Genomic DNA, 115343 nt, shown 5'->3' with positions numbered 1-115343 from the left:
TTTTAATAGCGCTAAGCATAATATTCTCTCAATTGAACAACTTTAAACTGTTGACTTCATTTTAAGAAAGCGCAAAATATAACTCCAATACATTAAAATCATGATTCGATAACTTAAGGTTATGTGATTTGAGAGGCACAATGAACTTGCACGCACTACGGGTGTTTTATACGGTAGCAAAGCTTGGTAGTTTTTCAGGCGCAGCCGAGGCGCTTTTTATAAGCCAACCGGCTGTATCTAAAGCGCTAAAAGAGCTTGAGCACCAATTAAATATTCAACTTATAGAGCGTGCATCTAAAGGCAAAAAACTTACCTTAAGCGAGGGCGGCCAAGCCTTGTATGATCATGCACGTAGCATTTTTGCCATTGAAAAAGCCGCCATTGAAGATATTAAATCACGCACAGGGCTTAAGCGTGGCACGCTCGTTATAGGCACTAGTACAACCATTGCCAGCTATTGGCTACCGCCCTATTTAGCTAAATTTTGCGCGCAGTACCCAGATATAAAAGTAGAAGTACAAGTTGCCAATACCGCGCAAATTGAGCTTGCCTTACTAGAATGCACTATCGATTTAGCACTGGTTGAGGGCACACCTACCGAGCCGCATATTATAAGTAAGCACTGGCAAAACGATTTAATGAGTGTTGTTATACCGAGTAACTTTAAGCCCGCTAAAAACTTAAAAGCATGGTTAAACAATCAATTTTGGCTACTACGAGAGCCAGGCTCTGGCACTTTAGAAATGTCGGTAAAGTTATTAGCCCAACATGGCGTAATAGCAGAGCGCAGTATGCAATTGGGCAGCAACGAGGCAATAGCAAGGGCAGTAGCACAAGGAATGGGCGTGGCTTTATTGCCAAGTGTAGTTACTGAGGATTTAGTCCAGTTAGGTAAATTAACGCGCCTGAGCCAAAAAAATAACGAGCAACTTTCTCGGCCACTTTATCAACTGCATTATAAAGACAGACCGTCTTCACACGCTGCGCAAGCGTTCGAAAAAAGCCTGTTTAGTGAATAATGTTTGATCTGAGCTGTAAGCCGAGTAAGAAAACGGTTGTGTAACATTAATCGCTTATTGTGGTGTTACCTTAATTTATTATATATAAGCCAACTAGTTGAACCCATTGAAAGTACTAATAAATGAAGAACCAATGTTTCACGATTAAATTCACTAAATAGACTGAGTAAAAAAACTGGAAGTATGCTTAAGATTAAAACTACCGGTAATTTAAATAAATTTAACTTTTGGAGTAATAAGCTAATAGGTAATCCGTAAATGAACATTAATGGATAAAAATAAAATAAACTTCCCACCCCTATTGATACACCAAAACCAACACCTGAAATTAATGAACTCACAGAAGTATAGTTTTCGATACCCGCATAAAAATAACAAAAACCAAGGACTGGTAATGCAATTAAAGGACTAAGAATCGCAGCAATCAAATTTTTACGTAGATCCTTAGACATATTAAGACATACCACAACGAGCTTGTAGATTAATTCGTTTTTTATTTGTTTTAATTTGTATTAGTTCAGACAAGATCTGACACATCAACTTGAAAAAGTGAGAGTTACCCGTTTTGATAAAAGGTGTCGAATCTTTAAATCAAAACATATAAGAGGTAACTCTCATGCTACATACTAACAACCCAATTATTAAACACAAAGCGGGTTTACTTAATCTTGCAGAAGAACTTGGCAACGTATCAAGAGCCTGCAAAGTGATGGGCGTATCCCGTGATACATTTTATCGATATCAAGAACTCGTCGAAGACGGTGGACTTGATGCGTTAATTGATAAAAGTCGTAGAGCGCCAAACTTAAAAAATAGAGTTGATGAAGCAACAGAACAAGCCGTTATTAAATACGCTGTCGATTATCCAGCTCATGGCCAACACAGAACGAGTAATGAACTCAGAAAACAAGGCGTATTCGTTTCTGGCAGCGGTGTTCGTTCAATATGGCTACGTCATGACCTAGAGAACTTCAAAAAGCGTCTCAAGGCACTAGAAAATAAAGTGGCTAACGAAGGTATCATTCTCACCGACGCTCAAGTAGCTGCGCTTGAAAAGAAAAAACATGATGACGAAGCGTGTGGTGAAATTGAAACGGCTCACCCAGGTTATCTAGGCTCTCAAGATACATTTTACGTGGGTAATCTCAAAGGCGTTGGGCGTATCTACCAACAAACCTTCGTTGATACATACAGCAAAGTAGCGTTCGCTAAGCTCTACACCACGAAAACGCCAATTACTGCGGCTGACATACTCAACGACAAAGTACTGCCGTACTTCGAACAGTACGAGTTTCCCATGCTACGTATTCTAACCGATAGAGGCACTGAATATTGTGGCAAAGTCGAACATCATGATTACCAGTTATATCTGGCTATTAATGATATCGATCATACAAAAACCAAAGCTATGTCACCGCAAACAAATGGTATCTGCGAACGCTTCCACAAAACGATACTCAATGAATTCTATCAAGTTACATTCCGTAAAAAGCTATATAGCTCATTAGAGGAATTGCAAAAGGATCTGGACGAATGGATGATTTATTACAATAATGACCGAACTCATCAAGGAAAAATATGCTGTGGCAGAACGCCATTAGAAACTTTATTAGATGGAAAATTGATCTGGGCTGAGAAAAATTTAGCTCAAATCTAGACTGACAGTCACCGATTAAAAAACGGGTAACTGTCAGATCAAGTCTGAGCTAGTACATTTAATTGATATACAAACCATAGCTGAATTCCTATTTTGGCTCAACCAAAGGGGTAGGGGTAAATTTTGGCCTAACACATTAAAGTACCAGGAGACTAGTTATATGAGTCCAGCAGCTACCTCATAAACCTATTAGTTAAATCGGTAAACCAAATACGAGCAAGCTGAACTTACAAACCCTGAGTTAAGTCTTGCGCTAACGTACTCGTTGGCTTTTCAATTACGCGTACTAACTCTTTGCCATTTTGTTTAACAATAAACGTAGGTGTGTATTGTAAGTCGTGAGCCTGTGCAATGCCTGCATCGTCTTGCTTGTTGTAACCTACGGCCACATAGTCAATGCTTGCAAGTTGTACTTTCGATGCATCAATTAACTTAATGAGTTTTGGCACTTCGCGCTCACTGTCGTGGCACCACGTTCCAAATAATACAATAAGCTCTTTGCCTTCTAGCTTTTGCATTAGGGCAATGTCTTGTGCTGTTGGTGTATACGCTTTGTATTGCTCGTTAAATTTATCGTAGTCGCTTAGCAGTGCTTGCGTACTTATCTCGCCCGAAAATGGCGCCGTAGCAGCGCAGCTTGCAAGCGGTATGCTTAAAGCGCACAGTAAAATTAATTGTTTAAACATAAGGTTACTCTTAATTAAGTATTAAATGAGGCATTTAACGACTATACCCAATATTGAGTGTGGAGTGAACAACTCAAAACCGTTACTTTTTATCCATAAAAAAGTTAACTTGCGATAAGTTAGTTAAATATTCTCGCCTTACGTTTTTATTCTCAGCTAGCTTGTCTAAATCACCAATTAGGGTAACTAGTTTATTATGAGAATGGCTGCTTGTTTTTTTAAACTCGTCTTGTTTTTCGTCACTCTCAACACGCTCTTTTTTATTCATGTTGTAGCTGTTTTCGTTTTCTTCAAGCCAAATATCGTCAATTAAGCGAATGTTGCTTTTACTAACGGTTTGTTCTTGCATCGCCATTTGCAGCTCGTATTGATTTGTTTGCGGATTAAACTCAAACATTTTTGTATCAACATCAACTTTGTGAGACTGATCGAGCCCCACAAGTTCTTTATTTTTAACGGCGGTGTTTACGTTATAACTCTCTTCTTTGTCGTAGTAGTCGGGGCGACTGTATTGATAATCAAAGTGGCTGCTTACATTTTTACTTTGCGTTACACCGCTAAGATCCCCTAATTGGCTTTGTTCAGTTACTTGGCTTAGCTCAATAGTACTTTTAGGCTGATAGTCGCCGTTATCCAGCGCATATGAAAAAGTGGCATCAAAATCAGCGAGCTTAGAAATACTCGCACCCAATGTATTTGGGGCTTTATTACCAAGCCCTTGGTAACGGGCATCGTTTGTAATCATGTTATCAACCAAATCGGCAACCATGGCGCGCCCGTCATTAAAGTGCTGTTCTGCAAGTGACTCCAAATTGCTATAACGCTCAGCAGCCGACGACATACTCGCAAAAGCGCCTTTAAACAATGCAAAACCTTGCTGCATTGCCTCGTCGCCTTTGCGCCCAAATGCCGACTCTTTATCATCTTCAGTACTGTTTACTCGGCTATCTTCTAGGCTTTGATCGAGCGACGCTAAATACTGCTGCATTTGCTGCGTGTCTTTAGCGCCAATGGTTGACATATCGAGTGCAAAATCAATGTCGTTTTGCCCACCTACGGCTTTAAACACAAGTGCTTGCTGGTTTGATGCCTCATCAATGGAATAACTTAAATCAAGCGTGTTATCTCCTGTATCAAGCGCATCATTTTGCGTTGTTGAAAACGACACATTAAAACCGGCTAACTGTTCACTATTAAAGTCCGCTAAAAAATCTAAGCTCATGTCTGTTTGATTTGGCACTATAAGAGGGTTAAATGAGTTTTCGCTCACTTTAAAAAATTCATCGGCCATTTCGCCAACACCCGCCATAACCTGCGTTAAAGCGCCATGTTCAGCCTCAGATAAATTACCATTAACTTCGTAACTTATGCCAAAGCCATCTATCGCTTCACCTGTTTTTTCGTCATAACCTTGCGATGAGTTAAAGGTAATGTTTATAACATCACCCTCTTTAGTTTTTACCGAGAGCTCAAACAGGTAGTTATCGTCATCCTCGTATTTTGTGCGATTAAGGCTTTCCATGTATGGATTAAGTGAACGCTCAACACGTTGCTGGCTTGAGGCTAAAAACGTTTTTTGCTCATGCCCAAGCTGACCTAAACTCGATAAAATATCGCTGGTATTAGCATAAGCACCCTGAATATTTTTAACCGACGTATTTAATCGCTCAATTAATTGGGTGCTATTTTCGTTTTTTAATAACCCCTCATGCTGAGAGCTTATTACGGTGCGCAGGGCGAGTTCTTCATCGGAGAGTTTATAGTTAAGCGTGCTCGGCGTGCTTGAAATTGTAAATAACGAGGTAAGTTGCTGCTGTAAAACATCCTCTACTTTTTGATTACTGGCTAGTGCTTCGTCAATAGTTTCGTTATTTAGCTGGCTTAATAATTCATCGGATATTTTGGGGGCGTTAGTTTGTAAATCATTAATAGCTTGAAGGTCGCTACCGGTTAGTAGCGAAGGACTCACAGAGGTTTGATTAGCGTTATTAACTGATTGGGCAAGTAAAGTGCTTAAATTAAACTGGCTGCCAAGTGCATTATTAACCATGATTATCCTTAATCGCTAAACCCTGTTAAGTAATTTATCGGTCACAGCATTAAAAGCTTTAGCTTAAGGAAACGTTTTTTACCTATTATTTATACAAACAACCCATTAATAAATTAAATAAGCATAAATCTAAATCGAATAAGCGTAGGTCGGATAAGCGCAGCGCCATGCGACAATTCACTATTCTATTCGCTTAACACTTCCATCTGTTTCTTTAATTCTTTTTACTAAAAAGTCGACCGCCGCTTTTACCTTTGGTACTAAATAGCGCTGCTTTTGATACAACAAATAAACCGCCATAGTCGCATTTTGGCTTATAGCTAATTCATGCTCAAACTTAAGCTCTTGCAACTGGCCAGACTCAAGGTATGAGTCGAGCGCCCATCGAGTTGACATTAAAATGCCCTCGCCATTACACGCTTTTTTAGCCAGCCACGATCCGTTATTTGAAATAGCGACCGCAGGCCCAGAAACGTCGTGCCATTGATCATCTACTTTACATAACCAAGGCGTTGGCCCCGCTGGCGTTTTAAAATAAAGGCCACGGTGCTGCTGTAATTTCATAGCACTTTTAGGCGTCCCGTATTTTTGCAAATAGCCAAGCGATGCAACAGGTATAAAGCTATTATCCATTAGTTTTATTGCTAGCACGCGCTCGTTAGGTGCATACCCTCCACGAATGGCTATATCAACGTCGTCACGCCCAAGGGTAGAAAGCTCATCACTTAGGCTTACATCTAGTATAATTTCGGGATACAAAACACTAAATTTATCAAGTAGTGGCATTAAAATTTTGTCGCCAAAGCCAACCATACAACTAATTGATAATCGCCCCATGGGTGTAGTTTGGTAACTGCGCACTGTTTCTTGGCTTTGCGCCAGTTGCCCCAAAATTTGCTGCATATCGTTGTAGTAAATATGACCAACTTCGGTAAGCTTAACAATACGGGTTGAGCGTTTTAAAAGCGTAGCGCCTAAGCTTTTTTCTAAATCGGCTACTCGACGCGACAACGACGAAGGTGGCACACCAAACGCTTTTGCAGCTTTAGTAAAACTGCCTGTTTCGACTACTTTTATAAAATACCGTATGGCTTTTAGTTGATCCATGCTACCTCTGGGTTAAATAAGCCTTATTATTGCTTTAAAAGCAAAAGTGATTCGCATTTTCCCCTATATATAAGCAAATTAAAACAAGTAATAATAATCTTAACTTATCTACACGCTTTAATTTATTTAACGCCAATAGTTAAAGCTTAAAACCAAAGGCTACATTATGATTACTTTGCACGGCTTCGCAGCTAGTAACTATTACAACTTGGTTAAGCATGTACTTTTACACAAAGAGCTGCCATTTAATGAGCACCTTATATACAACAACGACGAGCAGTTTTTAGCTATAAACCCTATGGGAAAAGTACCGGCTATTACCACCGCTGATGGGCTAAATATTGCAGAATCGAGCGTTATTTGCGACTACCTTGAAGAAACCTACCCAAGCAACATGCTATACCCTGAAGATTCAGCCGAGCGTGCTTTTGTTCGCCAAATTATGAAAATAAGTGAGCTTTACTTTGAATTGCCAAGCAGACGCTTAATTCCGTATGTATTTACAGGCTCCCCCGCACCTGAACACGTAAAAGACGACATTCGCAAGCTATTAACGCGCGGTGTAAACGCCCTTTGTGAATTAACGCATTTTTCGCCGTGGATAGCAGGCGAACAATTTAGCATGGCAGATATTTACGTTTACTACGTAAATACAGTGGTTAACGCATTCACGCCAAAAGAGCTTAATTGGGATGTACTGGCCGAAATCCCAGGTATGAAAGAATGGCAAGTAAAAATGAGTCAATCGACTATTGCACAGCAAATAGAGGCAGATCGCCAAGCAAATATGCCTGAGTTTATGCAAAAGGTAACAGCACAAATACAGGCAGCTCAAAGCAAATAATTACGCTATACGCTACCCATTCTCAATTTATAGGAACAGTATTATGACAGATAAAAATATCCAACTTACTTCAACTATCAGCGAAGACAATAAACTCACACTTGCCTTAAAAAACATCGAGATGCCAAAGCCAAATGCCGATGAAGTAGTTATTCGTATTGAAGCTGCACCATTAAACCCATCAGACTTAGGCGTTTTATTCAGCGCAGCTGATATGTCTACTGCAAAACAATCGGGTACTGATGAAAACCCAGTAATTACTGCTGATGTTCCAGCTCAATTTATGCCATCACTTAAAACACGTGTTGGTAAAGCAACACAAGTAGGTAATGAAGGCGCAGGCACCGTAGTAGCAGCAGGCTCATCACCAGCCGCACAAGCATTAATGGGAAAAACTGTTGCAGTAATTGGCGGCGGTACGTATCGTCAATTTATATGTGCCAACGTACAAAGTTGCCTAGAGCTAAAAGAAGGGACTACCGCCAAAGAAGGTGCATCATCTTTTGTTAACCCACTTACCGCACTAGCAATGGTAGAAACCATGCGCGCTGAAGGTCATAAAGCTATTATTCACGCGGCTGCAGCTTCTAACCTTGGCCAAATGCTAAACCGTATTTGTATTGCTGATGGCGTTGATTTAATTAATATTGTTCGTAAACCAGAACAAGAAAAATTACTGCGCGATATGGGTGCAAAATATATTGTTAACTCAAGCAGCGACACTTTTCTTGCTGACCTAACAACTGCAATAATCGAAACCGGTGCAACTATAGCGTTCGACCCAATCGGTGGCGGCCAACTAACAAGTGACATTCTTAACTGTATGGAAGTTGCAGCTGCGCGCGATATGAAAGAGCACACAATTTATGGCTCTGATACATTCAAACAAGTGTACATTTATGGCGCACTAGACCGCGGGCCTATTACACTTAATCGTAACTTTGGCTTTGCTTGGGCTGTAAACGGGTTCTTGTTATTTAATGCTTTAGGTAAATTAGGCACAGATACAGTAATGAAAATGCGCAAACGCGTTGCTGATGAAATCACCACTACATTTGCGAGCAACTACACGCACGAAGTGTCATTAGCTGAGGTATTACATTTACAGTCAATTGCCGCTTATTCTAAACAAGCAACAGGCGAAAAGTACTTAATTAAACCTCAAACTTAATTAAATAGGCTTAAGTAAGTATTAAAGACCGCAGCATTTAACGCAGTGGTTTTAAAATTAAAAAGCAGATACTAGTTAGATATCTGCTTTTTTATGTTTAGCACAAGGGCTTTTTATATTGCTTCTCCCCTGCACTGCTTTTATTAAAGGTATACATGCTAAAGAAAGTATTAGTGCAATGAAAAAGCCAATCATAGTGTTGCCAAACCAGATCCTAAAAACATTATTTAATAAAGCTAAAATAAGAGCAGATATAAGCCATGGATTTACGTTTTTCATTTTTAATTCCTTTTATGTTTTGAACAACTATTTTCATCAAACTTATTTAAATACTACAATTTTATTAACGACTATTTCCCTGTGACGTGTGACCTATTTGATTAACTCTACAGCTGTATGTTTGCTATTTTAATGGTCACCTAAGCGCAAGCTCAGAGCCAGGCTGGGGAATTACAGGCCGCTATAGCTTACTTAAGCTCAAGCAAGAAAAACAAGACGCAAAAACCTACGCCCTCGGCGTTAACTACATCGTAAACAAAAACTTAAAATTTATGGCCAACTACATTAAAGCCAATTACTTTGAGGCGGGCGGCACTATCACATCGGGTAATGCAATCTCATTAAGGCTGCAGTATTCATTTTAATGCGCTTTGCGTGTTTAGTCGGTTAGCCTAAAACTATAAAGCCCCTGTATTAAACGTTACGTTTAATACAGGGGCTTTATAGTTATCTAGTAAATAACATTTAAGTTAGTTTATAAATACTAATTACCAGCATCAGCAAATTGTATTGGGTAATCCATATCGCCGCTGCGGTTAATACTATTACACAGGTTTTTATTAAAATTGGCCAGTGATGGGTCGATGGTGTGCTCATTAACTACAATACCGTCACTTCGCCTTTTAACCTCAATAGATCCGATTGTTTTAATCGCTGATAAATTATCGCCTACGTTTTTAAATATAAAATACTCTATGTGTTCAGCAATAGATTCCGCGTTTTCGATATCTCCCTTAACGGCAGGCACTTGGTAGTTAACACTATTACACGTTAAATCATAAACCCTTACTAATTCTAGCTCGTCAGCTCCTTGCATATCAGCAATAACTTTAATAGTTGGCTGCGTTGTTGTTTCAAGCAAGTATTGTGTTTCACTCATTTCGCTTAAAGAAAAAGTATCAGCACTTTCAGCTATAGAACAGCCTGATAATAAAGTAAAAACTAAAAACACTGATTTATTGAAAAACATCTTTGAATACCTTATTTCTAACTAATTCAGCTAATATTTTATGACGACTGTCATAACTATTAGTATATTTGTTAACCTTTTTTGTAATCGAATCCGTAACATTCTTTGATGAGCCTTTATCAGCTAATTTATACAATTCATTAATTCGCCAAAATGCTAATGCAGATCTAACAGCGTACTTTGGTGTGGATAATAATTGAGGTGAAGATATGAAGTTTTTAGTTTCATTCCAATATGAATTATGTGATGCCTGTACTGAAGTATAGTTTGCTTTACCAGTCAGTTGTATTATGCCTCTCCCTCTAAAATTCCAGCCATCCCCAGATACTGCATCACCATTACCTATTCTATTTGCATAAGCATTGTTAGCTATTGCTCTTGTATCTGCTCGTTGATTATTTGCAGGATCATAGCCATGTTTATCAGCTTCTGCTGGATTATTTCGATAATAAGAAAAAGTAGCTTTTAATATTGCAGGCCTATAATTTAAATTTTCCTCTAAAGAAAACTTCGCTCCGACCTCCTTTCTAGCTTGTGCCAAAAAATGGCAAAGCCTTAATTCACTATTTATTTGCCCAATAAAAAGACTATCATTTAGTTCCCTTGCAACTTCATCTAATAATAAATCTGAGACGCTTTGGCTGCTCCAGATTTTTCTTAAATGGCCTTTACTTATTTTTTTTTTAACGTTTCTATTATTTAAAATTATTGAAGAACTCAATTCAAACTCCTTTTATGAGATAACATTTTTTTGTACAACCATCTATATATTAATATTACTTGTATGATCATTTAAATCATACTTCGAATTAAGCTGTATATCCATTACTTCAACTAAGATTTCAATGATTTAAAAAAACAATTAATACATATGTAAAAATGCGGAGCATTCTGTTTATAGTTATTAATTAGTACTCGTATGTATATTGCTTAGTTTTTAATTACCAAGCAATGAGATAAAAGCAATCTTATTTTTGCAATTATACCCTTCAACTCATCTACCCTTTTATACTTATTTTTACATCAGTCATAATTCTGTAACCTCAACAGGTGATAATTCAAACTCGAACTGTATTTTTTATAATCAAGAAGACTAAGTAAGATGAGCACACCACTAGTGCAACTAACATTTGCACTGCAATCATTTGATGATTCTATGTCTGCGGCGATGAGCCACGCTATGGAATATGAAAAGCTATCGCTAAAAGCCAATGCTGCGCATAACATTACGCTGCAGTGTGTGTTGCCTGATGGCGCAAATGAGAGTGATGTTATTTCACTAAGTGCAACGCAGCCCAGTGCGCGTGGGGCGCAGTATTTTACTGAAAAAACGCTGAGCAATGCGGATCTTGAATCTGGTACTGTAAACCTAACTTTAAGTAACATTACACAAAGCCAGTGTTTTGTAGTGCAAATGATGCTGCACGGAAAAAATACGACCTTAAAAGAAAGCCAGCAACTCGATGTGTACATTAAAGCATTTGAGCAAGGCTATATTCCTGAGCAAATAAAAACTGAACATGCTAAGCCTCAAGGCGTTCGTAGCTACTTTGCAAGTATGGGTTCTACGTTTTTATCGCTATTTTAATGCTGGCTACACTTAAATTACACGACACTACTTATAAGTTATTAGTCTGCAAAACTTACTTTACCCATAGTAACTCCCGCAATACCTTGTGCGGTGTTACTTAGGTGTTGCTGCTCTCCGGCTAGGCATTCGTTTGCTAAAATAGCAAATAACACAGCCTCTTTTGCATCAGGGTTTATACCTAAATCGTCAGTATTTTTAAAAGCCTTAATACGTGGGCAAAGCGTTGTAAGTTGCGCCATTAGTAGTGGGTTATGAATACCCCCACCACTTGCATACACCACACAATTTTGTGCGCGCTCCGCACACTCGTTTAATGCATTTGCTATAGCGGTTGCAGTAAAGGTATTTAAGGTGGCCATTACATCTTCATGGCTTAAGTGCTGTGTATTTGTAAGCTGCTGTGCGGCGTTTAAATACGCTAAGTTAAATACCTCAGGCCCTGTGGTTTTAGGCATTGGGAGTTTAAAAAATGCGTTATTACATAATGCATTTAATAATGGTGTATTTACCTTGCCTGCTTTTGCTATTTTTGCGCCATCGTCATAATGCATATCTTTAAAATGTTGCTGTACGTAGGCATCCATAATGGTATTACCGGGGCCAATGTCGGAGCTAAACACACCGTTTGCATCACCATTTTTGGGTAAAAACGTTAAGTTAGCTATGCCGCCCATATTTAGCAAAACCCGACTCTCAGCAGCGCTCGAAAAATACAAATAATCGCCATACACAGCAAGCGGTGCGCCCTCGCCTCCTGCGGCTATGTGTTTTTGCCTAAAATCACCAATGGTAGTAATACCCGTAGTAACGGCTATCTGGTCACTATCGCCAATTTGTAAGGTGCCATTAGTAAAGCTTTTGTGGTTATGCTGCGAATGCGGGCAGTGGTAGATGGTTTGCCCGTGACTTGCTATTACATCAATACTTGCCGGGTTTATTTGCCAAGTATGTAAGCACTGGTTAACCATATCGCCATGGAGTTTACCTACCCACGGATGCAGTAAAGTTACAAGTTCTAAATCGCACTCTCTTTTGGCAAATACCTGCTTTATTTTAGCTTTATAATCGTCGTTGTAGTCAACGGTGGTAAAATTTAAAACCTCAATGTGAGTATTTAAGCCCGCGCCCGTTACTTTACACAGTGCAACATCAAGCCCATCCAGCGAGGTACCGCTCATTAAACCAATAATTAAACGGCTTGGTTTTAGGGCGCTGTTATAAAGCGCTTTAATGTGAGGGTGCATAGTGGCATCTAAAATAGGTGTAATATTTTGCTTATATTAGAGGACTTTAAAACAAAGTAATAGCCGTAAAGCGTTTAATTTAGGTTCTGATTGTTTAACTCTTAAATGATTGTTAAGTTAGTGTGCATACTAAAAATTTATGAAAAAATATGATCACCCTCAGAGAATTTAAAGCCCAAGACGCGCCTTTTATTATTAACACCTTAAATGATGAACAAGTAACGCGTTATTTATCGTCAAAAATTCCGTTTCCGTATACGCAAGCCGATGCAAACTGGTGGATAAACCAAGGCTCAAAAAACGGCATTATTAAGGCCATTGTTGTAAATAGGCAATTTGCGGGCTGTATTGGTATAACTCCCGGCGAATTTGAATACAACCGCAGTGGCGAAATTGGTTATTGGCTTAATAAAGCCTATTGGGGGAAAGGCATTATTACTCGCGCTATTGAACTTATATGCAATGAGGCGTTTGCAAGCTCACACTTAAATAGAATTTTTGGTGCCGTGTTTGCTGGTAATACCGGCTCTATGAAAGCACTTACTAAGAGCGGCTTTGAGCAAGAGGCTGTGCTTAAACAGGCCATTTATAAAAACGGGGTATTTTACAACAATCATATATTTAGTAAGCTCAAAGCAGACTAATTACTCTAATTAAATTTGCGCAAAGGTTGAATTATCAACCACCCGCCCAAAACTCCTTTATTAAGGTACGCATTGTACATATTCATACTGCTTAGCCGCGCATTATTGTCTAGCTGAACATGATTTTTAAAGCGTAAACATTCGGTAAGTAGTTTATTTATATTAATAGGAGGTCTTTTATGTCTACGACTAGTCGCCAACTTACTCTTAAATCACGCCCTAATGGCGCCCCGAACGAAAAAAACTTTGAACTTAAAACGGTAGAACTTCCTGCATTAAAAGATGGCGAAGTTTTACTACGCACTATTTACCTATCGCTAGACCCGTACATGCGTGGTCGTATGAGCGATGCTAAGTCGTACGCAGATCCAGTTAATATTGGCGATGTAATGGTTGGCGCAACTGTGTGCCAAGTAGAAGAGTCTAAAAACGATAAGTTTAACGAAGGCGAATGGGTACTTGCCTACACAGGTTGGCAAGACTACGCCATTACCGACGGCGAAGGCTTAATGCAGTTAGGTAAAGAGCCTGCAAACCCTTCATACGCATTAGGTATTATGGGTATGCCTGGCTTTACTGCTTACATGGGTTTACTTGATATTGGCCAGCCTAAAGAAGGCGAAACCGTAGTTGTTGCAGCAGCAACAGGCCCAGTAGGTGCAACGGTTGGTCAAATAGCTAAAATTAAAGGCTGTAAAGTAGTGGGTGTTGCTGGTGGTAGCGAAAAATGTGCACACGCCGTTGAAAAACTAGGGTTTGATGCCTGTATTGACCACAAAGCTGATGACTTTGCAGACCAACTAGAAAAAGCGTGTGATAACGGCATAGATGTTTATTACGAAAATGTGGGCGGTAAAGTATTCGACGCCGTATTACCATTACTAAATACCGCAGCGCGCGTACCATTGTGTGGTTTAGTATCGCAATATAACGCAACTAGCTTACCAGAAGGCCCAGACCGTTTAGGTATGCTAATGGGTCAATTGCTTACTAAGCGTATTAAAATGCAAGGCTTTATCATTTTTGATGATTACGGCGACCGTTACGACGAGTTTGCACAAGACATGCAAAAATGGCTACAAGACGGAAAAATTCAATACCGGGAGCACATGGTAGAAGGCATCGAAAATACAGTAGACGCGTTCAACGATATGATATCCGGTAAAAACTTTGGTAAAACTGTGGTTAAAATTAATAACCCACTTTAATTTTATACGGCTTGTAAGGCAAAGCCCTTACAAGCCACAAAAGGACTGACATGATTAAACTACACCATTTAAATAAATCCCGCTCTAAACGTATAATTTGGCTTTTAGAAGAGCTAGATGTTGACTACGAAATTGTGGCTTATCAGCGTAATAAAGACACATTCCTAGCACCTGACGAACTAAAGCATATTCATCAACTTGGCAAGTCACCGGTAATTGAAGATGGCGGTTTAATTATTGCTGAATCAGGCGCTATTACCGACTACCTTATTTCTAAATACGGCAACGGTAAATTTGCTCCAAAAGTAGATACCGCTGAATATGTTGACTACCAGCAATGGCTGCACTTTGCAGAAAGCTCAGCAATTTTACCGCTTTTACTTAAAATGTTTGTACTAAAAGACGGCGCTAAAACGCAGTTTTTAGAAGGCTATGCCGACGCTGAAACAGCCAAAGTAATTAGCTACTTTAACGACCGCCTAGAAGGTAAACGTTATTTAGTGGGCGATACCCTAACGGGCGCTGACTTTATGATGTCGTTTATTGTTGAAATAGTTAAAAACTCAGGTCAATTAGCGCACTTTAAAAACCTCGTTAAATACGACGAGCAATTACAAAGTCATGAGAAGTTTCATACAGCTAATGAGCTAGAAGCAAAGTACGACTAAACCTTTATATAATATTTTATATAACACTAGGGGCATTTAGCCCCTTTTTTAATGCCTGTAAAATATGCCCCGCCAAAGTTACGCTTGTAAACTAAATTAACAACCACCCGCCTTATTGCTAATAAAACTTTAATTAATAAGGCATAATGCTGCTATTGTTTAAGTATTTTCACTAATAATACAAGCTGCTCTTGCGCGTATTGACTCACACCTGGGATCAACCATGACAATAAACATGCGTTTAGCGACCGGTTTTGGCGTAATTTTATCAATGATGATTATTTTAACCATTATTGGCATTTCGCGCGTTAGCCTCATTAATAATAATATTACCCACATGACCGACGTAAACTCGGTAAAACAACGTTACGCAATTAACTTTAGAGGCAGCGTACACGACAGAGCAATAGCCGTGCGCGACGTAGTGCTAATTACCGAGCAAAGCAGTTTAAGTACCGTGTTAAACAACATACAAGAGCTAGATGCTTTTTATCAAACATCTAGCCGTGCTATGGCTAAGCTAATGGGTAATATGAATAGTGAAGAGCGCGCTTTAATTAATAAAATAAACCAAATAGAGCAGCGCACTCAGCCTTTTATTCAAGGTGTTATAAACGCTAAAAACGCAGGAAACCTAAACGAAGCTAAACGTATTTTATTAACCGATGCGCGCCCTGCGTTTACCCAGTGGCTAAATGTTATAAACCAATTTATAAACCTGCAAGAGCAAGCAAATCAAACCACTACTATTGATACTCTCGATATTGCCAGTTCATTTGAAATTTGGATGATTTCGCTCACCGCGCTTGCAATTTTAATAGGTGCAAGCGTTGCGTATGTTATTAGCCAACTGATCAGAAAGTCAGTAGGTGGCGAACCACAAGAAGCCGCCGAAGTAATTGCCCTTATTGCCCAAGGAGACTTAAGAGGTGATGTATAGTCGTGTTGCCCAAATAGCATGATGGCTTCTGTAGGGGTTATGCAATCTAAATTAAAAACCATTGTAGATAGCATTATTAACTCATCTGAAGAGCTTTCTACGCACTCTGCAAGCGTAGCGTCTGGCTCGCAGCAAGCACTTAGTGCCGCTGACGCACAAGTAACCTATACAAACTCGGCAGTAAGCAGCTTAGAAGAAATGAGCCGCAGTATTAATGCTGTTGCAGGCTCTGTTAAACAAACAGAAGATAACTCAAAAATAACCGCACAATTATCGCAGCAAGGTAGTATTGCAGTGCAAAAAGTAGCGGCGGAAATTGAGCAAATTTCAGTAACCGTAAAAGCCACCGTTACCCAAGTAAACGTGCTGCAAGAGCATGTAAAACACATTGGCGATATTTTAAGTGTGATCCGCAGTATTTCTGATCAAACAAACTTGCTTGCACTAAATGCGGCAATAGAAGCTGCAAGAGCTGGCGAAACAGGCCGAGGGTTTGCTGTTGTTGCTGACGAGGTAAGGCAACTTGCCCAGCGTACTGGTGATGCAACAGGCGACATTGAAAAGATGATTTTGCAAGTACAAGAAAACACACAAGCGTCGGTAACAGCTATGGAAACCACAGTACCGCAAGTAGAAAATGGCCTAATGCTTACCCATGAGGCAAACGAGTTACTGCATCAAATACAGCAACAAGCTAACGACTCATTAAGTAACGTGCTTGAAATTGTTGAATCAACATCAAACCAAGTAGCCACCGTGGCGCAAATTAGTACCGGCGTAGAAGAAATTGCCAGTATGTCTAAGGAAACCAGCATGTCGCTTAACAGTAACGCACAAGAAGCTGTTGCATTAGCTGACCTTTCAAACACGCTTAAAAAGTATATTAGCTACTTTAAAGTTTAATTTTTATAGTAAGTAATAAACAAAGGGGCTTTTAAGCCCCTTTGTTGTTTATGTACTTTAATAATAGCGGACTATATACCCGCTAAATCGCGCTCGGTAATACACTCGTCTGAGGCCATTTCAAACTCGCGGCAAACTAATGGGCGGTTTTCGTAAATAGAGCACATAAGTGTATTGCGGTCGAGTGCTTGGCACCAACCGTCGTCAGCGCGTTTCATTACTTCGCTGCCCCATTTATCGTATTCAATGTAGTTAAAAGGCACGCCGGTGTCGGTTACTATGCGCACTTCTAATTGGCAACAACAGGCTTGGCAGTTAGCACACGTAACAGGCTCTGGGGTAGTAGAAATATTTTCAACGGGAATAACAATATGAGGCATAGTGGCTTACTTTTTTGAATAAGCCACTAGGATACAGTAACTAATTTAACGCGCTAGTAGTTTTGCTTTAATATCGCTGTAACGCATTTGCTCGCACAGTGCAAAACCACTCAATTGGCGCACTTTATTACGCGCAAATAATGGCACACTCATCCCCGCTAAAAAGCGGCATTGGGTTTCAATACCCACATTATGATTACCTTTGTCTGCCATATGCGCTAAAAACTCATCTACCTTTTGATAAATAAGCTGCTCCTCAATATAGGCAGGCTCTATAGAGTATTCAAGCTTAACCGCATGGCCCCTACACACACTACAATGCCCACATTGCTGTGGTGCATTTTGATCGTCAAAATAGCGCGCTAAGTTATAGCTTAAGCAACTTTGTAGCTCAAAAAAGCGTACCAGTGCAGCAATACGTTTAATTTCGGCTTGTTCTTTATCACTAAAGTAGTCGTGTAGTTGCTGGGCAAGTTCTGGGTTATTTATAACCTCGCTATGCACTTTGTATACTTGGGTAATACGTTTGGTTTCGAGCGTTATTAGGTTTTTTTCGGCTAGGTAATCAAGGGCTGCCACTACGCGTTTTCGATCAACCTGCGCAGCTTGCGTAAGGGAGTCAAAATTTAGCGTGCCCCATATTTTTTTAAAATCGGTATGGCTAAATATTTGCGTTAAAAAAGCTTGTCGCTGCTCGTCAAACTGGCTAAGTAGCTCGTTTTTATCAACCAAAAATTTATATTTAAAATCAGCGTAGTAGGCATATTGCGGTGTTATAGCGCCTTGCATTTCAAGCTGTACAAGTAAGGTTTTAAGTGCCAGTTGCCTAATATTACTTTCGCTTGAAAGACTGTATTCTTGCATTTCCCATTGCTGGTGGCTTTGGCGAATATCGTTAATTACGTATTCAATACCGCTAAGCTCTGGCGTGTCGCCATATACAAAGTTTTCTACCGTATTGAGCCCGTCTAAATTAGCAAGCGTGTAGCAGTTTGATGGATTACCATCGCGCCCTGCTCGGCCAATTTCTTGGCTGTAGTTTTCAATCGATTTGGGTAAATCGTAATGTATAACAAAGCGAATATCCGATTTATCAACGCCCATACCAAAGGCAATGGTTGCCACCACTACATTAATTTTACCCTCCATAAAATCATCTTGAATTTGCCAGCGTAGAGTATCTTCAAGCCCCGCATGATAAGCAACTGCATGCACACCTTGCGTACTTAGCACATTAGCAACTTGCTCGGCGCTTTGCTGGAGCGTTACATACACAATACCAGGGCCATTTTGCGCGCGCACAATGTTGGTAAGCTCGGTGTTTTTATCGGCGGTTTTAACGCTCAGCACGCTTAAATCTAAGTTTTCTCGATAAAAGCCCGTTTGCACAATACACTCAGGCGATATAGCAAATCGCTCTGCCATATCGCGTTTAACTTTTTTAGTCGCCGTTGCCGTAAGCAGCAATACTAAAGGAATATTAAGCTCTTCGCGGTAACGTGGCAGTTTAAGGTAGTCGGGTCTAAAGTTATGGCCCCATTCTGATATACAGTGCGCTTCGTCTACCACTAACATCGAAAGTGCCACTTGGCTTATAAACTCTCTAAAACGCTCGTTTTTAAAGCGCTCAACCGACACCATTAGTACTTTAATTTTACCATTTCGCACATCATTCATTACGGTGCTGCTTTGCATTTGATCTTGGCTCGAATCAAGGCTTGCCGCGTAAATACCTTTGCTATTTAAAAAGCTAATTTGATCTTTCATCAATGCTAGTAAAGGCGAAACCACTAACGTTAAATTTGGTAAATGCAACGCAGTTAATTGATAGCACAACGATTTACCCGAACCGGTCGGAAATATAGCCAACGACGATTGACCATTTAAAAGCTGCTCTATAGTTTGTTGTTGCCCTGTTCTAAATTGGCTAAAACCAAAGTGCTGCTCAAGTGATTGAATTAGTGGCGTGGTCATAAATGTCCTTTTGATGGCTAAACAATAGTCATGCTCGGTGTAAATGAAATATTTGCAACTCAGTATACAACAAATAACATTATTTATTGCTGACATCACCTTTATTTAAGCGCAAACTAGAGCACTATAAAATGAGTAGTAACTGCTTGTTGCCAAAATAATTTATTGATACCCAAGTCATCTTAAAAAACTAATAAAAATACAGATCACTTGGGTATATTATTTTTGAGGGCAACGTTATGAATATTACTACACCTAAAATCGTCGTTATTGGCGGTGGTGCTGGCGGATTAGAACTCGCAACGCAATTAGGTCATAAATTAGGAAAGAAAAAACAAGCTGAAATTCTACTAATAGACAAAAACCGTACCCACATATGGAAGCCGTTACTGCACGAAGTAGCGACAGGCTCTATTGACCCCGATTTAGATGGCGTTGTGTATTCAGCCCATGCTGCAAAACACCACTATAACTTTCAACTTGGTACTTTTTGCAATATAGATCAAAGCAATAAAACAGTTACCCTTGCACCACTTTTAGATGAGCTAGGCCACACAATTTTACCCGAGCGCACCGTGCGCTACGACCACCTAGTAATTGCCATTGGCAGCGTAAGTAACGACTTTAATACCCCAGGTATAAAAGATCACTGCTACTTTTTAGACTCAAACCAACAAGCAGAGCGCTTTCAGCATTCATTACTCGACAGCTTTACACGCCTTCACCAAGACGACAACCAACAGCAATCACTTAATATTGCCATTGTAGGCGGCGGTGCTACCGGTGTTGAACTCTCAGCTGAGCTTTATCATGTGTCTGAACTATTAAAGCTGTATGGCTTAACAAATATGTCGTCTAAGCGTTTGCATATTCATTTAATAGAAGCCGGACCACGTATTTTACCAGCATTACCAGAGCGTATTGCCGTAAGTGCCAAACGCGAGCTATTAAAGCTTGGCGTAAACGTGCGCGAGCAAACACAAGTAAAAGAAGGCACCGCACAAGGCTTTATCACCAAAGACGAAGAACACATTGATGCCGATATTATGGTGTGGGCAGCAGGCGTAAAAGCACCTGATTTTATTAAAGACTTAGGTATTTTTGAGCTGACGAGCAGCAACCAAATTCAAGTAAACGAGTTTTTACAAAGCACCGTAGACGAAAGCATTTTTGTATTAGGCGATTGCTGCGCATTTACCCAAGCCGACGGTAAGCAAGTACCACCTCGTGCACAATCGGCGCATCAAATGGCGCAGTGCGTCGAAAAAAATCTAATCGCAGCGCTAAAGCAGCAACCACTACGCGGCTTTAAATACAGCGACCATGGCTCACTTGTTAATTTATCAAGCTACAGCACTGTGGGTAACTTAATGGGCAACCTAACCAGCAATACCTTTTTTATTGAAGGTAAAATTGCCCGCTTTATGTATATATCTTTATACCGTATGCACCAACGCGCCATACACGGTAGCGCAAAAACCTTTGCATTATGGATAAGCGAAAAAGTGCTGCGTGTAGTGCGCCCTAAAATGAAGTTGCACTAAAAAATTAAGTACGCTCACAAAACCACAAAAAAGCTTTAAGAGTTAATAAGTATTATCTCTTAAAGCTTTTTTGCACTTTGCGTACCTAAAGTAGTACGATATGAGAATATTTTAATAACATCAAAGGATTGGCGGTTATGAAAAAGCTACTTCTCGGACTTATAATTATAGCGGCTTTGGCAGTATATCTATTTAAAACCCAGCCTAACACAGCCGCTGTAGAGCAGCCCAACGTGGCTACACCAAATGCCACTGAGCCTAACTTAGTTAATAAAAAGCAGCCCGTAGAAGGCACCCCGCTACGAATAGTCACAGATCTAAAAAAAGATATTCGCCTTTGCAGAGATCAATCACAGCAACAACATATAAAAATAAATAATTTAAACCAATCGCTTGTTTCATTTTTTGTGAGTGAGCTTAAAAAAGGTACGTCGGTCCCCACGCTTTTAAAGTATGCAACCCTATCAGGAATCTATAAGCGTCAATACATTGCCTTTTTAAGAGATGCCATAGTTACTGAGCAAAAACAGCAGCTTAATATTACTAGCTCGTTAAACGAATTAGCTAATTGGCAAGGCATTGAGGCAATTAAAGGCTTCACCAATGATAAAGTAAAAGAAATGATTCAACAGCTTGGAGATAATAAGCATAGCCCTCCAGGACTTACTCTGAGTGTACCCCTTGATGAAAATGTACAAAAAGAAACCCTTTATGCTTTATTAAACAACACAGATACATTTACCACTTACTCTAAAACGTTTATTAAACTTGAAGGCAGTGAGGTTATTTCCCCGGCTACATTGTTTGTGCTTAATGCAAATAAATTTACGCCAAAAGAGTTTGAGCAGGCAATTTCATCTAACCAATTTACAGTAAATGAAGTAGCTACTGCGATTAAAAACAACATTCCTAATGAGTATATTTTTGCGCTTATGAAGCAGGTACCGGCACTGGATGCTATGCCGCTGTACGAAGAAAATTCTGTTTTGTATAACATGGCTGATATTGCCGTAAGCCAGTTTAATTTACCGCTTGTAAAAGCACTGCAGCAACTAGGCGTAACACCAACCAATCAGCCAGGCTTATTTACGGGTTTAGACGTTGCAATAGTAAGCCTGCCTAAAAGTGGTAACTTAACGCTAGCCCCCTTAGATGCAAAGCATACTCAAATGTTAAACTACCTTACAGAGCAAGGCTATAAAGCTCATAGCCGCAATGCTAGTAACGCTCTAAATAGCAAAGGCGTTTCTTTTGTAAGTGATTTTATTTACCAGCAAGGCGCCTATATTAATGGCCAGGAAAACCCTGAGCAATATGCTTACTTTAACCCTATTGGTAAAATAGACAACGCCACATTGCCCCAAGTGAGTGAGCCCGATAATTCTGATGTTGCACGTTTTTTAGTAGATTTGAAGCAACAAAAGAAAGATCTAGATAATAAAAGACAAAACTGTGAACTATTACAGCAGCAGTTAAGCGCTACTGAACAATTACACTCTACTATGCGAGCATATAATACGGTGCTAGAGGTAAAAAAAGAGCACGGTAATAACTTCGAATATGTTTTACAAGAACAAGACCCCGTATTAGTTAATTACTGGTGGAGTATACTAAGTAATCAGCTTTCAAACGATAGAAGTCATAACGCGTTCAGCGAATATTTGTCTAAAAAAGATTACCAAAAAGCTTATGAGTACAGCCTTAGTACACCATTAACTCAAACAGAAACCGATACACTTTTTTCATTCCTACTATTAGAGCCTCATGACTTTATAGCGATCTGGCAAAGCCGAGTTGAACCTAAGCCACCGAGTGATTTAGCAAGATTAAGTCGTTTTCCTCTTAGTCAATGGCAAAAGCTTAAACAAGCTGGTTTTGATTTTTCGATTACCGATACGTATGGGCGCGACGTTTATGTACAAGCTGCATCGTCTTCTGTCGAGGTAGTACAATTTCTAATTGATAATAAAATACCCGCTGATTCAGAAAAATTAGGCGTAGATATACTCGACCTAGCGCTTGAGCAAAGCTACACCAAAGGGGAGTTAAGCCCAATGATTCCTTTAGCCCTGCAGCTTGTTGAAAAAATTGAACCGAATCACCTTTCTCGCGCAGCACGTTTAAAAACGTTTTATCCTGAGGTTTACGAGCAATTAATTAAGTTAAACCCCGCATTAAAACCCGCAGAGGGCACGCAGCTAAATCACTATACTTTTAATAACCTATAACCCGCACTTTTAATACGCCAACAAATTAGTTGGCGTATTTGTTACTAACCCAAATATTGTCTTTAATATTTAACATTGTCTGTGTAGAGTATTTAAAACAACTAAGGAAATTGGGTTATGACGGGTAAAACGCTAATTTTTAACTTTGACGGCACAGGAAACGAGCCCCGTGATGCAGAGCAATTTAGCTCAGAGCATTTTAAAGAAGACTCTAATATTACCAACATTCTAAAATTGCATTTACTGCTTGGCGGTAAATTAGAAGACTCCCCCATTACTCCTTTTGCTAACCAACTCAGTTTTTATTATCAAGGTATTGGCACTAAAGGCAGCCGACTTAAACGCATTTTAAACCAAACCCTTGCACCTCGTGGTGACGACGTAGCCAGTATTTTAAATCAAGCATTAAGCGACTTTAAAGCTCACTACCTAATAGGCGATACCATACTGCTAACGGGTTTTAGCCGAGGCGGGGCACTTGCTAGGCGTTTTGCCAAAATCCTAGAGCCTTTAATTGCTGATAATGTTTACGTATGTGTGTTTGATACCGTCGCCTCTATTGGCTTATCAAAAGTAAGTAAAGCTACACGCGGTGCAGAGCACGTTATTTTTGAAAACCACACCATTGCCAACAACATTACTCACGCGCTGCACTGCGTAGCCCTTGATGAAAAACGCCGCGCCTTTGAACCCACACTCATGAACCATCAAAGCAATATTACCGAGCTATGGTTTGCAGGTGCGCATTCAGACATTGGCGGCGGTTACTACCGCGATGGCCTAGCCGATATTTGCTTGCGCTACGCACTTGAGTGGTTAATAGAACAACCGCTTAATATATCGTTACTCACTAGCCACGATATAGATTACGAAACCCTGCTCCCCGATAGCAACTTAGTAGCACAAGATGACGTAACCGTAACGCCCGATCCGCTCGCATTAAGTCACCAACAAAATTACTTTTGGTTTAACCCATTTTTTAAATTAGTAGATAGGCAGTGCTATGTATTAATTGATGACGAAGCCAGCAACCTTGAGCCTTTAGTGCACTACAGCGTAGCCGAACGCATTAATAAGCTAACCAGTTACCGCCCAGAATCGCTAAAAAAACTGCATTACAAAATTAGCTATAACGACAACACCACACTTAGCTTTATTGGTTTAAGCCAACATATAGAACTGGCTAATCAAAACATGAATGTGCTGAGCATTAACCAAAGCCAAGATGTAATGGTATTTGCCTCAGAGCAATACAACGCAACCGGCCTTATGCTAGAGCAAGGCGCTACGTACCGCTTTACCCCATACCCAAATCAATACTGGTTTGACGATGGCATAAAGTGCACGCCATTAGGCTGGAACCGTGATAACGTACAACTTGGCGTAAAAGAAATCCCCATGGCTGTGCTTGAACCATTTAGACGATTTCCTCGTGCACAATGGTTTTCACTTATTGGTGCTATAAATAAAAACGACGACCACCTTTTTGAAATAGCCAACGGCGCCGACATTAAAATGGATAAATCTGGCGAGTTTTGCCCATTCGCAAACGACCTAAGCCGCTTTTATGGCGCTAATGCCGGAAAAATAAAAGTGAAAGTAACGCGGTTGGAATAAGAGGAAACCGAAGCTTTTAAATTGTAGGCTGGAATTTACATCGCGCTTTGGCTTTATAAAAACACCATGCGAGGTATAAAACCTCACCTACAACAACTCAAACACCACACTCAACAAACCCGTAGGTGCGATTTTACATCGCGCTTAGCTCTTTAGTAACGGATCATAACTCCCAATCAACGCTACAAAGCCCGCCTAAACTCCTGTAGGCGCAAAGCTTGCTCGCGCGAAAAGCGAAGCTTTTAAATTAAATAAAACAAATATCAGTTTTAATGTTCACTATAAAACTGATAGGTTATTATTACTGTTTTTATCAATGGTTACTTTTTCGTGGCAAATGAAGTTATACAAAAAATAATTGAGTATTTACATCAAAACACCGACATTGATGTAGTTTGGCTATATGGCTCCCATGCAAAAGGGACAGCCCAGCCCCATAGTGACATTGACTTAGCCATAGCATTTAAAAACTTTGATCTGGAATCGTTCGATAAGCGCCTTAGGCCAAAAGAGCTTGAGCTTGAAATAAGTAATGCACTTAATCTTAATGAACAACTTATTTCGATTGTTGATATAAATATTATTCCAAGTTATTTAGCTTTCAACGTTATTGAATATGGAAAAATAATTATAAGCAATAATAGTGTTAGAGCGATGAAAGAGCAGCAGCGTATATATAGCCAGTTCGAATTTGAAACCATAGCGAGTAAACATGACTGATACCGGAATTACACTTTATTTAAGTGAAGTAACACGCCATATTGACGAATATATGCAAGAACTCGACGAACTCAGTCAAATCGATTCACTTAATAGTAGAGACTACCGAGCTGCAGAGCGATTACTACAGTTAATGACCGAGGTGTGTATTGGTTTATCAAAGCATTGGCTAAAGCAGCACAAAAGTAGTACCAGTAGCAACGCCTATCAAACATTTAGCGAACTTACTAATTTGGGCTTTTTGAGCGAGGCAGAACTACTGTCATGGCGTAAAATTATAGGCTTACGAAATGCTCTTGTTCACAATTACTTAACTATTGACCAAAGTATCGTTAAAACAATCATTAAAAAGCAACACTACACAACTATGCACGCATTTAGTATTAAAGCGATTACAGAGCTAAACAAAGATTCATAGATAAAACCTCACCTACAATAATTAAACCACTGCACTGAACAAAACCGTAGGTGCGATTTTACATCGCGCTTTGCTCTTATAAAAACACCCGCGAGCTATAAAACCTCCCCTACAACAATTCAAATACCTATTCGCCTCACACAATGAGGCGAATAATATGTGTAATTGCCTCATTAGGCAATTTTGTAACGTGTACTACGCCCACCTGCGGCGGTTTTTGTTAAAAATCCAAGCGTTTGCAAGTCCGATAAATGGCGTGTTGCGGTTGCACGGCTAACCTTAGCTACCTTTTGATACTGACTCGCACTAATACCCTGTTCAAATTGGCCATCAAGTAACTTATTAAGCACTTTTACTTGCTGCTCACCTAGCTTTGTTTGATCTTTACTTGCCCAGTAATTGGTTTTAAAAATTGTTTGCTCAATATTATTAAGCGTATGGTGTATCGCATTATTAAGCATACATAAAAACCATTTAACCCATTGGGTAATACAAAGCTCTCCATGTTGAGTGGCTTCAAGCACCTCGTAGTAGCTTTTTCTGTCTTCTAAAATAGCCACCGACATAGCGTAAAACCGAATTGACTCAGCATGTTCTTGCGCTAATGCCAGGTCGGTTATAAGGCGTGTAATACGCCCATTACCATCCTCAAGTGGATGTATTGTTACAAACCATAAGTGTGCTATAGCTGCCCGAATAAAAGGGTCTATTTGAGGTTCGTTTTGCGTTTTGTTAAACCAATTAAAAAATAGCGAAAGCTCTTTATTTACTCGCTCTTTAGGAGGCGCCGTAAAATGTAATACCGGTTTATCTAAGCGCCCCGATACCACTTGCATTGGCTCGTCACCACGCAATTGCCCGCCCTCAATTTTAGTAAATAAGCTTTGCTCACCTGCAAACAATAAGCGATGCCAATTAAGCACTCGCTCTAAATTAAGCGGTGAGTCTGTGTTATTTATTGCATCAAGCATAATCTCTGCAAGATTATCGCTTTGCACTGTTGTTGGGTAAGGTTGCTCATTAATATTGAGCTTTTTAGCAAGAGAAGAGCGAACCGAAAATGCATTAAGCTTTTCACCCTCAATCGCACTGGAGTGAATAATATTTGCAAGTAAGGTATCAAGGGCTTGCTGCTTTTGTTGAGCACTTTGCACACCCATACGCCCTACTAATAAACCTTGATTATATGAAAGCTCCCTTAGTAAAGGAGCAAGCGCTGCAGCATCCCACGTAAAGTTTGGCCAGTTTTGCTGTTGCCATATCCACATAGTCTTTAGTCCTAAAAGTAATTAGCTTCAGTCTATGTTATTTATTTGCCTCATGCAATGAGGCGAATAGAAGAGTTAATTGCCTCATTACTTTTAAGCGTTAAACAGAACAATAATTCATTTTTCAATGGTAAAAACAATCCATTTATAAGCGAGGTATAAAACCTCACCTACATTAATGTAAACACCACTCTTAACAAAAGCGTAGGTGCGATTTCATATCGTGCTTTGGCTTTTAAATAAGGCCAAGCTCAACACCTGTAGGCGCGAAGCTTGCTCGCGCGAAAAGCGTAGCTTTTAAATTGTAAGCCGGAATTTATCTCGCGCTTTTAATTTTAATTTGTAAATATCGCGTTGATGCTGACAACCAAAATATGAATGACTTACTCAAAATACGTGTATTTATTTTCTAATATTTAAATAAATGCATCCATACTTGGTAGTTGTATTATTTGCTCACTCAGCTTATTTGCAGCTTTATTAATTATTTTTATGCACAAATCAATGTGTGCTAATTCAGCAGAAGATAAGTTATTTTTAACAGCAGAAACTTTAGCCGTATCAATTGCGGCTAATACAGAATCAACGGTTTTACTCATAAGTAGTTGCATCCGTGGTAGTGAAATAGCAAATTCATCAGCAAAATCAGCTAACATGTAAGCTGTAATCTCATTAGTAAAATTGCCCGCACTTTGCGAATTATGCTCACCCACTGACATAGCATAACACCTTGATATTTTGGGCTGTAAATAGCCCATATCACGGTCAATGCTTCCCTGCTCAATAATAGCCTCTATATTTACCAAGTCGTAAAACGGCGTAAGCTCTAAACCATTTTTACCAACAAAAAAACTAATGTTTTTGCCATGAGCATCGTAATTACGTACTAAAATATTAAATGTCATCCAACGAATAAGCTGAGCCTCATACGCTTGTACATTCGTTGTTTTAACACTAAAGAGTTTTGCAAAAGAAACGCCATCTCGAATATAAATACCATCCCCATCATCACCATGCTGACGCTCATATTTATAAGAAGGAGGTAAATTAGTGGCTTGGCAACCATCAATAATATGACGACGTAATACACGGTTTTGATCTTGTGTAACGCGCCTATCAAAGCGATCTATTACAAATACTCTTACATCTGCGTAAGTACGCAACTCAACATGGGGAACATTGAGCCCCGACTCTTTTGCCAAAAGCATGGTAAAAAGTTCATTTACTGCAATGAAGGGCGCGGTACCTGTTTCGAATTTAAAAATTTTATTAGAACATAGCTCCCCTTCACCAAATCCTAATTTACTATCGATTTCGAGTAGGTTTAGTTTGTCTTGAACGCCAGCAACAGAGAGCCGAGTTCGGCCATCCCAATGAGTAATTGGCTCTCCAACTTGTACAAAGCGTTTAAGTTTTTGGCTTAGCTCATCATTAGTTACTTCACGAAAAGATGTTTGCTTTAAAGTATTGTTACTTGCTCTAAACGACAAAGCGCCTGACGTTTCCTCGCCAATTACTTTAATCAAACCAAACGTATTATTTTTAGAGATAGTAGTACTACTTATAATTTCATCAAGACCTTTGCCCTCGGGTAATAAGTTTTGTAAATAATTACGCACATCACGTGAGTCAAAATCACCATTGAGCGGTAAGTGTGGTGAAATAGCAAAACCCTTATTAATCCACTCAGGCTCATAGGTAAATGCAATTTCATTTTCAGAGCCTATATCAAGAGTTATCGCACCTATCTTTTGCGTATGCCCAATAAATACATCTAAGCTATTTTTTTTAATACCACTGCTCATCGCTCACCTCATCCTTGTTATTGTGGTGCGACTCGTCATCACTGACAAGGCTAAACGACAGCCCCAAGTATTCCATCACTTTGAGTACATTAAAAAACTGCACATTCACATCACCTTTTTCTATTTTTATCAGCGTAGGCTTTGAAATATTAAGTGCTTGCGATACATCAACCAGCGTAAGCTTCATGCCAGTTCGCTTTGAAGTAATCGCTTTAGCGAGCCACACCGACGAAAACGGCTTTGATAGATCAGGCATTTCAGTGCGTTTAACAACTCTTCCAAGTGTTTTTTTTGCTGGTAATTCACTCATAAAAGGTCAACTATAGTTTACTTATACAATTTATTTTAGGGTAGCCCACCCAAAAGTCAAATATAACTTACTTTTAAGTTTGAACGTATATTTACTGCCTATAAGTAAACCTTACTTTACTTATAGGCAGTAAAATAAAACACTACCCCATAAGTAAAGCATAAGTTACTTATGGAAAGTTAATGACATTTTGAGCTTAATAGACAAGCTAAACACCCCTGTAGGCGCTCAGCTTGCTCGCGCGAAAAGCGAAGCTTTTAAAATAATTTACAAATATCGCATTGGCGATGGCAACCAAAGAAAGACAAGCGCCGGTCTCTCTTTGGAATCTCTCGGCGCCCCTCAATTTCACTTATCTTTAAACACTAAATTAATATGAACGTAAACGCGATGAAAGCACATCCATGTTCAAGCATCGCTTTCCTCGAATCCATGCGAGGTAATTACTCATTAATTATGTGTTTGCAGGTGAAGTTGAAGGGGGAGTTATCTTAGCAGCGTTCTTAAAATTTGCTGTAGGCGCTCAGCTTGCTCGCGCGAAAAGCGAAGCTTTTAAATTGAATTTACAAATATCGCGTTGGCGATGGCAACCAAAGAGAAGTAACCGCCGACTTCTCTTTGGAATCTCTCGGCGCCCCTCAATTTCACTTATCTTTAAACACTAAATTAATATGAACGTAAACGCGATGAAAGCACATCCATGTTCAAGCATCGCTTTCCTCGAATCCATGCGAGGTAATTACTCATTAATTATGTGTTTGCAGGTGAAGTTGAAGGGGGAGTTATCTTAGCAGCGTTCTTAAAATTGGCTGTAGGAGCAAAGCTTGCTCACGCGAAAAGCGTAGCTTTTAAAATAATTTACAAATATCGCGTTGGCGATGGCAACCAAATATTGATCTGATATACAGATAAGTTTTACTGCAAGTAATTCCCTGCTTAAATTGGAGCTTATAGGACCCCCATAAAAACCATTGTCGACTCCAGATAATTATGTTTTAAAGATTGTGTAGAAAATCTGAATAATGAATGAAAGGCTTTAGTATCTTGTAAGATAGTAACAAAATCACAGATATTAGTTGGATTTGTATTTTATAGTACTGAGCATGCTTTAATCGCAGCAGTTATAGCTAAAGCACTTTGTTTAGAATACCCTCCGCCACCAGTGACAACAGTTGGTATTTCAAGGCTTTTCAAGTGAGAAAGTATGAATTTCTCCCGTTCAGCAACATCTTTAACGGTAAGTTTAAAACCACCTAATTTATCAATAGCCAACACATCTGTTCCGGCAATAACAAATGCTAGGGCATAATCAGCTTTTACTAACTTGAGTGCTTGATTTAACTTATCTAAATATTCATGGCCTTCAACACCACTTTTCAATGGAACAGGAAAATTGACTCTGTTACGCGTAAAATCAGAGGTTGGATAAATATCTGCATTATATACATCTAATAAATGGATCTTTTCATTGTCTTTGAAAGAATAGGCATTACCGTTACCGTGATGCGCATCAACATCTATAATCAATACTTTATCAGTTTCACTTAATTGACCATTCTTACGTAATTGTTGATAGCTAATTCCAATATCATTATAAATACAAAAGCCTTCCATATTAGCGTTGCTAGCGTGGTGAAAGCCCCCTGATAAATTCCACATAATATCGCCAGAGCCCAATGCCTTTTCAGCCCCAAGTAAAGTTCCCGCAACAGCTAAGCGCATAGGTAACAAAATTTTATTATCGAGAAAATTAAAGCTAACAAAAGGAATTTTAGGAACTTCCAAAGCCCTAAATACAAGCGTTTTACTTAAAACCAACTTTCTCATTAATTCATTGAGGTATTCATTGATCACGACAGATGAAACAGGCCCCATTGGATGGATTATTTCAATATTTAAGCTATCAAGCTCTGTAATTACTTTTGCAAACTTCTCACCATCAAACGGGTGCAAGTATTTTAGTAATCCTAATTGATAATTAAAGCGGGGCTCATAAATAATTTTCATGTCTATGCATTTTCCGTTTCTGCAAGTTCCTTAGCGTAACGTAATACTTCATGGGGTGTCCATATGCCCCCCCCTAATGTTCTTGCTAATTTACCATATGCACCGGCATTAGGTTTAAAACTAGGCTCTTTATCACAGGCTACTTTTAAGCAATCCGCAACAACATTTGAACAATTGAATTTAGCTAGTTGGTATTGTGGTATGTTTTCCATCAAAGAAACAACGTAATCTTCTAGGGCACTAGTGTTAGCGTCTGAAATAGTAACAGTTATTGGACGGCGGTTACCCTCACTTTCAATATCAAACTCCAAAGCTTGCATAAAGTGCCCTGGACGGCGTCGCTTTATTTTTAAATCTTTCTTACCAGCATCATCAGCTGGCCAAAAGCTAATGTAAGTAGTACCAAATGAAATTGAAGCATGACCAACCATACTTCCGTGAGGTAACCAGACGTGTACTTTTAACATATCAAAATCCTTTTTAATTTCCTAATTTAGGTTCACTCTATATTCCTAAGATTCAAAAATCAATTCAAAACATAAGTTGATCCTTAGATTTTTTTATTATGATTGATAAATTTCGAGGCTTTGCAATAGGATTCCTTAATACCCTATATTAAGTTTAATTATGAACCTGATGATATTGATGACGTTGATTTCAGAATATCGCGTTGGCGATGGCAACCAAAGAAAGACAAGCGCCGGTCTCTCTTTGGAATCACACGGCGCCCCTCAATTTCACTTATCTTTAAACACTAAATTAATATGAACGTAAACGCGATGAACGCACATCCATGTGCAAGCATCGCTTTCCTCGAATCCATGCGAGGTAATTACTCATTAATTATGTGTTTGCAGGTGAAGTTGAAGGGGGTAATTTCTTAGCATCATCATTTGATTACTCTCTCGGCTAATACTTAACTCACACGTTTGTACTTAATTACTAGTAACTTAGTCGATTATTACTTGTAGCTGTACCGTATTTAAGTAAACTGACTACTCGCAAACAGGGAGTGGTTTTAATGCAGCAAATTGGTATTTACGAGCAGTTAATTACGCAAGTAATTGAGCAAAACTTAGATCGTGATCAATTTTATGTGGGCGAGCGCCAGCTTGAAACGGCCGAAGCGGCAACATGGCTTTCACGTTTTTTAGGTAAGCTTGTTGAGCATGCCATAAATGCCATTCCTAACTCAAACGAGCGCCTACAAGAACAAATTAGCCTAGCTAATAGCCTTGTACTTTGGCTTAAAGATCATATTCGTGATGACGAGCTAATTAACGAAAACCTTATCGACAGCCAAGGCCGAATTCTTACCGCACTGTTTAATACCCAAAACCCTATTGCGGCCAACCTTAAAGATTACTCAAGCGATATATTCCCACTCACAGGGCTTACACAAAGCGAGTTATTTAGCGGTGCTAATGCAGGTATATCGCTCGAAACCGAGCTAAAGCGCGAGATTAAATCGTCCGATACTATTTACTGGCTTGTCTCATTTATAAAGTGGACAGGCCTGCGCATTTTTAAAAATGAACTTGAAGCGTTTACTAAAAGCGGCAATAAGCTCAAAGTTATTACTACTTCTTACATGGGCGCAACGGATGCTAAAGCCGTTGAGTTTTTAGCAAACCTACCAAATACCGAAGTAAAGCTAAGTTATAACAATCAGCAAGAACGCCTACATGCTAAATCCTACTTATTTATGCGCAATACGGGTTTTCATACAGGGTATATTGGCTCGTCTAACTTATCGCACTCGGCGCTTACCAGCGGCCTTGAATGGAACTTAAAAATTACCGCACAAGAAATCCCGCATATAATAGCTAAAACCAAAAGCACCTTTGAAACCTACTGGGAATCAAAAGATTTCGAACTTTTTACAGGCGCTGTTGAGTGTAAAGAAAAGCTCATTAATTCACTTAACGAACAACGCGGTGTTGGGCAATCAAGCAGCCAGTTTTATTTTGATATAACACCAAAAACGCATCAGCTCGCTATTTTAGAAAAACTAAGTGCTGAGCGCAGCGTACATAATCGTTTTAAAAACTTAGTAGTTGCTGCAACCGGCACAGGTAAAACCATAATATCGGCGTTCGACTTTAAAACTGTTTACGATAAAAACCCAAACGCACACTTTTTGTTTGTAGCCCACCGCGAAGAAATACTAAAACAAGCGCAAAGCGCTTACCGTGGTGTGCTTAAAAATAACGACTTTGGTGAGCTGTGGGTAGGTAACTACAAACCACAACGCTACAATCAATTATTTGCATCAATCCAAACGCTGAACAGCCAAATTGAATCGCTCAATTTAACTCACGATTACTACGACTACATAGTGATAGACGAAGTACATCACGTAAGCGCGGCGAGTTATCGCGCTATATTAAACCACTTTACGCCCACAATATTACTTGGCTTAACCGCTACACCAGAGCGACAAGATGGCGCAAATATACTCGATGATTTTTGCGGAGTAATAGCCGCTGAAATTCGCTTACCAGAGGCAATAAATCAACGTCATTTATGCCCATTTCAATACTTTGGATTGGATGACGACACCGACCTAAGCCAAATAACATGGCGTGGTGGCCGTTACGATATAAGTGAGCTAAGTAACCTTTATACAGGGGAGAACAGCCGCGCTAACAAAATTATATCGAGCCTTGCTGATATCGTAACCAATGTTCACGCTATTAAAGCACTCGCGTTTTGCGTAAGCCAAAAACACGCTGAATTCATGGCCTCTAAATTTAACTTAGCAGGCATAAACGCCGATGTACTCACCAGCAAAAACACTAATGAGCGCGCGACCAAACAGCAAGCACTACGCCAAGGCGAAATACAAATACTTTGCGTGGTTGATATTTTTAACGAAGGCGTCGATATCCCAGAAGTCGATACACTATTATTTTTACGGCCAACTGAAAGCCTAACGCTGTTTTTGCAGCAACTCGGCCGTGGCTTGCGCTTACCTGATAATAGCCAAAAACAATGCTGCACCGTACTCGATTTTGTAGGCAACGCCCGTGCAGAATACGACTTTGCCAGTAAATTTCGCGCACTCATTGGTAAAAGTAACCAGCCTATAAAAACCGAGATTGAAAACAACTTCCCGCATTTACCGCTAGGTTGCCGTATAGAGCTACAAAAACGCACACAAAAAACGATACTAAAGAATATTAGAGATGCTATTAATACTAGAGATCGCTTAATAAAGCTTATAAATAGTTACTCTCAACATACGGATAAGGAATTAACTCTAGGGAATTTTCTGTACATTTATCCTCAAGTGACTCTAGAAGATATCTATAAACGTGGCGGATGGAACTCACTAAATAGCTCAGGTATACCCGTAGAGCAAGCCGATATTTACGCCGCGTATTATCGAGCAATAAACAATCAACTATTCGCTTGTGATTCCCTTAGCTACTTATGCTTTTTACGTAATTTATGTAACAACGACTTTAGTTTTACGCCCACAGCGCAAAATCAACAGTATGCGCTTATAGCGCATTACAACTTTTGGGATACCACAGGTATAAGTTTAGGATTTAAAACGCTTGAACAAAGCTTAAAAGTACTTAAACACAAAGAGCTACAGTACGAACTTACGCAAGTAATTACGCTATTAATAAACCGTATTCACCAACAAGAAAGTGATTTAGCGTGCCTACCTAACCACGCAATAAAATTACACAGTCGCTACACCCGCCAACAAATATTGGCCGCGTTTGGCATCCACACGCTTGAGCAAAAGTCACCTGCTCGCGAGGGAGTATTAGTTATCGAAGAACAGAAGATTATTCTGCTTTTTGTAACTCTAAATAAATGCGAGAAGACTTACTCACCCACGACACTTTATCACGACTACGCAATCAGCCCGACCCTGTTCCATTGGCAAAGCCAAAATAACTCACGACCAGGACACGGACGCGGTCTAAGCTATATTGAACACCAACAAACAGGCAAAACCATCTTGTTATTTGTGCGCGAACAAGGCAAAGACGAAAATGGCCGAACTATGGGTTTTGTAAACTACGGCGAGGTAAAATACCAAAGCCACAACGGCAGCCAGCCAATGAATATAACGTGGGAATTAACAATCCCCATGCCAAGTGAAATGTGGCATGAGGCAGGGAAATTAGCGGTTGGGTGAGAACTACAACCTATTCTTAAACAAAGTCTACTGATTCTTGTATAGATGACTTATTTGTTTGACGAAGTCGTTTTGACCGCCATAACTGGGATGCCTTACCTTGAAAACTTCATAATTATTGGAAAACTTCATAATTGACCTCTCCGCGTCATTGCCTACAGCTATCAGCCTTTTAGGTTTAAGTAGTTCAATAAGTAAGCTTAATACTTCCTCTCCAGCCTTACGTTCATGTGAGTTGTGGTTTCGATTTGTAAAAGGTTGGCCAGCTTTAAATGGATGTAATGGAAAGACATTCCATAGAAAGACCGGGGAATTTATATTTTCGAGCATATCCCAAACTACCGTAGCAGTTCTTTCTTTTATAGGTTGTCCCTTCGTTATTTTTTCAGCTTCTAGTGACCACCTGCCCAAATGGTTTGACAAATTTTGATCATCGGTAAGAGCAAGTCCAGTTCTCCGCCCGCCCCGATACCCTAAATCTCTTCCTACCCAAATAGCATCAATTTCAACATGGATTGCTTCTTTTAATATGCTCTCAAGTATCAATCTACGTTGTAGCGCAGAAGTATCATAATCGTGAACCTCACAAGTATCAAAATATGGATTAAAAGTGTTATCAAATTGAAGGCTTTTTAACGCACTTATAAAAGCTTTAATTTTCATTTGAGACTCCAATTGGTTGATAAGTTAATTTTCGTAATTCTCTATCCCCAATAATTATACCTCCATTATTCCTTTGAACTTGCCGAAAAACCTCATACCCCTGTAATATTGCATCTTCCCAAAGTTTGAGGGGGCAAGCTTCAACTTCATAACCACTTACGAATTTTTGAATCGTTTTCAAAACATCAAATGAAATACTCGTATGGTCTTCAAAATAATTCAAACCTTTTGAATAAGAATATAGCCATGCTGTAAGTCCTTCCTCTACGACTATTGCACGCCCACTATCCTGAGCTTCATCAAAAATAGGGTCACTTTTTCTCTTGTGCTTGATAAGAGCTCTAAAAGTCGGTGACCAATGCAGAACCGCTGCATACGCTAAGTGGAAAACATCATGAAAACGATATCCATCTGGGTTTAAAATATTATCGGTAAGAGGGGAGCCTAAAAAGACATTATTCCACCTTAAATAACTTTGACCGCTTTTCCTCTGCGTAATTTCAATTTTAAACTTTCTTGGTAATTGTTCTTCACTTGGAAAGTCTTTATCAAAATCGGGAAGTAAACTACGTTCAGGTGTTTTGAATCGCCCCATAGCTTTTCGCAGATTATTTCTAGCAATTCTTGCAAAAGATAGGTCAACTGAATGAATCGCCTCAATGTAAGCCCTTGCAAACTTTACCAACATTTTTAACTGCTGGTCATTGCTTTCAGGCTCTATTTTAAGCAAAACAGCGGTTGCAGCTCCCAATGCAATAAGATTATTATCGGAAGTATCAACATTTTTAAGCGAAATAATATGCGATATTGGTGCCTTATCACTATCACTTGCCGCTATTGTTTTAATATCATCTTCGCAACAAGCCTCTAAGAAGACTTTAGTTATACTTAAATCTAACCTTCTGCAAACAGCTGTGAAATACCATAATGCATCACCAAGTTCTTCTTCAACAGCGTCTTTATAACCTATGTAAGCTTTTTGTTCTCTTCTATACTTTTTGGTAGCTGACATAACACTACCTATTTCTCCAAAAAGACCTAATAATATTGGAGTTAAATCATTTTCTTTAAATCTATCTGTTTGTTCTATCTCTTCTTCATATTCAGCTAAAGGTAACGAACCACTCTTATCTTCCATGTATAAGCCTTATTTAATTCTTTGGTTATATCGCATTTAATTCTACAAAATGGGTCTTAGCTAATTTTTTTGAGGCCGCTTAATATTAGATAGGTACACTCATCTATAAATGGAGTTTTCATTAACTGTTTGTAACTACCAACACTGAGGCCAACATTTTTTGCTAATAAATTTATATCAACGTTCTTAAGAGTATTAATAATCTCATCGTAATCACAATTACAATTTTTACCCTTTGCAATTTCTTGTAGTTCAGAGTAGCCAGGGGTATTTTGGAGTTGCCATTCTTCGGTCAGAGTTTTTGGAACATCCTTATCTATAATTACCTTGCATACATCTCCGACAACTCCGTTGAAGCCTCCCAATAAAAAAATAGGCTTACCGCTATTAATGGATAAAATGATCTCTTCGAGTACGCCTGGCATTTTTCCTTTATAACCAGCTAATTTTCCACCGACACAAATTCTGACGGAACTATTTTCTACTATGATTTTGCGCATTTCTGTGAGTGAGCGTGACCAAATAAATGAATTGTTCGGAGTAATAGGCTTTAAAAATAATTTACTATCAATACCATGAGTCACATCCTCTGGAATATCATGTTCAACGGTACGCATTAACCTACTATATTTCGCCCTCCACGCCCTTACTTCATTTGTTTCAATCGAGAGGGGCCATGCAAGATGATTCTCTACTTTTGCTTCTAAAGCAGTTAATCGCTCAGTCAAGACAAGTGCTTCATCTAAAATGAATTCTGTAAGTCCATTAGGCCTTAAATCTCCGCCGTAAACTAAAGTTGCAGATCGAGCTAATAAATGTCTCGCTAGATCTTGCGCCAGCTGCAAAAGCTGATCCGGATTTAAATGCGAACTTTCAAAATTGTCCTCATAACAATCTGAAATTGAAAGCCCTACTTTTAAATGAGATAAAGAATTAATATCTGAGGGATTCCATAATGGGGTTATTGCCTCAACTTCAATCATTGCATGCCAATCAGCTTCTTCCATAAAAACGGGCGGATCTGGATAACATACCTTTTTGACTCCTTTTTTCTTTAGCTCAAACATTTTCCTTACTTCAGGAGGGCGAAAAATTAATTGTGTCTCATCAGAAAACCAGTTTTTTTTCTGATATTCTTCTAAGATTTTTTTTGAATACTGAAATCGGATAGTTTCTGTAAGTGCAGACGATAAAATCCTTAGTACTTCCAATTCACTCAAGTTACTTACTGTTGGAACGCTTATACAAGGGACATTAGATGATGCTGGAAAAATTCTATCCTCATACTCATTCAAACAATTAACAACGAGAATTGGTCTATCTTTTTGCTTGGCACTAAGTATTTCTCTTTGACACCAATATCTAGAAAAGTACGAATCCGTTTCAAATGCAATCAAAGTAGCGTCTGATATATGTTTTTCTATTTCATCCGAAAATGAAAAACCTGCAGCAATCTCTGTCACATCAAAAAAGCGCCCTATATTAGTTTGATCAATGAAGTCTTTTACTTTTTTTACATATGTCCTTCCTTCCCGCTCTGATTTAGAGTGGCTTAAAAAAATCTTAATTGAATCACTATTACCTGTCTTTTCATTTTTTCCACCACAAAGACCATGTCGATATATTTCATGTGATAAAGAAACTAGTGCAATTAAATACTTATTATCAAGTTGCCAATCATAAGCTCTAATGCAATTTAACCCATTTAATGGCCCTTGGTGGTTCAATCCATAAGTATCTAGCGCTACAGGAACTATTTTTATCGATTCATCGACTTGAAACGATTGAATATATTCTTTCCAAGCTTCATTACCTAATGTGTTTAAACTAGTAAAAACAAAAATCACATTGCGCTGAGCATTCGTAATAGGGATATTATTTGGGGCTTTATTCCCATTTGATGAGCTATAGAAAAATAGCGGTAAATTAATAGCTCTAGAAAATGGCTTATTTTTATCTCTTGAAAAATTATTTTTTACAATATCAATAATAGGTTCAGCTAACTCTTGATCAGAAGGACTCCAAACAAAATGAATTGAAAGAGGCGCTATATAGTGATTGAACATGAATAACTCCAATTAATAAAATCAGACAACTATTTTTCCAGTATCTTGTGAGACACGTTTATGTGAGATGTCAAATTGACAAGGATCTGAAACAACTATATTTAAAGACGTTCTATTATTATTATATATATCATTTATTATTTCTTTGGCCTTATTTGAGCTATCTAAAGAAATCTTTTTAAAGCCTGGCTTAGAAATGTAATCCACAGAATCTAAGTCGACCTCTCTAGCATCAGAGCCAAAATAGAAGAAAAATTCAGACAATAGTACATCTTCACAATGCCCAGTATCGCGTTCTAGATTGATTGTATTTGTTGAACCATCAGGATTGCTATGGTGGGAGTTTTCCTGTATCCAATTATGGTGGGGATCTTTATGGTAAATATTATCACCCACCATTTTTAATTGACTTCCATTTCTACATGGCCTTTTGAGAATATAACGAGGATCAGCCCAATATTCTTCAAAAGTCATTTTTTCTGTAACTTTCATTAAAACTATACACTTTCGATAAACACCCGTTCCCAAATTTCGTCCTGCCACACCCAAAATCCAGTCGTTAGGCTGAGCGCTTTTCCGAATTTGGGGTTTACAAGTGGCTAGGGAGCAATAACCAAAGAAAGGGTTAGGAGCAAAACCAAAGTCTCTGGCAATTACATATATATATAAATTTGAACCCCTAGAAATTAACATACTGAATTAAATCCTTTTTTATCAGACGCAAGACTGCCATCAATATTTTCAAACCGACTCTCCCCCTCTAAGGCATTTATAATTGCATCAGAACGCCAAGCAACTCGAGAAGACTCATATTTCTCTAGATTTGTAGGGATTTCAACCTGATCTTTTAAACCATTTTCATATACACCTATAATTGGTTTTCCCAATTGATGGGCTAGTTCAATTTCCCAATTAACCCATGGTCTTGCATGGGTTTCTTTACCTATTACAACGATAACTTTGCTTGCCCAACGCATTTTCATCCGTAGTAATCTTTTAATAGTTTCATTACTAATTTTCTTTTCGTTCAAACGCCTTTGATTCTCGGGTTTTGCTCTTATTGAGCTATTCCTTATGTTATATTTTTTTTCAGAAAGAATCCTAGTAATGCTGTCTACGCTAGAGTCATCTTTATGATGATGACTAATAAAAACATTTCTTAAGGTCGCCATTTCTATTCCTATAAAATCTAATCTTTAGTTAATAATATTTTTAACTCTGTTTCTTTGTTAACGTGATAAAAATTCGAATTAAAACTTTTAATGCCTAAACTCTCATATAGTCCCGCATAAGAACATTCAAAAGTAACAACTTATGCTGGTTGCATATTAAAAAATAGCATTAGCTTAAAGCGGCAATATTTATAATGGATTAAATAGTTGGTTCGCTTCCATGAGATTAGCTAAACATTCTAGTTATTATTTTTCTGTTACCTTGCACTAAAAATCAACTTAGCATGAACAAAAAAAAATGAATAAGTTTAATGTTTTAATGTTTTAATGTTTTAATGTTTTAAAAATGATCATTTAGTTCCAATTGCAGCCACATCAAATTTTGGGTATAAAAACCAATAAGAATAACAAATAAAGAACTAAATGAAGTTCAAGTATGTTTGTTCTAGCGTTAATGAAATACCCCCAAATGCAGATAATAAGTTCATTAGTCCAAAGTAAGCCTTTGCCTACACTCATAATCACCAATCTACCAACACACTTCAATTTCCCGTGATCACACTCGAAAGTTATAAATTGATGAGAATCAATTGCATGGATGCAAGTTAAGCCATGGCTTCGCCATAAACGGTGAATACACGGCCTTTACGTTCACATCAGTTTTTAACTTGAGGGCATAGTGTGATCCTCGTGATTTAAAATTGACCGTCACTGAAAAAAAACGGTCAAAAAGAAGACTATTACCTATTGACAGAGTTAAGGCTCATATAGTGTTAAATGCGATCCAATTGCTTCTTAGTAGCAACAATCAGTTCGTTTATTGCTGAACCTCTATTTCCATCAATGTAAAGGTAATCTTGTAATAGTGGAGGGATATCCTCATGTTTAACACCTAAATTAACAACAATAAGGGACTTATTTTTCTTCATACGGTTACTTATAAAGAAATTTGACTCTGCTTCCGTCCACCCTGAATGCTTAGATAGAAAGTTGTTAGACATAAAAATCACACCTAAATCACATTCATTTAAACCTTCGTTTATTCTAGAAGTAATACTATCTCCTGGAACAATCTCTTCCTTGTCATACCATGCTTTAATCTGTGATTTTTGTAGTTCGCTAAAATATTTATCGACTATTCCTTTATCGCTAGATGAATGTGACAAGAAAATTTTTTGTTTTTGCATTATAGGAGCTCCCCAAACCTCATACATTTGTTTCCTATCGGGAAACAAAAATAATTCATTAGCATCGCTGGAAAAGGAGATTTCAACCATTTCCGAGTCACAGAAAGTAGTGATCGAGTAACCTTTCCTAGAAAAAGCTGCTTCTGTGAGTTCATCCATCAGAACATTAAAAGTACGGCTTTTGTTAGGATGATGAATAGACAGCCAATGATCAAAGTCAGAATCATCTTTTTCGAAATTCAAGAAAAGAAATAACTCTAAATTGTAGGGGTTGTTATTAATTAAAACACCGCAGCCTACAAGAGTTTGACTATCAAACCTATCAAGTACTTCTTTAACAAAAATCTTTTCTTCTTGCCGATTCCCGTAGTCCAGTGAAAACAGATACATTTTGTGGTTCATTTTTGATAATAACCCTTATAATTACCGACGATAAACTTGGCTTATACTGAGCATTTAACAGCGTTTTACCGAGAATCCCCGTTAACACTCAATATGACAGTTGCCAGTATTATCAAAGTGCGATTTTAACAATTTAATTATTAGTAACTTATGCATAGCTACAAGGAATTACAAGATTTAGGCTACTCTATAAACGACAGTTGATTGTTTTTACGTCAAGACGACGAATGACTACATATCGCTCTTTGTCGACAAAGAAACATATCTAGTTCTAAAAAGAGTAAAATAACTTTACTGCTTAAAACTTATTTAATCCCTGAATCCAAATACCAAATCATCACTTTTAAATGCCGTAAATTTCGCAACATTTAAAGCTTCGCTTTTCGCGCGAGCAAGCTCAGCGCCTACAACCCAAAGCGCGAGGTAAACTCCCGCCTACATTTATAAACACCAATTTACCCACACACTCTCATTCCCCGTGATCACACCTGAAACTTAGTTAATGATGAGTAATTTACAGCATGGATGCTGTAAAAAGCGTAGCTTGGCCACGGATGGCCTATCTACGCTGGTTACGTTCACATCATTAACGTAAGTTGAAGATACAGTGTGATCCTCGGGTGCGCCGTAGGATTCCAAAGGGCGGTCGGCGGCAGCCGCCCTTTGGTTGCCATCGCCAACGCGATATAACCTCGAATAGAGGTTTTTAAATCCCTTAATCCCACGCAAAAAAACAATTTATGAGCGCGAGATAAACCCACGCCTACAACCCAAAGCGCGATGTAAAATCGCGACTACGCTACGGCTACACGTCATACCTTGGCTTTTCTTCCGCCACTAAATCAAGCCCTGTACTTGGTTGCTGATATTTAAAACTAGCCGCTTCTTCAAAATAACCTTTCTTTACCCATAACTTTGCACTGTTAGCCTGTGCAACCTGATACGCCCAATCACTAACCGAAAGCGACTTATCTGAATCACAATTAAAGTAATCACTAAGTTCAGTTGTTAAATGCTGGCTATTAATCACTAAATTTTGTTCTTGCCAGCGTTCGCGGTGAAGTTGCGCAGCTAAAAAGTCACTTTTACTGTTATTACAGGTGCTATGTGCTGCCACAAAGTTATGACCTAAATCATTTGCGTAGCGAGCAAACGGTATAAAGTGATCAACCTCGGTTTTACTGTTCAATGGTTTTTCGCAATAAAAACAATTACCGTGCTGAAGCTCTATCAACACAGGCTTTGCCTTACTCAGTGCATTGCGATCAAAGCCGAATAAAAAATCATGTAGTTGGCTTTGTGGGCCAATTAAGGCTTGGTTATGCTTAATACTTTGAATTTTTTGCAGCCATGCATTTTTTGCTAAATAAACAACTAGGTCGTAAAAACGCCTAAAGCAGCCTGCAATACCTTCATTTAAGGTGATGTATGATTGGCCTTTAATATGGGGATACAAGAAACACTCTTCTTTGCCATTTAATTTTTGTAATAGCCAAAGCGGGCCGTCTTTAATGGTTTGTAATGTTGAACTGCGTATATTTTTCCAACCGTGGCTCTTTTTTAATTGGCTAATTGAATTAATATTATTTAATTTTGCATCATGAAGCGTAGTTATAATTTTGGCTTGTTTATTAGAGTTGGTATTTTGTAAAAGTAGTTGCTCTCTATTATTACCAATTGCGCCAAATGGCGATGCTTGGTGCCAATATAAAGTAATAAATTTATCGACTAATTCATCAAATTTTATTTGTAACTGTGCTTGCGGATCGGCGTGATGTTTTTCGATACTAATATCAGCCAGTGCGTGTAAAAGTGCAAACTTATAAGTAGCACTAAAATCACCTTCAACTAATAAGCGCTGAATATAAGCAATAAAGTCGAGCTGTTGCTGCATTGCTCCAATCATAAAACGTGCACTACTTTAAAAAGTGCATTTAGCCACACTTCACTTTCACGCTCTGGGCGCTGATCAACACTTTGCCATTGTTTAATAGCTTTTAACTGCGTATGGCTAAGTAAATGCGTTAAAGCATTTTCGTTTAAATCGGTAAATTCACGACCATTATGCACACGCTCTGTATCGCCATATTTAAACGATACATACAAAACGCCATTCGGTTTAAGCGCACGTTGTAGGTTTAAAAACACCTGCGGTAACTCAGCTTTTGGAACGTGTAATAAACTAGCGCAGCACCAAATCCCGTCGTATTGATTTACACAATTTAGCTCTTGGAATGTTTTAACCGCTACAGGTTGTTGTAAGTAACTGCTTGCCAACTCTGCCAGATCTGGGCTTGCATCAAACGCACTTACAGTGAAACCCTGCGCTTTAAAAAATGCGGCATCGCGCGCACTGCCACAACCGGCATCTAAAATACTCCCGTGCTGTGCAACGTGCGGTAAAAACTCAGCATAAAGCGCCGACATATCAACGTTAAGTGTTGAGTCGCTAAAAGCTTTGGCATTTTGGTTGTAATAAGTAAGTGTGGTGTTTGACACGAGACTCACCGCTCCTTGGCTAATCGTTTAACAGCTAAGATACTGTTAATACTGCATTCATTATTTGTTTAATCTACAGGAACAAGCGCATTAAATATAGGCTTAATAAGTAGAAATTTTTAAATTAATACGCTGTTATTATTAAGTGCTTATGTTGAGCACTGAGCGCGATATAAATCACGCTAAACGTTTTTCGTTACTTTTTTCTCAACCAAAAAAGACTCGCAGGCACCGAAATCCACGCTTGTTTACCTAATGAATCAAGATAAACAGCGACTTCTTCTTTACTGCCTGGGCTGAAATATGGCGGCTGTTGTTCTTTTAGTTTTTCTTGGCCGGTGAGTATTTTGCTAAAGTGTTTATTTTGCTGCTGGAGCATTTTTTTATATTCGTTAGCGGGTTTTGAATCACCATGCTTTACAAAAGCACTTAGCGCACGGCTTGCTGTTGTGTGTAGTTCTTGAAAATCAAAGTCGGCCAATAGAGCATCTAACTTGTCCCATTGTTTATTAATGATTAGGCAGTTCATTAATAAAAAGCGGTTTGCTTGATTGTCGTTTGGGTTTAGCTTTAATAACGCTTCGAGTTCTGACTGCGCTTTTTGGGTATAACCATGCAGCGCATGTATTTTTGCTCGATGCGCGCGAAGCATCATATAAGGGCGGGTTTCGTGCAAGCCCCAAAAGTGCCCTGTGTTATCTTTAATAAATTGCTTTGTTATGAGCCCACTTTCCATTATGTCTAGCAACATTTGTATTGGCTCAAGTGCTTTTAGCTCGGTGTCGGCAAGTACCAGTTCAAGTAATTCATCAAGCTCATCCAATTCATCCGGTTCTTCGTCTAAAAAGCTGTTGTTAAATTCGACCTCATCTTCATCACTTAAAGTTAGGTCGTTACTAAATCGAAGTTCAAAAATAGCGTCGGCCATAAAATACACATAATTACGTTTATATTCTTGGGCGTTATATTGGGCAAATTCACCAAATTCTTTTGTTGCTGCTTTTTCATTAGAAAATGCTTTTAAAACGCTGCTTAGGTTATTAAGAGCCTGCTTTTGCCCTGCATCAAGCATACGTTTATTTATATTTTTAAGCGCCTGTAAAACCCCTTTACAGTAACTTGGTAGGGGCATGTTCGGCTTTAACGAATCCCGATAGTCTTGCTTGGATAGGCTGCATTTTGTTGGCATTTTTAATTCGTTTTGAATCACTTTATCCATGCTTTGGTTATACAACGCCATTAAGCTTTCGAGGTATTTTATCTCGCTCTCTTTTTGAAGGTTAATATCTCCAAATAAATCAGGTTGCCACTCGCTTGGGGGAAGCATTTGGGGTAATGCACCTAACCCCATTAAATAACCTTGTATAAAATAGTAGTTTGGTTGTTTAGTGCTTAATTCACTGAGTTTTATAACATTGTTGCGAATTTTAGTTGGCGACATAACGTGCCCTGCTATGTATAAATTTATTATTAGTGTACCCATAGATAAGGTTACCAACAACGCTAGTTTGGTTGTTTTATCCTAAAATTAATTTTCAACGAAATATTTACAAATTTAAACAAACCCGCGCCGCTAAAATACAAAAGCTGGTTTATACTGTTGTAATAATGAGCAAAATAATAACTATGAGGCGTAATGAATAAATTAATTACCATATTTTTATGTTTGCTGTTTACGGCTCCATTTAATGTATTTGCTTGTGAAAGAACCTTTAGCGTGGCATCGCACGATGCTTTTTGGCCGCCTTATGTAATGGGTATTAACGGTAAACTGCAAGGCTTGGAGGTTGATGCGCTCAACATTATATTTGCTGACTCCCCTATTTGTTTTGAAGTTAAGTTACTACCAAATTCTAAGCGGGCTTTTATTGAGCTTAAATACGGCCGTATTGATTTGGAGTGGGCTGCAAGTTATACAGATGAACGCGCTAAATATGTGCACTTTAGTGATAACTACCGAACTGAGGTTATGCGCTTATACGAAAACAAAAATAATCAGCATAGTGTTAAAAACCTCGAAGACATTTTTAAACAAGGCTTAATTGTTGGCGCTAACTTTGGAAGCTATTACGGTGAGGAGTTTGAGCAATATAAAACTAAATATAAAAAGCAGATTGAATACACCAGTGCAACCAGTAAACGCTTTGAAATGCTTAATAAACAACGTATTGATTTTGCTATTGAAGACGAGTTAGTGGGTGCTTATTTTGGCCAAAAGGGCTCAAATATAAAATTAGTAACCAACATTGAGTATGTAAATAAAGACGATATTTATTTAATGTTTAGCAAAAAAACGGTGTCGGTTACTGAGCTTGCAGTAATTAATGAGCATATAAACAAAAACAAAACAGCACTTAAAGCGCTGTTTAAATACTAGGAGTGTAATGAAAACTTTATTTTTAACATTTACTACACTGCTATTTACTCACTTTAATGCCCTTGCGTGTTCAAAAACATTGGTAATGGGCACTAACGAAACTAATTGGCCGCCTTACCTTGTTAAGCAAGGTGATACATTTTTAGGCACAGAAGTGGATGCTGTAAACGCTATTTTTAAAGATTCAAAATTTTGTATTAAATGGACTTATTTCCCGAGTTTTTCGCGTGTTCAAGCTGAGCTTAAAAATGGCCGAGTAGATATAACCTACGCGGCAAGTTACACAAAAAAACGTGCTCAATATGCGCACTTTAGTTTGCCCTACCGCGAAGAAATAATGCTGCTTTATAAACACAAAGATTCGGCTGATGTAAACAGCTTGGCTGATCTTTTTAGTCAAGATTTTACAGCAGGTATTAACCGAGGAAGCTTTTTTGGTGATGAGCTTGAACAACTCAAAACCAAATATTCAAAACAGGTCGTGCTTACTGCTCAAGCAAATAATAGATTTAGCATGTTAGATAAAAAGCGAATCGACTATGTTATTGAAGACTCTGCGGTTGCGCAGTACTTTGTAAAAAAACACTCCTCAATTTCGCAGGTAAAAACTATTACACCGATTAACGTTAACAATGTGCATTTTATGCTAAGCAAGAAGTCGCTAACACCTGATGACGTGGCGACTGTTAATCAGTTAATTACTAGAAATGAGGCGGCTATAAAGTCAATTTATCAACCTGTGCATTAAAACATAGGTAATAACTCAGCTATTTGGCGCCTCCTCTTTAATATTGCTTGGCATTAGTAATTATTTACATTGTGGCTGTGAGTACACTCAACGCCACATACGCTAAAAATAGTGACTTAAAACCGAGAATTGCCGTTATTTTTACTTGGTTATAAATTAGCTGCCTTTTATCTTTCATTCGTTGTGGCTGATCTGTATAATTCGCCAGCTAATTTACCCTATTGTCTGGTTCTTGTTTGTGGCGTTTTGCTGCAGCGTACTCCTGTCAGTACTAATCTAGGATTACCTTTTTTGATCTCCACCGCAAATATTACGATGCAGTTTGGCGCAGAGCCGTTGTTTGAAAACATTTCAGCTAAATTTGGTAACGGTAACCGTTACGGTTTAATTGGCGCTAACGGCTGCGGCAAGTCGACTTTCATGAAAATTTTAAGCGGTGCGCTTGTTCCAAGTGCGGGTAATGTGTCTATTACTCCAGGGTTAAAAGTAGGTAACCTAAGCCAAGACCAGTTTGCTTTTGAGCAATACAGCGTTGTAGACGCGGTAATTATGGGCGACGTGGAGCTTTGGAAAGTAAAGCAAGAACGCGAACGTATTTACTCGTTACCAGAAATGAGCGAAGAAGACGGTATGAAAGTTGCCGATCTTGAAAGTGTATTTGCTGAAATGGACGGTTACACGGCAGAAAGCCGCGCTGAAGAAATTTTGCTTGAAGCGGGTATCGATAAAGAATTTCATTACGGTTTAATGGCAAACGTTGCTCCAGGTTGGAAACTACGTGTGCTTTTAGCGCAGGCGTTATTTGCAAACCCTGACATTTTGCTACTTGATGAGCCTACCAATAACTTGGATATTCATACAATTACGTGGCTTGCTAACGAGCTTAACAAACGTAAATGTACGATGATTATTATTTCGCATGACCGTCACTTTTTAAACTCGGTATGTACACACATGGCCGATATTGATTACGGTGAGCTGCGTATTTACCCTGGTAACTATGAGAAATTTTTAGAAGCTGCGGGCTTACAACGCGAGCAACTTTTAGCTGAAAACGCTAAAAAGAGCGCTGAAATTGACGAGCTACAAGACTTTGTTAACCGTTTTGGTGCTAACGCTTCAAAAGCTAAGCAAGCAAGTTCGCGCGCTAAAAAAATGGATAAAATTAAGCTTGATGAAGTTAAATCTTCAAGCCGTATGAGCCCATCGCTTTCGTTTGACGAAGGTAAAAAAATGTATCGTCAGGCGCTTGAAGTTAATAAGCTTGGCCATGGTTTTGATGGCGAAACGTTATTTAGCGGCGGCGACTTTTTACTTGAAGCAGGCGCTAAGCTTGCCGTAATTGGCGAAAATGGTGTGGGTAAAACTACATTTTTACGCTGTTTAGTAGACGAGCTTAAAAGTAATGAAGGCGAAATTAAATGGTCTGAAAATGCGAGCTTTGGTTATTGCCCGCAAGACAGCACTAAAGATTTTGATAACGATTTAACGTTGTTTGATTGGATGTCGCAATGGCGTACAGCTAAGCACAACGATTTAATGGTTCGTGGCATGTTAGGCCGTTTGTTGTTTACAGCAGACGATTCAAACAAAAAAGCGCGTAACTGTTCTGGTGGTGAAAAAAACCGTTTGTTATTTGGTAAATTAATGATGCAAGACGTAAACGTGCTTGTTATGGACGAACCAACTAACCACATGGATATGGAAGCCATTGAAGCGCTTAACAACGCGCTTAAAGACTTTGAAGGTACGCTTATTTTTGTAAGCCATGACCGAGAGTTTGTTTCGTCATTAGCTACACGTATCATTGATATTAAAGATAAAAAAGTAATCGACTTCCAAGGTACGTTTGACGAATACCTAGCAAGTTGTGAAGAGAAAAAAGCGTAAACTTTTTCTTATTGCTTATAAAAACGGTGCTAAATTTAGCGCCGTTTTTTATGTGTGGAATTTGAGTTTAACTATAAAATTAATAAAGGCTTAAATAAATAATTCACTAAGAGGTTAAGAGACGCTACGCTTTTAGAGTCAGTGATAAAATACTCGTTTTCTGGCTTGGCTCTTCTCATTTACTCCTCTTTGGCTTCTCCTAGTGCAATAGTTTTTCAAGTAAATAGTTCACTAATGGTGATATAAGACGCAGCGCTTTTAAAGTAAGTGATAAAATACTCGTTTTCTGGCTTGGCTCTTCTCATTTACTCCTCTTTGGCTTCTCCTAGTGTAATAGTTTTTCAAGTAAATAGTTCACTAATGGTGATATAAGACGCAGCGCTTTTAAAGTAAGTGATAAAATAAAAAACACTGTTTTTTGACTTAATTTTTCTTAGTTACTGCAGCATCGCTTTCTCTTATGCAATTAATGACTCTTATCGCAGAGCTAATTATTCACATTATTTTATTGGTAATTACTACACACATCACTGCTTTAAATCTAGTCATATTCTCCTGTAAGTCTTTGTCACTTAATGCTAATGTTGATGGAGTGAATTATTTAAAACTTTAATAGCTAAACCAAGAGGTAACTATGTCTAATTGGGTTGAAGCAACAGTAAAAAATGTCACGTGGTGGAGCAAAACACTCTTTAGCTTAACCGTTAATGCAAACGTAGAGCCGTTTAAAGCTGGTCAATTTACAAAGCTTTCAATAATGGATGGCGACAAACGTATTGCTCGGGCTTATTCATATGTGAATGCCCCTGAAAACCCCGATCTCGAGTTTTATCTTATTAACGTAATTGACGGTTTGCTTTCTCCTCGTTTAGCTACCTTACAACCTGGCGACACAGTATTAATAGAACAACACGCAACCGGCTTTTTTGCCCTTGATGAAATACCACAAAGTGATCAGCTTTGGATGTTAGGGACTGGCACTGCCATAGGCCCTTTTTTATCAATTTTACAACAGCCCCATGTATGGAAAAAATACAAAACTATAAATTTAGTGCATGGCGTACGTTTTAATAACGACTTAAGCTATCAGGCACTTATTAACGAGCTATTAAGAGTGTACCCAGCACAACTCAACTATATTCCTGTTGTAAGTAGAGAGGAGCCATTACAAGGCTTAAATGGGCGAATTACTAACGCAATTGAGAGCAACCGCTTGTTTGAATATGTAAAGTTAAACCCAAAGCCCAGTAACGCGCAATTTATGATTTGCGGAAATCCACAAATGGTAAAAGACACAACCGCGCTACTTCTCGATAAAAACTTTACGCGTAACCGCCGTAAAAACCCCGGCAATATCACGGTAGAGCAGTACTGGTAGGCTTCAGTAGTGGTATTAACTACCCGATAACGTTAAAATTTGCTATGTTGCACCCTTATACTAATTTTATCAAAAATATGATCATTCTATCGCATTAAATAACTCACTAACTGCGTTAAAAGTTATTCATATAGAACAACTATATGTCACAATTTTTGCGTTGTTATTGTGCTATTTTTTAACGCTATAATAGATCGCCTATTTAATGTAATTGGTATTACACGTATTTAGTGTTCATTTTAGGAAAGTTATGAAACCGTTATCTATTATTTTAGCCTCTTTAATCACTACCGTTGCGCTAATTACTTATGCCGCAGAGCAAAGCGAGCCTGAGCAAAAAGAGCCACAGGTTGAAGCTCAAACAAGCGTTGAAAAGCCAAAAGTTGAAAATGAGCAATCAGTAACTCAAACCAACACTGACAACAAAGTAAATACGCTTGAATACAAAGCGCCAGAGCTTAAAAAGCCAATAATTGATGCAACTAAACCAGACGATTCAAAGGTATTAGGTAACGAGCAAATTAAACCTGCTGAAAAGCCTAAAAATAAAATAGAAAAAGCAGTCGCAGTAGCCGAAGCTGAAAAAGCAGTTACGCAAGCAAAAGAGGCTCTTACAGTTAAGCAGCAAACTAAAGCTAAACAATCGCGCGAATCACTTGCTGTGGTAGAGCAGCTAGTTAAAGCATATAACGCACGTAACATTGAAGAGTTTCTTCGTGTATATGCCGAAGATGTTGAGTTTTATATTTTCCCTAATGAGCTATTATTTAAAGGTAAAGAAAAACTAATAGAACGTTATGGGCTAATGTTTAAAAAGTTAAAGTGTATTCACTCATCACCAATTAAGCGCATAGTGCACGGTGATATAGTGATTGATCACGAACTTTCAGAAACTTGTTCAACTGACGAAAACGTAGTTGATAAACGCTCAGAACTTATCTCGAGTTATCAAATTAAAGATGGGAAAATAGTACGCGTACTGTTTTTTAGATAAAGGCTTTAAATGCAAATAAATGACGACAAAAAAATTCGCTTAATGTATCGCATTGAGCCAGGTTGCCTTGGACCTAAGGGTGCTGAGCATATTGAAGATTTTTGTCGTTTTGCAAACAAGCATATTAAATCCCCCTTTTATGGCCAATTTGTATTTTTACCACGTTACGATAAAACCATAGACGAGCGACAATACAGCGTTAACAGCCGCAATTTATCACTTGCTCAAGCTCGGGCTTACTTAAAGCACTTTGATATTAATATTGAAGAATTTGAAGAACAACTCGACGAGCTCCTCACAAAAGCGATTGATTTATACTTTAAGCGATAGCGTTTAATTGCTGTTGCTTAGGTATTGCCTCCCCTCAAACGTACATTTTTATTTATTTTAATTATTATTAAAAATATAAGTAATTTCTTTCACAAAGATAAGGTAATCAGTAATAACTGAGAGAAATCAGATCAGGCAATATGTATCACTACTCTAAAAGCGCAGCGCCTCTTAACCTCTTTGTGAATAATTAGCTCTTTAAAAGCTTTTATTTGCACAATGAGAAGTAAAAGAGGGGTAAATGAGAAAAGCCAAAACCAGTGTTTTTATGTTTTATCACTACTCTAAAAGCGCAGCGCCTCTTAACCTCTTTGTGAATAATTAGCCCTTTAAAAGCTTTTATTTGCACAATGAGAAGTAAAAGAGAAGTAAATGAGAAAAGCCAAAACCAGTATTTTTATGTTTTATCACTACTCTAAAAGCACATCGCCTCTTAACCTCTTTGTGAATAATTCGCCCTTTAAAAGCTTTTATTTGCACAATGAGAAGTAAAAGAGGGATAAATGAGAAAAGCCAAAACCAGTATTTTTATGTTTTATCACTACTCTAAAAGCGCAGCGCCTCTTAACCTCTTTGTGAATAATTCGCCCTTTAAAAGCTTTAATTGCACAATGAGAAGTAAAAGAGGGGTAAATGAGAAAAGCTAAAACCAGTGTTTTTATGTTTTATCACTACTCTAAAAGCGCAGCGCCTCTTAACCTCTTTGTGAATTAATTAACTAAATATTTTAAAAGCCTTAAAAACAAAAAAGCGGTGTTAATTTTAACACCGCTTAATGCGAAATATATTTAGCTTTAGTAAGCTTGGGTTACAACATAGGTTTTATAACATCAAACACAGCTTCTATATGGTCGTCTCTGTCGTTTAGTGCCGCTATGTAACGGTATTTTTCGCCGCCTGCGTTTTCGAATATTTCACGGTTTTCACCTTCTAACTCTTCAAGTGTTTCTAGGCAGTCGGCGCTAAAAGCAGGACTTATAATAGCTACATCGGTAATACCTTCATCAGGTAAGGCTGCAAGAGTTGCGTCGGTATAAGGCTTTAACCACTCTGCTTTACCAAATCGACTTTGAAAAGTACTAATTACTTTGTCTTTATCAAGGCCTAGTTTTTCGACAACTAAACGCGTGGTTTGTAAACATAGGCAATGGTACGGATCGCCGCGATCTAAAAACAATTTAGGCATACCGTGATATGAAAAAACAATTTTTTGTGGCATACCATTCGCTTCTAAATCCTCACTAATGCTATTAGCAAGTGACTCAATATAACGGGTGTTTTTATGATAGCCATTAATAAAATGCAGCTCTGGCACCCAGCGCCATTTACGCAGTACGCTCGATACAGCATCAAACGTAGAACCCGTAGTTGGGCTAGAATATTGCGGGTACATTGGTAAAATAATTATACGCGTTAAGCCTTTATCACGAAGCTCTTCAAGGCCTGCCTCTATTGAAGGGTTGCCATAACGCATTGCCATTACGACTTCAGTATTGGTATAACCTTGCTCTTTTAATAAGGTATTTAACTTTACACTTTGCTGGCGAGTAATGTGGGTCAGTGGTGAGCCGTTTTCGGTCCATATACTCTCGTATAATTTAGCCGAACGTTTAGGGCGTACGCGTAAAATAATGCCATGTAAAATTATCATCCATACTAAGCGTGGTATTTCTACAATGCGTGGATCTGATAAAAATTCGCGTAAATATGTACGAAGCGCAGCCGCTGTTGGTGCATCAGGGCTGCCTAGGTTAGTTAGCAGTATTCCCGTTTTTTGGTTAAAACGCCCATCATGGGGGTTGTCAGTAACCGCAGAAAATCGCGACACAGAGTGCTCCTTCAAGCAAATTCAATAATCTATTTTATGCACATTGTAACGAAAAAAACTGCGGTTTAGATCAATCATTTAGCAGTTTTCACCATTATTCTGAACGGAGTTGGTTTTTTCGATTCTAGCTGTTGGAGTTTTTCTATCGATTTACTGCCAAATACATGACCTTTGGGCAGCAACATTATGCCCGTATGGCTGTGTAGAGCATGGCCCAGTACCATTTGATCTTTGAGTTCATGGGCGTTACAAATTAGCACTGATCCTGCTGAACTTTTTTGTTCGTGTAGTTTTGCATGGCTTGCTTCAAGTGCACGTACAATTTTAGGATGATAAAACGATCCACTATAAAGTTTTACACTTTCGAGTGCGTCATCGTGGCGCTGCTTTTCATCACTTGCATTGCTCTGCTCAAACGCATCCCAATAGTCGCGCGCTAAACCTAGCACCATAGCGCCTATTGGTATGTCGTTTCCGGCAAGGCCTTTGGGCATTCCGTTTCCGTTAAAGCGCTCAAACTGATAATAAATAGCATCCGACAAGTCATGTAAATGTATTGCTGGCATTAACATTAATTGTGCAGTACTTGGGTGAGTATAAAAGGTTTTGCGTTGTTGCTCGTTTAAGCGGTTAACTGGTTTTTTATAAAGATCAGGATCCATAGCAAGCAAGCCTATTTGCGCCAAGTAACCAGCCATAGGGGCAAGATCAATGCTTTTTTGCGACAAGTTTAAGTAAAGTGCTATTTGTGTGCAGGTATTAGCAATATTTTGTGCTTTGTTGCCATCTAGGTAAGGGTTTGCGTTAACAAAATTATATAGCAGCTCTACGGTCGATTTATGCTCTTGTTTTTCGCGCTCGTTGGCGTCTTCAAGCTTTTTTAAAACCTGTTTGATTTGTAAGGTGCGTTTTTCTACCCGTTGTTCAAGCGAATTATTAAGCTCTAGCAACTCTTGGTTTTGCGCTTTAACTTGTGCTTCTAATTTTTGATTTTGTTTTTTTAGTGCAAATTTTTCTAGGCTATCTCTAATGCTACGAAGTAATAAATCGTTTTGCCAAGGCTTTTGAATATAACCATTTATTTGGCCCTGATTAACAGCCGCTAAGGTGGTTTGTATGTCGGCGTAACCGGTTAATAAAATGCGTTGGGTGTCGGGTGCCAGCGCACGCGCTTTTTCTAAAAACTCGGCACCGTTCATTACCGGCATACGCATATCGCTAATAATTAAACCAAACTCATGATTTTTAAAAAGTGTTAATGCGTTTTGCGGATTATCGCAAACAATAACCGTTAAGCCATTTACTTCAAGTAGTCGTGTTAACGTACGTAGTACTATTTCATCATCATCAATGCAAAGTACATCAACCTGATTTATTGGTGTGCTTGGTGTTACTTGAGTCATTGAGTCGCCTTTAAATTACTTCTGGTTAAATAATAGCTTAAAAAAATATTCTATGGTGTGTTTGTGACTACCTTTTATATTAAGTGGTATTTATATAATGGAGTTATTAGCAATAAGTGGATAATTACTTATGCATAAAATTAGGACTTGGCTGCACTAAAGTTGCAAATTTGCATACAGACGACTAAACGTTAAGTATAAAGTTATCTATATGGATGAAAGGAATGAATGGATCAGATGGTAATTTTGAACGTGCTTTTTTAAACGAACAAAAGCTGCGCTTGGCCGCAGAACAATTACTCAAAGATAAAAGCACCGTTTTAGTTGCCATAAATAATGAACTACAAAAAAAAGTAGCCGATTTAGAACACCAGCAAATGCTGTTTGTGCAAACCGAAAAAATGGCAACCTTAGGAACGCTTTGTGCAGGCGTAGCCCACGAAATAAATACCCCGCTTGCCTATGCAATGAGTAATATAGAAAGCTTACAAAATTCTACCCCTTTGCTTATCACGTTGCTAAAACTTAACGAGCAATACTTAAACAATGAAATTAAAGAGAGCCGTTTTAAACACGAAATAGACATACTCAATTTACAGTATCCGTATGCGTGGCTTTATAACAATTTGCAGGGACAAGTTAACGACAGCGTTGAAGGACTCAAACGAATAAAACAAATTGTGCATGACTTATTAAACTTTGCCCACCCATCCTCCTCGCAAGATAAGCAACTAACCGATGTAACAACGGGTGCTAATAATGCTTTAAGATTATTAAGTAACAAACTCAAACTATGCGAGATAAAAACGCGGTTTGAACCACTACCACTTATTTGGTGCAATTTATCGTCAATTAATCAAATTTTTGTAAATCTATTAATGAATGCTTGGCAAGCATGCGAGCTTGATTTAGAAAAAGGCTGCATTATTGAAGTCAATATTTTTGAAGTAGACACAAATATCTGTATTGAGGTAAAAGATAATGGCTGTGGAATGAGTGAAGACACAATAGCGCATATGTTTGACCCTTTTTACACAACAAAAGAAGTCGGAAAAGGCACCGGTATGGGTATGACACTTGTATACGCTATGGTGAGCGATCACGATGGAAAAATAGAAGTTAACAGTACATTAGGCACAGGTACGACCATTCGCTGCCTATTACCTTTAAAAGCGTAAACTAACGAACAAAACCACAATGTAAATAAAAAGTTAATAGATCTTTTTTTGAAGTTTAATGCCCTTACAGCATGTATTTTAATCGATTAAAGGTGGTTTTTTCTTATCTTGAAATTTATTTGCATACTTAGACCAAATATTTAGTTTTTTTCATTTCTTTTTGTTTGCATATGTTGCTAGGATGTTTGCAACAGGTTATGAGCACCATAACCACACACATATTATAAGAACACAAAAAAACAGGGTCGTCACTATGCCAACATACCGTTTAAACACACTTGCTGTAGCCGTTGCTTTCGCGTTTAGCGCACCAAGCATTGTTAACGCAGAAGAAGCACCAGTGCAAGCTGCTAAAAACATTGAGCAAATATCTGTATTAGGATCGCGTGTATCTAACCGTACTTCTACTGAGTCTTCTTCTCCTATTGATTTAATTGACGCAGATGATTTAACCAAAGGTGGCTTTACCGAGCTTGGCCAAAGCCTGCAAGCGACAGCGCCTTCATTTAACTTTTCGCGTACACAAGTATCTGACGGTTCTGATTTATTTAGACCCGCCACACTTCGTGGCTTACAGCCAGATCAAACTCTTGTATTAGTAAATGGTAAACGTCGTCATAACCAATCGATTTTTGGCCTTAACGGTACAGTAGGCGCAGGCGCTGCGGGTACCGATATGAATGCCATTCCGCTAACGGCCCTTAAAGGCGTTGAAGTATTACGCGATGGCGCAGCAGCGCAATATGGCTCTGATGCTATTGCAGGCGTAATTAACTTATCTCTTAATAACTCAACCGGTATTACAACGGGTTTTGTACAATACGGCGGCACAAGTGAAGGTGACGGCGACACTATTTCAGCAGGTTTAAACCGTGGTTTTGAATTAGGTAACGAAGGCGGCTTTATTAACCTATCGCTTGAGTACCGTGATGCCGACGGCACTAACCGTGCAGAGCGCGATACGGGTGGTTCGCTTAATGTTGAACCAGGTACACTAAGTGAAGATGTACGCTGGGGCCAAGGTAACTCAGAAAGTGAATTCACTTCGTTATTTTACAACATGGCTTTACCAATGGGCGACGGCGAGCTTTACTCGTTTGGTGGCTACTCAGAGCGCACGGCGCTGGGTAATGGTTTTTACCGTAACTTTAACGAAGCCTCTAAAAACGTAACTCAAGTATATAGTGATGGTTTTTTACCGCGCATATATAACGAAGCACAAGATATTTCAGTAGCGCTTGGTTTTAAAGGCGATATAAACACAGATTGGACTTACGATGTATCTGCTGTTTATGGTGAAAACCAATACGATTTTACATCACGCAATACATTAAATGCTTCTTACGCGGCTGAGTATTTATTTAATAACCCAGATGCAAGCGATGCCGACATTGCAGCAAACTCAGGGCCTACTGGCGGTTACTCAGGTGGTTTTAGATTCGATCAAACAACGGTTAACCTTGATGTAAACGGTATTGTAGATATTGGCCGTAGTGAACCTTTATATGTAACAGTAGGCGCCGAATACCGTAAAGAAAACTACGAAATAGTGCCTGGCGATGAAGCATCATACGCGTGTGGTTTAGCAAATATGGATACCTCGTACCCATCAGTAAACGATCCGGATCAATTTGCACAGTGTGGTTTTCAGGCTTATAACGGCCTACGCCCTGAAGCGGCTAACGACAGCGACCGTAACAGCTACGCAGTTTATGTAGACGTAGAAACTATGATCACCGACGCATGGAACGTAAGTGGTGCGCTACGTTATGAAGATTTCTCAGATGCTGGGGATGATTTAATTGGTAAATTAGCAACACGTTATGAATTTTCAGATGACTTTGCAGTACGTGGTGCACTGTCTACTGGTTTTAGAGCGCCATCACTTCAACAAAGTGGTTATACAGCTTTTACAACTAACTTAGGCTCAGACGGTACCTTAACGCAGTCGTTCACTGCAAACACAGGGACCGCTTTCCCAAGTGCGTTAGGCGTAGATAGCTTAGAGCTTGAAACATCAACAAACTACAGCGCAGGTTTTGTTTACGATGTAACAAGCGAGCTTTCGTTAACGGTTGATTTTTACCGTGTTGAAATTGAAGACCGTATTACACTTGGCAGCTTGCTTTCGGCTGACGATGTATCGTTTAGCTCAGAAGCGGTTGCAGCGCTACAAGCAACTGGTGCAGTGCAAGCTAACTACTTCTCAAACTCGGTTGATTCTACTACGCAAGGTGTTGATATTATTGCATCGTACCGCACTGAAGTTGAAGGCGGTAATTTAGGAGTAACCTTTGCAGGTAACCTAAACGATACTAAAATAGACAGCGTAAACGCAGAAGACGGTATTCCTGAAGCGGTTGCTTTTGACGATTTACAACGTAGCTTTTTTACCGACGGACAACCGAGCGAACGTGCAACGCTTACGTTTGACTACGAACGCGATGCCTACACATCAACCATTCGCTTTAACTACTTTGGTGAAACAGACGTAAAATACTTTGGTAACGACCATATTTCATTACCTGGTGAGCTTTCGCCTACGGGGACATTTAAACCAACAAGTACGGTTGAGTCTGCTGTGTTAGTTGATTTAAATGTTAGTTACCAAATTAATGACATGTTTGCGCTTTCGGTAGGTGCCGATAACGTATTTGACGAAACACCAGACGAGCTAGGCGACGACGAAGTACTTAATTTTATCACCAACGGCGCATTTAAATATCCAGTACGTGCATTGCCATACGGTTTTGACGGCAGAACGTATTACGCAAAAGTAAGCTTTAGTTTTTAATTATCTTATAAAAAAGTAAAGCAAACTAAAGTAATATTAAGCGCAGTTATTAACTGCGCTTTTTTATGCTTTTTTATTATTAAAAAAGTACCTGTTGGGCATTAAAAATACTTGCGCGGTTGAAAATTAAGCCTACAATCGCCATCTCTTAAATAGGCCAATATAAAAGCCTCTTTATTATTTAACTTAAAATAACCATTAGTTTATAGGAAATATATGACTAAAAAATCTAAAGCAAAAACCGCAAACACCAGCGCGGTAGACACAGGGCGAGGCGTTATAAACCACAATGCACTAGCGGCGATGGTCACCTCTAAATTATTTAAACCACAAGTGGTTAAAGCTAAAAAAGGCAAAGGCTCGTTTAAACGTAGCAACAAACATTCAGGACAAGAGTCCTATTTAATCGCGGCTTAATTAGCACCGATCAAATAGGGCTTTTGAATATAGTAAGCTTTATACCTCGCTTTTACTTTTAGTTCTTTATTATTTTAACTTCCAAGCTGTCCTCTAAAAGCGCAGCGCCTCTAAACCTCTTTGTGAATAACAGCCCTTAAAATATGAATGCACAAAGAGAAGAAAAAGAGGAGTAAATGAGCAGACAAAGTCCATTTTTTTAAGCTATATGATATTTCACCATCGAGGCGCTGTGCGTTACACAAAGAAAACACGAGTAATGTTAGTCACTGGTCCTTGTTTTCTCTTTCACTTTTCGGTGATGATTAAGTTACTTGTTACTAATGCAGCCGACTAAATGTAAAAGCGGTGCTTTTAAACGCCAGCAAGCTGCACGTCTACAGGTGCTTATACTCAAGTTAGAAGTGTCATTTTTAACCTTTAAAACTATTATTTTTAACTGTTTGTGATGGGTTTTCACCAAATAGTTGCGTGTAATCTTTAGCAAATTGTCCCGCGTGCCAAAATCCCCAATTGGCTGCTATTACTGAAATGGGCTTATCTTGGTTTGGTTTTTTTAGCTCTCGCCTTACATTATTTAAGCGTGTTAAACGTAAAAACCGCAAAGGGTTAATTCCTAAAATACTCTCAAAGCTATATTGAAGTGTGCGCCTACTTACAAAAGCAAGCTCGCACAGCTCAGTTATGGTTATTGGGTTTTGTGGATTTGTGGCCACGTAATCTTTTACTTTATCTACTACGGCTTTTCGATGTTTATAACTTGGCGCAATATTTTGTTGTGGATTGTCTGCTTGTAATAAGTGTAGTGCCAACATGTTTAGCATATCTTGTTGCGATTCGGTTTTAAGTCCAAAGCCCTTGCCTACAACCATGCTATTAATTATTTGCCTTGCCGTTTGCAAAGATGAGTTACTCACCGATAAGCGAGCTGATTGTGCAGATACGAGGTTTTTCAATGTTACGCCTTGTAGCTGCGCCATATATTCAATTGAGTTCCAATCGATTACCAAACCATAAATATTAAATTGCTCAGGGGTTATCAGCTCAAAGTCGTTATCACTTGTACGGCACATAAATTGATTACTTGCCACACTTAAACCATTAATTTTACTTTGCTGTGACTGACAAGGAATGCCAAGCCAAACCGAATTAGGGGCTATGTTACATTGCTGACGAAGCGCTCGCTCAGTGTATTCTTTAAACACATGAATATTGGCGTAATCCGTTTCTTCAATACAACCATAAAAGCTGCCGTCGCTCATTTGATCGTATTTTTGCTGCCATTGAGTAAGGCTATGCGCTTGCTCGTCTATATCGTGTGTTTGCACCTTGCTCTTTAGTGGTGCGTTAAAGCTACTTTGCTGCGCCATATCGGGGATGCTCTTTTTCGTTACACTTTCATTATGCTTAAGTTAACACCGCTTTGCGTGTGTAACCAATTGAATTGGATTAATAAATAATCTTTTGCCGAAATTCGATAGTTACTTGGTACAAAATAAGCTGTCTTGTAACTATTCAATATTGATTTATAGCTAAAGATGCGGCTAAACCTATACCAAGGTTGATCATATTAGTTATGTGGAGTAAATCATGGGGCAAGCGTACAGTTACACTTTAGGTACACATACTTATAAATTCAAGAACTTAGCCCAGTTAATGGCTAAAGCTACACCGCAGCGTTCGGGTGATCGCTTAGCGGGCGTAATTGCACAATCAGCACAAGAACGTGCTGTGGCACAAATGACATTGGCGGATATTCCTCTTAAAACATTTTTAAATGAGGTACTTATTCCCTACGAAGATGACGAAATTACACGCTTAATTATTGACGAGCACGATGCGAATGCCTTTATGGCTATTGCACATTTAACCGTAGGCGATTTTCGTAATTGGCTTTTAAGTGACTTTGCAACACCTGCTGTACTTGCAAGTATAAGACAAGGTATTACGCCGGAAATGGCTGCTGCAGTTAGCAAAATAATGCGCAATCAAGATCTCATATTAATTGCTAAAAAGTGCCATGTTACGAGTGCTTTTAGAAATACTATTGGCCTCCCCGGGCATTTATCTACACGTTTACAACCAAATCACCCAACTGACGATATTAATGGTATTGCTGCATGCATGCTTGATGGTTTGCTATACGGTAATGGCGATGCAGTAATAGGTATAAACCCTGCAACCGATAACGTTGCCCAAGCCATTAAGTTAATGACGTTAATGGATGATGTTATTCAAAAGTACGCCATGCCGACCCAAAGCTGCGTGCTCACCCATGTTACTAACACCATTGAATGTATAGAAGCTGGCGCACCAGTTGATTTAGTATTTCAGTCGATTGGTGGCACAGAGGCTACTAATTCAAGTTTTGGTTTTAATTTAAATACCTTGGCTGAAGCGCAAGATGCCGCTTTGAGTTTAAAGCGTGGCACTGTTGGCAATAATGTAATGTATTTTGAAACTGGGCAAGGCAGTTCGCTTTCAGCAAATGCGCATCATGAGCTTGATCAGCAAACGTGCGAAGCTCGCGCTTATGCCGTTGCTCGTAAGTTTAACCCGTTACTGGTTAATACCGTGGTGGGGTTTATTGGCCCTGAATATTTGTTTGATGGTAAAGAAATTACCCGAGCAGGACTTGAGGATCATTTTTGCGCTAAGTTACTAGGTATACCGATGGGATGCGATGTGTGTTACACCAATCATGCAGAGGCTGATCAAAACGATATGGATAACTTGCTTACGCTATTAGGTGTTGCTGGTTGCTCGTTTGTAATGGGAATACCTGGCTCTGACGATATTATGCTTAATTACCAAACTACGTCTTTTCATGATGCATTATATGTTCGCCGTGTACTTGGCTCTAGACCTGCCCCCGAGTTTGAAGCATGGCTAAGCAAAATGAAAATAATGCAAAGCACTACCGATATTACACTTTCAGATACCTTGCCTCCCGCTTTTGCTAAACCTCTGGGTGCAATTACTGGAGGTGGCTCATGAAATCACGTTTAAAACAGAGCACTCCTTTAGATGACTCAGTAAACGAGCATAAAAATAACGGTAATGTAGTGCATAACCCTTGGAGTGATTTACGCCGTTTTACCGACGCCCGTATTGGGCTTGGGCGTGCGGGTATAAGTTTACCCACCTCAGAAATGCTGGCTTTTCAGCTATCTCATGCACAAGCACGCGATGCGGTGAGTTTTCCGCTTGATATTAACGAAATAACTGAGCAAATAGGCAGTATTAGTGCTCTAAAAGAGGTTGACCCTCCCCTGCATTTACACAGCCAAGCCGTTGACAGGGTTACTTACCTTCAGCGACCCGATTTAGGCCGCAAGCTTGATGAAAATGGTAGGCAAATACTTCTCAGCTATATGAATAAACAAAAGCACACTACGCAGGCTAAATACGATTTAGCGATTGTAGTGGTTGATGGACTCTCCTCGTTAGCGGTACAAAAAAATGCATGCCCATTTATAACAGAGCTATTAGCGCACCTTACAACAGACAAGCAATTTAAAATTGCCCCCATTACTTTGGTTGAACAAGGTCGAGTAGCAATTGGCGACGATATAGGTGAGTTGCTAAATGCGCAGGTAGTTATGGTGTTAATAGGAGAGCGCCCAGGACTTAGTTCGCCAGATAGCCTTGGCTTGTATTTAACATGGGAGCCTAAAACAGGACTTAACGATGCATGTCGTAATTGCATATCGAATATTCGCCCAGCAGGCCTACCTTATACAGAAGCGGCTAGGCGTGCGCTGTACTTATTACGTGAAGCTAAAAAACTAAAACTAACTGGGGTTAATTTAAAAGACCGTACACAAGACGATGTAATTGAGCATCAGGTTTCAACCACTAACTTTTTAATTGCTGAGTAATTTTAATTAAAAACACATGAAATAAAACAATAAAAACTAAACATCAACGGAGAAGGGTTATGTCTACTAATAATACAGAGTACCTTGCTAAAAGACAGTTAAAACGAGGTACTGCGGGGTGGTTATTACTCGCAGGTTTGGGTGTGTCGTATGTAATATCGGGTGACTTTGCAGGTTGGAACTTTGGTATTGCCGAAGCGGGTTGGGGTGGCTTTGCCATTGCTGCAGTGTTAATGGCAGTTATGTATTTAGCGCTGGTATTGTCGCTTGCTGAAATGTCAGCTGCAATACCTGCAGCAGGCGGTGGTTATAGTTTTGCGCGCCAAGCTATGGGGCCTGCGGGAGGCTATTTAACCGGGCTTGCGGTATTAATTGAATACGCCTTAGCACCCGCTGCTATTGTTATTTTTATAGGCTCTGCAGTTGAAGCCCTCACTGGATTTAATGGACCATGGGTATATGCATTATTTTACTTACTATTTGTGGGAATTCATTTAGCAGGCGTAGGAGAAGCACTTAAAGTAATGATGGTAATAAGTGGTTTAGCAGTATTAGCTATTATTGCAACGGCTTTTGTTTTAATTACAAATTTTGATGCATCACGCTTATTTGACGTCCCCGTAACCGATGCAGTGGGAGCCAGTGAGTTTTTACCTTTAGGTTGGTACGGGGTTTGGGCTGCATTACCGTTTGCCATGTGGTTATTTTTAGCGGTGGAAGGTGTACCGCTTGCTGCAGAAGAGGCAAAAGATCCCGCTAAAGATGTGCCAAAAGGCATTATTGGTGCAATGATCTTTTTGTTATTTACTGCTTTTTTAGTTGTTGTTTTAGTGCCTGGCGCTGGCGGTGCTGCTGCAATGGGCGCAAGTGCTGTACCTTTGGTTGATGCATTAAATGCATCGGGTAGTGAGGGCTTAGCAACTGTAGTAAATATATTAGGGCTTGCGGGTTTAGTTGCTTCGTTTTTCTCTATTATTTATGGTTATAGTCGTTTAGTGTTTGCTTTATCTAGAGCCGGATATTTATCGCGTTCGTTGTCGATTACGACTAATCGCAAAGTGCCAGCACGTGCGTTGATTGTACCTGCCGTATTTGGTTTTTTAGTATCACTTAGTGGCGAGGGTGATTTAATACTTGCAATGGCTGTAGTAGGTGCAACTGTATCGTATGCATTGATGGCGCTGAGCCATATTTTACTACGCGTTAAACAACCTGATTTACCTCGCCCGTATAAAACCCCTGGTGGTGTAGTAACTTCAAGTATTGCTTTAGTGCTTTCGCTTATAGCATTAACCGGTGTGTATGCGTTCGACCCTCGTGCATTTTTATACACTATGATGCTGTTTATTGTGGGCGCCGTATATTACTTTGGCTACAGCTCAAAACACTTAGTTGCTAAAAGCGCTGATGAAGAGTTTGCAATGTTGGCAGATGCAGAATCTGATTTAGAAATGGCTAAGTAAATATTAATAGTTATTATAAGTGAGGCTAGCCCTCACTTATATTTTTATACAAGCAATACGGTGTAAAAATAGTGCCTGCATGTAAACATCAAGCCCCTTATCTACTTTATTAATACCATTTAAAGCTAAAACTTTATGCTGCCGCGTAGCGCTTTGTTTTGCCCATGTTTGGTTTTTTTGTCCATGCGCTTTCGCTGTGAATTACGGCTGGGCTTGGTGGCTCGACGCGCCTTATTAACTACCGTAGCACTAAGAATTAAATCCTTTAAACGCTTAAGGGCATCTTCTCGATTTAGCTCTTGAGTACGGTGGCTTTGCGCTTTAATGATTAAGACGCCGTCTTTGGTAATTCTTGTATCATTTAAGGCAAGTAAGCGTTCTTTGTAGAAGTCAGGTAATTTAGAGCGGTTAATGTCAAAACGTAAATGAATTGCACTTGCTACTTTATTAACATTTTGACCACCGGCACCTTGCGAACGAATAGCTGTGAGCTCTAGTTCCCATTCATCGATAGTGACAGTATTTGAAATTGTTAACATTGTGTTCAGCTCTATTTGTCAAAAATACATTATATCATCAGTACATTAGCTTGTGGTGAATCGACTAAATTCTTAGAACTTAAATAAATTCTCATAAATTGTACTATAAATCAGCCAATATTTTATTTTGTATTGGCAAGTGTTGCTTATTAGTTTCTAATTGGCACTACTTTAATACTAGGAAATGCTCAATGAAAAAAATACTTGTATCACTTAGCTTATTAGCGATGAGTTTCTCAAGCCTTGCAGAGGATATTAACGAAGGTCAACTTCAAAGCTATATGAAAGCACTGCCAGCTGTGACTAGCTGGGCAAGCAGCCAAGAGTCGTTAAAAGACTTAGATTTAGCAAGTATGCTAGGTGGTTCTGCAGATCAAAGTGTTGGCGAACAAAGCTCTTTAGCTAACAGTGCATTAAGCATGATTAAAGAACAAGACCTATACAAAAGCTTTGCGAGTGTTACAAACCGTTACGGTTTTACGCCAGAGCAGCTAGTAACTGTAGGTTCTGAAGTATCAATGGCTTATATCGAAAATCTTAAGTCGGGCCTTTCTGCTGATAATCAAGAAACTGCTAATAAAGTAATGGGCGGTTTTCAAAGTATGAAAAGTGCTAAAGATAAAGGCGCTAGCTCATTAATGAGTTCGTTTGGTAAATCATCAAGCGCAGCTGAGGAGTCTACAGAATCTTTAGTAAGCGAAAACAACCTTGAACTTGTGAGCGAATATATGCCACAACTACAAAAGCTTTTTGCACTTTTATAAGTTTTATTGCTTTAAAAAAAGCGGGCTTATCTAGACGTGAAATTAAAACGCATAAAAAACGGGGGGAGTATTCAATACTCCCCGTTTTTATTTAGCGTACAGATTATTTAAGATCGAACCTGTCTGCGTTCATTACTTTTACCCATGCATTTACAAAGTCATGTACAAAACGTTCTTTATTATCGTCTTGTGCATAAAATTCACTTAGGGCACGTAAAATAGAGTTTGAACCAAACACTAAATCTACGCGTGTGGCAGTCCATTTAATGGTGCCTGTTTTGCGTTCAACAATATTATATATACCTGGCTCTAGTGGCTTCCAGTTGTTAGCCATGTCGGTTAGGTTTACAAAAAAGTCGGTAGATAGCGTGCCTACATTATCAGTAAATACACCATGTTTAGTGCCTGCGTAGTTTGTGCCTAGTACACGCATGCCGCCCATAAGTGCAGTCATTTCTGGTGCTGTTAAGCCCATTAATTGGCTGCGCTCTAACAATAGCTCTTCTGAGGATACGCTAAAGTCATTTTTTAGGTAGTTTCTAAATCCATCATGAACAGGCTCAAGCGGATCGAACGATTCTGCATCAGTCATTTCGTCTGTTGCGTCTCCTCGTCCTGGTGCAAATGGTACTGTTACATTAACACCGGCTTGTTTTGCAGCTTGCTCTACAGCCGCTGTGCCACCTAATACGATTAAATCGGCCATGCTTACTGGTTTAGATAAACCCGCTTGTACTTTTTCAAGGGCACTAAGCACACTTGCTAAGCGCTCTGGCTCATTACCTTGCCAATCTTTTTGTGGTGCTAGACGAATACGTGCGCCATTTGCGCCACCGCGTTTATCAGAACCACGATACGTACGCGCACTATCCCACGCTGTATTTATTAAATCACTTGCGCTTACACCGCAATCAAGTAGCTGTGCTTTTAAGCTTGTGATTTCATCGTCTGATAATGTGTAATCAACTGCTGGAATAGGATCTTGCCAAATTAGGTCTTCGCTTGGTACATCTTTACCTAAGTAACATGCTTTAGGACCTAAATCGCGGTGAGTTAGCTTAAACCATGCGCGTGCAAATACATCAGAGAAGTATTCAAAGTCGTTATAAAAACGCTCAATAATTTTACGGTACGCAGGGTCCACTTTCATGGCCATATCGGCATCGGTCATCATTGGGTTTAAACGAATTGATGGATCTTCTACGTCTACTGGTTTGTCTTCTTCTTTAATATTTACAGGTTCCCACTGATGAGCGCCAGCTGGGCTTTTAGTAAGTTCCCATTCGTAATTTAAAAGTAAGTGGCAGTATCCGTTATCCCATGTTGTTGGGTGTGTGGTCCATGCGCCTTCAAGGCCAGAAGTTACAGTATGACGACCAAAGCCGCCTTCTTTAGTGCTGTTCCAACCTAAACCTTGCTCGTGTACATCAGCAGCTTCTGGCTCTGGGCCTAAATACTCTGCTTTACCATTACCATGAGTTTTACCCACTGTATGGCCGCCCACTGTTAATGCTGCTGTTTCTTCGTCATCCATTGCCATGCGAGCAAATGTTTCACGTACATGAGCCGCTGTTTTAAGAGGGTCTGGTATACCATTAACACCTTCAGGGTTAACGTAAATTAAGCCCATTTGTACTGCCGCTAATGGGTTTTCCATGGTGTCTGGTTTTTCTACATTGTCGTAGCGTTCATCACTAGGTGCTAACCATTCTTTTTCAGCCCCCCAGTAAATATCTTTTTCTGGATGCCAAATGTCTTCACGGCCGCCCGCAAAGCCATAAATTTTTAGCCCCATTGATTCGTATGCCATGTTACCTGCAAGAACAAATAAATCGGCCCATGAAAGTTTGTTACCGTATTTTTTCTTAAGTGGCCATAAAAGTCTGCGTGCTTTATCTAAGCTTGCGTTGTCTGGCCATGAATTTAAAGGCGAGAAACGTTGGTTACCGGTACTTGCGCCACCACGACCGTCAGATAAACGATACGTACCCGCTGAGTGCCATGCCATACGAATCATTAAACCACCGTAATGGCCCCAATCGGCAGGCCACCAATCTTGGCTGTCTGTCATAAAGGTTTTTAAGTCGGCTTTTACTTCGTCTAAATCTAGAGATTTAAATGCTTCTGCGTAGTTAAAATTAGTGCCGTATGGATTTGATTTAGTATCGTGTTGATGAAGAATGTCTAAGTTGAGTGTGTTTGGCCACCAATCGGTGTTTACTTTAGAAACAACTGAATTACTACCGTGCATAACAGGGCATTTACCCGCTGTTGGGTTGCTCATTGTGAAATCCTTATAATAGAAAGGTAAAATACTTAATCAATCAGTATTATTGCTTATGTGTTTATAACTTTTTAAAAAGTAACGGTTATTTTTATTTAATAGGCTTACTTTTACTCAGCTTACCTACCTAAGTGCTTACGTATCCTTAATATAGGCGTATAAATTATGCTACGCCAACCTCAACATACTATTTAAAACGATTGCTCCAATTTATATTTTTGATTGCCCTTACGTTAATGATGTATTTAACAATAAGCTTAAAGTGGCGTTTAAAATAATAGTGAAAAGTCAGATGGTGCTCATATAAAGTATTACGCAAAATAAAAATTCAAAATCGGTGAATTAACCTTAATCTTTTTACTAGACCTGTGATCGAATTGAAAAATTTCGGCGTAATAGTATGTGAAGGGTTTGAAAGTGGCTTTAGTTTACTAAAGCGCACATTGGAATACCCCCCTTCACCATGAAATTGTAGTTAGATAGTTATAATGATAAAGGTGCATTACTTAAGCCCAATGCACCTTTACTTTATAAACCGAATACTTTGAGTATTCTTATATTTTTAACTAGTTGAATTGAATTAAGTATTTGTTCATAAATATTCAGTTAGTATGAAGTTGTTCCCCTGTGAATCCCTACGACATATTGTTGTTTTAAGCAGTTTTTGCCAGCTCACCTTGAGCTGGTTTTTTTTTGCCTATTTTTACTCAAATTACCTGAGCATGGGTAATATGCTCAGGTTTAACCCTATTATTGCTAAGCTCACTAGGCTAAAAAATTCTCACAACTATTGCTCCTATCTAAATTAGGTCAATTTTAATCCACAAAGAACAACACGCCCTAGTGCCATTAAGCCCTGCATGTTAAAGTTATTACAGTAATTAATTTAATTAGGCGTACCAATGCGTTATTACCTATCTGTACTTTTTGTTTGTTTAACTTTGTTTTCGGGCATAGTGAACTCTGCTGAAAAGCAACCAGCTTCACCTACAGCACAACAAGAGCAACAAGCTCTTCAACAACTCAAAGAGCCTATGTATAAGCCGCTAATGGAACGTTACATATTAGATGAGCTAAAAGCAGTTAGGCAAGATCAGCAAAAGCTTCGTGAAGATGTAACTAAGCAGGTTACTCATGCGCAGCTTGATACTGCCGATCGCGCATTAACGTACACTACAGATACCATTAATAATGTGTTTTTTATAATTACCGCTACGGCGTCGATTTTAGTTTTAGTGGGTTGGAACTCGTTGCGTGATGTTAAAAATAAAGTAGAAGATATAGTAAATACGCGTGTGAGTGTAATTACAGACGAGTATGAAGACCGATTAAAAATTCTTGAAGAAAAACTACGCGTCCGCTCAGAAGAAATACTCAGCAACCAAGAACGCATATCGGTGACTAACGAAGTTCATTCGTTGTGGATGCGCGCAAACCTAGAAAGTGATTTTGCAAATAAAATTGAAATTTTTGACGAAATACTCAATCGCAAACCTGAAGATGTGGAAGCCATTGCTTATAAAGCCGATGCACTACTAGAAATTAATGAAACAGCACAAGCCATTGAGCTGTGTAATCAAGCAATTGATATAGACAGCGATTACGGTTATGCCTATTGGCAACGAGCATGTGCTTATGCACTAACACATAAGCATACCGATGCATTAGCCGATATTAAAATGGCACTTGAATACTCTCCAAACTTACGTAATGAATTATTACACGAGAGCGCATTTGCAAGCCTGCATGACAACGACAGCTTTAATACGATAGTGGCTGGTGAAGTTGTTTAAGCACTCAGAATTTGGCCTGTATGATTAGGCGCAACACCATAAAAAAGGGCCTTGGCCCTTTTTTTGTTTTTAAAAGTAAAGTTTGTTGTGTGATTAAGTAATTAGAAGCTACGCTTCTCGCGCGAGCAAGCTTAGCGCCTACGTGGAAAACTTACACTCAGCAGTTTAATTTACCTGTAGACGCGCTGCTTGCAGGCGTTTAAAAACGCAGTTTTTAGATGGTTGAATTAAATGCTACCAATTTTCTTAAGGCATAAAAAAAGCCGCATAAAATGCGGCTTTGGAGGTTAGTCTCACTTCACTTTGGGCGTGTCTCCAAAACTTAGTGAATACGTTACCAAGGAACTGTTATGTATTATTTAAGCTATTGACTCTAATGCAATTTTAACCATTTCGTTAAACGTGCTTTGACGCTCATCAGCAGGTGTTGCTTCACCGGTGATTACGTGGTCACTTACTGTAAATAATGCCATTGCATTTGCGCCGTATTCAGCTGCAACGCCATATAAACCGGCTGTTTCCATATCTACTGCTAGCATGCCTAACTTGTCTAAGTCTTTATAGAACGAGTCGTCTGCTTGGTAGAAAGTGTCGGTTGTAAATACGTTACCTACTTTTGCTTCTATTCCTAGCTCTTTAGCGGCGTTTACACCGTTTAAAAGTAGATCAAAGTTAGCAATAGCAGCAAAATCGTAGCCACGAACACGTGCTCGGTTTACGTTTGAATCTGTGCTTGCACCTTGTGCAAAAATTACGTCACGGATTTTGATATCTGTGCCAATACCGCCACACGTACCAATACGTATAATATTTTTAACGCCAAAGCTTACAATTAGCTCACGTGCATAAATAGACATTGATGGAATGCCCATGCCTGACCCCATGATGCTTACTGGCTTACCTTTGTAAGTACCAGTGAAACCGTACATGTTACGAACACCTGTAACTTGTACTGCATCATCTAAAAAGTTTTCAGCAATATATTGCGCACGTAGCGGATCGCCTGGCATTAATACTGTTTCGGCGAAATCACCAACGTTTGCACTGATATGCGGAGTACTCATTAATTGTTTTCCTTTTTATTTGGCGTTGTTAGCTCATTTAAAAAGCTGTCGCCGTAATCAAGCGCAGATAAGTTAAACCACTGTGCCAGTGTTTGACCGATATCTGCAAAGCTGTTGCGTTCACCTAGAGGTGTGTTACTCATACCTGGTTTATATGCAATAACCGGTACGTATTCGCGAGTGTGCTCAGAACCTGGAAAGGTTGGGTCACAACCGTGATCTGCAGTGATCATTAATATGTCATCTGCGTTTAACTGCTTTAGTATAGTTGGTAAATAGTCATCAAATTCTTTTAATGCTTTAGCATAACCTACTGGGTTACGGCGATGACCAAATTTTTCATCAAAATCAACTAGGTTAGTAAAGATTAAGCTATGTTCTGGTGCGCTTTTCATTACTTCGCTGGTTTTTTCTAGCAAGTTCATAAGCCCAGGTGCTTTATGCTTTTGGGTTATGCCCTGATGCGCGTAAATATCTGAAATTTTACCAATACTAATTACTTCGCCGCCGTCTTTTGCTAACACATCTAGCAATGTTGGTGCTGGCGGAAGCACTGAATAGTCGCGACGATTACCCGTTCGAGCAAAGTCTTGGCTATTTGAACCCAAAAATGGCCGCGCAATCACTCGTCCTATATTCATTTCATCAAGTAGCGCCCGTGCGATTTCGCAAACTTGATAAAGCTTCTCTAGGCCGAATGACTCTTCATGCGCGGCTATTTGAAACACGCTATCAGCTGAGGTGTAACAGATTGGTTTACCTGTTTTTACGTGCTCTTCACCTAGCTGTTCTAAAATGGTTGTTCCCGACGCATGGCAGTTGCCTAAAATGCCAGGAATACCAGTACGAGCTATAAACTCGTCTATAAATTCTTGTGGGAAACTTGGCTGTGTTTTTGGGAAATATCCCCAATCAAATAACACAGGTACTCCTGCCATTTCCCAATGACCTGATGGCGTGTCTTTTCCGCTAGATAATTCTTTAGCGTAACCCCATGCTCCTTGAGAAGCTTGGCGGTCTGAAATTAAACACGGTTCTCCACCGGCAGCTTCACATGCATCCACTAACCCAAGTTTTGATAGGTTAGGAAGCGATAATGCAGCGCCTGTTTCGTCGTAATATGCTTTTAGTAAGTGAGCGAATGTATTAGCCCCAAGATCGCCGAATTTATCTGCATCTGGTGCTGCACCGATTCCTAGGCTATCTGCCATTAAGATAATTGCTCTTGCCATTTTGACCTCACTTTGATTCTAGGTGGTTACTTTATCCGCTGATCGATTTTTCCGTACAGGACAAAAGTCCTGTTTCATAAAACCTAAACATTATAAATTTGCATTCTTAAGCGAAGCAAAAGAGATTAATCGTGTCTTTTTTGCTATTGTGATCTACCAACAATATATCCTTCTGTGTGGGTGAGAACTTTAGTGACACGAACTACTATTATAGCTATTGCAGGCGCGTCTGCGTCGGGCAAATCTCTTTTTAGCCAAACTATATACAATGAATTGGTTAATGAGCTTGAACCAGGCGCTATCGCCATTATTGAAGAAGATGCTTACTACAAGGATCAGTCGCATTTACCGATGGCGCATCGTACGCAAACGAATTACGACCATCCTGATGCATTTGAACATGCGTTAATGCTTGAGCATTTAACACAGCTTCGTAGTGGAAATTCAGTTGAAGTACCAACGTATGATTATGCACAGCATACACGTAGCGAGAAAACTCGCCGAGTGCCTGCTGCTAAAATACTCATTGTTGAAGGTATTTTATTATTGAGTGACAAAGCGCTTAATAAAGAATTTGATATTAAGGTGTTTATAGATACGCCTTTAGATATTTGCTTAATGCGTCGTATGCAACGTGATATGGAGCAACGAGGCAGAACATTACAATCTGTTGTTGAGCAGTATCAAGCAACTGTTAGACCGATGTTTTATCAATTTATTGAGCCTTCTAAGCATAACGCAGATTTAGTTGTGACTCGAGGCGGTATGAACCGCGTTGCGATTGATATAATAAAAAGTAAGATAAAATATTTACTACAAGAATAACAACGGGAAACATTTGTATGACAACATTTATGAGCTTAGTGGGCATGTGTGTGCTACTAAGCATTGCCTTTGCGGCATCAACTAATCGCAAGGCAATTAATTTAAGAACCGTTGGTATAGCATTTGCGATGCAAGTAGTTATTGGCGGTTTTGTCCTGTTTTTTGAAGCAGGAAAAAATGTGTTAACGAGCATGTCAGCAGCCGTATCGTCGGTTATTGGTTATGCAAACGACGGTATTGGGTTTTTGTTTGGCCCACTTGCCTCACAAGACACATTAGGTTTTATTTTTGCGATTCAAGTTTTGCCCGTTATCGTGTTTTTCTCAGCACTTGTTGCTGTGTTGTATCACCTTGGCATTATGGATTGGATAATTAGGATTTTAGGCGGCGGTTTACAAAAATTATTGAAAACCTCTCGCACAGAATCGCTTTCAGCAACGGCAAATATTTTTGTTGGCCAAACTGAAGCTCCGCTGATAGTTAAGCCATTTATAGCAACAATGACTAAATCGGAATTGTTTGCAGTGATGGTAGGTGGCTTAGCCACTGTGGCAGGCTCTGTAATGGCCGGTTACGTTATTATTGGCGTAGATCTTAAGTACTTAATAGCAGCGAGCTTTATGGCTGCTCCAGGTGGTTTTTTAATGGCCAAGATGATTGTGCCAGAAACTGAAACGCCTAAAGATAACTTAGCTGATTTAGATTTAGATGACGAAGATAAGCCTGTAAATGTAATTGATGCAGCTGCATCAGGTGCAGCAAACGGTATGCATTTAGCACTTAATGTAGGTGCAATGTTACTTGCTTTTGTAGCGCTAATTGCACTACTAAACGGTTTATTAGGTGGTATTGGCGGGTGGTTTGATTACCCAACATTAACGCTTCAAGAAATATTAGGTTATGTATTTGCTCCTGTTGCATGGTTACTAGGTGTGCCATGGGATGAAGCAATTATAGCCGGCAGCTTTATTGGTCAAAAGATAGTAGTGAACGAGTTTGTTGCTTACTTAGACTTTATAAATTATCGCGATACGTTAAGCGCGCACACACAAGCAATTGTTACTTTTGCTCTATGTGGCTTTGCTAACCTATCATCGATAGCCATTTTACTAGGTGGGTTAGGCGGTATGGCGCCTAGTCGGCGGAAGGATATCGCACGCTTAGGGCTCAGAGCAGTGTTAGCAGGATCTATGGCTAACCTTATGAGCGCAGCAATTGCTGGGTTTTTCCTCTCGCTAGCTTAGAAACTTATTGAGATGAACACCGGTGTTGCAAAACAAGAGGATAGCGCTTTAAGGGGTTAAAGCTCTATCTGACTTGAACGATACTTCACCAAGGGCCGCAAGGCCCTTTTATCGTTTTAGGCCTTCCACATTTATACACTCCCCAACCTTCAAGCTATTTAACCTTATTTATGGTTATATAACTCAAATAAACCAATATCTTAGTAACAAATTCACATAAATATTTTTTGTGTTTTTCGTATTTTCAGCCACACTTATATTACTTAAGCTAACCGACTAACGATCCGCTATTGTGAAATATATTCTTTATTCTCTTTTTTTAATTTGCTCTGTGTATGTTCAAGCAAAAAAACCCATCTTTGTTGTTACAGAGTTAGCACCGCCAAACCAGGTGTTGATTGATGGTGAGGTAGCAGGTGAAGGTAGCAGGTGAAGGTAGCAGGTGAAGGTACTCAATTTATTAGAGATATATTTACTGAGGCTGATCTAACACCTAACATTCAAATATACCCTTGGGCACGTGCTTATAAAATTGCAGATGAGCTTAAAAATACCTTTATATACAGCCTTGCACGCACTGTAGAGCGAGAAGACAAATTTTATTGGATAGGGCCTGTCGGACGTTTTGAACTAGGCTTTATTGGCCTATCAGAGCGAGATGATCTTATTATAAACACTACTGAACAAGCCAAAGTGTACAAAATTGCTATGCAGCGCAATGACTTTTCAACACAAACCCTCGCAAAACTGGGGTTTGAAGTTGTTTTAACCTCTGACATTCAAAAGTCATACTCTTTACTACTAGCTAGAAAAGTAGATTTAATTGTAGACGATCCTTTATATATGCAGCAGATGAGTGATTATCTAAAGCTCAAACCAGCACACTTAAAGTTTATTTATAAAATAGATGAGCTAACAATTGATGCTTATTTAGCTGCGAATAAAAAAACAGATATGCATTTAATAGAAGCACTGCAAGCTGCATTTTTAAAAATAAAGCAAAAGAAAGGGCTGCCTTACAGGCACTAACATTAGCGCTTATAACGTTTTTTATAAGCCGAAAAGTTATCCTTCTTTTTAAGCTTTTCAAACTCCCTATTAAAACGCTCTACAATGTAATTGGGTACTGATTTATTAAACGCGATGTAGTTACCTGCTATCTCAGGTAATGGTAATTCCTGCAGCCTAACGACATCGTCTTCACTATACCCAAAAGGCGAAAGTTGATAACCAATGGTGTATTCAGAGCCTAAAATCAAATCTATTTTACTATTTAAAAACAAGTGCATATATTGCTTTTCATCACCTATGGACAAAAGGTTTTTACCTGCTTCAAACCCTACTTTTTTAATTATGGATTCGTAAATATCCCCTCTTACGATAGCAAGTGAAAACTGCTTTGCTTCATTTAAGCTATTCATTTTTAACTGAGTATTTTTTTTAAGTTTATAAAAAAATGTTTCACTGGATGCCAAAGGCCCTACCCAATTAAAAATAGGCGTTCTTTGAGATGTCTTAGCGATAGAGATAATACCTGAATGCTTTTCTTTTTGGACTAGGCTGTAAGCACGTTTCCAAGGAAGTATTTTAAATTCACAGGTAATGTCTGACGCAATGCATACATCTTTTACAATATCGAGATTTATGCCAATAAGTTGACCCGCTTTGTTTTCGAAATTGTATGGCGAAAAGTGCTCAGTGTAGACCGTGAGCTTGAAATCTTCAGCCTGTGCGTAATGACTAATAAATATAAAAACAAGTATAAGGAAGGATTTAATGATAACGATACCTACTGATGAACTTACATTAATAATAGGTGCAGCTTAGGTTGTGTCAAATTTCAGACACAAAAAAAGCGCCTTAAGCGCTTTTTTTCATTTTACTTAAAAAGTAAAATTATACAGCTGTGATGTTATCAGCTTGTGGACCTTTTTGACCTTGTGAAAGAGTGAACTCTACACGTTGGCCTTCAGCTAAAGTTTTGAAACCTTCGCTTTTGATTGCTGAGAAATGTGCGAAAACGTCTGGGCCATTTTCTTGCTCGATGAAACCAAAACCTTTAGACTCGTTGAACCACTTAACTGTACCTGATACGATGTTAGACATTGTAATATCCTGATATAAATAAAAAATATGCTCATAAGAGCGGGTGTAGCAAAAAATGAGATGGTACTTTAAAAACTTCAGGACGGTACTACAAGTATTACTTATACAACATCGAAATGGAGATTTATAGCTTACATGCTTTCTTTCTAGCTGCAGCCCACTATATAGATTTTTTAAAATATGTCAAGTACCTATCTACAATCAGAATGATAAACAACCAAAACCGCTTTCATTGGTTATTAAAATTCAAATTCTAATGCGAGCCTAAAACTATGATTTTTTTCTGATTGGCTTATTTCAGTGATAAAACCCGCTTCCCATTTTAACTGCTTTTGTCTATCAAAACGCTGCAAACCTATAAACCCAGGCCCTATGCCAATAAAGTCTTCACCTACGTACACCTCAATAGATGGCTGAAAAGCAGAACGGTAGCGATAGCGATATTGCGCTCTAAACTCGCTTTCCCATTCATTTTGAATATCCTGCCCCCACTCGTAAACCAAAAAAGCATTCATAGTTAAGCTTGTTTTGCCAAACTCTTTTTCGATCACAAAACCCGAAGTTGCTTCATACACATCTTCATTATGTTTTTTTTCAAGCTCAAATAATGCCCCCCAATCAGCCCATAATTTACCTTGCTCAATTAATTGCCAGCGTAGTTCAAGCTCATAAGCTTCTAAACCAAAGTCGCCGTTGTCATCTCGCTCACCTACTAAATAGCCTTCTAGTGCCATTGTATCGTTAATAGCACCGCCACCACCCAAACGCTGCGCTAGTATGTTGCCACTATCTGTTTGGTGCGACACTAACCGCCATTCAAACTCTCGCTCAAAAGGTAAAACATAGGGGTGATATACCTTATCAACAACAATTCCATCGGCCTTTGCTGGGATTGAAAGTACCAACAAACAAAAAACGGTAAAGCTAAGCGCTAAATATAGGTTAAGTGCTTTCATACACGTTCCTTAGATATTGAAGCCGAAATAACATAACAAAGTGATAAAAATATCACGCTACTTGTACTATATATAAGTACACTCATTAGATCCGGGGTAGCCTCGTAACCAACAAGGGCGCGCAGTACGCGCCCGAGCTCAGAGTTTTCGCTTAATACATCGCGTAAATCCCACACGGTTGCGGTGTTGGTAATTAAGTCTATTTGGCTTGCCAAATCCAGTGCAACTAATAACTTAGCCGCGCTGTTAAAAGCAAGCAAAGTAAAAAGCGGATACATACCAAAGCGGTGCTTAATTGCATTCATTAAAAAGTACAGCAATACGCTAAAACTTAAACAAATTCCAACACCTAATAAAGTGCCAATAAATAAGCTTTGCCCTGCATCATTACTTTGCCAAAAACTGGTGAGGTAAATAATATAGTGGCTTAAATACAATGTTATTGTGCTTATAACAGCAATATAAAAAGCCGCTGATTTTTGTTTTATTGCAAATACTAATACGGCTATAAATATAGTAATACATAGCCCTATTTGTGAGTACTCTAACCCTTGGTGTTCAAACCACTGGCTCACCCATGATGCACTTTGCATGTACAAAAACGACATGAGCGCGCCAATTAATAAAGCAGACCCTATTTTTAAAGCGCTTTGTTTTTTAACTACTTGTAGTAGCACTAATAAAATAGCCACAGGTAGTAATTGATTAAGGCTCATGACTAAACTAGTTATTAGCATGCTGCGCCTCCTCATCACCAACTATTACAACGCCCCTTGCTGTATTGGGCGAAAACTCACCAAAAAATTCGTAATACCCTTTACTAAGCGGTCCTATATAAATAATGCTTTTACGGTTTGGGTAGAGTACTTTTTCTCTGTTTAGATCAAAGCTATCAAACTCTTCTGGTGTGCTATCTTGGTTTTCTATCAATAGTTTTACTTTTTTATTCGCGGGAATGGTAATTTGCGAGGGATAAAACAAATGATCTTTTAAAATAATAAGGTACTCTTTACTCGCCGCGTTAAACGACAAAAATAGCAAACAACAAAGGCACTGATTGAATAAACGTTTAGTCACTTTTTACTCCTGTAAAAGTAACCTTAACGGTTAGTCCGCCTAAAGGGCTATTCGCTAAATGAATAGTTGCACCATAAATAGCAATTATGTGTTGAACAATCGCCATACCTAAACCGGCACCTTGCTCGCCTGATGGATGCTGATCGCCACCTACTCGATAAAAACGATTGAATATTCGCTCTTTTTGCTCTTCAGTCATACCCGCACCAGAATCATCAATTTGCCAGCTATAGCTGTTATTATTTGATGCTAATTTAATTATTATTTGACCAGTATTGGGGGTGTATTTTATGGCATTGCTAAGTAAATTAGCGATGAGTGTGGTTAATGTAAACTCATCACCATTAATTACAAAATCATCACCTTCAAGACTAATAGTTTGGTTTTTTTCATCTATTTTGTCGTATTGCTCCGATACGACTTGTTGAGTAATCGTTAGCAATGATTGTTCGCTAAACTGCCTCTGCCATTGTTCAGGCTGAGTGCGCCCTAAAATTAGCATTTGTTCAACAATATTACTTAAGCGATTAATGCCCTGCGACATAGCTTGTAATTCTTGATGGTCTTGCAGATTACTTTGTTTATTAGCCAAATTATGTACGTTAATTTTTAAACTACTAAGCGGGGTACGTAATTCGTGAGCTGCATCTGACGCAAAAAATCGCTCCCGTAAGTAGGCAGTTTCTACGCGTTTAAATAAGTCGTTTAAACGATTAATAACCGGCTTAATTTCTTCGTCAGTTACTTGCCAGTTAATTGGCGTAAAGTCGTTCGCTTGGCGAGACGCCAACTGCTTAGATAATCGGGTAAGAGGGGCTAATGCGTATTTAACAAAAAAGCTAATAAAAATAGCAAGCAGAGGGACTGCCCATAGCATTGGTAACATTGCAGATAAAATAACGGCTTCAGCTAATTCAAAACGCTTTGCCATAGGTTCAGCAACGATGACTTTACGGGTGTTTTTACTCATCACAAATACCCGCATACGCTGCCCTGCTACATTGGCCGTTTGAAAGCCCTCGCTAAAACTAATTTGGTTATTCGTTAAACTCGATGAGCCACTAAGTAAATTATTATTTTGCCAAATTTGATACAACAACTGAGCGCTATTATTACTTACTTGTACTGCATCTGTGCTCAGTGCCAATGGTTGCTCAATTAAAACGCCAGCCACTATTTTAAGCTCATCATCAAGCAAAATTTCGCCGTGGTGCATGCTTTTTTGATAGCCTTTTACTAATGCTAAAAAGCAAGTTAGCACCATCATTGAAAGTAAAATTAAGGTCAGACGTTTACGAATAGACATTTTCAACCTCGAAAAACAAATACACTCTAACGCTTACCAACCACGTAGCCAATGCCACGTAAGGTTTTAATAAAATCACTAGGGAATTTTTTACGAAGATGATGAATATGCACCTCTATGGCATTAGAGCCAACTTCTTCACCCCATTGGTAAAGTTTGTTTTCGAGTTGTTGTTTTGATTGTACCCTTCCCTGATTTTCCATCAGCGCTTTTAAAAGCATATATTCTTTTCGCGGTAGTGTAAGTGACTGCCCACTTAGTTTAACTGTATGAGCAGAAGTATCCATTACTACATCACCACAGCGCAATAAGCATGATTGCGTTTGGTTAATGCGCCGGCTTGCTACACGTAAACGGGCAAATAGCTCAGCGGGGTCAAACGGCTTTGCAAGGTAATCGTCAGCGCCCATGTCAAGCCCTTGGACTTTGTCGTCAATACTGCCGCGAGCAGTTAAAATAACCACCGGTATTACTTTTTTTTGCGCTTTAATATGCTTTAAAACTTGCGAGCCATCGCCATCAGGCAATCCTAAATCGAGAATAACAAGCTCAATTTCACCACTAGAAAGGCACTCTAAGGCGTGTTTTACTGTGCCACTATGCTCTACGCTGTAGCTCTCTTGGCGCAAAGAGCGAATAAGTCCTTGCGCCACTAAATGATCGTCCTCAACGAGTAATAAATGCATTATCTGTTTATCTTTTTAATTTTTTATCTACTTTTGCCAATAGCTGACTTATTGCTTGTTGACGATATTTATCTGCTTTTGCCCGAGTATCACGAATCCCAGCAGCTTGTGCTACAAGTAGTCGTGCTTTAGCTTGTTTATAATCGCCTTCGTCATACAAGTATTCACCGTATAAGTAATTAGTATCAATGCCTTCGAGATTAAAAGCGAGCGCTTGTTTAAATAATTTTTCAGCTTTGTCGTCATCACCAAAACCAATTGGCCAACCAGGTACTTTGCTATAAAGCGTTGCAAGGCTTGCGTAAGCTGAGCCATTTAATGCAGTGCCATCAATCGAGAGTGCATTTTCGAGTGACGCTTTTGCTTCTTTTGCTAAACCAAGTGCGCCCAAGCCCCCTTTTGCGCCAGCAAAGCTGGCTAACACAATGCCATTCCAAATATGTGTTTGCGCCGAGCTTGGATAGTTTTTAACAAATAATGCGCTTTGCTCACTTAGTTTCGTAAACGCGTCTATTTGCGCATCGTCTTCAAGTTCGTAATTAGCAATTGCCCACTTTTGTTGAATATCGGTTAAGTCTTGCGCTTCATCTGCGTGTACTGCAGTTGCAAATACAGAGGTTAGTATTAAATAAAATGCGAGTGTAAATTTATACATAATTTTGCCTTTGTGTGTTTGTTAACTTAAAAAACGTTTAATTTTAGGAAGTTGCTTTGCAATAGCGTTATCAACAACGTTTGGGAATACGCCATTTATGCGTGCAAATAATTTTTCAGGAAAACCAATAAAGCGCCTTGTTTGGTTTGAACTTATAAGAGCTAATAACTCTTGAGCAACTAATTCTGGCGAGTCCATTTTATTACCGAGTTCTTTATTCAGCGCACGGGTTTTGCTGTTATTAATGGTGGTGTCAGTGGCTCTTGGTGCTAGGTAAGCGACTTTAACACCCGAACCGTTTAGTTCGCGCGAAAGCGCTTCTGTAAAACCACGTAAACCAAATTTACTGGCGCAATAAAGCGTTTGAAACGGGTAGCCAATACTGCCAAACGATGATCCCACGTTAACAATAGTACCTTTGGTATACGCTAACTGCCCTAAAAATAGCTGGCATAATTTAATAGGCACCGACAAATTAGTAACGAGTATATTATCTATTTGCTCATTACTTGTGTGCTCAAGGCTTTGCATTGTATTTATACCTGCATTATTAATAAGTAATTTAACGCCGCCGAGTTGCTTAGCTTTTATTGCTAGGTTAATACGTGCTGTATCGTCGGTTAAATCGCCCGTAAATATTTCACTGTCTGGGCATGCACGGCTCAGTTTTTCAAGGGCTTGGGTATTTCGCCCTACAAGCAGTAACTTCCACCCTTTTGCATATAGGGCTTTAGCAATCGCTTGCCCTATTCCGCCTGTTGCACCAGTGAGCACACACAAAGAACTACTCATGCCAATTTGCCTTGTGCACGTGCTTTAAAAAATGGTTCGTCATCGAGTCCACGAAATATCTCGCCGTATAAACGATAAAAGCACTTTGCACCATGAAGTATGGCTTGCTGATCCGCCTCGTCTGTTATTTGGTTCATTAGGTTTTCAAAAAACTTTACATGCTCTATATCAAGCGCGCCGTGAGAGGTTAAATAACTAAATGCTTTTTTAGGTAAGCCCACAGCATTTGCAATGTTTGAAGCCGCGCCATCAGCAAGCGCTATAGAAGTGCCTTCAAGCACATGCACCATGCCAAAAAAGCTCAACGGATTTTTACGTGCAATGGAGTCGTACGCATACGACACCATCATTTCGGTAGCAAATTGCGGCTGACTACACCGTACTGTTTCTTTGTCAAAACCACAGGCTGCAATGTCATTAAGTACCCACTCTTGATGACCAATCTCTTCTTCAATATATTCTGCGACTGCTTCGCGCAGCCATTCTTGATCGTCGGTTAATCGTGCACCAACCGACATCATTAATGGCACAGTGTGCTTAACATGGTGATACGCTTGCGCTAAAAACGAGGCGTATTCTTCAAGTGATGCTTCGCCTTTAAAAACACGCTGGATAATCGGCGCTGCAAGCAGGTAGTTTTGTTCTTGTTTAGTTTGCTCTTTAAGGGTGTTAAAAAAATCACTCATTAATTACTTCTCCAAGTCGGTAAAATTGCTCAAACACAGCATGGTACTGCTTACTTATGGCACCTCGTTTTGGGCGATTATTTGTTGTTAATAATCCTTGTTGCACACTTAATGGAGCAGCTAAACGATGCCACTTTTGAATTCGAGCATAGTCGGGTAGTTGTTTATTAATTGCGTTAACGTATTGCGCTAACGCTGGGTTACTTAGCTTTGAATCGGCGTAAATAATGGCGGTTAAAAAAGGTCGACCTTCACCAAACACAACCGCTTGTAAAATACCGCTTTGGCTGAGTAATAGTGATTCAGGCCACTCGGCACTGATGTTGCGCCCCATGCTGGTAATAATTAGATTTTTTAATCGGCCTTTTATCAATAAAGTATTTTGACGCTGCTCGACTAGATCGCCGGTTGCATACCACTGGTTTTTGTTGTGAGGTTGATGGTTTAAGTAACCTAAAAACAAATCGCCTTTTATAAAAAGCTGACCATTTTCAATTTTGGTTTGAATATGAGGTAACACAGAGCCGGCACTGTGGATGTTATCGTTTGTGGGTGTATTTAAACTAACTACAGATGCCGCCTCAGACAGCCCATAGCCTTGGTATACCGGTAAATTTAAGCTACGCGCTTTGGTTAATAGCATTTCGCTGACAAGCGCACCACCTACTGCAATAAACTGTAACGAACTAGGCGGTTGCCACCCATCTTCTGCAAAAGTAACTAAGCATGCTAATAGTTCAGGCACTAAAATAAGCGTATTTGGCTTAACTTTATCAATAGCAGCTATAAGCTGTGCGGGCTGTTTTAATGTAGTTCCAACAAAGCCTAATTCATTTAACGGCATTAAATGCACTGTACCGCCACTTTTTAAAGGGGCATACACACCGGCTATATTTTCAAGCAATACAGCAAGCGGCAATAAACATAAATGCACAGGCTTTTTAATATTAATTTTATCGCACAGAGATTGAGCTACCTGCATTTGGCTCTTTGCAGATAAACACACGCCTTTTGGTTGCCCAGTCGATCCTGATGTAAACGTTACTTTTTGAGTTTCTGGAAAATAACTGCCGGGGTTAGCTACAACGATTTCGTAAATATATAATGTGTAAAACTCAAATAAAGTAATCGATGCAGTCGGCTCCCCAAGTAAAGGGTTTGCCGTGTCGCTCATAAATAAATGTGCGCCACATTGAGCTAGTACATATTGAGTTTGTTGTTCACTAAAAAAGTGAGCAATTGGCACAGCCACTTTATTAGAAACTGCAGCAGCGGCATCAATAACAAGCCAAGCTGGCGTATTATCGAGCTTATAAGCGACACATTTGCCGTTAAAGCTTTGTAGTATTTTTACTACTTTTTGTATTTGCTGGTTAAACTCACCACCGTTAATTTCAAGTGTTTGATCTTTATTATGGGCAATAATTAATGGCGATATTGCATGGGTATTATAGTAATTCATACGTTCACCAACGCATTTACCAAAGAACTGATATTTGAGTGGTTTTGCTGCATCAAACTATAAAGCATTGGGGTATTTAATACTTGTTGGTGAGCTTGCTCTAAACTCACAACGCATACGGTAGGCTGATTAGCGTAGTAACTTCCCCAACTTAGCGGATGCTCCACAACAAAACTGTTTGCCACAGCAATTTCAGTGCAGTTAACGCCTAATAAGCGCAGCAGTGCACGTACTTTTTTAGTGGCGCAAAATACTAAATGTTTTGCTCCTACACTTTGCAGGGCTTCATTAACAACAATAAAATGCCCAAGCGTTGCTTTGCGATGTGTAGAGCATAGATTGCCAAGCTCAAATACTTTATTACGCTGAGTGTTCTCAGGTAAAAAATGCTCAATGGGCTGTGCTAAGTATTGCTCTATAAATAGAGGAGCTGTTGCTTGCCTTAAACCCAATGTGCATTGCCCTTCGTTTGTCGTGTATTGGCAAAGTAATGGCATAAAAGAGGTAAGCGTGGCGTTGTAAGCGACTAAAAACCCTTCTTTAACTGTGTTTTCTAACGCACTTCTATGCTCATCATTAACGCGAGCACTAACAAAGCGTGAGTTATTTTGAATATAAACGGGTGAAGAAGGTAGGTGTGCTAATTGCATAAACATCGCTCATATAAAGTGTATGTTTGTAACTTAGCGAGCGAAACTTAAAGAAAACTTAAGAAACCTTAATTTAAATAAAAAAGCGCCTTAATTATTAAATTAAGGCGCTTCAGGATGAAAACTGTTTAAAAGCTTAATAAGCTAAGCTATTAAAAATTATAAGCTATCGACATTTTAAATTGCGTAGGCGCCCCCGGATAAACCCACAAAGCGTTGTAACTACTTTGAGCGTAGTCTTCATTAAAAATGTTATTAATGCTCACATTCAGCTCTGTTTTATCTGTTAAATTTAATTGACCAAACAGGCCGACCAATTGGTAACTTGGTAGTCTAAAGCTCAAATCTGCGGCATCACCTAGGCGGCTGCTGGTATATTGGTAACTTGCACCAAATTCAAGCTCTTTACCCATTAATGCTGTTTGATGGCTAAGTGTAAGGTTTAGATTGTTTTTTGGTACATTTACCAGTGGGCTGCCTTTTTCTATTGGCACGCCCCAATCGGCATTAATAATGTCGTTTGCTGTGGTGGCATCTATATAGGCGTACGATAAGTTAAATGCTGTTGCATCGGTAATATAGGTATTTAAATCAAGCTCAAACCCTTTGCTATCAGCTTTACCAATGGGAGCCGAAAAACCAACGTTTACAGGGTCTGCTACTAACATATTACTTTTAGAAGCATCAAAAAATGCCACAGTACCGTTTACACCTAAGTATTCAAACTTAGCACCAACTTCAAACGAGTCGCTGTACTCAAAGCCAAACGGGTCGCCGTTTGCATCAGTACCGCTCAGTGGTAAAAAGCCTTCAGAGTAACTGCTGTAAAAGGTTATAGTATTATTTAGTTCGTACACTACGCCAACGCGTGGGCTTATTTGGCTTTCAGAGCTGGTCGAAAACACACCGCTGTTTGTTTCTAAAATATCTTGGTCTACGTTGTCAAACCTTAGGCCCACTAATAGCTTAAATCTGTCGGTAATATCCATTTGGTCTTGAACATACATACCGTACGCCTTTTGCTCTTCGTCGTTTTCGTAAAGCAAGCTTACTGCTGGGCGTTCAACATCGTAGTTTGGCTCAAAAATATCAACAGTATAAGTGCCGTTACCGCCTCGATAGCGAGAAAGCGCCGTGCGTAAATCGTACTTGTATGCATCAGCACCTATTAACATATGGTGCGTAATACCGGCTGTGTCTACACTGCCGCTTAGCTCAAACTTTACACTTAAATCTTCTACTTCGTAGTCGCGATAGCGCTGCTGGCGGGTAAGTGTGCGGCCATCGTCAAATAACGATTGGCGTGACGGTGCAAGTTCTGCATCTGACGAAAAACCCGTTAAGCTAGAGTCTCGATAATTTGCACCTACAACGAGTGACCATTCGTCGTTAATATCGTGGTTAAGCGTAATTTGGTGGCCTCGAGAGTAAACCTGCGTGTCTCCATCGTTTGGGTTACCTAAATAGCGCGAGCTTGGTAGGGTGTCAAAATCGTTATCGAGTACGACAACACCACGGTCGAATAGCTGAGCTAAATCTACGTATTCAAACTCATAAGTTACACTGGTCGATGCGTTTATTTGATGATATATAGACGGCGTAATCACCTTTTTATTGGTGTATACCTCATCGCGGTAGCTGTCACTATCTTGCCATGCGCCATTTATTCTAAACGCGGTGGTATCGTTAATGCCTTGAGTGTAATCGCCTTCAACGCGATTAAAACTGTCGCTGCCTAAGCTTAGTTTAATCTCGCCTTGTGAATCAAACTGTGGCTTTTTAGTTACAATATTTACAGTCCCGCCTGGCTCTGATCGCCCATAAAGTGCTGAGCCTGGGCCTTTTAGTACTTCAATGTAATCAATGTTAGATACATCACGCGGGCCGCTAAAACCACGCCCACCGCTAAAGCCATTAACTAAATAGCCCGATGGCATGTTTTCGTTACCCGAAAGGCCACGAATAGAAAAGCTATCCCACAATGCACCGCTATTGTTTTTACGTGAAATACTGGCTGAAAAATCAAGCGCATCTTGTAGTTGAGTAATTCCTTTTTTATTAAGCTCAGCACTATTAATACTAATTATAGATTGTGGCATTTGCTTTTGAGGAATATCACCGCGATAAGCTTGTTTATAAGTAACCGATATTTTTTCGATTTCTTCTTTTTGATCTTGCGCAATACTGGGCGCACTAATTCCTAGGCAGGCTAAATAAATTAAAGAGTACTTCATGTGATTGATTAACTAAGCAAGTGTTATAGTATAACAAAATTGTAGCATGTGTTACTTTATAACAAAACTTCTTTTTAAAAAATCACTGAGCGATTAATTAATGCACTAGCGACTGCCGTGTCATCACGTTAGTATAGTGTTCTACTTAAGTTACATAACGATAATTACATGAGCATAAAAACAAACGCGTTAATTTACTTTTTAGCTTTTTGCAGCGGTTTTTGCATTATGGGGATTGAACTTTTAGGAGGGAGAATTCTCGCCCCTTTTTTTGGTAGTAGCGTACATATTTGGGGCAGTATAATTACAGTATTTATGCTTAGTTTATCTTTTGGGTATTTACTTGGCGGTAAACTCAGCACTAAAAATGCATCACTTACCAAATATGGTTTAATATTTTTTATAGCCAGCATTATGGTGGTGCCTATTACATTATTTTCGCAGCCAATAATGGAATTTATATTTACCCATATTGAAGATAGCCGCTACGGCTCGCTCTTAGCGTCAACCGCACTATTTTTTATACCTACCGTTATTTTAGGCATGATCTCGCCCTACTCTGTGCGCTTACTGGTAACCGATAGCGATAAAAGCGGCCAAGTCGCTGGGCGTTTATACTTTGTAAGTACGCTTGGCAGTGCACTGGGTACTATTATTACTTCTTTTTACTTTGTACTCGCGTTTGACGTAAATACAATTATTAGCGCCTTTGCTCTAACGCTTGGGTCACTGGGTTTAATCGCGATTGTAATTAATACCTTGGCTAGTAATAAGGAGCTTGCTCATGCTTAAATATTTACTACTGCCGTTAATTGCATTTTCGGGTTTTGCGTGTAGTAAAGTTATCCACGAAGAGCGCTCGCTTTATCGCAATATTATTGTTGAAGAAACGAGCGACTTACGTTGCCTTAAATTTAATACTAAAAGTAGCCAAACAAGCCAAAGCTGTATGTATAAGAACAATCCCGACAAACTTGTTTTTAATTACACAAAATTGACTTTTGCGAGCCTTTTAGTAGCCGATAACCCTAAAAATGTACTTATTATAGGGCTAGGTGGCGGTACGCTTTCTAACGTTATTCATGAGCTATACCCCACTGCAAAAATTCATAATGTTGAAATAGATCCCGCAGTAACTAAAGTTGCACGCGATTACTTTAACTTTATAGAAAACGATTTAGTGACATCAAGCGTGCAAGATGGCCGTATTTTTATAAAACGTGCCGCTATTAAAAAGCAAAAGTATGATTGGATTATTTTGGATGCATTTAACGGCGACTATATTCCGGAGCATTTGCTTACTAAAGAGTTTTTTGAAGAAGTACAAAGCGTATTAGCCGAAGGCGGTGTTATAGCTGCAAATACGTTTTCAAGTAGTAAACTTTATGAACATGAGTCGGCAACTTACCACGCTGTATTTGGCGACTTTATAAATGTAAGTCGCGAAAATCGTAGTAACCGTATTATTTTAGCGGGACTTAAATCAATGCCGAGCAAAGCGCAAATTAACACGCGTTTAAATGCTCTCGCCCCTAAATTAGTAAAATACGGTATAGACATAAAAGCGATTAGCCAATTTATGCAATTTACTAAAAACGATCAAGATTGGCCCGCAGATACAAAAGTACTTACCGATCAATACTCCCCAGCTAATTTACTTAACTTTTAAACTCCTGCTAAACCTCACCATTTTTACAAGTGAGGTTTAGCAAATATTTTACCATTTCCCTCTCTTTCATATATTTACTTAGCAAGCTAAGTAATGATAAAATAGTTAGCTTGCTAACTATGTTGGGATGGCTATGCCTACACACAAACCTTTTCACGAAACGCTCGATTTAACTGTTATCGGTAATATGGGCCGAGTTCATCGCTTATGCCGCGAAGCGGTAACCATTGCGGTTGAGCCTTTAGGGCTTACTCAATCGCGCTGGACTGCACTAATGCATATTAGTATGCGTGGTGAGGGACTAACACAACTTGAACTTGCTAATAGCTTAGGGATAGAAATGCCCTCACTGACTCGTACACTTAAGCAATTAGAGGAGCAATCGTTAATTGTTCGCCGTGTAGACAAACATGATAAGCGCAGTAAAAGACTCTATTTTACTGAGCAAAGTGATGCCATTTTACATTCATTGCAAGAGACTATTTCCGATATAAAAAATCAGTTATACAGCGGTTTATCTGTTGAGCAACTAGATGCGATTGCATTTGGTTTGATCAAAATGGAGCAAAACGCCCTTAAATGTATTCAAGTTAATAAGTAAGGCTAAAAATGACACCGGATCAAAAGTTTGCACGCTATGTAAGGTTTTCTCTCATAGGGTTTATCTTAGTATTTATTTACTATTTAGTGGCCGATATGGTTTTGCCTGTGACACCACAAGCACGTGTTTATCACCCTGTTGTGCAAATATCACCGCAAATTAGTGGCCGAGTCACTAGTGTGCAAGTTAGTAATAACCAATCAGTTAAAGCAGGCGATATATTATTTAGTATCGATGAAGGCCCATATAATTTAGCTAAAGAACAAGCTCAACTCGCCCTTGATGATGCCAAATTACAAAATAAACGCCTTGATACCAATGTTAAAGCGCTTGAGGCACAAATAAGTGCTGCAAACGCTAAACAGCATGAGCAAAAACTATTAAAAAGCAGAGGCGAAAAGCTCTATAAGCAAAAGTCTATATCGGAGCAAGAACTTGAAAGCATTCGTGCTAATTTTGAAGCGAGTAAAGCAAATGTTGCTGCCCTTGAAGCGCAGTTAGCTGAAGCGGTTTTAGCTAGAGGTGACTCAGGGGACAAAAACTTAGCCATGCGCCACGCTGCTAACCAGTTAGCACAGGCTGAGCTAAATTTATCCTACACAAAAGTGCGCGCATTAAGTGACGGCGTAGTTACTAACTTACAATTATTAAACGGCGCATACGCAGTTGCAGGCAGCCCGTTATTAGCTATTGTTGCTAAAAAGGCAGATTTAGTTGCCGACTTTAGAGAAAAGTCACTCACAAATATGAAGCAAGGCACCCAAGCGCGCGTAGTATTTGATAGCCGTCCAGGTGAAGTTTACGACGCAATACTTGAAACATTTGAAGCAGGCGTTAGCAGTGGTCAACTTAGTGCTAATGGTTTACTAAGTACAACAGAAACCAGTAATCGTTGGGTGCGTGATGCACAGCGTCAACGCATTCACTTAAAGCTGATAAATCATCAAGACTTAATAGCAAACATGCCTAGTGGCTCACGTGCAACAGTACAATTATTACCAGAATCAACAATTGGGCAATGGTTTGGCTCTGCACAAATCAGGTTTATTAGCTGGTTACACTACATTTATTAATGGAGGCTTTATGACTCAAATTGTTAGCCAAGGCCCACAATTAGACTCCAATGGCCTTCGCCAAGCACTGCGCATTGCAGGTGGGTGTACCCTTGGCTTTACTATTAGTAAATTAATGAACTGGCCCAATGGTATATTTTTTACCGTTTATCCTATGTTGATATTGGGCATGGTACCTACGTTAAGTCGTGGGCTTATAAATCAATTTATAGCATCTGCTGCATTTAGCGCACTTATAGTGCTGATAATGCAGGGATTGTTTTCTCACTTACCAGTCGTTATGACATTGTTAGTGTTTGGTGTTTTCTGCTTTTTATTTCATAAAATGAGTAGCGGTAGTGCCTTTTTATTTGGCGCTTTAGGCGTGATCAGTCTTTCTATTCAGCTACATTTTTCCAGCTATGTTGATCAAGGAAGCAGTATTTATCCGTTAATCTTAACTAATGGTTTGGCTATATTCTTAACCGTTATTATTGGAGCATTAATGCATGGCCTATTTCCTGATGTAACCGCAAGGCCTGGGCGAGTAATGCCAGCTAAAGCAAAAGAAAGTATTCGCCATGAGGTATTGTTATGCTCAACCGTGGCTACGCTCTCTTTTGTTGTTTTTCAGGTTCTTGATTTACAAGACTCAATATCTGCGCAGGCAGCTTCTGTGCTTATTTTATTTTCGTTGTGCTGGAAAGCCGCAGGTATGGCCGGTTGGCAGCGAGCAATTGGAACGCTTATAGGCTGTAATGCAGCGTTACTATCGCAACTATTTTTGTATAGTCACTCTGATTTTTTACTTTTTCCGATGGCTATTTTATGGATACTTTCGTTTGTTTTTGCGCGCTTTCATATTTTAGGCGGAGGCATACCTGGCATTGGTTTTGGTGTATTGACTACATTTGGTATTTTGTTTGGAAATTCACTCGGGCCAGGCCAAGATCTTGTTTATAGTGCAATGTACCGGTTTAGTTCGGTATCTGTGGCTATAATCTTAAGCTTATGTGTTGTGTATGTTATGCACCATATACTTAATCGGTTTAGCGTAACTCGCCATCATACTTATGATTAGGTAAACCCTGTTTGTAAAACTAAAGGCTGCAATTGCAGCCTTTTTAATAAGCGTGGTTAAACTATTTTAATCATCTATATGAGCAATAATTTCGCTTTACATATTCACAGTTTTTAGTCTTTCCTGGTGGTAATAAGCGTTAGCACACCCGCTATAATCCCCCAAAAAGCAGACCCTACTGAGAGCAATGTTAAGTTAGATGCAGTTACTAAAAAGGTGACTATTGCGGCCTCAGTATATTCAGTACGACTAAGGGCTTGCTGCAAACTATTAGCAATGGTGCCAAATAGCGCAATGCCCGCCAAAGCTAAAATAAGTGCCTGCGGTAAACTTGCTACCAAGCCAACTAATGTAGCTGCGCACAACGCCATTAAAATATAAAATACGCCAGCCGCTATACTCGCCCAATAACGTTTATCATGATTTTTATCCGCTTCATCACTCATACAAATAGCTGCGGTAATAGCGGCTAAATTAATAGAGTAGGCTCCAAAAGGGGCGCTAAGCATATTTACAAAGCCAGTAACATTAAGAGATGCAGATATAGGCGCTTTATATTTATGTGCTTTTAAAACCGCAATACCCGGTAAATTTTGCGAAGTCATGGTAACTATATAAAGTGGTAAACCTATACTAATACATGCTTGCAAGTGGAAAGCGGGTTCAATATAAGCAAATTCGCTCATTTTCCAGTGCAGTGCGCTGGTATCAATATGGCCCATTTGCCAAGCGAGTAATACACCTATAATAAGCACGCTTAACATAGCAAAGCGGGCAAAAAAGCGTTTACCAATAAAGTACATAACGACCATTAAGCCAATTACTAAAGGCATGTCGTTCATAAAATTAAACACATCGATACCAAAGGTAACAAGCACGCCGGCCAACATGGCGCATGCAAGCTCACTTGGAATACGGTTCATTATTTTTTCAAACCAGCCCGTCACCCCCGACAAAAACACGAGCAATGCACTGAGCATAAACGCGCCAATAGCCTCATTTAAGTTATACCCTTGGGCACTTGAAATAAGTAATGCAGCTCCTGTGGTAGACCACGCAATTAAAACAGGTACTTTGTAATAGTACGATAAACCAATTGACGTTGTGCCCATCACTAAACCGAGCATTAAAATCCAACTAGCTACTAAATCGGACGTACCACCAAGGGTTATCACTACCTGATAAATTAATGCAATAGAACTCGAAAAACCAATAATTACAGCCACAAGTCCTGCTGTAATTCGGTTAAGCAACTGATCAGACACCTTCATAAATTCCTCGTAATGCATTTATGCAGCACACAACATACGTGCCCAATAATTACATTGCAATTAGCGATTGGTTTACAAAAGGTGAAATAAATTCACTTTTTATTTTTCATTGTAATTAACGTCAAAAAGTCACTTTTAACCATTGTATTTAACCAAACAAACAAGTACCTGTAACTGAGCCAAAGCCCGCGTAAACACTACTAAAAACCAATACTAAAAAGAGCAAAAAACACACCAAAAATAAATATCCTTATATTTTATAAGGAATTATAAAATTAAGAAATAATTCTTTTCGGTTACATTTATTATCTTGATCTAATCCATTTAATAATATAAAACGTAACAAATAGTTAACCAAAAACACTAAAAGAGAAACAAATGAAGAGATCTGTCGTCTTACTAATTGCTATACCATTATCGGCATTTGCAGTTTATGGGCTATTTTTTAATGCAGATGAAACGGGCGAACCTATCGCGCCTGTTGCTATTGATTTTGTTCCTATTGATTTACAAAAAACGCGCAATACGCATCCCCCTGCACCTATTGATATGAGTAAAGATCCCATTACCGTTAAACCCATTGTTGCCCCTGACAACAGCTTACCGTTTGAGGAATTTGATGCCGTAAATCGCCTATCAGACAAAGCAAAGCAAGTGCTTATAAACGCAAAAGTTTTACCTACCGACTTACATAACGAGGCCTATATTGAGTTTGATTTAAATTCTTTACAGGCGTTAGAGACTGGCGAAAATTTTGATTTAGCTATTCCGCAAACAGCCGAAACATTCACCGCAGAAGTGACTAATGTGGTTGAGTCTGAAAATGGCGATAAGAGCATATTTGGTAAAATAGTGGGTGTTGACGGTCGCATGCATAATACCGTTTTAACGGTAGGTAAAGATGCAGTATATGGCCAATTTACTGCACCTTCTGGCAACTATGTATTCGAAAGTAAAGGTAAGTACGGATGGATTGCAGCAAAACGCGATTTATATAAAAGCCACATAGAGCATGAAGTAACCGCACCAAAACCCAAATCAGATAAAAGCATCGATATATTTGCACCAAAAATTGATGGCTAACCAAAAAGTATAAAAAGTAATTAAAGCCGCACTATAAGGCAGCTTTAGTGTGTCTGCTTTTTATAATCTCAACCAAGTTAAAAACAGTTCCAACCACAACAAGAGTAAGGAAATACAATAATGAAAAAAGTAATCACAACGACCGCACTGGCTGCGGCATTATGTGCAGCAAGTGTTGCACAAGCAGAAACAATCGATATCGGTATTTTATATACCGACCAATCAGCTGCTGCAACTAGCAATATTGACACTAAAATAAATCAACTAATTGCTTTTAGTAATCAGGTATATAGCCAAAATGGCGTTGATATAACACTACGCTTAGCTGGTAAACAAAACTTAGGTGACTACGCAGTAACGCCGTCTGAGGATTGGTTAGATTCGGTTACAAATAGCAGCTACGTAGATGGTTTACGCAGCGATTGGAAAGCAGACATGATTGCCGTATTAGGTACTGGCCAAAGTGCTGGCAATGGGCTTATTTCATGTGGTTTAGCATGGGTTGGCCAAGGCACTAATGGCAATCTATACAGCTCAATGAGCAGCCGTATGTACTCAATCACTGCAATTGATTGTGGTGCAACTACATTTGTACACGAACTTGGTCATAACCAAGGTTTAGCGCATTCACGCAAACAAGGTGACACATCTGGCGGTGTATATGTTGATGGCATGGGTCATGGCGTACAAAATGAGTTTGCAAGTATTATGGCTTACCCGCACGTTTACGGTAGCGCTACTCAGTACGATTACTTCTCTAACCCTAACTGGAGCGTAAACGGTATTGCATTTGGTATTACAAACCAAGCGTATGCAATTCGCACGGTTACTGCTACAAAAACAAGTATTGCTAACTTTAAATAAGTAGCGCATTAAAAAGTGGGCTAAATAGCCCACTTTAAAGTTTTTACATGTTCTTCCCTGCAGAGCGCTTACGCGCTCTTATAGATTAAGCTAATGCACAACCACTTTTTGCTTAATTGCTGGCATTAATGTTTTACCATTGCCATCTACTTTATTTAACAATTTAAGCCCCATCACTTTTGCAAGTACTGGGTAAATATCAAGGTTACTCACTTCTTTAAGGCTTACACCTTGTTTAAATGCAGGGCCTACAGCAATAAATGATGCAGCCATATCCTCGGTATATGCATAACCGTGAGTCCCTAAATAGGTTGGTTTTTTACCATTGGTAAATACCGCTGGCGCTGTAGTTTGCACCACAATATCGCCTACACGGGTGCCTTTATTGTAATGATACGCTGCTAACTGCTCGTCAGTTAATACTGTATAACGACCGTTTGCTGCTTTTTGTAAACGAGCTTTATAGCCGGCTATATCTGCATTTATTGCATCGGGTTGAGTGTATATGAGTAAACGTGGACCGGTGTTTTTAACTAAAAAGTTTTCATCTTGAGGCAGTGTGGTTACATCAATACTTTTATCTGGATCTATACTCGCCATACCATGATCCGAGACAATAACTAAGTTTACCTCTTGCTCTAATTTACTTAAGCGGGTTTGTAATTGTCCCATTAATTCATCAAGTTGTTTAACTGCATCTCGCGTTTGTGGTGCGTCTGGTCCAAACTCATGGCCCATGCTATCAACTAGCGAAAAGTAACTCGCAATAAAACGTGGGCGCTGTGCTTTTGGTAAACTTAACCACTGAATAATTTGATCAACACGGCTTTGGTAATCGCTGTATTTAGAATAGTGATAAAAGTAATCTGGTGTCATGCCGTTAAATAACGCATCTGACTCAGGCCAAAAATAAGTAGCCGATTTAAGTCCCTGCATTTTTGCTAAATTCCAAAGCGGAATCCCCTTCACCCAAGTGCTATCGCCCAATGCTTTGCCCATGCTGTAACAGTCGTTTTTACGCGCTTTATCACAAAAGCTATTATCAACAATGCCATGGTTTACCGGCAGTAAGCCCGTAATAATAGAAATATGGTTAGGAAACGTTTTAGTTGGATAAACAGGTATTAGTTTTTGTGCGCGAACACCGCGCTCGGCCATTGCTTTTAAATTTGGCGCACCGTGTTTTTCAATATAATCCCAACGCAGGCCATCAATTGATACAAGCACCACAGTTTGCTCTTTTGCAGCAAATGCGCTGTTCATTCCTAACATTAGGCAAATTGATAACGCCTTTAAAATCCACTGTTTCATTATAAACACCTATAAATGCACAACAATTACTCAAAAAATTATTTTAAAGCAAGTTGTTACTTTATGATACAAACTGATAGATTAAACCCTGTATATTAAAGACAAATGACTATGTGCTAAAAACTATGCCAGTCATCAATTGTAAAAAGGATAAGTATAAAGATGACCATAGATTTTAGTAAAAAAATAACGCCAGCACGAATGTATCGCACAACCTCTAACTTACAAATGGCGCTAGAAAGCGACCGTGGCCGGATTATTAACAGTGCCGCTATTCGCAGGCTTCAGCAAAAAACCCAAGTGTTTCCGCTTGAACGCAACGCAGCTGTTCGTTCGCGCTTAACTCACTCGCTTGAGGTACAACAGGTTGGTCGTTTTATAGTGCAACGTATTTTTGCAAATTTAAGCTACCAACAACAAAAAGATTACGGCTTAACCGACTTAGAACGCCCCCTGGAAAGCTTAGTAGAAATGGCCTGCCTAATGCACGATATAGGCAACCCACCGTTTGGACATTTTGGTGAAGCGGCAATAAACCACTGGTTTAATAACAACCTAGCAAGCGTAACACCCGAGCGCTGCAAAGAGCCCAATACAGGTATAGGTGTTGTTTTTAAACACCTTGCGCTTGATATTTGTAACTTTGAAGGCAACGCTCAATGCATACGTATAATTCATTCGTTGCAAACGCTTAATTTAACTTACAGCCAAAGTGCTGGTATTTTAAAATACACTCGCCCTGCTGGGCTTGATGTAAAAGACATACCCCAAAATAAAAACTACTTAATGAAAAAAGTGGGTTACTACTACAGCGAAAAAAACTTTGTTGAAGCGCTACAAAAAGAGCTCACTATTGAGCCTTACTGCCGCCATCCTGCAAGTTACATAATGGAAGCCGCCGACGACATTTCGTATTGCCTAGCCGATATAGAGGATGCTGTTGAAAAAGGGATCATAAGTACCGAATTCTTATGTACACAGCTTAAAAGTCATTATAAAAAAGCACTCATAAACCTAACAATAGACGACACAGAGCACCAAACTTTTGTAGATAAAGCAGTTGACTACGCACATGAGCGCGCCAAAGCACAACCGTATAACTTTAACAGCGAATTTTTTATATACCTGCGCGTAGCACTTTTACATCCGCTAGTTGGACATGCTGCAAAACGCTTTATTGAGAACATAGAACCTATTTATCATGGCGATTTTAACCAAGCACTTTTAGAAGATAGAAGTCATCTACACGCTGTAACCAAAATGCTAAAGCAAGTTGCACTTGAGCATGTTTTTTCAAATAAAGAAGTCGAAAAATTAGAGCTGCAAGGTTATAGAATAATTAATGGCTTACTCGATTGCTACAAACCGCTACTTCAATTGAACAGCGATGACTTTAGGCGCGCTCTAAATGGCGATTCACGTTTATTAATTGAGTCGCGACTTGTTAAAAAGCTCTCTAAAAAGCACTTAAATAGTTACCAACACGCAATAGATGCAATGCAAGAAGAGCCCGATCACTTTGCAGCGTATGAATTTTATTATCGCTGTAGATTAATTCAAGATTATATAAGCGGTATGACAGACCAATTTGCTTACGATGAATATCGCAGCCTTATGGTTATTGATTAGTCGTATTACTCTGGATAATTTTCAATTTTGCGCTTAAAATCAAACTATTAATATTTAAGCGCGCATAACTTTATGATATCAATACTAATTAGATTTACCCTTTGCTTTGCCCTATTTTATAGTGCGCAAAGTGCTGCATACAACGAAGCTATGTGCATTTTAATTAAACAAGAAATGCAGCAAAATAGTAATAATAAAGCGAGTCAAAAATATCGTAAAGCTGCGCGTGATTACAAAAATAACTGTAATAAGCCAAAAGAAATTCAAGCACAACCTAAGCCCCAAATAATAGAGCCAAAGCCTGCTATTATTACTCAGCCACAACCTAAAATTGTTGAACCTGCCCCTGTAATTAAACCTACTGAAGAAGCTGTTAAAGAAAGCATCAACGAGCAAACACTTAATTTAACTAATGCTCAAAAACAACAAATAAACGATCAGCTAAATACCAATAGTAACGAAATAGTAATCGATGCAGAGCCAACAAAAGCAGCACCCGAGCAAGTAGTTACAGAGCAAAAAAACGAAGCTGTGATAGAGCAAGTAAAACCGGCAACGCCAGAGCAAAGCGTTCAACCTAAGCCTGAAAAGCCTGTACCTGTAAAACCAGCACCTGTGTTAACTAAACCAGCCCCAGTAATTGCGCCGCAACCTGTAGCGCAGAGCCCAAGCTCGTTACTTTTACCCACTTTAATACTTGTTATAGTGGTACTTATTGGCGCTATGGTCGTCGTGCGCCTGCGCCGTGCAAAACAAAGTAAAATAATGGCAGAACCGACTATAGCGGCTCCACCTGAAGTTAAATCAGAAAAAATTGTTACGCCAGCTAAACCTGAAACTACAAAAGAGCCAGAGATTGAGCCTGTCGTCATCAACGAAGTAACTCAAAATAATAAACCAGTTAAGAGCAGCGTAGAGGCAAATGAAGAGCCTTTAGAGCCTACGAACACTACACAAAATGCTGATATTGAACATACACCACCGCAAATTTCAGATGAACAAAACAACGTAGCTAAACAAGTGCAAACAAGCGAAATTGAGCCTACACCGCTTAACTCAATTGATACTTTAGAGCAGACAAGTACCGCTACGTTTAACGAAGTAAAGCAAAAACCTGAGCCTAATACAGCCGAGTTTGAAGCAGCAGCAAAAACAACCTTAGAGCGTATTAAAAATGCCAGCAGCTTTAATGAGCCAGAAGTACGCGACTTTGATCCAGATGCAAAGCCTGTAAAAAAACAACGTAAGCATCATACTGCTCATATAACGGAGCCTGCGCCAATAGAAGCCGAACACAACACTGTAGAGCCGGTTATTAGTACTCCTGAGCCAGTAACAGCGAGTGAGCCGGTTGTAGATTTACACGCACCAGAGCAAATTGCTGACGCTCAATCGACTACATATACAACAGAGCAAGACTTTAAAGAACCAGAGGTACGTACATTTAACCCAGATGCACCATTACCTGGTGAAAAGCCGATGCCTAAAAAACAAAGCGCAACACCTGAGCAAGCACAAACAACACCGCCAGTTGATGAGCCACAAAGTGAGCCTAAAAAAGCAGACAGTAAAAATCCATTTGCTAACTTATCGTTAGACTCAAGCTGGGATCCTGACTCGACTGAAAAACCCAAAATAGAAGAGAAAAAACGCGCGCCTAAATCGCAAGCATTAATAGATGCAGAAGAACGCGCTAAAAACATGCAAACCAAATAGTAAGTTTTAAAGTAGCGCCTCATATTTGAGGCGCAGTTTTAGTAACTAAATAATTAACTGCTTTTTTACCGTATTACTTACACTCTTATCCCATCCTAAAATGCGCTTTAGTAATTAGAAGCTTCGCTCCTTGCGCGAGCAAGTTCAGCGCCTGGCGCAATATTTAAGCTTGAGAGTGTTTTATAAGCTTACAACTTGTTGGCGCGATGAGTGCAGAGCATACATTTAACTGGTGGTATTTTTAGACTTGAGTTTAAGGCTACGTTATCCGCAGCCATAAATTAAAGTAACTTGGTCAACATGCCCTAATTAAAAGTCCTAGTTAACAGCCCTAGCGGTACGTTTATTTTTAAGCTTTAACCCGCCAATTAATAGCAGTGGCCCTATAAACATAGCAAGGCCATACACGCCACTGGTAACTGCGTATTCTGGTTTATTTAAAAAGCTAATAGCGATTAAAATAGCTAACGATGCATTTTGAATTCCAACCTCAATTGAAAGCGTCAGCGAATCAGTTAAATTTAATTTTGAACACTTAGCAATTAACCAACCAACAACCATTGAACCAATATTAAGCACTATGCACGCCCAAAATACATCGTTAAATGAGCTAACTAATAAATCGCGCTCTTTTATTACTAGTGCGGCAATCATCATAAGCATAAAAAACAACGAGAAGCGTCTAAAAAACGGCTCTGCTTTAATGGCAAAATCACTTTTAAAGTGACGTAACCAAATGCCTATAGCAACTGGCACTAAGGTAATAAAAAATAGCCCTAATGAAGTAGTTAAAATAGAAAAAGTAGCATCGTCTGCTGGGGCAAACTGACTCATAGCAAAGCCAATAATAAACGGTGTGGTTATTATACTAATTGCAGTAGAGGCAGCTGTTAAACTTACCGAAAGTGCTAAATTAGCTTTAACAAGCTGACTTACTACATTTGACATAGTACCGCCGGGGCAAGCAGCTAATATCATTAATCCAATAGCGATAGGCGTTGGTAGGTTAAGTAAATAACACAGCCCTAATGCTAATAAAGGCATTGCTACAAATTGGCCTATTAAACCCATGACAATGCCAAGCGGGTTTTTAAATAGACGAGTAAAATCGGTTGTTGTGAGTCCAAGACCCATACCAAACATTATAAGTGCAAGAGCGAGCGGAAGTATTACTTCAGTTAATATAGATGCATTCAAATTAGACAGCCTCGTTTGTTATTGTTTTTAATTGGAGTGTTAATTTTTAAGTTAACTGTATACCAATTCGCTTAATTAAGTGATCTATTTTGAGGATGGAAAAACGTGTTGATAGCTAGGCAAAAAATTCGCTATTTAGTTGTTCTCGGCAATTGCTCCTGCATTGCTCTACCTTCTGCATCCATGCAGTCGTAAATGAGAATTTTTTAACACAGGTAGCGACACGTTTAGCCCCGCAAAATGATTAAGTATTATTGCGGATTGGTATAATGCCCCTTTACAATAAATCCTAATGCTAGAAGTATTACTTATTTAAAATAGCAGCAACGTGCTTATCTAGTTCCGGAAGTACATCTTGTTCAAACCATGGGTTCTTTTTAAGCCATATATTATTACGCGGACTCGGATGTGGAAGCACTAAATAATTTGGCCAATACTCACGCCACGATTTTACTAACTCCGTAAGTGGCATTTTTTTAGTCTCTGGTAAATGATACGCCTGCGCGTATTTACCAAGCACTATTGTCAGCTCAATATTTGGTAGTGCAGCCAATAATTGCTCGCGCCATGCAGGGGCACATTCTTTTCTCGGTGGTAAATCACCCGACTTACCCCTACCCGGGTAGCAAAAGCCCATAGGTAAAATGGCTATATTATTAGCGTCGTAAAATTCATCACGTGTTAGCCCAAGCCATTCTCGCAGGCGGTTTCCGCTTGCATCGTTAAACGGCACACCTGTTTCGTGAACTTTGATTCCAGGTGCTTGCCCTGCAATTAAAATACGTGCGTTTTGGTTAAATTGTATAACAGGGCGAGCCCCTAAAGGTAAATGAGGTTCACAGATCACGCATTTACTAACTTGCTCTATTAATTGGTGACTATTCATGTTTATTTGGCCTTAAATGCTTAATATTTATCCTAAATGGCCATTTAGGATAAATGAGTTGGTAAAAAATCGGTTTATTTTAATTAAAACGAGCGTTAGTTAGTAAAATCGTGATCTTTAAGCTCATTCGCGCTACAAGCCTTGTAAAACCTAGTGTTGCTCTGCCCATACAGCAAATTCATTGCCGCTCGGCTCTGCAAAATGAAACCGGCAACCACCCGGAAATTCAAAAATAGGTTTTAATATTGTGCCACCATGGAGTTGTACTTTTTTATACGTGGCGTGAATGTCGTTACTATAAAAAACCAATAGCGCAGCACCATTTTGAGTTAGCGATTTAAGCGGCGCATTAAAAAAGCCACCATCGAGCCCTTGGCCACTAAACGCCGTGTATTCTGGGCCGTAGTCAGTAAACTGCCAATTAAATACACGACTAAAAAAGGCCTTAGTTGCAGGTAAGTCGCATGCAGGGAACTCAACGTAATTTAGTTTTTCGTGATCGCTCATCGTTACTCACTCTTTATTTTTACTCAGTTTATTAACCTTAAGCTTTACATAGAGCCTGTGCAATATCATTAAATAATATCAGATCAGTATTTTACTAAGTAACTAAGTACGCATAACTTACTTAAAAATAAAATATCGCAAATGAGAATAACTATCTTTTGTATTTGTAACATATATAATAGCGCCTTTATTTTATTCTCAGCTCTAAATAAAGGGATTAATTAACTATGCAGGCACCTTTGCACAGTGCGCCATTCGATAAGGTTAACGTGATTGCGCTTGTAGTAAAAAGCGTAAGCAGTTATCGAGTTTTGGTATTTTTACGTTTTTTTATTGCCATAATTGGTGGCTATGCTTTTACCTCTGCAAGTACTGCGTTATTAAGCTTTGTGTTACCAATAGCTAAACAAGACGCTGTGCTTTTTAGTGTTTCAATTAGCATTTTAATTTATGCCGTCGTATTTATTTATGCCTTTAGCATTAAGTCATTAAAAACAGTGTGGATCAGTATTTTACTAAGTACAGGTACGTTCGCCGGGTTGCTTGCATTGCTAAAGGATTGGGTATGAAAGACAGCTTTTTCAGATCGATGACTTGGTTGCACACTTGGGTAGGGTTACTCGTTTGCTGGTTATTATATTTAATATTTTTTGCAGGGACTCTTAGCTTTTTTAGAGACGAAATAACGTTATGGAATCAACCTGCCATTCATAATGTGCAAGCCCAAACACAGCGTATAGAAGCGCAAAAACAACAAATAATTACCGGATTTGATTACTTAGCTAACCATGGAGCTAACTCATCAAGCTGGCGTATTACATTACCTGAGCCACGCATTCCTTATTTAATTTATGGTTATGCAAAACAAAAAGAGCCAGGTCAGCGCCGCAGTAAGTTTGAAAACACACAGCTAAACCCTAATACCATGCAAGAGCTTGAGCCCTTTGTAGATACTAAAGGCGGTAACTTTTTTTATCGGCTGCACTATGATTTACATTACATGGATGCAATAACCGCACGCTGGATTGTGTGTTTTGCTAGCTTTTTTATGCTGATTGCCATTATATCGGGGGTGGTTATTCATAAGCGTATTTTTAAAGATATGTTTAGCTTTAGGCGTAACAAAGGTAGCCGTACATGGTTAGATGCCCATAACTTAAGCTCTGTGCTTGCCCTTCCTTTTCATTTAATGATTACTTATACGGGTATAATTACACTTATATTTATGTTGTTTCCCTACCCTGCGCAAATCTCTTATGATAGCGGCATGCGTGGCTTTTTTAACGATGTAACCCCTCGCAACACCATGACCGATAAAGCCCAAGGCGAATCATCAATGGTGCCGATTCAACGCATTTTAGATCAGGTTTATACTAAGTGGCCTCATGCCGATATTACTCGCGTACAAGTTAACCAACCAAATATGGCAGCTTCAACAATTACCGTATTGGTAAGCGCAGGTAAAACACTGCGTGACCAAGCACCACGCTTAATATTTAGTGGTGCTACAGGGCAAATGGTTGCTAAAACTGATGACGAGCTAACTAGCAGCAAAGCGCTTTATGAATCACTTAATTCAATGCATACAGGGCGTTTAGCTACGTGGTTACTGCGTTGGTTATACGTATTAGGCGGTATTGCAGGCTGTGTAATGATTGGCTCTGGCTGTATTATGTGGGCTAAGCGAATTCGCGAGCGAACTAAAAATAACGTTAAACCTTCGTTTGGTTTAAAACTAGTTGAAGGGTTAAACCTAGCCACTATTATGGGACTTCCACTGGCAACGTGTGCATTTTTTATTGCTAACAGACTACTTAGCCCAACTACCGCAGAGCGCGCAGATAAAGAAATACTCGCGTTCTTTTTAACATGGCTAGCGGTTGCTCTTTTAGCACTTATAAAGCGCGATGCACTGCAATGGCGAGTTATGGCAGCTATAAATGCTGTTGCTTGTTTAAGCGTACCGGTTATTAATGCACTTACAACTAACGGTAATATAGTTAGCTATTTGATGCACAAACAGTGGGCTTTATTTACTTTTGATGCACTATTTTTGTTTTTTAGTATATTGTTTTTTATACAAACCGAAAAATTACGTACTGCTAAAAACAACTCAAAAATAATCAGCCCTGGTCAATCTAATAACCTTAAAAGGCAAAAACCATGATTGATTTACTTGGGTTTAGCCTATGCCTGCTCAGTTTTAACTGTTTTGCGCTGACTAAGTATAATCATTTTAAAGATGTATTTAAAAAACGCCCTACAGAACCCCAACGTAAAAAGCTGCTATTAGCTGCTTGGATCAGTATTTTACTAAGCTTGATGCTTTGTATAGTTACTCAAGGTGGATATGGAGCATTACTATTTTGTGGATTTATGAGCCTAAGTGTCTTAATTATAATGATTTTTTATAATTTTTTAGTAGACTACGTAAAGTGGTTTAGTGTTTTAAATAGCGTGTTAGTTGTACTAAGTGGGTTGTTTTTAGCATTAAACTAGCCTTAGTTAGTAAAAACATGATCCGTTACTTTCCCATATATTAGGCAAAAAAAATGGCAAGCTATATAGCTTGCCAACAATAGGGGATATTCAGTGTTTCCAATACTTGCTGTCTCACGGCAAGTACACACAATATAACCATAATATATTTAAGTTACTTTACAGTTAGGTGACTCTTTTATTACTACTTTAAAAACGTATATAACTAACTGTAAACCCCCTTTACATAGTCTCTTGGTTTACCCAAATTATTTCACCGGTAGCAAAGCCCAACTCTTTAGCTTTAGTTAAAAAGCGTTCTTTAAGCTCTTTGCTAACCGTTGGTGTACGCGACAAAAACCACAAGTAATCTTTGTTGTAACTGGTTATAAATGCATATTGATAATCGGGTTGGTCAAGTTCAAAAATCACATAAGCGCCATAAAATGGACCAAAAAACGAGACTTTAAAATGCCCTGTGTCGGTGCCCTCAACAAACTTGGCTAAGCCTTCGGCGTCATCCCATTTTTTATCATCCGTTAAATACCCTTTGTTAAGGACCTTTACTGTGCCGTCGTCGTTAATTGAATAAGTCGCGGTAACTTGCTCCATCCCTTCTTCGAATGAGTGATTAAGACGCGCTATTTCAAACCATTTGCCTTTATATTTTTGTATATCAAAGTTTTTAACGGGTGTTATTCCCTCAGGAGGGCTGGTGCAGGCACTAAGAAAAAATAACCCTGTAATAAGTAAACCGTATTTTATAGCCTTCATGTAAGCTCCTTTTTAAATTACATAAATAGTACGTATTATCTAAATATAGATGGATATAAAGTTTGCTAGCCGATTAAAAAAATTTGCTATAGGATCATATTAATTCTAAAGCAATAAAAATGACCATAGCATGAAAATTTGGGTAGATGCAGACGCGTGTCCTGTTGTTATAAAAGAAATACTTTTTAGAGCTGCAGAGCGTATGAAAATCGAGACTATTTTAGTGGCTAATCACGCAATGCGTATTCCGCCCTCAAAATACATAAGTCGCGTACAAGTATCGTCGGGGTTTGATGTAGCCGACGACGAAATAGTAAAACGTGTTGAAAAAGGCGATTTAGTTATTACAGGCGATATTCCGCTAGCAAGTGAAGTAATTGATAACGGCGGGCAAGCACTCAACCCACGTGGCGAGCTTTATACCACCGAGAATATCCGCTCAATACTTAACGTGCGCGACTTTATGGATACCATGCGCTCAAGTGGCGTAGAAATGAGTGGTGGGCCGCCGCCACTTAGCCAAACCGATCGCCAAAACTTTGCAAATAACCTTGACCGTATTTTAGCGCAAAACAAGGCTAACTAACTTGAATACACAATTAGTTGGCTTAGGTGATACGCAATTTAGCGTGGCGGTATACGTAGCAAAAGCGCCGCCAATGCCGTTTTTTGAAACACTTGAATGCCTAGAACCGGTTATAAATGAGCAAATAAATACCATAAACCAGCACTGTGGTAATGGTTGGCGCAAAGTGTTTAACGTGTATGCAAAAGTGCTATTTTCCCTGCCAAGTGAGCATTACTCATTTGCCAAACAAGCCCCCACTTGGCAACAATATCGCGATGAGTATTTACTGCAAAAAAACAGTAAAACCGCCCTGCTATTTAGCGCGCCCAACACTACTAGTACTTGTGCAAATAAAGCTTCTAGCAATCAAAACCAGCTACATATAATTGCTGGGCGTACGCACGCTAAAAACTTATTACAACAAGGTAAGTTGCATGCACAATTTGATTGGCTTGACGACGAGTTTGCAATAGACACAACTAACAACATTATTGTGTGCCCGTATTTTGATTATAGACAGTTAAGTAATATAAAAATTGCGAGATTAAGCGAGCTAGTCGCGCAGCTAAAAAAATAACACATTGTAAGGAACGACCATGGCCGGAATTTTAGAGTTAAACGAATTATTAAAATCAATGCAACCAGCGCTTAAGCAGGGCGAGTATATTTTTTGCTGTTTAGCAGGCTCTCTAGCCGATTATGTTCATTTAGAGCCACTTGCTACTTATGTTGAAGAAGAAGGGCTAACCCTTATTTTAAAAGCTGAAACCGCCGATAAAGCAGGTATTACTTACGAGGGTAAATATAATTTAATTACTCTTAATGTACATTCAAGCTTAGAGGCCGTTGGGCTAACAGCTGCGGTATCTGCAAAGCTAACTGAGCATGGCATTAGCGCTAACGTGGTAGCTGCGTTTTATCATGACCATATTTTTGTACAAACAGACAAAGCACAAGCCGCAATGAAAGCACTTGGAGAGATTGGTTAGGATTTGCTGGCACAGTAATGATTTGAGTGATGTGGATATTATAGCGTCGGTGGCGCTTCGCTTAACCGACCTATAAAAACTAATACTGCTATAGAGCAATATCAGTTTTTTTGTGCACATTTGAGCTGTTTTCGCAGTATTGCTTATCAACAGGTTCAAGTTTTACTTTATCGCCTGCAGTTACGGCTACACATTGCGTATTTTTATCGAGTTTTTGCTTTTGAATTACAGTAAATTCACCTTCGTTGGCAGCGTATAAATTATATTGATAGGCGTCATTACCGCCTTCAAATAATGCCGTAAATAACCCTCCTATTAAGCCGCCAATTATGGCTCCGCCTACCATTTCTTCAGTGTTACCATCTAAGCTGTCTACAAAGCCAAACCCAGCGCCTGCTGCTATGCCTGTGCCTACTTCTGATGAAAGTGTTACGTATTGCATAGATTCTACCGATGCATAGTAACGCTTAACTATTTTGTTTTGGTTGTTACGGTCAACCCCTTGTGACGCGCAACCTGAGAGTAGCAATACCGCTATAAGATACTTTTTCATGCTGATTTCCCTTTTAATCATTTAATAGGGAAATAATAAGCATCAGAGCATAAAAAATATGTGAGAGCTTTGTTTGTATCTGTCAGAAGTTGTAAGCGTGTGTAGTGAAATTAAACACATATTTTTTCACTCAACAACCAGCTTTGATACCACCCATTTATGCAGTGGATTTTTACTGTAACGCGGATGCCATGCTGCTATTACATCAAACGGGGCTGGTAACTGTTGTAAATCAATTTTTACTAGCTCTGAGCTTACTGCGCGTGAGGGTAAAAATGCAATGGAGTCTGTAGTTTCTAGATACATCGGTACAATAGAAAAACACGGTGCCGACACAACAACATTGCGTGTTAAATCAAAGCTTTTAAACCAATCGTCAATAGAGCCTTTAAAATTTGGACGCGAAGGCGAGGTAATAATGCTTGGGTAGCTGGCTATTTGCGCAAGCGTTGGTTGTGTCCCTGCTATTGATGAATTAGGTGAAGTAACGCAAATGTGTTGTTCTTCAAACAGTTTAATAATGGGGTAAGTACTTGGAATATAGTCGGGGAAAGCTATCGCTAAATCGACTTTACCGCTTTCCATTAAATCGTGCAGACTATCGAGTTCAAAGTCTCTTATTATTAGCTTTAAATTAGGCGCTTGTTCTCTTAGCTCTTTTACAAGTGCAGGCAAAACAACTTGTTGTGCGTAGTCGGTAGCGGCTATTACAAACGCACCACTAACCGTTTTTGGGTCAAATATTTTAGGGGCTAATAGTGCCTGAAAGTCGTTTAGTAGCTTGTCTATGTCTACCGACAATTCCTCTGCATAAGGCGTTGGTACAAAACCGGTAGTTTTTCTTAAAAACAACTGGTCGTTAAACACATCACGCAACTTTTTAAGTTGCTCACTCACTGCTTGCTGGGTTAAGCCCAATTTACTCGCCGCTTTTGATGCGTTTTTTTCGCGAATCAGCGCTTGGAAAATACGTAGCTGTTTTATATCTAGCCTGTCTAACTTACTCATGCAAATGCCCTTGTTGTTTAAGCATGATGAACGTACCACATTACCAATTATTTTGGTATCACTTACATAAAAGGGTTGTTTTTCATTGTTGAACCACTCCCTTACTATGCTCCTACACACTAAAGTGAACAAATGATTGGAGCAAACAATGAAAACAGTAATTTTAATAGGCGCACTAGGAAAAATGGGTCAAGCGGCATTAACTGGCTTAACTAAGCACAAAGTAATTACGGCGGGTCGCTCGGGCGATGTAGATCATATTGTTGATATTACTAGTGAACAGTCAATTACTGAGCTGTATGAAAAAGTAGGTCATTTTGATGCGGTAGTTAATACCGTAGGTTTATGTGAATACGAAACGTTTGCAGATATGAGCGAAGCCCAGTGGATGAGCACTATTATGAGCAAAATGATGGGGCAAATTAACCTTGTACGCATTGGTCAAAAGTACATTGCCGATGGCGGCTCATTTACGCTAATTAGCGGTATTTTAAACGTTAAGCCGATTCCTTTTGCAATTGCTGATGCAACAACCAGCGGCGCAATAGATACGTTTGCAAAATGCGTATCACTAGAAATGCCACGAGGCACACGTATTAATGTGGTAAACCCTACCGTACTTGAAGAAGCATGGGGCGTTTATGGCGAAATGATGCCAGGTTTTCAGCCAGTACCAGGCAAACTTGTAGGTAAAGCGTTTGAGCGTTCGGTTGATGGTTTTATTAATGGCGAAGTTATTTTTGTAGACGCTTAATTGGCTTAGTCTTTCAAACAGATAGGTGAGCTTTGCTTGCAGATTAATAAGCGCTTTGCATTAAAAGAAAGTGACAAAGCGCTTTAAAAACATATTCAAAACGGTGGTAAAATGAAAAAATTAATTCCAATATTTGCTATATTATTGGCTGCAGGTTGTGCCAATGTAACGCCAAGCTCGCAATATGTTAGCGAGCCAGGCGCAAATTCTAATAAAGAATGTAAAACAATACCGCGCCATAAGCACACGGTTCAGTGGTGTAAGCCACATTCTTCTAGATAAATTAAACTACATACCCACTAAAACCTAAGGCTTTAAAATACAGCTTCGGAATGCCAAATTTGCACTCATTTAGCAATTCGCTAAAGCGCATTCTATCAAGCGGGTAAAACTCATTTTCTAAGTCGTGCCCTGTTTGTGTTTTACCGGTTTCGGTTAAACCCAATTGCGCGCACGTTGTAAGCTGGGCTTCGCGCTCAAATGAAGTTTCGGGGCGCATTAAATCTGCAATATAAAGGTTGGCGTCTTTTTTAAGGCTTCCTTTAATCGCTTTTAATAACTCTTTTTTATCGCCGTTATCTTGTAAAAAATGCATTACTAGTAAACATAAAACGGCATCGGCTTTAACCGATAATTTATCAACTGGGCCATTATGTACATCTACGCGACTTATTATGCCTTGTTCATCAAATTGCTGCTGTGCGATAGCAAGCATATCGGCTGATGTATCTTGCGCAGTAAATTGCCATGTAGGGTTTAGTGCAGCCAGTGCAAGTACTTCTTTGCCTGTGCCTGCCCCTACTACCAAAATATGTGCATTATCGCTTAGCGTTGCTTGTAATTGCGCATTAGTGAGCTGATGTAATAATTCATAACCAGGAACTAAACGGGTTATGCGGCTATCGTATTGTGTTGCTTGCTCGCCTGTAAACGTTGGCATTGTATCTCCTTGTTTTCAGTAATGTTACTTATAAAACTTCAACTGTGGAATATCCACCTGGCTTTTTGGCTACATGCACTTGAGTGGCTACACGCTCGCTCATTTGTGTTACGTGCGATATAACGCCTACTTTTCTGCCTTGTGCTTGCAAAGAATCCAAAGCGTCCATTGCAATGCTTAGGGTTTCGCTGTCTAACGTACCAAACCCTTCGTCAATAAACAAAGAATTGATTTGTACTTTGTTAGACGAAAGCGATGCTAAACCAAGTGCAAGCGCTAGCGATACTAAAAATGACTCACCGCCTGAGAGTGTATTAACAGAGCGTTGCTCGTCGGCCATGTCGCGGTCGATAATTGCAATGTCGAGCGTTTGGGCTATGGCGGTTAATTCGTAGCGTTTGTTGAGTGTTTTTAAATGACTGTTGGCATAGTGCAGTAATATTTTTAACGTTTGTGTTTGTGCTAAGTTACGCATGGTTTTACCCGTTGCATCGCCCAATACTTTATTAAGCAAGTGCCACTGCTCTACCTGTGTTTTAAGCGTAGTTAACTCAGCTTGTTTGCCTTCAAGCGCCTTTGCGTTTTGGTTGTGTTGCTCAATAGCGGTATTAGTTGCTAGTAATGAATTTTGCAGCTGCGTTTGTTGCTCATTTAAGCTGCTTAATTGCGTACTTAAAGCCTCTGCACTTTGTGTTGGCTTATCGCTACTGTTGTGTTTTTCAAGCGTAAGTTGCTGCTGTTTTAATGCGGCATTTGCATCTGTTAACGCTTGAGTTAACTGCTCGTGTTGATTTAAATGCGCCTTAATAGTCTCGCTACTTAGCGTTAGTAAAATTTTGACCTGTTCGTGCGTTACATCGCTGTATTGCGCTTTAAAGTCAGCAAACCACTGGTTATAACGTGCCTCAAGTGTTGCTAGTTCTTGGCTGTTTTCAAGTAAGCGTTGCTCTACATTTTTAAGTGTTATAGCGTGCTCATCTCGTTGTTTTATCGCGTCGTCATAGGCTTTTTGACTCGCTTGAACCTGCGATTGTTTTTGCTCTTGCTCACTTGTGAGTTTTGCTTGGTAGTCGTCTGCGCTTATTTGCTCGTTATTAAATAAAGCTAAGCGCTCACTTTGCGTAGCGTTTAATAGCTCTTTAGCTTTTACAAACTCTTCATTAAGTACTTTTAGCGATTGCTCGCTTTTACTAACAAGCGGGCTAAGCTGCTTTATTTGCTCACTAGCTGTGTCTTGGCGCTTTTGGCTTTGCTCAAGTTGCGTTTGAGTTTGCTGATACTGCGTAACTTGCTCGTGCAGCTCGCTAAGTTCAAGCGTATTGGCTTGTAGTTGCTGCCAAAAATCACTGTTTTCAAATTGATTATTGAGCGTTGTACCGAGCTCGTTAATTTGCGCACTTAGCTCGCTTTGCTTACTCGTTAACTGGTTTTGCTGGTGTGTAAGCTCAAGGTGTTTATTACTCAGTTGCTGCTGTACTTGCTGCTCTGCTTTAAGTGCTGCTTGTAGCTCGTTTACTTTGGTTTGCAGTGTTCGTTGGCGTTTTTGTTGCTCAAAGTATTGCGCTTTTTGCTGCGTTAATTGCTTATAAGTTACTTCAAGCTGATCAGGCGTTAAGTCGTTAAGCTCACTACGTGCGCCTTGCATGGTATTTTTAATGTCGAGCTGTTTGGCTTTTGCTATTTGTATTATTTGCTCAAGTTGTCCGTGTTCAGCAGTTAATACAGCATGTTGAGTTTGATGCTTATGCAGCTCGCTTTGTGCATGGTCAAATTGCTTTTTAGCGGCATTAAAAGCATTTTCAAAATCAGTAATTAAGTTATTTAATTGCTGATTTTGATTTACCGCATACGGGTGCTCAGTTGCGCCGCACACTAAACAAGGCTCATTAGGGCGAAGCTCAGTGCGTAAATGCTCTACGTTTTCGCTGGCTCTTAAGCGCGCTTGGTTAAGTGCGTACTCGCTGCCTTTAAGTGCTTGCTCGCTGGTTATTAAATGCTGATTAAGTAAAGTATGGGCTTGCTGGCTTTCATTTAGCTGCAGATTGAGCACTTGCTGGCGTTGAGTGCTTTGTTTTAGCTCTGCGTTAAATTGCTTATAGCGCTCTCGCTGCTCTTTTAAGTAATCAATACTTTTTAGCTGCGCGTCGCAGTGCTCTGCATTAAATTCATTAAGCTGAGTATTTAAAACCTGCAAAGCTGACTGCTCGCTCGTAAGTAACGCCTCGCACTGCTGCACTTTGTTATTTTGTGTATTTAAACGCTCGCTCTGACCTGCAAGCTCGGTATTAAGAGTTCGGCTTTGTGCAAGGTTTGCAGTTAATTGCTGTTGTGCATTTAAGTAGGTATTAAAGCTTTGCTGATAGTAGCTCCAGTCTTTTGCTAAAACGTGCAGCTGTGCATGCTCACTAAGCCATTGCTGGCTTTTAGTTGAGTCGGTATTAGCGAGTTCTAGCTCGTTATTGCTTTGTTTAAGCTGCTGATTGAGCTCATCAAGTTGAGTTTGCTCTTTGATTATTTGCGACTCTGCGCCTTTTACAGCTTGAGTTTGCAAAGCAATGCTGCTGTCGAGCTCTCTCGCTTTTGCTATAACGGGCGCTGCATTTTGTTTTTTCTCATTGGCGTTATTAAGTAGCTCAGTATGCTTAGCAAGCGCGGTGTTACGCTCGTTAATTACCGCTAAATGATCAACACTTTTAAGTGATGTTATTTGCTGATCTAACGCCGTATTTTGATCGGTTAATTGAGTAAAACGGCTGCGGTTATCTTTTATTTCAAGCGCCTGCTTGGCTTGTTTTGCTTGCTCGCTTTGATCAACGATACTTTCAAGCGCTGAGCTTGCTTGTTGCTGGGTTTGCTGTGCCTGCAGTAAGCTTTGCTCAAGCACTGTAGCTTGCTGATACCAGTTAAGTGCTTTTTCGGTTTTGGTCAGCTCTTTTTTAGTGTGTTCGGTTTGCGCTTTTAAATCGGTTAACTTGGTTTGTTGTAACTCAAGTTCATCGCTCGTTAACAAAGTATAGCTTTCAAGACCAGCTTTGAGCGCTTCAAGCTTTGCCACTTGCTCTTTATGGCGCTCAAAAATACGCACACCAATACGGCTAAATTTATCGGTGCCTGTTAAGCACTCTAAAAGTTGCGCTCGCTCATCGCCAGTGGCTTTTAAAAATGCAGCAAACTCATGTTGCGCTAAAAGTACGGCACGGGAGAACTGTTCAAAGTTAAGCCCTATTTTGCTCTCCACTTCTTTTATTGTGTGGCTTTTGTCAGCTATAAGGGTTTCGTCTGGCAGGGTTACTAATGTGTGCTCTGCTACTTTAAGTTTGCCAGTTACTTTTTTATGGGTCCGTGCAATTGTATAACGCGCACGGTAAAGCTGTTTATCTTGCCCTAAAAAGTCAACCTCGGCGTGGCCTTCCCATGTACCTCTGCGTAGTAGATTTCGCGCATCATTAAGCTTAATGCTGTCGCCATTAAACTCAATTAAGTTACCTTTATCGCCGCGTAGCCTCGCTGTTTTTGTATAAAGGGCTAAACAAATCGCATCTAAAAAGGTACTTTTACCAGCGCCGGTATCGCCTGTTATTGCAAATAAGCCTGCATCTTTTAATGGGGCTTGAGTAAAATCTATTTCAGCATCAACTATTGAGGCTAAATTATGAATACGAACTGCGGTTATTTTCATAGTTGTTCTTGCTCCGTAAGTTCGTTTATCACATCACTTAAAAGTGCTTTTAGCTCATCGGGTACACTTTGCCCTGCCATATCTTTATCGTTTGCGAACGCTTGTTCTAATAAGTTAAGCGGGTTGAGCATTTCAACTTCGCTTAAATCTTCAAATACGGTGTTGTCATCATTTTGCGCTGATTGCTCACGTACACGTTCAATACCACAAAATTTAATATGTTTGCCTTCCAGTGCTTGTTCTATTTGTTCCCTGAAGGTGGTGTCGGTATCGCTTGATTTAAGCTTTACACGTAAATAAGGCGCTATTGTATTTTGTGCGATGTCGAGCGCTTTAATTTGCTCGCATAGTTCGTTTAATGGCACACACTCCCCTTTTGGTAAAATAACCACATCGGCAGAGCGCGGAATGTAAAGGGGGTTTACAGTTGTACTAATATGTTGTTTTTCATCAATAATAAACTCAACAACATTTACTTGGTGCGTGTAGTTACGTTCTGAAAACGACATAGGTATAGGTGTGCCGCTGTATCGAATAAAATCACTTTTAGCGACTTGTTGCGCTTTGTGTAAGTGCCCAAGAGCGACGTAGTTGGCTTGTTTACCAAATACATTAGCAGAAATAGACTCTTCACCACCTATTACTAAGTTACGCTCAGAATCACTTGAGATATCCCCGCCTTTTGCGTGTAAATGCCCCATAACTATTAATGGTGAGTTTTGCTCGTTTATATTATTAGCGTGTTCTAGTGCAAGTTCATAAGCTTTTGAAACGCCTTGTGCATAACTAGGGCCGCTTTCGGTTTGGCTAAGTAAACTTACATCACTTGCGCGTAAAAACGGCATAGCGACAATTACAGCGCGTTTACCATTAGTATTGATGGTAATAACAGTTTCATTGGGTGTCGCGACATCAAAGCGCCCTACTACGTGTGTATCAAATTGCGCTAGTAATGGCTGAGCTGCCAAAATACGATTTGCAGAGTCGTGATTACCCGCAATAATTACTACGTGTAATTGTGGGCATGCCTTTTTGGCGTCTTTAATAAATTGGTAAAGCTGATTTTCGGCGCTAGCGCTTGGAGTCGCGGTATGATAAATGTCGCCAGCAACTAAAAGTAAGTCTATTTGTTGTTCAACAAGAGTGGCTAATAACCATG

The 115343-nt window shown here is 39.3% G+C and carries 104 protein-coding genes and 2 pseudogenes (2 of these 106 cut by a window edge); 50 read left to right on the top strand and 56 right to left on the bottom strand.

The genetic code is table 11. From position 1 onward, the window contains the following. Nucleotides 1-19, bottom strand: the beginning of a protein-coding gene (locus AC5NT5_RS17595) for a YeiH family protein (RefSeq protein ID WP_188161903.1). 1046 nt of this gene lie to the left of the window's left edge; only the first 19 of its 1065 coding nucleotides appear in the window; the start codon lies at nt 17-19; its stop codon lies off the left edge, out of view. Between the two features lie 121 nt (nt 20-140). On the opposite strand from AC5NT5_RS17595, the gene AC5NT5_RS17590 reads away from it, so the two are divergent. Continuing rightward, on the top strand, nt 141-1019 hold the full coding sequence (locus tag AC5NT5_RS17590; RefSeq protein ID WP_494513660.1) for a LysR family transcriptional regulator: 879 nt from the start codon (nt 141-143) through the stop codon (nt 1017-1019). A gap of 65 nt (nt 1020-1084) precedes the next feature. Here the strand turns inward: AC5NT5_RS17590 and AC5NT5_RS17585 are convergent, their stop codons facing one another. Continuing rightward, nucleotides 1085-1471 (bottom strand): hypothetical protein, encoded by a 387-nt coding sequence (locus AC5NT5_RS17585; protein ID WP_139015396.1) that lies wholly within the window; start codon nt 1469-1471, stop codon nt 1085-1087. A 164-nt stretch (nt 1472-1635) separates the two neighbouring features. Between AC5NT5_RS17585 and AC5NT5_RS17580 the strand changes: the two genes are divergently transcribed. Beyond that, nucleotides 1636-2676, top strand: a complete 1041-nt coding sequence (locus AC5NT5_RS17580; RefSeq protein ID WP_494513428.1) for an IS481 family transposase — start codon at nt 1636-1638, stop codon at nt 2674-2676. Nucleotides 2677-2903: 227 nt separating this feature from the next. Here AC5NT5_RS17580 and AC5NT5_RS17575 read toward each other — a convergent pair whose 3' ends face one another. The 3 genes from AC5NT5_RS17575 to AC5NT5_RS17565 all read right to left on the bottom strand — a co-directional run bounded on the left by AC5NT5_RS17575 (nt 2904) and on the right by AC5NT5_RS17565 (nt 6519). After that, on the bottom strand, nt 2904-3362 hold the full coding sequence (locus AC5NT5_RS17575; protein WP_494513659.1) for a thioredoxin family protein: 459 nt from the start codon (nt 3360-3362) through the stop codon (nt 2904-2906). An 82-nt stretch (nt 3363-3444) separates the two neighbouring features. After that, entirely contained in the window at nt 3445-5412 is a 1968-nt protein-coding gene (locus tag AC5NT5_RS17570) for a hypothetical protein (protein WP_494513658.1), read from the bottom strand. A gap of 180 nt (nt 5413-5592) precedes the next feature. Next, nucleotides 5593-6519 carry a LysR family transcriptional regulator gene (locus AC5NT5_RS17565; protein WP_494513657.1) on the bottom strand — a complete coding sequence of 309 codons (927 nt, stop codon included), beginning with the start codon at nt 6517-6519 and terminating at the stop codon, nt 5593-5595. Nucleotides 6520-6685: 166 nt separating this feature from the next. Here AC5NT5_RS17565 and AC5NT5_RS17560 point away from each other — a divergent pair, with 166 nt between their 5' ends. Further along, a complete protein-coding gene (locus AC5NT5_RS17560) occupies nt 6686-7363 on the top strand; it encodes a glutathione S-transferase family protein (RefSeq protein WP_024596119.1) in 678 nt (225 codons plus the stop codon). 43 nt (nt 7364-7406) lie between these two features. Further along, nucleotides 7407-8534 (top strand): zinc-binding dehydrogenase, encoded by a 1128-nt coding sequence (locus tag AC5NT5_RS17555; protein ID WP_188161906.1) that lies wholly within the window; start codon nt 7407-7409, stop codon nt 8532-8534. Nucleotides 8535-8609: 75 nt separating this feature from the next. Here AC5NT5_RS17555 and AC5NT5_RS17550 read toward each other — a convergent pair whose 3' ends face one another. Next, the gene (locus tag AC5NT5_RS17550; RefSeq protein ID WP_182681844.1) at nt 8610-8813 is read right to left on the bottom strand and encodes a hypothetical protein; all 204 of its coding nucleotides are present in this window, start codon (nt 8811-8813) and stop codon (nt 8610-8612) included. 113 nt (nt 8814-8926) lie between these two features. Here AC5NT5_RS17550 and AC5NT5_RS17545 point away from each other — a divergent pair, with 113 nt between their 5' ends. Continuing rightward, nucleotides 8927-9178 (top strand): porin, encoded by a 252-nt coding sequence (locus AC5NT5_RS17545; RefSeq protein WP_223231677.1) that lies wholly within the window; start codon nt 8927-8929, stop codon nt 9176-9178. A 119-nt stretch (nt 9179-9297) separates the two neighbouring features. On the opposite strand, the gene AC5NT5_RS17540 is transcribed toward AC5NT5_RS17545, so the two are convergent. Both AC5NT5_RS17540 and AC5NT5_RS17535 read right to left on the bottom strand, forming a co-directional pair. Continuing rightward, nucleotides 9298-9783 (bottom strand): hypothetical protein, encoded by a 486-nt coding sequence (locus tag AC5NT5_RS17540; protein ID WP_182674747.1) that lies wholly within the window; start codon nt 9781-9783, stop codon nt 9298-9300. After that, entirely contained in the window at nt 9770-10504 is a 735-nt protein-coding gene (locus AC5NT5_RS17535; RefSeq protein ID WP_494513656.1) for a glycoside hydrolase family 19 protein, read from the bottom strand. Before AC5NT5_RS17535 ends, AC5NT5_RS17540 begins: the two co-directional genes overlap by 14 nt. 381 nt (nt 10505-10885) lie before the next feature. On the opposite strand from AC5NT5_RS17535, the gene AC5NT5_RS17530 reads away from it, so the two are divergent. Then, entirely contained in the window at nt 10886-11371 is a 486-nt protein-coding gene (locus AC5NT5_RS17530; protein WP_494513655.1) for a hypothetical protein, read from the top strand. A 41-nt stretch (nt 11372-11412) separates the two neighbouring features. On the opposite strand, the gene AC5NT5_RS17525 is transcribed toward AC5NT5_RS17530, so the two are convergent. Next, nucleotides 11413-12618, bottom strand: coding sequence for an anhydro-N-acetylmuramic acid kinase (locus AC5NT5_RS17525; RefSeq protein ID WP_494513654.1), 1206 nt, complete (start codon nt 12616-12618; stop codon nt 11413-11415). 149 nt (nt 12619-12767) lie between these two features. Here AC5NT5_RS17525 and AC5NT5_RS17520 point away from each other — a divergent pair, with 149 nt between their 5' ends. The 4 genes and pseudogenes from AC5NT5_RS17520 (at nt 12768) to AC5NT5_RS17505 (ending at nt 16981) form a co-directional block, all read left to right on the top strand. Next, nucleotides 12768-13262: a GNAT family N-acetyltransferase gene (locus tag AC5NT5_RS17520; RefSeq protein WP_494513653.1), complete on the top strand. Its 495-nt coding sequence runs from the start codon at nt 12768-12770 to the stop codon at nt 13260-13262. Nucleotides 13263-13441: 179 nt separating this feature from the next. Next, nucleotides 13442-14470, top strand: coding sequence for an NADPH-dependent curcumin/dihydrocurcumin reductase (curA, locus tag AC5NT5_RS17515; protein ID WP_494513652.1), 1029 nt, complete (start codon nt 13442-13444; stop codon nt 14468-14470). A gap of 50 nt (nt 14471-14520) precedes the next feature. Continuing rightward, nucleotides 14521-15138: a glutathione S-transferase family protein gene (locus AC5NT5_RS17510; RefSeq protein ID WP_002962787.1), complete on the top strand. Its 618-nt coding sequence runs from the start codon at nt 14521-14523 to the stop codon at nt 15136-15138. Between the two features lie 223 nt (nt 15139-15361). Continuing rightward, nucleotides 15362-16981, top strand: a pseudogene (locus tag AC5NT5_RS17505) (methyl-accepting chemotaxis protein). Between the two features lie 71 nt (nt 16982-17052). Here the strand turns inward: AC5NT5_RS17505 and AC5NT5_RS17500 are convergent. Beyond that, nucleotides 17053-17361: a YkgJ family cysteine cluster protein gene (locus AC5NT5_RS17500; protein WP_002962790.1), complete on the bottom strand. Its 309-nt coding sequence runs from the start codon at nt 17359-17361 to the stop codon at nt 17053-17055. 45 nt (nt 17362-17406) lie between these two features. Further along, a complete protein-coding gene (locus AC5NT5_RS17495; RefSeq protein WP_494513649.1) occupies nt 17407-19335 on the bottom strand; it encodes a RecQ family ATP-dependent DNA helicase in 1929 nt (642 codons plus the stop codon). Nucleotides 19336-19574: 239 nt separating this feature from the next. Here AC5NT5_RS17495 and AC5NT5_RS17490 point away from each other — a divergent pair, with 239 nt between their 5' ends. The 5 genes from AC5NT5_RS17490 to hepT all read left to right on the top strand — a co-directional run bounded on the left by AC5NT5_RS17490 (nt 19575) and on the right by hepT (nt 25862). After that, entirely contained in the window at nt 19575-20879 is a 1305-nt protein-coding gene (locus AC5NT5_RS17490) for an NAD(P)/FAD-dependent oxidoreductase (RefSeq protein WP_494513648.1), read from the top strand. Nucleotides 20880-21016: 137 nt separating this feature from the next. Then, complete coding sequence (locus tag AC5NT5_RS17485; RefSeq protein ID WP_494513647.1) at nt 21017-23107, top strand: cupric reductase; 2091 nt, start codon at nt 21017-21019, stop codon at nt 23105-23107. A 117-nt stretch (nt 23108-23224) separates the two neighbouring features. Next, nucleotides 23225-24724: a phospholipase effector Tle1 domain-containing protein gene (locus AC5NT5_RS17480; protein ID WP_149603438.1), complete on the top strand. Its 1500-nt coding sequence runs from the start codon at nt 23225-23227 to the stop codon at nt 24722-24724. Between the two features lie 330 nt (nt 24725-25054). Then, on the top strand, nt 25055-25444 hold the full coding sequence (gene mntA / locus AC5NT5_RS17475) for a type VII toxin-antitoxin system MntA family adenylyltransferase antitoxin (protein WP_002962075.1): 390 nt from the start codon (nt 25055-25057) through the stop codon (nt 25442-25444). After that, nucleotides 25437-25862 (top strand): type VII toxin-antitoxin system HepT family RNase toxin, encoded by a 426-nt coding sequence (gene hepT, locus AC5NT5_RS17470; RefSeq protein WP_494513646.1) that lies wholly within the window; start codon nt 25437-25439, stop codon nt 25860-25862. The genes mntA and hepT overlap by 8 nt, the downstream gene beginning before the upstream one ends. 173 nt (nt 25863-26035) lie before the next feature. Here the strand turns inward: hepT and AC5NT5_RS17465 are convergent, their stop codons facing one another. The 5 genes from AC5NT5_RS17465 to AC5NT5_RS17445 all read right to left on the bottom strand — a co-directional run bounded on the left by AC5NT5_RS17465 (nt 26036) and on the right by AC5NT5_RS17445 (nt 31719). Continuing rightward, nucleotides 26036-27130, bottom strand: coding sequence for a Fic family protein (locus AC5NT5_RS17465; RefSeq protein ID WP_494513645.1), 1095 nt, complete (start codon nt 27128-27130; stop codon nt 26036-26038). Between the two features lie 416 nt (nt 27131-27546). Further along, nucleotides 27547-28935: a HipA domain-containing protein gene (locus tag AC5NT5_RS17460; protein ID WP_494513644.1), complete on the bottom strand. Its 1389-nt coding sequence runs from the start codon at nt 28933-28935 to the stop codon at nt 27547-27549. Further along, nucleotides 28919-29245, bottom strand: a complete 327-nt coding sequence (locus AC5NT5_RS17455; protein ID WP_494513643.1) for a helix-turn-helix domain-containing protein — start codon at nt 29243-29245, stop codon at nt 28919-28921. Before AC5NT5_RS17455 ends, AC5NT5_RS17460 begins: the two co-directional genes overlap by 17 nt. 1089 nt (nt 29246-30334) lie before the next feature. Continuing rightward, nucleotides 30335-31252: a histone deacetylase family protein gene (locus tag AC5NT5_RS17450; RefSeq protein WP_494513642.1), complete on the bottom strand. Its 918-nt coding sequence runs from the start codon at nt 31250-31252 to the stop codon at nt 30335-30337. 2 nt (nt 31253-31254) lie between these two features. Continuing rightward, on the bottom strand, nt 31255-31719 hold the full coding sequence (locus tag AC5NT5_RS17445; RefSeq protein WP_494513641.1) for a hypothetical protein: 465 nt from the start codon (nt 31717-31719) through the stop codon (nt 31255-31257). Between the two features lie 554 nt (nt 31720-32273). Here AC5NT5_RS17445 and AC5NT5_RS17440 point away from each other — a divergent pair. After that, nucleotides 32274-35411, top strand: coding sequence for a DEAD/DEAH box helicase (locus AC5NT5_RS17440; RefSeq protein WP_494513640.1), 3138 nt, complete (start codon nt 32274-32276; stop codon nt 35409-35411). A 27-nt stretch (nt 35412-35438) separates the two neighbouring features. Here AC5NT5_RS17440 and AC5NT5_RS17435 read toward each other — a convergent pair whose 3' ends face one another. From AC5NT5_RS17435 to AC5NT5_RS17395, 9 genes are all read right to left on the bottom strand, one after another. Further along, complete coding sequence (locus AC5NT5_RS17435; protein WP_494513639.1) at nt 35439-36074, bottom strand: uracil-DNA glycosylase family protein; 636 nt, start codon at nt 36072-36074, stop codon at nt 35439-35441. Then, nucleotides 36064-37212, bottom strand: coding sequence for a nucleoside triphosphate pyrophosphohydrolase family protein (locus AC5NT5_RS17430; RefSeq protein ID WP_494513638.1), 1149 nt, complete (start codon nt 37210-37212; stop codon nt 36064-36066). Before AC5NT5_RS17430 ends, AC5NT5_RS17435 begins: the two co-directional genes overlap by 11 nt. Nucleotides 37213-37268: 56 nt before the next feature. Next, the gene (locus tag AC5NT5_RS17425) at nt 37269-39278 is read right to left on the bottom strand and encodes a TIR domain-containing protein (RefSeq protein ID WP_494513637.1); all 2010 of its coding nucleotides are present in this window, start codon (nt 39276-39278) and stop codon (nt 37269-37271) included. Between the two features lie 21 nt (nt 39279-39299). Continuing rightward, a complete protein-coding gene (locus tag AC5NT5_RS17420) occupies nt 39300-39971 on the bottom strand; it encodes an Nmad2 family putative nucleotide modification protein (protein ID WP_494513636.1) in 672 nt (223 codons plus the stop codon). Beyond that, the gene (locus tag AC5NT5_RS17415) at nt 39965-40450 is read right to left on the bottom strand and encodes a TIR domain-containing protein (RefSeq protein WP_494513635.1); all 486 of its coding nucleotides are present in this window, start codon (nt 40448-40450) and stop codon (nt 39965-39967) included. Before AC5NT5_RS17415 ends, AC5NT5_RS17420 begins: the two co-directional genes overlap by 7 nt. 773 nt (nt 40451-41223) lie before the next feature. Then, nucleotides 41224-42039 carry a toll/interleukin-1 receptor domain-containing protein gene (locus tag AC5NT5_RS17410; RefSeq protein ID WP_494513634.1) on the bottom strand — a complete coding sequence of 272 codons (816 nt, stop codon included), beginning with the start codon at nt 42037-42039 and terminating at the stop codon, nt 41224-41226. A gap of 805 nt (nt 42040-42844) precedes the next feature. Continuing rightward, nucleotides 42845-43945, bottom strand: a complete 1101-nt coding sequence (locus AC5NT5_RS17405; RefSeq protein ID WP_494513633.1) for an HNH endonuclease — start codon at nt 43943-43945, stop codon at nt 42845-42847. Continuing rightward, nucleotides 43942-44538 (bottom strand): class I SAM-dependent methyltransferase, encoded by a 597-nt coding sequence (locus tag AC5NT5_RS17400; RefSeq protein WP_494513632.1) that lies wholly within the window; start codon nt 44536-44538, stop codon nt 43942-43944. The genes AC5NT5_RS17405 and AC5NT5_RS17400 overlap by 4 nt, the downstream gene beginning before the upstream one ends. Before the next feature lie 196 nt (nt 44539-44734). Then, the gene (locus AC5NT5_RS17395) at nt 44735-45979 is read right to left on the bottom strand and encodes a UPF0149 family protein (RefSeq protein WP_494513631.1); all 1245 of its coding nucleotides are present in this window, start codon (nt 45977-45979) and stop codon (nt 44735-44737) included. Nucleotides 45980-46174: 195 nt separating this feature from the next. Here AC5NT5_RS17395 and AC5NT5_RS17390 point away from each other — a divergent pair, with 195 nt between their 5' ends. The 6 genes from AC5NT5_RS17390 to AC5NT5_RS17365 all read left to right on the top strand — a co-directional run bounded on the left by AC5NT5_RS17390 (nt 46175) and on the right by AC5NT5_RS17365 (nt 52255). Next, complete coding sequence (locus tag AC5NT5_RS17390) at nt 46175-46915, top strand: substrate-binding periplasmic protein (protein ID WP_494513630.1); 741 nt, start codon at nt 46175-46177, stop codon at nt 46913-46915. A 7-nt stretch (nt 46916-46922) separates the two neighbouring features. Next, nucleotides 46923-47663 carry a substrate-binding periplasmic protein gene (locus AC5NT5_RS17385; protein ID WP_494513629.1) on the top strand — a complete coding sequence of 247 codons (741 nt, stop codon included), beginning with the start codon at nt 46923-46925 and terminating at the stop codon, nt 47661-47663. Between the two features lie 291 nt (nt 47664-47954). Next, entirely contained in the window at nt 47955-49553 is a 1599-nt protein-coding gene (locus AC5NT5_RS17380; RefSeq protein WP_182755808.1) for an ABC-F family ATPase, read from the top strand. 634 nt (nt 49554-50187) lie between these two features. Then, nucleotides 50188-50931: a ferredoxin--NADP reductase gene (locus tag AC5NT5_RS17375; protein WP_494513628.1), complete on the top strand. Its 744-nt coding sequence runs from the start codon at nt 50188-50190 to the stop codon at nt 50929-50931. 250 nt (nt 50932-51181) lie between these two features. After that, nucleotides 51182-51925: a nuclear transport factor 2 family protein gene (locus AC5NT5_RS17370; RefSeq protein ID WP_494513627.1), complete on the top strand. Its 744-nt coding sequence runs from the start codon at nt 51182-51184 to the stop codon at nt 51923-51925. A gap of 9 nt (nt 51926-51934) precedes the next feature. Further along, the gene (locus AC5NT5_RS17365) at nt 51935-52255 is read left to right on the top strand and encodes a hypothetical protein (protein WP_002962108.1); all 321 of its coding nucleotides are present in this window, start codon (nt 51935-51937) and stop codon (nt 52253-52255) included. Between the two features lie 808 nt (nt 52256-53063). Here AC5NT5_RS17365 and hemH read toward each other — a convergent pair. Then, on the bottom strand, nt 53064-54083 hold the full coding sequence (hemH, locus tag AC5NT5_RS17360) for a ferrochelatase (RefSeq protein WP_024597461.1): 1020 nt from the start codon (nt 54081-54083) through the stop codon (nt 53064-53066). A 74-nt stretch (nt 54084-54157) separates the two neighbouring features. Beyond that, on the bottom strand, nt 54158-55486 hold the full coding sequence (nosR, locus tag AC5NT5_RS17355; RefSeq protein WP_024597460.1) for a response regulator c-di-GMP phosphodiesterase, NosR family: 1329 nt from the start codon (nt 55484-55486) through the stop codon (nt 54158-54160). 224 nt (nt 55487-55710) lie between these two features. Here nosR and AC5NT5_RS17350 point away from each other — a divergent pair, with 224 nt between their 5' ends. The 3 genes from AC5NT5_RS17350 to arfA all read left to right on the top strand — a co-directional run bounded on the left by AC5NT5_RS17350 (nt 55711) and on the right by arfA (nt 59875). Continuing rightward, on the top strand, nt 55711-56664 hold the full coding sequence (locus AC5NT5_RS17350) for a sensor histidine kinase (protein WP_494513626.1): 954 nt from the start codon (nt 55711-55713) through the stop codon (nt 56662-56664). 253 nt (nt 56665-56917) lie between these two features. After that, entirely contained in the window at nt 56918-59458 is a 2541-nt protein-coding gene (locus tag AC5NT5_RS17345; RefSeq protein ID WP_494513625.1) for a TonB-dependent receptor plug domain-containing protein, read from the top strand. A gap of 216 nt (nt 59459-59674) precedes the next feature. Then, a complete protein-coding gene (gene arfA, locus AC5NT5_RS17340) occupies nt 59675-59875 on the top strand; it encodes a ribosome alternative rescue factor ArfA (protein ID WP_007583517.1) in 201 nt (66 codons plus the stop codon). 413 nt (nt 59876-60288) lie between these two features. Here the strand turns inward: arfA and AC5NT5_RS17335 are convergent, their stop codons facing one another. After that, nucleotides 60289-61245, bottom strand: a complete 957-nt coding sequence (locus tag AC5NT5_RS17335) for a helix-turn-helix domain-containing protein (RefSeq protein WP_182681863.1) — start codon at nt 61243-61245, stop codon at nt 60289-60291. Nucleotides 61246-61465: 220 nt separating this feature from the next. Here AC5NT5_RS17335 and AC5NT5_RS17330 point away from each other — a divergent pair, with 220 nt between their 5' ends. From AC5NT5_RS17330 to eat, 3 genes are read left to right on the top strand one after another with little or no spacing between them, the layout of a single operon-like run. Then, nucleotides 61466-62872, top strand: coding sequence for an ethanolamine ammonia-lyase subunit EutB (locus AC5NT5_RS17330; protein WP_494513624.1), 1407 nt, complete (start codon nt 61466-61468; stop codon nt 62870-62872). Continuing rightward, nucleotides 62869-63756, top strand: coding sequence for an ethanolamine ammonia-lyase subunit EutC (gene eutC, locus AC5NT5_RS17325; protein ID WP_494513623.1), 888 nt, complete (start codon nt 62869-62871; stop codon nt 63754-63756). The genes AC5NT5_RS17330 and eutC overlap by 4 nt, the downstream gene beginning before the upstream one ends. 59 nt (nt 63757-63815) lie before the next feature. Next, entirely contained in the window at nt 63816-65219 is a 1404-nt protein-coding gene (eat, locus tag AC5NT5_RS17320) for an ethanolamine permease (protein WP_182736600.1), read from the top strand. A gap of 125 nt (nt 65220-65344) precedes the next feature. On the opposite strand, the gene arfB is transcribed toward eat, so the two are convergent. Further along, nucleotides 65345-65758 (bottom strand): alternative ribosome rescue aminoacyl-tRNA hydrolase ArfB, encoded by a 414-nt coding sequence (arfB, locus tag AC5NT5_RS17315; RefSeq protein ID WP_002959105.1) that lies wholly within the window; start codon nt 65756-65758, stop codon nt 65345-65347. Between the two features lie 191 nt (nt 65759-65949). Here arfB and AC5NT5_RS17310 point away from each other — a divergent pair, with 191 nt between their 5' ends. Continuing rightward, nucleotides 65950-66522, top strand: a complete 573-nt coding sequence (locus tag AC5NT5_RS17310) for a short-chain dehydrogenase (protein ID WP_182672720.1) — start codon at nt 65950-65952, stop codon at nt 66520-66522. A gap of 103 nt (nt 66523-66625) precedes the next feature. Here AC5NT5_RS17310 and katG read toward each other — a convergent pair whose 3' ends face one another. Further along, the gene (gene katG / locus AC5NT5_RS17305) at nt 66626-68806 is read right to left on the bottom strand and encodes a catalase/peroxidase HPI (protein WP_494513622.1); all 2181 of its coding nucleotides are present in this window, start codon (nt 68804-68806) and stop codon (nt 66626-66628) included. A 902-nt stretch (nt 68807-69708) separates the two neighbouring features. Between katG and AC5NT5_RS17300 the strand changes: the two genes are divergently transcribed. Further along, on the top strand, nt 69709-70599 hold the full coding sequence (locus AC5NT5_RS17300; RefSeq protein ID WP_494513621.1) for a tetratricopeptide repeat protein: 891 nt from the start codon (nt 69709-69711) through the stop codon (nt 70597-70599). A gap of 359 nt (nt 70600-70958) precedes the next feature. Here AC5NT5_RS17300 and deoD read toward each other — a convergent pair whose 3' ends face one another. Both deoD and AC5NT5_RS17290 read right to left on the bottom strand, forming a co-directional pair. Further along, nucleotides 70959-71663: a purine-nucleoside phosphorylase gene (deoD, locus tag AC5NT5_RS17295; RefSeq protein WP_024596283.1), complete on the bottom strand. Its 705-nt coding sequence runs from the start codon at nt 71661-71663 to the stop codon at nt 70959-70961. Then, nucleotides 71663-72895: a phosphopentomutase gene (locus tag AC5NT5_RS17290; protein ID WP_149592761.1), complete on the bottom strand. Its 1233-nt coding sequence runs from the start codon at nt 72893-72895 to the stop codon at nt 71663-71665. Before AC5NT5_RS17290 ends, deoD begins: the two co-directional genes overlap by 1 nt. 192 nt (nt 72896-73087) lie before the next feature. On the opposite strand from AC5NT5_RS17290, the gene udk reads away from it, so the two are divergent. The 3 genes and pseudogenes from udk to AC5NT5_RS17275 all read left to right on the top strand — a co-directional run bounded on the left by udk (nt 73088) and on the right by AC5NT5_RS17275 (nt 75993). Continuing rightward, complete coding sequence (gene udk / locus AC5NT5_RS17285; RefSeq protein WP_024596281.1) at nt 73088-73720, top strand: uridine kinase; 633 nt, start codon at nt 73088-73090, stop codon at nt 73718-73720. 17 nt (nt 73721-73737) lie between these two features. Continuing rightward, nucleotides 73738-74964, top strand: coding sequence for a NupC/NupG family nucleoside CNT transporter (locus AC5NT5_RS17280; RefSeq protein WP_039488805.1), 1227 nt, complete (start codon nt 73738-73740; stop codon nt 74962-74964). 292 nt (nt 74965-75256) lie between these two features. Further along, nucleotides 75257-75993, top strand: a pseudogene (locus AC5NT5_RS17275) (substrate-binding periplasmic protein). Between the two features lie 2 nt (nt 75994-75995). Here the strand turns inward: AC5NT5_RS17275 and AC5NT5_RS17270 are convergent. From AC5NT5_RS17270 to AC5NT5_RS17210, 13 genes are all read right to left on the bottom strand, one after another. Next, on the bottom strand, nt 75996-76709 hold the full coding sequence (locus AC5NT5_RS17270) for a substrate-binding periplasmic protein (protein ID WP_310736349.1): 714 nt from the start codon (nt 76707-76709) through the stop codon (nt 75996-75998). A gap of 151 nt (nt 76710-76860) precedes the next feature. Further along, the gene (locus AC5NT5_RS17265; protein WP_002959120.1) at nt 76861-77070 is read right to left on the bottom strand and encodes a cold-shock protein; all 210 of its coding nucleotides are present in this window, start codon (nt 77068-77070) and stop codon (nt 76861-76863) included. A gap of 239 nt (nt 77071-77309) precedes the next feature. Next, complete coding sequence (locus AC5NT5_RS17260; protein WP_494513620.1) at nt 77310-78026, bottom strand: hypothetical protein; 717 nt, start codon at nt 78024-78026, stop codon at nt 77310-77312. Beyond that, entirely contained in the window at nt 78023-78763 is a 741-nt protein-coding gene (locus AC5NT5_RS17255; RefSeq protein WP_024595838.1) for a hypothetical protein, read from the bottom strand. Before AC5NT5_RS17255 ends, AC5NT5_RS17260 begins: the two co-directional genes overlap by 4 nt. After that, nucleotides 78750-79103 (bottom strand): cupredoxin domain-containing protein, encoded by a 354-nt coding sequence (locus tag AC5NT5_RS17250; protein WP_039488807.1) that lies wholly within the window; start codon nt 79101-79103, stop codon nt 78750-78752. The genes AC5NT5_RS17255 and AC5NT5_RS17250 overlap by 14 nt, the downstream gene beginning before the upstream one ends. Beyond that, nucleotides 79096-80409 carry an ATP-binding protein gene (locus AC5NT5_RS17245; protein ID WP_494513619.1) on the bottom strand — a complete coding sequence of 438 codons (1314 nt, stop codon included), beginning with the start codon at nt 80407-80409 and terminating at the stop codon, nt 79096-79098. The genes AC5NT5_RS17250 and AC5NT5_RS17245 overlap by 8 nt, the downstream gene beginning before the upstream one ends. Before the next feature lie 26 nt (nt 80410-80435). Further along, complete coding sequence (locus AC5NT5_RS17240; protein ID WP_182672726.1) at nt 80436-81095, bottom strand: response regulator; 660 nt, start codon at nt 81093-81095, stop codon at nt 80436-80438. Between the two features lie 7 nt (nt 81096-81102). Next, nucleotides 81103-81750, bottom strand: a complete 648-nt coding sequence (locus AC5NT5_RS17235; RefSeq protein WP_188161933.1) for a tetratricopeptide repeat protein — start codon at nt 81748-81750, stop codon at nt 81103-81105. Between the two features lie 21 nt (nt 81751-81771). Further along, nucleotides 81772-82542 carry an SDR family oxidoreductase gene (locus AC5NT5_RS17230; RefSeq protein ID WP_494513618.1) on the bottom strand — a complete coding sequence of 257 codons (771 nt, stop codon included), beginning with the start codon at nt 82540-82542 and terminating at the stop codon, nt 81772-81774. Beyond that, nucleotides 82539-83228: an iron-containing redox enzyme family protein gene (locus AC5NT5_RS17225; RefSeq protein WP_494513617.1), complete on the bottom strand. Its 690-nt coding sequence runs from the start codon at nt 83226-83228 to the stop codon at nt 82539-82541. Before AC5NT5_RS17225 ends, AC5NT5_RS17230 begins: the two co-directional genes overlap by 4 nt. Continuing rightward, nucleotides 83221-84690, bottom strand: a complete 1470-nt coding sequence (locus AC5NT5_RS17220; protein WP_494513616.1) for an AMP-binding protein — start codon at nt 84688-84690, stop codon at nt 83221-83223. Before AC5NT5_RS17220 ends, AC5NT5_RS17225 begins: the two co-directional genes overlap by 8 nt. Beyond that, complete coding sequence (locus AC5NT5_RS17215) at nt 84687-85340, bottom strand: thermostable hemolysin (RefSeq protein ID WP_354630219.1); 654 nt, start codon at nt 85338-85340, stop codon at nt 84687-84689. Before AC5NT5_RS17215 ends, AC5NT5_RS17220 begins: the two co-directional genes overlap by 4 nt. A gap of 152 nt (nt 85341-85492) precedes the next feature. Beyond that, a complete protein-coding gene (locus tag AC5NT5_RS17210) occupies nt 85493-87574 on the bottom strand; it encodes a TonB-dependent siderophore receptor (protein WP_494513615.1) in 2082 nt (693 codons plus the stop codon). 168 nt (nt 87575-87742) lie between these two features. Between AC5NT5_RS17210 and AC5NT5_RS17205 the strand changes: the two genes are divergently transcribed. The 5 genes from AC5NT5_RS17205 (at nt 87743) to AC5NT5_RS17185 (ending at nt 91977) form a co-directional block, all read left to right on the top strand. Then, entirely contained in the window at nt 87743-88366 is a 624-nt protein-coding gene (locus tag AC5NT5_RS17205) for a fused MFS/spermidine synthase (protein ID WP_494513614.1), read from the top strand. Further along, nucleotides 88359-89243, top strand: a complete 885-nt coding sequence (locus AC5NT5_RS17200; protein ID WP_182681881.1) for a spermidine synthase — start codon at nt 88359-88361, stop codon at nt 89241-89243. The genes AC5NT5_RS17205 and AC5NT5_RS17200 overlap by 8 nt, the downstream gene beginning before the upstream one ends. Nucleotides 89244-89376: 133 nt before the next feature. Then, entirely contained in the window at nt 89377-89844 is a 468-nt protein-coding gene (locus tag AC5NT5_RS17195) for a MarR family transcriptional regulator (protein ID WP_002959150.1), read from the top strand. An 8-nt stretch (nt 89845-89852) separates the two neighbouring features. Continuing rightward, nucleotides 89853-90917 (top strand): HlyD family secretion protein, encoded by a 1065-nt coding sequence (locus AC5NT5_RS17190; RefSeq protein WP_188161938.1) that lies wholly within the window; start codon nt 89853-89855, stop codon nt 90915-90917. A 10-nt stretch (nt 90918-90927) separates the two neighbouring features. Continuing rightward, on the top strand, nt 90928-91977 hold the full coding sequence (locus AC5NT5_RS17185; RefSeq protein WP_138490145.1) for a DUF2955 domain-containing protein: 1050 nt from the start codon (nt 90928-90930) through the stop codon (nt 91975-91977). Between the two features lie 113 nt (nt 91978-92090). On the opposite strand, the gene AC5NT5_RS17180 is transcribed toward AC5NT5_RS17185, so the two are convergent. After that, on the bottom strand, nt 92091-93248 hold the full coding sequence (locus AC5NT5_RS17180) for a benzoate/H(+) symporter BenE family transporter (protein ID WP_494513613.1): 1158 nt from the start codon (nt 93246-93248) through the stop codon (nt 92091-92093). 378 nt (nt 93249-93626) lie between these two features. Between AC5NT5_RS17180 and AC5NT5_RS17175 the strand changes: the two genes are divergently transcribed. Next, on the top strand, nt 93627-94331 hold the full coding sequence (locus tag AC5NT5_RS17175; protein ID WP_024599441.1) for a protease inhibitor BamI-like protein: 705 nt from the start codon (nt 93627-93629) through the stop codon (nt 94329-94331). A 120-nt stretch (nt 94332-94451) separates the two neighbouring features. Beyond that, nucleotides 94452-95195, top strand: coding sequence for a zinc-dependent metalloprotease family protein (locus AC5NT5_RS17170; protein ID WP_002959157.1), 744 nt, complete (start codon nt 94452-94454; stop codon nt 95193-95195). A 90-nt stretch (nt 95196-95285) separates the two neighbouring features. Here AC5NT5_RS17170 and AC5NT5_RS17165 read toward each other — a convergent pair whose 3' ends face one another. After that, nucleotides 95286-96506, bottom strand: a complete 1221-nt coding sequence (locus AC5NT5_RS17165) for an alkaline phosphatase family protein (protein WP_494513612.1) — start codon at nt 96504-96506, stop codon at nt 95286-95288. Nucleotides 96507-96668: 162 nt separating this feature from the next. Here AC5NT5_RS17165 and dgt point away from each other — a divergent pair, with 162 nt between their 5' ends. Together dgt and AC5NT5_RS17155 are read left to right on the top strand one after the other, a co-directional pair. Next, nucleotides 96669-98135 carry a dGTPase gene (dgt, locus tag AC5NT5_RS17160; protein WP_494513611.1) on the top strand — a complete coding sequence of 489 codons (1467 nt, stop codon included), beginning with the start codon at nt 96669-96671 and terminating at the stop codon, nt 98133-98135. A gap of 72 nt (nt 98136-98207) precedes the next feature. Beyond that, complete coding sequence (locus AC5NT5_RS17155) at nt 98208-99851, top strand: cell surface protein (RefSeq protein ID WP_494513610.1); 1644 nt, start codon at nt 98208-98210, stop codon at nt 99849-99851. A 318-nt stretch (nt 99852-100169) separates the two neighbouring features. Here the strand turns inward: AC5NT5_RS17155 and AC5NT5_RS17150 are convergent, their stop codons facing one another. From AC5NT5_RS17150 to AC5NT5_RS17140, 3 genes are all read right to left on the bottom strand, one after another. Then, nucleotides 100170-101048, bottom strand: coding sequence for a bile acid:sodium symporter family protein (locus tag AC5NT5_RS17150; RefSeq protein ID WP_494513609.1), 879 nt, complete (start codon nt 101046-101048; stop codon nt 100170-100172). Nucleotides 101049-101352: 304 nt separating this feature from the next. Then, a complete protein-coding gene (locus tag AC5NT5_RS17145) occupies nt 101353-101934 on the bottom strand; it encodes a uracil-DNA glycosylase family protein (protein WP_182711958.1) in 582 nt (193 codons plus the stop codon). A gap of 150 nt (nt 101935-102084) precedes the next feature. Further along, complete coding sequence (locus tag AC5NT5_RS17140; RefSeq protein WP_039488837.1) at nt 102085-102441, bottom strand: VOC family protein; 357 nt, start codon at nt 102439-102441, stop codon at nt 102085-102087. A gap of 227 nt (nt 102442-102668) precedes the next feature. On the opposite strand from AC5NT5_RS17140, the gene AC5NT5_RS17135 reads away from it, so the two are divergent. The 3 genes from AC5NT5_RS17135 to AC5NT5_RS17125 are packed head-to-tail and all read left to right on the top strand — an operon-like array spanning nt 102669 to nt 104940. Then, a complete protein-coding gene (locus AC5NT5_RS17135) occupies nt 102669-103010 on the top strand; it encodes a hypothetical protein (RefSeq protein ID WP_494513608.1) in 342 nt (113 codons plus the stop codon). Then, complete coding sequence (locus AC5NT5_RS17130) at nt 103007-104608, top strand: PepSY-associated TM helix domain-containing protein (RefSeq protein ID WP_494513607.1); 1602 nt, start codon at nt 103007-103009, stop codon at nt 104606-104608. The genes AC5NT5_RS17135 and AC5NT5_RS17130 overlap by 4 nt, the downstream gene beginning before the upstream one ends. Beyond that, on the top strand, nt 104605-104940 hold the full coding sequence (locus AC5NT5_RS17125; RefSeq protein ID WP_494513606.1) for a DUF3325 domain-containing protein: 336 nt from the start codon (nt 104605-104607) through the stop codon (nt 104938-104940). The genes AC5NT5_RS17130 and AC5NT5_RS17125 overlap by 4 nt, the downstream gene beginning before the upstream one ends. Nucleotides 104941-105162: 222 nt before the next feature. Here the strand turns inward: AC5NT5_RS17125 and AC5NT5_RS17120 are convergent, their stop codons facing one another. Then, nucleotides 105163-105693, bottom strand: a complete 531-nt coding sequence (locus AC5NT5_RS17120; protein WP_494513605.1) for a lipocalin family protein — start codon at nt 105691-105693, stop codon at nt 105163-105165. Nucleotides 105694-105823: 130 nt separating this feature from the next. On the opposite strand from AC5NT5_RS17120, the gene AC5NT5_RS17115 reads away from it, so the two are divergent. Genes AC5NT5_RS17115 through AC5NT5_RS17105 form a run of 3 tightly spaced genes read left to right on the top strand, consistent with a single transcriptional unit; the run spans nt 105824 to nt 107250 of the window. Beyond that, nucleotides 105824-106279 (top strand): YaiI/YqxD family protein, encoded by a 456-nt coding sequence (locus AC5NT5_RS17115; RefSeq protein ID WP_002959175.1) that lies wholly within the window; start codon nt 105824-105826, stop codon nt 106277-106279. 1 nt (nt 106280) lies between these two features. Further along, a complete protein-coding gene (locus AC5NT5_RS17110; protein WP_288989116.1) occupies nt 106281-106838 on the top strand; it encodes a DUF6942 family protein in 558 nt (185 codons plus the stop codon). A gap of 19 nt (nt 106839-106857) precedes the next feature. Next, nucleotides 106858-107250 (top strand): ACT domain-containing protein, encoded by a 393-nt coding sequence (locus AC5NT5_RS17105; RefSeq protein ID WP_024592701.1) that lies wholly within the window; start codon nt 106858-106860, stop codon nt 107248-107250. An 88-nt stretch (nt 107251-107338) separates the two neighbouring features. Here AC5NT5_RS17105 and AC5NT5_RS17100 read toward each other — a convergent pair whose 3' ends face one another. Then, the gene (locus AC5NT5_RS17100; protein WP_494513604.1) at nt 107339-107803 is read right to left on the bottom strand and encodes a putative periplasmic lipoprotein; all 465 of its coding nucleotides are present in this window, start codon (nt 107801-107803) and stop codon (nt 107339-107341) included. Nucleotides 107804-107929: 126 nt separating this feature from the next. Then, nucleotides 107930-108811, bottom strand: a complete 882-nt coding sequence (locus tag AC5NT5_RS17095) for a LysR substrate-binding domain-containing protein (protein ID WP_494513603.1) — start codon at nt 108809-108811, stop codon at nt 107930-107932. A 148-nt stretch (nt 108812-108959) separates the two neighbouring features. Between AC5NT5_RS17095 and AC5NT5_RS17090 the strand changes: the two genes are divergently transcribed. Both AC5NT5_RS17090 and AC5NT5_RS17085 read left to right on the top strand, forming a co-directional pair. Beyond that, complete coding sequence (locus AC5NT5_RS17090; protein ID WP_182673093.1) at nt 108960-109565, top strand: short chain dehydrogenase; 606 nt, start codon at nt 108960-108962, stop codon at nt 109563-109565. Between the two features lie 111 nt (nt 109566-109676). Beyond that, nucleotides 109677-109847, top strand: coding sequence for a hypothetical protein (locus AC5NT5_RS17085; RefSeq protein WP_188085404.1), 171 nt, complete (start codon nt 109677-109679; stop codon nt 109845-109847). 1 nt (nt 109848) lies between these two features. Here AC5NT5_RS17085 and AC5NT5_RS17080 read toward each other — a convergent pair whose 3' ends face one another. The 3 genes in view from AC5NT5_RS17080 to AC5NT5_RS17070 are tightly spaced (at most 28 nt apart) and all read right to left on the bottom strand, a layout consistent with a single transcriptional unit that may run on beyond the window. Next, nucleotides 109849-110505: a class I SAM-dependent methyltransferase gene (locus tag AC5NT5_RS17080; RefSeq protein WP_494513602.1), complete on the bottom strand. Its 657-nt coding sequence runs from the start codon at nt 110503-110505 to the stop codon at nt 109849-109851. A 28-nt stretch (nt 110506-110533) separates the two neighbouring features. Continuing rightward, nucleotides 110534-114184, bottom strand: a complete 3651-nt coding sequence (locus AC5NT5_RS17075) for an AAA family ATPase (protein WP_494513601.1) — start codon at nt 114182-114184, stop codon at nt 110534-110536. Beyond that, a protein-coding gene (locus tag AC5NT5_RS17070; RefSeq protein WP_494513600.1) for an exonuclease SbcCD subunit D C-terminal domain-containing protein crosses the window boundary here: on the bottom strand, nt 114181-115343 show its 3' portion. It continues 85 nt past the right edge of the window; only the last 1163 of its 1248 coding nucleotides appear in the window; its start codon lies beyond the right edge, outside the window; the stop codon is at nt 114181-114183. The genes AC5NT5_RS17075 and AC5NT5_RS17070 overlap by 4 nt, the downstream gene beginning before the upstream one ends.

The sequence above is a fragment of the Pseudoalteromonas sp. J2K-J599 genome (assembly GCF_059295115.2).
The sequence above is the reverse complement of the archived record's forward strand: the minus strand, read 5'-3'. Positions and strand labels throughout refer to the sequence as shown.

What these genes read in the sequence shown, in the direction of transcription:
- AC5NT5_RS17290 (WP_149592761.1), bottom strand. Translation starts at nt 72,895, where the DNA reads ATGGCAAGAGCAATTATCTTAATGGCAGATAGCCTAGGAATCGGTGCA.
- AC5NT5_RS17415 (WP_494513635.1), bottom strand. Translation starts at nt 40,450, where the DNA reads ATGGCGACCTTAAGAAATGTTTTTATTAGTCATCATCATAAAGATGAC.
- AC5NT5_RS17300 (WP_494513621.1), top strand. Translation starts at nt 69,709, where the DNA reads ATGCGTTATTACCTATCTGTACTTTTTGTTTGTTTAACTTTGTTTTCG.
- AC5NT5_RS17480 (WP_149603438.1), top strand. Translation starts at nt 23,225, where the DNA reads ATGACGGGTAAAACGCTAATTTTTAACTTTGACGGCACAGGAAACGAG.
- AC5NT5_RS17125 (WP_494513606.1), top strand. Translation starts at nt 104,605, where the DNA reads ATGATTGATTTACTTGGGTTTAGCCTATGCCTGCTCAGTTTTAACTGT.
- AC5NT5_RS17115 (WP_002959175.1), top strand. Translation starts at nt 105,824, where the DNA reads ATGAAAATTTGGGTAGATGCAGACGCGTGTCCTGTTGTTATAAAAGAA.
- AC5NT5_RS17590 (WP_494513660.1), top strand. Translation starts at nt 141, where the DNA reads ATGAACTTGCACGCACTACGGGTGTTTTATACGGTAGCAAAGCTTGGT.
- AC5NT5_RS17175 (WP_024599441.1), top strand. Translation starts at nt 93,627, where the DNA reads ATGAAGAGATCTGTCGTCTTACTAATTGCTATACCATTATCGGCATTT.
- AC5NT5_RS17210 (WP_494513615.1), bottom strand. Translation starts at nt 87,574, where the DNA reads ATGAAGTACTCTTTAATTTATTTAGCCTGCCTAGGAATTAGTGCGCCC.
- AC5NT5_RS17230 (WP_494513618.1), bottom strand. Translation starts at nt 82,542, where the DNA reads ATGAGTAGTTCTTTGTGTGTGCTCACTGGTGCAACAGGCGGAATAGGG.
- AC5NT5_RS17100 (WP_494513604.1), bottom strand. Translation starts at nt 107,803, where the DNA reads ATGAAAAAGTATCTTATAGCGGTATTGCTACTCTCAGGTTGCGCGTCA.
- AC5NT5_RS17510 (WP_002962787.1), top strand. Translation starts at nt 14,521, where the DNA reads ATGATTAAACTACACCATTTAAATAAATCCCGCTCTAAACGTATAATT.
- AC5NT5_RS17555 (WP_188161906.1), top strand. Translation starts at nt 7,407, where the DNA reads ATGACAGATAAAAATATCCAACTTACTTCAACTATCAGCGAAGACAAT.
- AC5NT5_RS17530 (WP_494513655.1), top strand. Translation starts at nt 10,886, where the DNA reads ATGAGCACACCACTAGTGCAACTAACATTTGCACTGCAATCATTTGAT.
- AC5NT5_RS17215 (WP_354630219.1), bottom strand. Translation starts at nt 85,340, where the DNA reads ATGCAATTAGCACACCTACCTTCTTCACCCGTTTATATTCAAAATAAC.
- AC5NT5_RS17500 (WP_002962790.1), bottom strand. Translation starts at nt 17,361, where the DNA reads ATGCCTCATATTGTTATTCCCGTTGAAAATATTTCTACTACCCCAGAG.
- AC5NT5_RS17155 (WP_494513610.1), top strand. Translation starts at nt 98,208, where the DNA reads ATGATATCAATACTAATTAGATTTACCCTTTGCTTTGCCCTATTTTAT.
- AC5NT5_RS17350 (WP_494513626.1), top strand. Translation starts at nt 55,711, where the DNA reads ATGAATGGATCAGATGGTAATTTTGAACGTGCTTTTTTAAACGAACAA.
- AC5NT5_RS17550 (WP_182681844.1), bottom strand. Translation starts at nt 8,813, where the DNA reads ATGAAAAACGTAAATCCATGGCTTATATCTGCTCTTATTTTAGCTTTA.
- AC5NT5_RS17485 (WP_494513647.1), top strand. Translation starts at nt 21,017, where the DNA reads ATGAAAAAGCTACTTCTCGGACTTATAATTATAGCGGCTTTGGCAGTA.
- AC5NT5_RS17085 (WP_188085404.1), top strand. Translation starts at nt 109,677, where the DNA reads ATGAAAAAATTAATTCCAATATTTGCTATATTATTGGCTGCAGGTTGT.
- AC5NT5_RS17205 (WP_494513614.1), top strand. Translation starts at nt 87,743, where the DNA reads ATGAGCATAAAAACAAACGCGTTAATTTACTTTTTAGCTTTTTGCAGC.
- AC5NT5_RS17455 (WP_494513643.1), bottom strand. Translation starts at nt 29,245, where the DNA reads ATGAGTGAATTACCAGCAAAAAAAACACTTGGAAGAGTTGTTAAACGC.
- AC5NT5_RS17145 (WP_182711958.1), bottom strand. Translation starts at nt 101,934, where the DNA reads ATGAATAGTCACCAATTAATAGAGCAAGTTAGTAAATGCGTGATCTGT.
- eat (WP_182736600.1), top strand. Translation starts at nt 63,816, where the DNA reads ATGTCTACTAATAATACAGAGTACCTTGCTAAAAGACAGTTAAAACGA.
- AC5NT5_RS17330 (WP_494513624.1), top strand. Translation starts at nt 61,466, where the DNA reads ATGGGGCAAGCGTACAGTTACACTTTAGGTACACATACTTATAAATTC.
- AC5NT5_RS17525 (WP_494513654.1), bottom strand. Translation starts at nt 12,618, where the DNA reads ATGCACCCTCACATTAAAGCGCTTTATAACAGCGCCCTAAAACCAAGC.
- AC5NT5_RS17245 (WP_494513619.1), bottom strand. Translation starts at nt 80,409, where the DNA reads ATGTCTATTCGTAAACGTCTGACCTTAATTTTACTTTCAATGATGGTG.
- AC5NT5_RS17385 (WP_494513629.1), top strand. Translation starts at nt 46,923, where the DNA reads ATGAAAACTTTATTTTTAACATTTACTACACTGCTATTTACTCACTTT.
- arfB (WP_002959105.1), bottom strand. Translation starts at nt 65,758, where the DNA reads ATGTTAACAATTTCAAATACTGTCACTATCGATGAATGGGAACTAGAG.
- AC5NT5_RS17435 (WP_494513639.1), bottom strand. Translation starts at nt 36,074, where the DNA reads ATGAAAATTAAAGCTTTTATAAGTGCGTTAAAAAGCCTTCAATTTGAT.
- deoD (WP_024596283.1), bottom strand. Translation starts at nt 71,663, where the DNA reads ATGAGTACTCCGCATATCAGTGCAAACGTTGGTGATTTCGCCGAAACA.
- AC5NT5_RS17335 (WP_182681863.1), bottom strand. Translation starts at nt 61,245, where the DNA reads ATGGCGCAGCAAAGTAGCTTTAACGCACCACTAAAGAGCAAGGTGCAA.
- AC5NT5_RS17090 (WP_182673093.1), top strand. Translation starts at nt 108,960, where the DNA reads ATGAAAACAGTAATTTTAATAGGCGCACTAGGAAAAATGGGTCAAGCG.
- eutC (WP_494513623.1), top strand. Translation starts at nt 62,869, where the DNA reads ATGAAATCACGTTTAAAACAGAGCACTCCTTTAGATGACTCAGTAAAC.
- AC5NT5_RS17345 (WP_494513625.1), top strand. Translation starts at nt 56,918, where the DNA reads ATGCCAACATACCGTTTAAACACACTTGCTGTAGCCGTTGCTTTCGCG.
- AC5NT5_RS17540 (WP_182674747.1), bottom strand. Translation starts at nt 9,783, where the DNA reads ATGTTTTTCAATAAATCAGTGTTTTTAGTTTTTACTTTATTATCAGGC.
- AC5NT5_RS17120 (WP_494513605.1), bottom strand. Translation starts at nt 105,693, where the DNA reads ATGAAGGCTATAAAATACGGTTTACTTATTACAGGGTTATTTTTTCTT.
- AC5NT5_RS17560 (WP_024596119.1), top strand. Translation starts at nt 6,686, where the DNA reads ATGATTACTTTGCACGGCTTCGCAGCTAGTAACTATTACAACTTGGTT.
- AC5NT5_RS17425 (WP_494513637.1), bottom strand. Translation starts at nt 39,278, where the DNA reads ATGTTCAATCACTATATAGCGCCTCTTTCAATTCATTTTGTTTGGAGT.
- AC5NT5_RS17235 (WP_188161933.1), bottom strand. Translation starts at nt 81,750, where the DNA reads ATGTATAAATTTACACTCGCATTTTATTTAATACTAACCTCTGTATTT.
- AC5NT5_RS17165 (WP_494513612.1), bottom strand. Translation starts at nt 96,506, where the DNA reads ATGAAACAGTGGATTTTAAAGGCGTTATCAATTTGCCTAATGTTAGGA.
- AC5NT5_RS17490 (WP_494513648.1), top strand. Translation starts at nt 19,575, where the DNA reads ATGAATATTACTACACCTAAAATCGTCGTTATTGGCGGTGGTGCTGGC.
- AC5NT5_RS17260 (WP_494513620.1), bottom strand. Translation starts at nt 78,026, where the DNA reads ATGAAAGCACTTAACCTATATTTAGCGCTTAGCTTTACCGTTTTTTGT.
- AC5NT5_RS17265 (WP_002959120.1), bottom strand. Translation starts at nt 77,070, where the DNA reads ATGTCTAACATCGTATCAGGTACAGTTAAGTGGTTCAACGAGTCTAAA.
- AC5NT5_RS17465 (WP_494513645.1), bottom strand. Translation starts at nt 27,130, where the DNA reads ATGTGGATATGGCAACAGCAAAACTGGCCAAACTTTACGTGGGATGCT.
- AC5NT5_RS17370 (WP_494513627.1), top strand. Translation starts at nt 51,182, where the DNA reads ATGAAACCGTTATCTATTATTTTAGCCTCTTTAATCACTACCGTTGCG.
- AC5NT5_RS17420 (WP_494513636.1), bottom strand. Translation starts at nt 39,971, where the DNA reads ATGTTAATTTCTAGGGGTTCAAATTTATATATATATGTAATTGCCAGA.
- AC5NT5_RS17135 (WP_494513608.1), top strand. Translation starts at nt 102,669, where the DNA reads ATGCAGGCACCTTTGCACAGTGCGCCATTCGATAAGGTTAACGTGATT.
- AC5NT5_RS17080 (WP_494513602.1), bottom strand. Translation starts at nt 110,505, where the DNA reads ATGCCAACGTTTACAGGCGAGCAAGCAACACAATACGATAGCCGCATA.
- AC5NT5_RS17575 (WP_494513659.1), bottom strand. Translation starts at nt 3,362, where the DNA reads ATGTTTAAACAATTAATTTTACTGTGCGCTTTAAGCATACCGCTTGCA.
- AC5NT5_RS17225 (WP_494513617.1), bottom strand. Translation starts at nt 83,228, where the DNA reads ATGAGTGATTTTTTTAACACCCTTAAAGAGCAAACTAAACAAGAACAA.
- AC5NT5_RS17375 (WP_494513628.1), top strand. Translation starts at nt 50,188, where the DNA reads ATGTCTAATTGGGTTGAAGCAACAGTAAAAAATGTCACGTGGTGGAGC.
- AC5NT5_RS17220 (WP_494513616.1), bottom strand. Translation starts at nt 84,690, where the DNA reads ATGAATTACTATAATACCCATGCAATATCGCCATTAATTATTGCCCAT.
- AC5NT5_RS17365 (WP_002962108.1), top strand. Translation starts at nt 51,935, where the DNA reads ATGCAAATAAATGACGACAAAAAAATTCGCTTAATGTATCGCATTGAG.
- AC5NT5_RS17240 (WP_182672726.1), bottom strand. Translation starts at nt 81,095, where the DNA reads ATGCATTTATTACTCGTTGAGGACGATCATTTAGTGGCGCAAGGACTT.
- AC5NT5_RS17180 (WP_494513613.1), bottom strand. Translation starts at nt 93,248, where the DNA reads ATGAAGGTGTCTGATCAGTTGCTTAACCGAATTACAGCAGGACTTGTG.
- AC5NT5_RS17395 (WP_494513631.1), bottom strand. Translation starts at nt 45,979, where the DNA reads ATGTCGCCAACTAAAATTCGCAACAATGTTATAAAACTCAGTGAATTA.
- AC5NT5_RS17570 (WP_494513658.1), bottom strand. Translation starts at nt 5,412, where the DNA reads ATGGTTAATAATGCACTTGGCAGCCAGTTTAATTTAAGCACTTTACTT.
- AC5NT5_RS17075 (WP_494513601.1), bottom strand. Translation starts at nt 114,184, where the DNA reads ATGAAAATAACCGCAGTTCGTATTCATAATTTAGCCTCAATAGTTGAT.
- AC5NT5_RS17445 (WP_494513641.1), bottom strand. Translation starts at nt 31,719, where the DNA reads ATGTTAAAAGTACACGTCTGGTTACCTCACGGAAGTATGGTTGGTCAT.
- AC5NT5_RS17495 (WP_494513649.1), bottom strand. Translation starts at nt 19,335, where the DNA reads ATGACCACGCCACTAATTCAATCACTTGAGCAGCACTTTGGTTTTAGC.
- AC5NT5_RS17255 (WP_024595838.1), bottom strand. Translation starts at nt 78,763, where the DNA reads ATGCTAATAACTAGTTTAGTCATGAGCCTTAATCAATTACTACCTGTG.
- AC5NT5_RS17140 (WP_039488837.1), bottom strand. Translation starts at nt 102,441, where the DNA reads ATGAGCGATCACGAAAAACTAAATTACGTTGAGTTCCCTGCATGCGAC.
- AC5NT5_RS17410 (WP_494513634.1), bottom strand. Translation starts at nt 42,039, where the DNA reads ATGAACCACAAAATGTATCTGTTTTCACTGGACTACGGGAATCGGCAA.
- AC5NT5_RS17195 (WP_002959150.1), top strand. Translation starts at nt 89,377, where the DNA reads ATGCCTACACACAAACCTTTTCACGAAACGCTCGATTTAACTGTTATC.
- AC5NT5_RS17130 (WP_494513607.1), top strand. Translation starts at nt 103,007, where the DNA reads ATGAAAGACAGCTTTTTCAGATCGATGACTTGGTTGCACACTTGGGTA.
- AC5NT5_RS17405 (WP_494513633.1), bottom strand. Translation starts at nt 43,945, where the DNA reads ATGATTGGAGCAATGCAGCAACAGCTCGACTTTATTGCTTATATTCAG.
- dgt (WP_494513611.1), top strand. Translation starts at nt 96,669, where the DNA reads ATGACCATAGATTTTAGTAAAAAAATAACGCCAGCACGAATGTATCGC.
- AC5NT5_RS17585 (WP_139015396.1), bottom strand. Translation starts at nt 1,471, where the DNA reads ATGTCTAAGGATCTACGTAAAAATTTGATTGCTGCGATTCTTAGTCCT.
- AC5NT5_RS17190 (WP_188161938.1), top strand. Translation starts at nt 89,853, where the DNA reads ATGACACCGGATCAAAAGTTTGCACGCTATGTAAGGTTTTCTCTCATA.
- AC5NT5_RS17170 (WP_002959157.1), top strand. Translation starts at nt 94,452, where the DNA reads ATGAAAAAAGTAATCACAACGACCGCACTGGCTGCGGCATTATGTGCA.
- AC5NT5_RS17520 (WP_494513653.1), top strand. Translation starts at nt 12,768, where the DNA reads ATGATCACCCTCAGAGAATTTAAAGCCCAAGACGCGCCTTTTATTATT.
- katG (WP_494513622.1), bottom strand. Translation starts at nt 68,806, where the DNA reads ATGAGCAACCCAACAGCGGGTAAATGCCCTGTTATGCACGGTAGTAAT.
- arfA (WP_007583517.1), top strand. Translation starts at nt 59,675, where the DNA reads ATGACTAAAAAATCTAAAGCAAAAACCGCAAACACCAGCGCGGTAGAC.
- AC5NT5_RS17430 (WP_494513638.1), bottom strand. Translation starts at nt 37,212, where the DNA reads ATGGAAGATAAGAGTGGTTCGTTACCTTTAGCTGAATATGAAGAAGAG.
- AC5NT5_RS17310 (WP_182672720.1), top strand. Translation starts at nt 65,950, where the DNA reads ATGAAAAAAATACTTGTATCACTTAGCTTATTAGCGATGAGTTTCTCA.
- AC5NT5_RS17200 (WP_182681881.1), top strand. Translation starts at nt 88,359, where the DNA reads ATGCTTAAATATTTACTACTGCCGTTAATTGCATTTTCGGGTTTTGCG.
- curA (WP_494513652.1), top strand. Translation starts at nt 13,442, where the DNA reads ATGTCTACGACTAGTCGCCAACTTACTCTTAAATCACGCCCTAATGGC.
- AC5NT5_RS17185 (WP_138490145.1), top strand. Translation starts at nt 90,928, where the DNA reads ATGACTCAAATTGTTAGCCAAGGCCCACAATTAGACTCCAATGGCCTT.
- AC5NT5_RS17105 (WP_024592701.1), top strand. Translation starts at nt 106,858, where the DNA reads ATGGCCGGAATTTTAGAGTTAAACGAATTATTAAAATCAATGCAACCA.
- AC5NT5_RS17450 (WP_494513642.1), bottom strand. Translation starts at nt 31,252, where the DNA reads ATGAAAATTATTTATGAGCCCCGCTTTAATTATCAATTAGGATTACTA.
- AC5NT5_RS17390 (WP_494513630.1), top strand. Translation starts at nt 46,175, where the DNA reads ATGAATAAATTAATTACCATATTTTTATGTTTGCTGTTTACGGCTCCA.
- AC5NT5_RS17565 (WP_494513657.1), bottom strand. Translation starts at nt 6,519, where the DNA reads ATGGATCAACTAAAAGCCATACGGTATTTTATAAAAGTAGTCGAAACA.
- nosR (WP_024597460.1), bottom strand. Translation starts at nt 55,486, where the DNA reads ATGACTCAAGTAACACCAAGCACACCAATAAATCAGGTTGATGTACTT.
- hepT (WP_494513646.1), top strand. Translation starts at nt 25,437, where the DNA reads ATGACTGATACCGGAATTACACTTTATTTAAGTGAAGTAACACGCCAT.
- AC5NT5_RS17280 (WP_039488805.1), top strand. Translation starts at nt 73,738, where the DNA reads ATGACAACATTTATGAGCTTAGTGGGCATGTGTGTGCTACTAAGCATT.
- AC5NT5_RS17580 (WP_494513428.1), top strand. Translation starts at nt 1,636, where the DNA reads ATGCTACATACTAACAACCCAATTATTAAACACAAAGCGGGTTTACTT.
- AC5NT5_RS17440 (WP_494513640.1), top strand. Translation starts at nt 32,274, where the DNA reads ATGCAGCAAATTGGTATTTACGAGCAGTTAATTACGCAAGTAATTGAG.
- AC5NT5_RS17460 (WP_494513644.1), bottom strand. Translation starts at nt 28,935, where the DNA reads ATGAGCAGTGGTATTAAAAAAAATAGCTTAGATGTATTTATTGGGCAT.
- AC5NT5_RS17095 (WP_494513603.1), bottom strand. Translation starts at nt 108,811, where the DNA reads ATGAGTAAGTTAGACAGGCTAGATATAAAACAGCTACGTATTTTCCAA.